The sequence below is a fragment of the Streptomyces sp. G45 genome, assembly GCF_049542095.1.
In the GTDB taxonomy this organism is placed as follows: Bacteria; Actinomycetota; Actinomycetes; order Streptomycetales; family Streptomycetaceae; genus Streptomyces.
The window spans coordinates 745,537-857,707 of sequence record NZ_JBMUZU010000001.1 but is presented as its reverse complement, the minus strand read 5'-3'; the positions used below and the strand labels follow the sequence as shown (position 1 = coordinate 857,707).

Genomic DNA, 112,171 nt, shown 5'->3' with positions numbered 1-112,171 from the left:
CCGCCAGTGCGAGGACCGTGGCGACGAAGCCCTCCGAGAGGGCCAGGACGACGGCGTGGTGGGTGCGGTGGTGGCGGGCGAGCAGGGCGTCGACGAAGGCCGCGAAGGCGTCCGCGTCGATCCGGCACTCGTCCTCCTCCATCGGCCCGAAGCCGGAAGGGAGGCCCAACTCGGCCTCGAACACGCGGACCTGACGCAGGAACAGCCGCGCGGCCCCGGAGGAGGGGTTCCACAGCGTCTCGTCGCCGAGGTCGAAGTACTGGCTCACCGCGGGGCCTCTCGATGGTCGTGGCGGGGGCGGTCGTGGCGGGCTGCGGGGCAACGGCCAAGATCGTACGATGGTTCGCGGCCGGGGTGATCCATTCCGGGAAGTCGCCCGTGCGCAGTGAAAGCGAAGGGGGCCGCCGTGCGCCTCGTCTCCACCGTCGGACGCCTGCTCACCGCCTGCGGCGTGGCCGGGGCCCTGGTCGCGGGCGCCGCGCCCGGCGTCACCGCCTCCGCCCACCGCCCCGCGGCGGCGTCCGGCGCGGACCACGCCGGGCACCGGTCCGACGGCCCCCGCGAGGCGGCGGACCACCCTCGCAAGCCCGCGGACCGCGCCCGGCACCAAGGAGCCTACGCCCGGCTCCACTTGGTCACCGCGCTGTCGGCGGAACGGCTCGCCACCGCCGACCTCGTGGCCGCCGCGAAGTACGGCACGGGCGCGCCCATCGACGACCCCGCCCGGGAGCGGCAGGTGCTGGACACCGTGGCGCGGCTCGCGCGGGAGGCGGGCGGCGACCCGGAGGCGACGGTGCGGATCTTCCGCGACCAGATCGAGGCGAACAAGGTCGTGCAGCGCGCGCTGCACCGCGCCTGGGACGCCGACCCGTCGTCGGCCCCCACCGAACGCCCCGACCTGGGGAAGGTGCGCGAGGTCATCAACCGCGTCAACGGCGACCTGGTCCTGGCCGTCGCCGCGTCGGCCGCGGAGCGCGGTGCCCCCTACTGCCCGGGGCTGCGCGCCGTGACCGTCGTGCACGTGCGGCACGAGCGCGCTCTGGACGCCCTGCACGCGTCGGCGCTCGGCCACGCCGTCCGGTCGGTGTGCGACTGACCCCGCCCGCGCCCCCCGTGCCCTCGCGCGGTCCGGCCCGCGCCCCCCGTATCCCCGCGCCGTCCGGCCCGCGCCTCCGCGGCCTCCCGGTCGCGCTCTCAGCCCCCGGCCGCGCCCCCGAGGGACCCGATCCGCCCTCTCAGCCCCCGGCCGCCATCGCCCGCGCCCACCGGTAGTCCGCCTTCCCGCTCGGCGAGCGTTGGATGCGGTCCGTGAACACCACGGTGCGGGGGATCTTGTACCCGGCGAGGTGCGGGCGGCAGTGGTCCTGGAGAGCTGCGGCGTCCAGCGCCGGGGCGCCCGCGCGCAGTTGGACGACGGCCGCGACGCGGTTGCCCCAGCGCGCGTCCGGCACGCCCGTGACCAGCGCGTCGTACACGTCGGGGTGGGACTTCAGGGCCTGCTCGACCTCTTCCGGGTAGACCTTCTCGCCGCCGGTGTTGACGCACTGGGAGCCGCGACCGAGGACGGTGACGACGCCGTCCTCGTCGACGGTGGCCATGTCGCCGAGCAGCACCCAGCGCTCGCCATCGCGCTGGAAGAACGTCTCGGCCGATTTCCCCGGGTCGTTGTAGTAGCCGAGCGGGACGTGGCCGCGCTGGGCGATGCGGCCCGGCTCGCCGGGCGCCACCGGCTCGTGCGTGGCCGGATCCACCACCCGCGTACGGGAGTTGACGCGGATCCGGAAGCCGCGCTCGGGACCCGAGTCCTCCGTGGCCGTGCCGTTGAAGCCGGACTCGGACGAGCCGAAGTTGTTCAGGAGCAGGACGTTCGGGGCGAGCGCGGCGAACTCGGCCCGCACCGTCTCCGACATGATCGCGCCGGACGACGACACGCTGAACAGGGACGACAGGTCCGTGCCCTTGAGGGGACCGGAGAGCGCGTCGACGAGCGGGCGCAGCATCGCGTCCCCCACCAGTGACACGCTGGTGACCCGCTCCCTCGCGATGGTGCGCAGCACCTCCTCGGGCACGAACTTGCGGTGGATGACCAGGCGTTGCCCGAAGTGGAAGCAGATGAACGCGGTGAGCGTGGACGTGCCGTGCATCAGGGGCGGCGTGGGGAAGAACGTGATGCCGTCGCCCCCGGCGGCGACGCGCTCGGCGACCTCCTCGGGCCGCGTCACCGGCTCGCCCGTGGGCGCGCCCCCGCCGAGCCCCGAGAAGAACAGGTCCTCCTGACGCCACATCACCCCCTTCGGCAGGCCGGTCGTGCCGCCGGTGTAGATGATGAAGAGGTCGTCGGCGGACCGCGCGGCGAACCCCCGCTCCGGCGCCCCGGCGGCCTCCGCGTCGGCGAAGTCCACGGCGGAGTCCACGGCGGCCGGGCCCGCGCCGCGCCCCGCGCCCACGCGGATCAGGTGCCGTAACTTCCCCGCGCGCGGCAGCGCCGCCTCGACGCGCGCGCCGAACTCCGCGTCGAAGACCAGCGCGGCCAGGTCGGAGTCCCGGTAGAGATAGGCCAACTCCTCTTCGACATAGCGGTAGTTGACATTGACCGGGACCAGGCGCGCCTTGAGGCAGGCGAGCACGGTCTGGACGTACTCGACGCCGTTGTACAGGTGCAGGCCCAGGTGCTCGCCGGGCTTCAGGCCGCTGTCGAGCAGGTGGTGGGCGATACGGTTCGCGGCCGCGTCCAGCGCGGCGTACGTCAGGCGGCGCTCCGCGCCGGTGCCGGGGTGGTCGACGTACACGAGCGCCTCGCGGTCCGGCACCACGTCGACGACCGACTCGAACAGGTCGGCAAGGTTGTACTCCACCGCTCCTCCTGACCCCGGCGCCGTGTCGTGTGGGGTCAGCAGAGCAGAGGCCCCCACAACTGGGAAGGCCCCGCGCACAACAAAACTGACTGGGTATCAGAAGATTTCTGACTGAGTGTCAGGAGAGTATTGAACTGGCACCCCGCCTCCTGCAACCTGTTCCAGGTCTGGACACGTCCGGCGACGGGAGGACCACGGTGGGCGGCACGGAACATCTCTCCGTACGGCGCGAGGGCGCCACGCTGGTGCTGACGCTGAACCGGCCGGAGGCCAGGAACGCGCTCTCGCTGCCAATGCTCGTGGGCCTGTACGACGGCTGGCTGGCCGCCGACGCCGAGGACGAGGTCCGCTCGGTGGTCCTCACCGGCGCGGGCGGCGCGTTCTGCGCGGGCATGGACCTCAAGGCCCTCGCGGCCCGGGGCACGGCAGGCGACCGCGACGGCCCGTACCGGCAGCGCCTGACGGCCGACCCCGACCTGCACTGGAAGGCCATGCTGCGCCACCACCGCCCGCGCAAACCCGTCATCGCCGCCGTCGAGGGCCCCTGCGTGGCGGGCGGCACGGAGATCCTCCAGGGCACCGACATCCGCGTCGCGGGGGAGTCGGCGACCTTCGGGCTCTTCGAGGTCAGGCGCGGCCTGTTCCCCATCGGCGGCTCCACCGTGCGCCTCCAGCGGCAGATCCCGCGCACCCACGCCCTGGAGATGCTGCTCACCGGCCGTCCCTACTCCGCCCGCGAGGCCGCCGACGTGGGGCTCATCGGCCATGTCGTCCCCGACGGCACCGCCCTGGAGCGGGCGCTCGCCATCGCCGAGCGGATCAACGCCTGCGGCCCGCTCGCCGTCGAGGCCGTCAAGGCCTCCGTGTACGAGACCGCCGACCTGCCGGAGGCCGAGGGCCTCGCCGCCGAACTCAAGCGCGGCTGGCCAGTGTTCGACACCGCCGACGCCAGAGAAGGCGCCCGTGCCTTCGCCGAGAAGCGTCCCCCGTCTACCGGCGCGCCTGACCGCGAGGAGAGCCCCGTGCCCGAAGTCCCCACCGCCCCCCTGGTCGTCGAGTTCCCCTTCACCCGCTCCCTCGGCCCGGTGCAGAGCGCCTTCCTCACCGGTCTGCGCGAGCGCACCGTCCTCGGCGCCCGCACCAGCGACGGCCGGGTCCTCGTGCCGCCCGTCGAGTACGACCCGGTCACCGCCGACGACCTGCGCGACCTGGTGGAGGTCGCCGCCACCGGCACCGTCACCACCTGGGCCTGGAACGCCGAGCCCCGCCCGGGCCAGCCGCTGGACACCCCCTTCGCCTGGGTCCTCGTCCGGCTCGACGGCGCCGACACCGCCCTGCTGCACGCCCTGGACGCCCCCGGCCCCGACGCCGTACGCACCGGCCTGCGCGTCCGCGTCCGCTGGGCCGCCGAGCGCACCGGCGCCATCACGGACATCGCCTGCTTCGAGTCGTACGACGGCGAAGAGGCCCCCGGCCGGGGCGCACGGGAGCACGACGGTCGGTTCGCCGACCCGGTCACCGGCATCGTCACGCCCGCCCGGCTCGACTACACCCACAGCCCGGGCCGCGCCCAGTCCGCCTACCTCGAAGCCCTGGCCGCGCACCGCACCGTCGGCGAGCGCTGCCCCGACTGCCGCAAGGTGTACGTGCCGCCGCGCGGCGCCTGCCCGACCTGCGGCGTCGCCACGTCCGAGCGGGTCGAGGTCGGGCCGCGCGGCACGGTCACCACGTTCTGCGTCGTGAACATCAAGGCGAAGAACCTCGCCATCGACGTGCCGTACGTCTACGCGCACATCGCCCTCGACGGCGCCGACCTCGCGCTGCACGGCCGCATCGCGGGCATCCCCTGCGACCAGGTCCGCATGGGCCTGCGCGTCGAGCCCGTCTGGACGGAGGGCGCCCGCTACCCCGACCACTACCGGCCCACCGGCGAGGCCGACGCCCCCTACGACACGTACAAGGAGATGCTGTGATCGCGGCCGGGCGGGACATCGCGGTCGTCGCCTTCGCGCAGACCGACCACCGGCGCGCCACCGCCGAGCTGTCCGAGGTCGAGATGCTCCTGCCGGTGCTCGACGAGGTGCGCGCGCACACCGGTCTGAGGGCGGGCGACATCGGCTTCACCTGTTCCGGCTCGTCGGACTACCTCGCCGGGCGGGCCTTCTCCTTCACCATGGCGCTCGACGGCGTCGGCGCCTGGCCGCCGATCTCCGAGTCGCACGTCGAGATGGACGGCGCGTGGGCGCTGTACGAGGCCTGGGTGAGGCTCCGCACGGGCGAGGCCGACACCGCGCTCGTGTACGCCCACGGCAAGTCGTCGCCCGGCTCGCCGCGGGACGTGCTGACCCGCCAGCTCGACCCGTACTACGTGGCGCCGCTGTGGCCGGACGCCGTGGCGCTCGCCGCGCTCCAGGCGCGGGCGCTGATCGACGCGGGCGAGACGGACGAGCCCGCCCTCGCGGCGGTCGCCGCCCGCAACAGGGCCGACGCCACGGCCAACTCCCATGCCCAGCTGGCTGGTTCGGTGCCGCACGGCGACTACGTGGTGCGGCCCCTGCGCACCGGAGACTGCCCGCCCGTCGGGGACGGGGCCGCCGCCGTCGTCCTCGCGGCGGGGGAGCGGGCCCGCGACCTGTGCGCGCGGCCCGCCTGGATCCGGGGCATCGACCACCGCATCGAGGCCCACGCCCTCGGCGTGCGCGACCTGATCGACTCCCCGTCGACCCGGCTCGCCGCCGAACGGGCCGGTGCCTTCGAGCGGCCCGTGGACACCGCCGAACTGCACGCGCCCTTCACCTCCCAGGAGGTCGTGCTGCGCAAGGCGCTGCGGCTCGGCGACGACGTGCGGATCAACCCCTCCGGTGGAGCGCTCGCCGCCAACCCGGTGATGGTCGCCGGACTCATCCGGATCGGCGAGGCCGCCGCCCGCGTCCACGGCGGCACCTCCGACCGGGCCCTCGCCCACGCCACCTCCGGGCCCTGCCTCCAGCAGAACCTCGTCGCCGTCCTGGAAGGAGACGCGTGATGGCCGCGCTGCCGAAGGAGCCCGTCGCCGTCGTTGGGATCGGTCAGACCAGGCACGTCGCCGCCCGGCACGACGTGTCCCTCGCGGGCCTGGTGCGCGAGGCCGCCCGGCGCGCCCTCGACGACGCCGAGCTGACCTGGGCGGACGTCGACGCCGTGGTGATCGGCAAGGCGCCGGACTTCTTCGAGGGCGTCATGATGCCCGAGCTGTACCTCGCCGACGCGCTCGGCGCCGTCGGCAAGCCGATGCTGCGCGTGCACACCGCGGGCTCCGTCGGCGGCTCCACGGCCCTGGTGGCCGCGAGCCTCGTCGCGGGCCGGGTCCACCGCACGGTCCTCACGCTCGCCTTCGAGAAGCAGTCGGAGTCCAACGCGATGTGGGGCCTTTCGCTGCCCGTGCCGTTCCAGCAGCCGCTGCTCGCGGGCGCGGGCGGGTTCTTCGCCCCGCACGTGCGGGCCTACATGCGGCGCGCCGGGGCCCCCGACACCGTGGGGTCCCTCGTGGCGTACAAGGACCGCCGCAACGCGCTGAAGAACCCGTACGCGCATCTGCACGAGCACGGCATCACCCTGGAGAAGGTGCGGTCCTCGCCCATGCTGTGGGACCCGATCCGCTACTCCGAGACCTGCCCGTCGTCCGACGGCGCCTGCGCGATGGTGCTCACCGACCGCGACGGCGCGGCCCGCGCGCCCCGCCCGCCCGCCTGGGTGCACGGCGGGGCGATGCGCAGCGAGCCCACGCTGTTCGCGGGCAAGGACTTCGTGTCGCCGCGCGCGGGCCGGGACTGCGCCGCCGACGTCTACCGGCAGGCGGGCGTGAGCGACCCGCGCCGGGAGATCGACGCCGTCGAGATGTACGTCCCGTTCTCCTGGTACGAGCCGATGTGGCTGGAGAACCTCGGCTTCGCCGCCGAGGGCGAGGGCTGGAAGCTCACCGAGTCCGGGGCGACCGAACTGGACGGTGACCTTCCGGTGAATATGTCGGGCGGTGTCCTGTCGGCCAACCCCATCGGCGCCTCCGGGATGATCCGCTTCGCCGAGGCCGCGCTCCAGGTGCGGGGGCAGGCGGGCGAGCACCAAGTGCCGGGAGCGCGCAGGGCACTTGGGCACGCGTACGGCGGCGGGTCGCAGTTCTTCGCCATGTGGCTGGTGGGTGCCGAGCCGCCCACGACGTGAGCCGCACCCCCCGTCCCGCGCGCATCCCGCATCGCACCGCGGCCTGTGCGCCGCCGGGGGTGAAAGCTAGGCTGGCGGCGGACGACGCATCGGGAGGAGCAGGGACGTGGCCGACAGCACCACCACTCAGCAGCATCCGCTCACGGGCTGGGACAAGCCGGACCTCGATCTCAGCGGCGCGGAATGGCGATCGAGCAGCGACGGCCGGGGCGACGTGCAGATCGCCTTCGTCGAGGGCTTCATCGCGATGCGCAACGGTGGCCGTCCCGGAAGCCCGTCCCTGATCTTCACGCCCGCCGAGTGGGGGGCGTTCGTGCACGGGGCCCGGGAGGGCCAGTTCGACCTGACGTGATCGCGGCCGGGAGGCGGCCCCGCTCCGGAGCCGCCTCCCGCACGTGCGGTGACGTTCCATCAGGAGCCGCTGGCCGCCACCCCTTCGACGTATGTGTCGACCACTTCGATGCCGCCGATGCGGGACGGGTCCACGGCGTACGGGTCGTCGCCGAGGACGACGAGGTCGGCGCGCTTGCCCGGAGTGAGGCTGCCCGCGGAGTCCTCCCAGTGACAGGCGTACGCGGCGTCGGTGGTGTACGCGCGCAGCGCCTCCTCGACCGACAGGGCCTCCTTCGGTCCGACGACCGCGCCGGACGCGGAGGCCCGCTCCACCATGAACTGGACGGCCCGCAGCGGCGCCCCGTCGGCGACGGGCCGGTCCGAGCTGCCCACGAGGCGCACCCCGTGGTCCAGGAAGCCCCGGCCCCGGTACAGCCATGGCGCCCGCTCGGGTCCCATGATCGCGGCGTAGTCGTCGCCGAAGTACCGCAGGAAGCTGGGCTGGACCACCGCCGTGACCCCCAGCGCGGCGAAGCGGGGCAGCTGGTCGGGGCGGACCAGCCCCGCGTGCTCCACGCGGTGCCGGGCGGCGGGGCGGGGGTGGACGCGCTGCGCGGCCTCCAGGGCGTCGAGGGCGACGTCCACCGCGCGGTCGCCGATGGCGTGGACCGCCAACTGCCAGCCCGCGCGGTGCCCTTCGACGATGGTCTCCAGCAGTGACTGGCGGTCCGCCTGGAGCTGGCCCTTCGTGTCGCTGCCCGCGTACGGCTCGGTGAGCGCCGCCGTCCGCGCCATCATGCCGCCGTCGGTGAACACCTTCAGGGCGCCGATGGACAGCGCCCCGTCGCCGAAGCCCGTACGCAGGCCGAGACCGAAGGCCCGTTCCGTGGCGTCCTGGGCGGCGGCGTCGACCGGGCGCAGCGCGTCGGCGGCCACCATGAGTCGCACCCGCAGCGGCAGCCGGCCCGACTCCTGGGCGAGCTGGAACGCCGCGCCCTCGATGGGGCTGTGCGCGAACAGCTCGCTGCCGATGCCCGCCTCGGCGCAGCCCGTGATGCCCTCGGAGCGGCACACGCGCGCCGAGTGCGCGACGGCGTCGGCGAGTTCGGCCAGGGTGTGCGGCGGGCGCAGGCGCAGGACCGCGCCCATGTCGTCCTCCGCCAGGAAGCCGTGGGGCGCGGTGGCGGCGATGTGCGGCGGCAGCAGGTTCAGAATGGCCGTGTTGACCAGGCAGGCGTGCCCCGAGACATGCCCCAGGTACACCTTGCGGCCCGCGCTCACCGCGTCCAGCTCCCGCGCGGTGAGTTCCCGGTCGAGCGCGCGCTGGTCGTAGCCACCGAGCGTCACCCAGCCGCCCGCGGGCCGCGCCGCCACGGCGTCGGCCACGGCCGCGAGGATGTCGTCGACGCGCCTGCTGGGCGCGACGCTGGGCGCCTGTGCCTTCAGGCCCGCCCAGATCAGGTGCACATGGCTGTCGATGAAGCCGGGCAGCACGGTCGCGCCGCCGAGGTCGACGACGCGCCGCGCCGCGAGGCCCGCCACGTCGTCGTCGAGGCCCACGATCCGGCCCTGCCAGATGCCGAGTTCGCGAGCGGTGGGGCGGGCCGGGTCCATCGTGACGATCCGGGCGTTGGTGATCCTGGCGCTGAGCACGGACACATCCCTTCGGGGCGGGGTCGTGGTGAAGTGCGGTGCCGGTCCTGAGTGTTGGTCCTGTGATCTGTGAGACGTACAGGTTATTCTTAGGTGAGGCTAGCCTAAGTTTCTGTGCCGGATTCTCCGCGGGTGCCCTGTGGTCCGTCGCGGGCTGTCTACGGGGGTGGGGTGGGTGGACGACAGACGAGTGGGGCGGCGGCGCACGGGCTCCGCGCCCCAACTGGAGGCCTGGGCCGATGGTGTGGTCGCGGACCTCGACGCGCAAGAACACCTCGAACGGGCCCTGTGGCGGGCCCTGCGGCACAGTCCCACGCTCCGCGAGGAGACCGCGGTGCGCCGGGCCGACGCGCTGCGCGCCGCGGCGCTCGGGCTCGACGCGGGCGGCTGCGCGATGGCGGCGGGCGTCTCCGAGCGGATGCTCCGCGACTGGCTGGACCGGGACACCGAGTTCGCGGCCGCCATGGCCGCGGCGGCCGAACTCGCCGAGCGGGACCGGGAGCGCGCCCGCGCCGTGGCGGCGGCGGACGCGCCGAGTTCGGCCGCGCTGTGGGTCGCGCTCAGGGCCGTGCGCGACGGCGCGGTGCAGTCGACCGCGGCCGCGCTCGGCGGCTGGTCCGAGCAGTCGTTCCTGCGGCTGCGCAGGAGGAGCCCGGAGGTCGCGGCGCTGCTCGCGGCGGCACGCCGGGCCCGCGCCAAGAAGGCGGACCGGCGCGGCAGGCCGCGGTTCGAGCAGGGGTACCGGCTGGTGCGCGTGGAGGAGGGCGACATGGCGGCGCCGGGCGCCCCGGACGGATCCGCCGCTCTCCGCATCGCCGCTGACGAGTGCCCAGATCAGCGTGGGGAGGCCCGCGTCCGGCGGCACCGCTGAGTCGTGTACGTTCGGTCCCTTGGTTCGCGGCGCCTCACAGGGCGCGAGCGAAGGCCGCCGGGCGATTTCACCTCAGACATTGCAAGGTAAGGCTAACCTTATCTAGCATGTGCCTGCTTAGGGAGGCGATGTACCGGGTGAACACACAGCACAGCGGGCTGGAAACGCACGAGATGTCCCACGGGCCGAGCGGACCGGAGGACACCTACGACGTCCTGGGGATCGGATTCGGTCCGTCGAATCTGGCCCTGGCCATCGCGGTCAGGGAGCACAACGCACGCTCCGCCGACAAGGACCGCATACGGGCCGGATTCCTGGAGAAGCAGCCGCGGTTCGGCTGGCACCGGGGCATGCTGATCGACGACGCCACGATGCAGGTGTCCTTCCTCAAGGACCTGGTCACCATGCGCGACCCCACCAGCGACTTCAGCTTCCTGTGCTACCTGCGGGAACGGGACCGCCTGGTGGACTTCCTCAACCAGAAGACCCTGTTCCCGCTGCGCATCGAGTTCCACGACTACCTGGAGTGGGCCGCGGCCCGCGTCGCGGACGCCGTCACGTACTCCTCCGAGGTCGTCGCCGTCCGGCCGGTCACCGAGGACGGCGAGGTCACCGCCTTCGACGTGGTCAGCCGCGACACCGCCGACCCCGGGCGGACCGTCGTGCGGCGCGCCCGCAGCCTCTGCGTGGCGACGGGCCTCGCCCCGCACCTGCCGCCCGGCACGGTCAGCTCCGACCAGGTCTTCCACAACAGCGAGTTGATCCCCCGCGTCGCCGCCCTGCGCGAGTCCGGCGCCCCGGTGCGGCGCGCCGTCGTGCTCGGCGCGGGCCAGAGCGCCGCCGAGACCGTCGACTACCTGCACCGGCACTTCCCCGAGGCCGAGATCTGCTCGGTCTTCTCGAAGTACGGCTACACGCCCGCAGACGACAGCCCCTTCGCCAACCGGATCTTCGACCCGGAGGCCGTGGACGTCTTCTACAACGCGCCGCGGGACGTGAAGCAGTCGCTGTTCGACTACCACCGCGGCACCAACTACTCGGTCGTCGACATGGACCTGATCGAGTCCCTGTCGCGGACCATGTACCAGGAGAAGGTCCAGGGCCGTCGGCGCCTGCGGATGCTGAACGTCTCCCGCATCCGCGACATCGACGTGCGCGAGGACGGCCTGGAGGTCGGCGTCGAGTTCCTGCCGACCGGCGAGCGCCACACGATGGCCGCCGACCTGCTCGTCTACGCGACCGGCTACCAGCCGCGCGGCATCGGCGACCACCTCGGCGAGCTGGCCAAGGTGTGCCTGCGCGACGACGAGGACCAGCTGGTCGTCGGCCGCGACCACCGCGTGGCCACCCACCCGAACGTGCGCGCCGACATCTACCTCCAGGGCGGCACCGAGCACACCCACGGCCTGACGTCGACGCTGCTGTCCAACACGGCGGTCCGCGCGGGCGAGATCAGCGCCTCGCTCGTCGCCCGGCGCGGCGGCCGCGACGGCTGACCCGCCCCCGGCACACGAGCCGCGCCCCCGCGCCCTGGTCACACCACCGGTGACCAGGGCGCGGGGCGCACTCGGCTGAGGGCGGCGCCCGCCGCGCGCCCGAGGTCACACCCCCTGCTTCCGCGTCGTCACGACGGTGACGTCCCCGGCGCGCAGCGCGATGTCCTTGGCGTGCGGTGACGTCTCGCCGGGGCCGAACGCCGCCAGGTGCGCACGCCAGTCGGCGAGCGCGCCCCGCGCGTCCCCCCGGGCGTGACGGCTGACCCCGCGCCGGTACAGCAGTTCCGGGTCGTCGTCCGCGAGGGCGGGCACCGCCGCGTCCAGGTCGGCGAGGGCCCGCCGGTGCTCGCCGAGGTCCTGGAGGGCCAGCGCCCGGTTGGCGCGCAGCACCGCGTCGTCCTGGAGGCGGATGGCGCGGTCCAGGTCGTCGACGGCCCGGTCGGCGCGGCCCGTGCCGTACGCGAGGACGGCCCGGTTGACCCAGGCGGCCACGAACGCGGGGTCCTCCCGCAGTGCCGCCGAGTAGCTCTCGTACGCCGTGTCCGCGTCGCCCGTGGCCGCGAGCAGCTCGCCCTGGGCGGCCAGGAAGCGGGCGTTGCGCGGGGCGAGGACCAGGCCGCGCTCCACGTCGCGGCGGGCCGCCGCCAGATCGCCGCGCTCAAGCAGCAGGTCGGCGCGGTGCAGCAGCGAGTCCAGGTGGTCCGGCGCCACGTCGAGCGCGTAGTCGAGGTCCTTCAGGGCCCCTTCGTCGTCGCCCAGTTCGCGCAGCAGGTCCGCGCGGTTGAAGTGGGTCTCGTGGCAGGGCGGGCCGAGCCGGATCGAGGTGGCGTAGTCCCGCAGGGCCTCCTCGGGGTGGCCGAGGGCCCGGTGCTGTGCCGCGCGTTCCACGTAGTGCTCGCCGTGGTCCGGGTCGCGCGCGATCAGGTCGTCGTAGTCCCGCAGCGCCGCGGCGTGGTCCCCGCGCGCGTCGTGGACCTGCGCGCGGTGGTGCAGCAGGACCGAGCGGTGCAGGGGCTGCTCGTCGGGCCCGAAGTCGGCGTCGGTGAGGGCGATGGCCTCCTCGACGAGCGCCAGGGCGCGGTCGGCGTCGCCCCGCCACAGCTCGACCAGGGCCCGCGCGGCCCGCGTGAACGCCCGCGCCAAGGACCGCCGTCGCGGGTCGGGGTGGGTGTCGGCGAGCGCGATGGCCGTGTTGATCCAGGCCAGGGCCTGGTCCTCGTCGCGGTCGGCCGGGGGGAGGAAGCGGGAGTGGAGCATCGCGGCCAGGTGGGCGGCGCCCATGTGGTCGTCGGGGTCGGCCGTGCCGCGCCGCAGCTCCTCCAGGAGTGCCAGCGCCTCGTGGCCCCGGCCGAGCTGGCTCAGGCACGCGGCCGCCTTGTGGGTGAAGTTCCGGAACTCCTGGGACGAGGCGCGCCCCGCGGTGAGCCGCCGCCCGCGCTCCGCGAGGTCGGCGGCGGCCGCGTAGAAGCCCGCGGCGAAGCAGCCGTTGACCGCGTCGGTGAGCGCCGCGACGCCCGCGCCCGCCGGGTCGGCGCCCCGCTCCAGGTGGTAGGGGACGGCCCCGTACCGCAGCGTCGGATCGTCGAGGTCGACCAGGTGACGGGCCCGCGCGGTGTGCCGCTCGGCCCGCTCCCGCTGGGGGAGGCGCCGGTAGGCCGCCCGCAGCTCGGGGTCGGCGCTGGTGCCGTCGGACTCGATGAACAGCTGCGCCGGGTCGGCGTCCCTCGGCCGCCGCACGGGCCGCCGCGGCGGGGCCACGGCCTGTGTGGTGTACGTCAGCAGGGCGCCGGTCAGCGCGTCTTCGGCGGTGGCGGCGCTCTCGGTGACGACGGTGAGCACGGCGGGGTCGCAGCGGCGCAGCATCAGGGCGACGAGGTCCCGGTCGGTGGGGTCGGCGTCGTCGACGGCGTGGAAGGCGATGACCGCGCCGTCGGGGCGGGTGCGGCGCGCCCAGCCCAGGGCGAGTTCGGCGATGCCATGGGCGAGGCGCAGGGCGCGCTCGGCGGGGTGGAAGCAGGTGCGCTCGCCCGGGCTCGCCCGCTGCGACAGGGGACGTGGGACGCCGGGCACCAGCGGCGCCAACTCGGGGACGACGGCGGTGATTTCGGTGGCCCGTGCCGTCACCGCGTCCGGGTGGTGGACGATCAGCTCGGGCACCAGGTGGCGCAGCAGCAGCCCGCCACCGGTGAACGGCCCGCGCAGCCCGCGGTGGCAGTCGATCTCCAGATGCGGGCGCGGGTGCGCGGGGACGTCGTCGGGCTCCTGGGGGCCGCCCGGTTCCGTGGGGGCGAGGACCCAGCGGTGATGGGGTGGTGTCCGGGACATGCGGGTGCTCCTTGGCGTGAAGTGCGGGTGGCGGTACGGGACTTCGCGCGCCGGTGCCGCGCGTGGGGGCGCGGGGGAGGGGAGGGCGGGGCGCGTGAAGGCGTGAGGCGATGCGAGGGGGAGGTCCCGTACGGGAGGCCGCGTGGACGCGGGGGGGCGCCGCCGCGGACAGCGCGGTCGGGCTGAGCGGGATGCCGTGGGGAGGTGATCGGGACGGGCGGAGTGCGGGGAGAGGGGGGAGGGGAGCGCCGGAGCCGGGCCCGCCGCGTGGGGGCCCGGCTCTGGGGGCGCGTCACTGCTCGGCGCACACGTAGTAACAGGCCGTCGTCAGGCGGATCGGGCCCGTCCTGCGGATCGGCAGCTTCGTCACGGTCTTCCCTCCTCTCGCTCTCGGTGGCGTGGCGGAGCGAACGACCCGCCGACCGGATGACGGACCGGGCCCGGGGCTCACTCGGGGAGCCGCGGATTCGGCAGCGGTGGGCTGACCGCTGCCCGGAGAGGAATGGTCGCCCGCTTCCGGAAGCGGCGGATCGCGCAGAGGAACACGCGGCAGCGGTTCCTTTCTTGGGGCGCCCTTTCGGCTCCGGAATGGAGTGCGGCGGGGCGTCGCCGGTGAATAACCGGTCGTGGGACAGCTTGTAGCGCTGTCACCTTTGATGTCAACCCGGGAATGGCAGCATCCGCATTTCCCTGATCTCATGTCATTTCCAGGGTGGGCAGAAGCCGTTGGAATGTCGCCCGCCGCGAACTGCGGACCAGCTCCCATCGCAGGGGAAAGCTGCCGGGGTGAGGCATTCCGGGGTCCGTATATCCGTCCTTCCTTGTGGACAGTCGGCGCGGATTGTCCACGGGTAAGGGAGAATTCCCGGGGGGAAATGGGCAGCGAAAAGGGCGGCTCCAGGGCAGGCCCGCGGGCCCGGAGCCGCGAGCCGCGGCGCACATACGGTCGCTAGGAGTACGGAGCCGAGGGCCGCGCGGATCGCTCCGGACGGCACGGGATGTCGACCGCGCAGGTCAGCCGACCGCGCGGGGCGGGGAGGCGGGCCCTGCCCGGCGGCTCTGTCCGGCGGGTCTATCCGGTGACCCTGTCCGGCGGCCCTGCCCGGCAGCGGCGCGCGGTCAGCGCAGGACCACGCACCCACGGGCGCGCAGCGCCGCGAGCGGGCCCGCGCTGTCGCGGATGTCGTTCCAGCGCAGGTCGAGTTTCTCCAGAGCGGGCAGCTCCGCGACCCAGTCGGGGATCTCGCGCAGCCGATTCCCCCGCAGATCGATCCGGCGCAGGAGCGGAAGTGAGCGCACCACTTCCGGGATCGTCTCGAAGGCGTTCTCACGCAGCTCCAGTTCGCGCAGGGAACCCCAGTGCCGTACCGCGTCGGGCAGAGCGCTGAGCGCGTTGCCGCGCAGCCACACTTCCCGCAGCGCGCGCATCGCGCCGAGCGTTCCGGGGAGTTCCGTGAGCCGATTGTGCTGGGCACGCAGTTCGACGAGGGACGTCATGCGGCCGACCGCGTCCGGCAGGGCCCTCAGCTGGTTCTCGCCGACGTTCAGATACGTCAGACGCGTCAGGTCGCCCAGTTCATCGGGGAGCGTGGTGAGCCGGTTGTCGTGCAGGTACAGGAAGTCGCTGAGCCCGGTGAGGCGGCCGAGTTCCGGCGGGACGGACGTGAGCCTGTTGTGGCCGAGGTCGAGCGTGCGCAGCGCGGTGAGCGTGCCGATGCGCGCGGGCAGCTCCGTCAGCGCGTTGTCGGGCAGCAGCAGGACCTCAAGGCGCGGGTGGCGCCACACCTCCTCGGGCACCTGGCCGAGCCCGTCACGCCAGTAGTTCAGTACGGCTCTGTCGGACACCGTCACCCCTCCCCGGCCGCCGGGCCACCGCCCCGCCCTCGTGGATCGCTGTCAACCGCCCGGTACGGCCCTGACCGCGCCGGACTCCCACGGGCCGCCGGGGCGGCGACGGCACCGCTCGGACCCTGGTGCCGGACGGCCGCACCCGGCCCCGCGTCGGACCGCCGCTCCGGGCCCCGCGCCAGGCCTTGGTGCCGGACCCCCGAGCCGCGGACCGCGCGGAACCTATCATGTGCCCCATGCCCGCCCCGCCCCCGCCGTCGGCGGCGTCCCCCAGGGCGCCCCGGCACAGCCCGCCCCGGAACAGCCCGCCCCCGCCCTCGCACCCGCTCTCACCCTCGACCTCGCCCTCACCATCCGCCACGACGGCCAGGGCGGCGTCGCCGACGACCTCGACACCCCGGACGGTCTCACCGCCTGGGTACGCGGGCACGCCGCGGCCCTGCCCGAGGCGCTCGCCGCGCCCCGGTACCGCGCCGACGCGGCCGCCCTCGAACGGGTGCGGTCGGTGCGCGCCGCCGTGCGTGCGCTGTTCGCGCAGGCCGTGCGTCCGGAGGAGCCGAGCGGGGCCGACGCCCGGCGGCTCCCGCCGCTCGCGGACGCCGTGGCCCGGCTGAACGAGGCCGCGGCCCTCGTCCCCACGGTGCCCGTCCTGACCTGGCCGCCCGGCGGCGAACCCCTCGTCCACGAGACGCCCGCCCCCGCGCCCGCCCCGGGCACCGCCGACCTGCTTGAAGCCGCCCTGGCCCGTGCCGCGCTCGCCTTCCTCACCGGCCCCGACCGGACCAGGCTGCGCGCCTGCCACGCCCCGCGGTGCGTGCGCTACTTCCTGAAGGACCACCCCCGGCAGGAGTGGTGCAAGCCCTCCTGCGGCAACCGCGCCCGGGTCGCCCGCCACCAGGCGCGCACTCGCGGCACGGCCTGAACCTGGCGGCCCCGGCCAGGGGGCCGGGCGCCGCCGCACGACCGTGACCACGGCGTTCGCCGCCCCCGCCCCCGCGCCGGGAACGGCGCGCGGGCGACGTACCATGGCCGCATGTCCTTCCTCCGCCGCCGCAGCTCCGCCACACCCGCGGGCCCGGACTTCGACGTCCTGGCCATGGACCCGGGGGACTGGCCCGGCAACCTGGGCGCCGGTCTGCTGCCCGCGCCCGACGGCACCTGCCAGGGCGTCTTCCTGCGCTACGACCTGTTCGGCGGCCGTGGCCCCGCGATGATCATCGGCAATCTGCCGGAGGGCTCGCCCGCCCGTGAGCTGGCCGACGGCGAGGTGCCCTTCGAGGTGGCCCAGCTCCTGCTCGCGCTGGAGAACGACGAGGAGGTCACCGTCGTCTCCAGCGAGGACGTGCCCGTGATGCAGGGCGACAACCTGCTGATCGTGCGGCGCCTGCGGCTTTCCGAAAGCCGCATCTCCTGCGTGCAGTTCGACCGCAGCGACAACGTGCTCGTGACCATCGCCGCCTGGGACCGCCCCATCACCGACGACCTGTACGCCCTTCTGAAGCCGCTGCCCGCCGAGCTGTTCCAGCAGGGCTGAGCCACCGCGCCACGACGACCGCGCGTCACGGCGGCCGGTACCCGCCCCGGACGGGCCGGGCCGCGTCGGCGCGGCCGGGGATTCCGGCCGGACCGCCCGCGGGCGGCGTGCGTGCCCACCGCCCAACGGGCTGGTGGGCACCCTTCGTTGGAGGGCGCATGCGTGGCGGTTTCCCACACTTCATACCGCCCTGTTCAGGCTGGCGCGCTTTGTTCTCAGCCGCGCGGGGCCGCCGCGCCTAGCGTCGGGGGAGAGCGGGGCGTCCGCCCCGCTCGTCGGGGAGGGAACAGGGAGGGAAGCCGCGCATGAGCAACAACGACATCTATCCCAACACGCCGTCGAGCACGATCTACCGGAACATGGCCTGGACGTCCGGGAACGGCCACACCCTGATGCGGCTCCAGGAGGACGGCAACTTCGTCGTCTACCGCGACAGCGTCGAGAAGCCCGTGTGGTCCCCGGACACCCGCCCGGACGGCTACCGAGCGGTCATGCAGGGCGACGGCAACCTGGTGGTCTACGCCCAGGACAACCGGCCCGTGTGGGCGTCGAACACCTCGGGCCGCCACGGCGCCCTGCTGTCCGTCCAGGACGACGGCAACGTGTGCATCTACTACCAGGGCCAGCCCATCTGGTGTACGGACACCGCGGGCTGACCCGGACGCCGGGCCCGGCCACGGCACCACGGGCGCCGCGGCGGCCGTGGACCCGTACATGAACGCCGGGCCCGAGCCTGCCCCACGCAGGTCCGGGCCCGGCGCGTCCCCGGGGGGGCGGGCCCCCGGGCGTCCGGTCGAGGGCTACCGCCCCGACGGCACCACGTCGACATCGGCGGCGCGCACGAACGCCACCCGGTGGCCGAACTGGATCTGGTAGTACAGGTCCTTGCCGCGCACCACCCGGTGCGGCTCGAGCTCGAACGTCGGCGCGTAGAAGTACTCGCCCGGCAGCCGGTCACCGACCGCGTAGCGCTGGCCCGCGAGCAGCTTGTACGGCAGCGGCGAGACCGCCTGCACCGGCACCCCCTGCGGGTAGGCCTCCTTCTCCGGGTAGGCCCTGCCGTACACCGGCACCTCGCTCGCGCCGTCCTTCGGCGTCACCACCCAGCCGCGCGCGTCGACGGCGGTCGGCTGCTTCCTCGGGTTCTTGAACCAGGCCTTCTGGCCCAGGTACCACACGGCCGTCCAGTCGCCCTGGCGGTCGGCGACGGCGTACTGCTGGCCCGTCGACAGGCGCGAGCCCATGTCGTTGACGTCGATCGTGGACGGCTCACCGCCCGGGCGCAGGCCGATGTCCTTGACGAGCGGGGCGTCCTCGCGGGGCTCGGTGTACACGCGCACCGCGCTGGAGCCGTGCGGCACGCAGGTCTCGCCGGGCTTGACGCAGCCGGTGAACTCCGGCTTGTTGGCGCTGAACTCGGGCGCGACCGTCACCAGGCCGCCCTTCGGCCCCGCGGTGCGGTGGAACGGCTTGCCGAGGAGCTGGAAGTAGTGCTGCCAGTCCCAGTACGGGCCGGGGTCGGTGTGCATGCCGCGGATCGTGGCGGCGGTGGTGCCCGGCACCGTGTCGTGCCCGAGGATGTGCTGCCGGTCCAGCGGGATGCCGTGCCGCTTGGCGAGGTACTTCACCAGGCGCGCCGACGAGCGGTACATCGCCTCCGTGTACCAGGTGTCCGGGGCCGTCAGGAAGCCCTCGTGCTCCAGGCCGACGGACTTGGAGTTCACGTACCAGTTGCCCGCGTGCCAGGCGACGTCCTTGGTGCGCACGTGCTGGGCCACGTGCCCGTCGGACGAGCGCAGCGTGTAGTGCCACGACACGTACGTCGGGTCCTGCACCAGGTTCAGGACGCCCTCCCAGCGGCCCTCCGTGTCGTGCACGACGATGTACTTGATGTCCTGGGACGCGGGCCGGTCGGCCTTGTCGTGGTTGCCGTAGTCGTTGTCCCCGAACTCTTCGTACGGGGCCGGGATCCACTCGCAGGCCAGCGACTTCGGGCAGTCCGTCTCCGCCTCGGGGGCCTTGCGCAGGCCCATGCGGGTGAGCTGCGCCGGGTCGGGCCGCAGGCCGGGGCGCGCGGGGAGCGCCACGCGCTGGCCCGCGTCGGTGGTACGCCGCTCGCCGTCGCGGATGACGGCGAACACCTCGTTGGCGTACGTGGCCGCCGTCGCCCGGTCCTCGGCGCCGGAGAACGCCGCGATCGCGCCGTACCAGTCGGCCGGGTCGGCGCTCAGCGGCTTGCCGAGGCGCCGCTGGGCGGCGGCGAGCAGCGCGGCGCCGCCGCGGACGTTCGCCGCGGGGTCCTCGCGCAGCTCGGCGGCGGGGATGCCGCTGAGCTTGGCCGCGCGCTTCAACGTCGTGAGGCGGGCGGGCAGTCGGGTGTCCTTCGGCACCTCGCGGGGGCGCAGCGTGCGGCGGGAGGAGTCGCCGCGCGGGTCCTCGTCGCCCTCGCTGTGGTGCGGGGCGCGGGCGAGCGCGGTGCGGGCGTCGGTGAGGTGCATCGGGCCGTAGCCGCCGGTGACGCTCGGGGCGCCGCCGTGCGCGTCCCAGCGGGACTGGAGGTAGGAGACGCCGAGCAGCACGCTCTGCGGCACGTCGTACTCGGCGGCGGCCGAGGCGAAGGCGCGCTGCAGCGACGCGGGGCCGGTGGGCTCGGCCTCGGCCGGGGCGGCGCCGATGAGCGGCACCAGCAGGGCGGCGGACGCCAGCGCGCCCGCCGTCCTGAGGCTGCGTCTGCGCGCGGATGGGACGGGGGCGGGGGCGGATCCTCGCAAAGCAGCCTCCTGGGACTCCTGGGCCGGTGACGCGCACCGGGGTGTGCGGGGCCGGGCGTGCGTCAGTGGTACCGGCTCGCCGACGATCCGTCAATCATGCCCAGAAGAGGGGATTTCCCATGTCAGCGCCGGTCCGGCGGGTTTTCGCCCCGGGCGGTGCGGGGGCCTGCGCCGCGTCAGTGGAATGGACCAATGAATGACCCATGCGGCGCGCGAGGGGGTGGCGCGAGCCGTCCGTACGGGGGGTGTCAGTCGCCCGGCGGCGTGTTGTCCTGGAGGTAGCGCTCCACCTCGCTCGCCACGCCCGTCCGGGACGTCGACGCGCGCGCCGAGGCGCGCGTCGAGCCCTCGTGCACGCCGAGGCCGCCCACCCACACGTAGCCGAACACCGGCTCGTCGTCGATGCGGGGGCTGATCTGGATGTCGAGCTGCTTGAGCTTCGCGGCCGGGGCGGCCGCGTACAGGACCGCGGTGACGCGGCGCTGCGGGTACAGGTTGAAGTCGCGGATGCCCGACGAGCCGTACTCGTCGACGAACGCGCCGTGCCCGTCCCGGCCGACCCGCACGTCGAAGTGGCGGGGGTGGTCGTGCAGGTCGACGGAGAAGTACTCGGCGCCGCGGTTCTCGAAGGTGACGTCGAAGGCGACGTACGTCAGCCCCTTGGCGTCGTCGTCGCGGCCCCGTTTGGGGACGGCCTTCCTCAGGTGGTGCACCCGCACCCGCAGCCCGGCCAGCTCATCCGATTGGTACTCCTGCCAGTCCCCGACGACGTTCGGTACGTCCATCATCCCCACCCTTCCGGTCGGCACCAGCGTAGGACCACGGCGTGCGGCAGGCGGACTCCCCGCGGGAGCTGACCGAGACTCCTCGGCCCGCGGACCGCCTACGCGGCCCCGGCCGCCGCCCGCACCACCGCCGCGGCGAGCCGGTGGTTCTCCGGGCCCGCGCCGTACCCGGACGGGAAGCCGAACCGGCGGCGCGTGTAGGCGTACGCCACGCCGCTCGCCGGGTCCGCGAAGCCGAGGGAGCCGGTGGCGCCGCTGTGGCCGAAGGCGGTCTCCCCGAGGAAGGCGTAGCGGCCGCTCAGCTCCTCGAAGCCGAGGCCGAAGGGGTCGTCGATGCCGGTGACCTCGTCGGTGCCGCGGTAGGCAACCCTGGCGAACGTGGCGATGGTGGCGGGCGTCAGGAGCGGGGCCCGGCCGTCCACCTCGCTGATGGCCGCCGCGTACATCCCGGCCACGCCGCGCGCGGTGCCGACGCCGCCGGACGACGCGGGGCCGAGGGTCCGCGTGGCGGGGGCGTTGCCGAAGGCGACCAGGTCGGTGGGCGGGGTGGCGTGCTGGTTGAAGGCGACGCCCGGGACGCTGTCCGGGGCGGCCGCGTCCGCGCGCAGCCGTGCGGCCTCCTCCTCGGTGGGCAGCAGCGGCAGCACCGGCGCGAAGCGGTCGTCGAGCGCCGCGGGCAGGCCCAGGTAGTAGTCCAGGCCGTACGGGGCGCGGACGCGTTCCTCGTACAGTTCCTGGAGGGAGCGCCCGGTCGCGCGGCGCACCACCTCGCCGGTGAGGGCACCGATCACGAACGCGTGGTAGCCGAACGCCGTGCCGGGCTCCCAGAACGGCCGCTGCCCGGCGAGCCGCGCGGCCATGAGCCGGTCGTCCGCCAGCTCGTCGAGCGTGAACCCGCCGTCGACGCCGACCACTCCGGAGCGGTGCGCGAGCAGTTCGCGCAGCGTGAGCCGGTCCTTGCCGTGCGCCGCGAACTCCGGCCAGTACGAGGCCACCGTGCGGTCCAGGTCCAGGGTCCCGTCCTGCACCAGCAGCGCCACCACGAGGTGGGCGGCCCCCTTGGCGATGGAGTACAGGCAGGTCACCGTGGACTCCTCGGTGCCGGGCCCGGCCCACAGGTCGACCACCGCCCGCCCGTGGACGCGGACCGCGAGCTGCGCCTCGGACGGGTGCCGCTCCCCGGCGACCACGGCGGCGAACTCCTCCCGCACCCCTTCGTATCCCTCGGCCACGGTTCCGTGCACGTGAGCTGCGCTGTCCGCCATGGCGGCCCCCTCCGTCGTTGATCATGATCAAGTGCGAAGGGCTACAACAGCGGGGCGGCATGGCGTATGCCCGCGCGGTACCCACGGGCCGGGATGTAGCGGAAGAAGCTCCGCTCCGACCTGGCCGGACCCGCCCGCTCCAGCCTCCACCTGGCGTCGAGCCCACGCCTGGAGGGGGTCACCGGGACGTACGTCGACACCAGGGGCCGACGGGTGCCCTGGCCCGCGTTCGTGTCGGACCCCCGTACGCGCGCGGCGGTCTGGGGGCTGTGCGAACGGCTCTTCGCGGCGACCGGCGGCGGGTGACGGCGGCTCACGGGCGGCTGCCGCCCCCCCCGCGCACGAGGCCCCGCGTGCGCAAAGCCCCTTGGCGCTTGGTGCCGCGCGCCAAGGGGCTCCGTTCCCGGGGTGGCGCCCCGTCAGCGGGTTCCGACCGCCGCGCGGACGGCCCGGCGGGCCATCTGACAGTCGTCGTGCAGGCGCCGCAGCAGCAGCCGCTGCTCCTCGCCGGACGGCGCGGCGGCGGGGTGGGCCTGCCCCGCTGCCGCCGGGGGCGCCTCGTGCAGCGATCGCTGTACGGCCGTCTCGCACAGCCTGATCTCCCGGGTCAGCACCAGCATCAGGTTGACCAGGAAGGCGTCCCGCGCCGCCGGGCCCTGGGCCTGGGCGAGCTGGCTGATGTCGCGGCGCGCCACGGGGGCGTCGCCGAGCACCGACCACAGCGTCGCCAGGTCGTAGCCCGGCAGGTACCAGCCCGCGTGCTCCCAGTCGACCAGGACCGGACCGGGCGGGGACAGCAGGATGTTCGACAGCAGCGCGTCGCCGTGACAGAACTGCCACGTCAGCTGCGGGCCCTGCGCGTGCGCGATGCCGTGCAGCAGCTTCTGCAGGTCGCCCATGTCCCGGTCCGTGAGCAGCCCCAGCTCGTGGAAGCGGGAGATCCGCCGACCGTAGTCCAGCGGCCTGCCGAACATCTCCTGCGGCGGGCGCCACTGGTTGAGGCGGCACACCGCGGTCACCGCCGCCCGGACGTCGGCGCGCGGCGGGGTCTCCACCGGGTGGCGCTGGAGCGCGCCGACGCGCCCCGGCATCCGCTCGATCACCAGCGTGCAGTCGTCCGGGTCCGCCGCGATCAGACGCGGTGCGCGGACCGGCGGACGGTGCCGGACGAACGAGCGGTAGACCGCTATTTCGTGCCGGATCCGCTCGGCCCACACCGGGGAGTGGTCGAGCAGGCACTTGGCGACGGCGGTGCTGCGGCCCGTCGTACCGACGATCAGCACCGTGCGTCCGCTGCGGCGCAGCACCTGCACGGGCTGGAACTCGGGACAGATGCGGTGCACCGACGCGATCGCGGTGCGCAGCTGCGCGCCCTGCGGGCCGGACAGGTCGAGTCTCCCGCTGAGCGGTCCACCGGCGGTCGCCGCGGCCCGCCGCGGCCGAGCCGTGCCGAGCGGGGCGGACGCGGGGCGGGCCGGGGCCAGATAGGGGCCGCCGCCCGACAGGGGAGTCTCCGGCGGCCGGGCGGAGCCACGGGACGGAGGGTGGGGGCGCAGCGGCCGGTGCGGGGCGGACACGGAGGACGATGCTGCGTACATGGGCGATACAGATCCCTTCGTGCTGCCAGTGAGTCGCGGCGCCCTCCCGCCCCGGCCGCCGTGGGTGCACCCTGGGGAATGCCTTGTGGTGACCGGGTCGGGGTGGCGCACTCCTACCTGACACCCACAGGCCCATGGCACACCATGTGGCGCACCCTGGCGAACCCTGGCGAATAGTCGCTCAGCAACTGACAGAGGGCTACTGTCAACTCAGCCGAGAACCTGGGGGCTTGATGTGAACGGACAACCCAACACCCGCCTGTCGGACCTCTTCGGCCTGGCCGGATGGTCCAAGGGCGAACTCGCCAGACTGGTGAACCGGCAGGCGGCCGCGATGGGTCATCCGCAGCTCGCCACCGACACCTCGCGGGTGCGGCGTTGGATCGACACGGGGGAGATCCCGCGCGATCCGGTGCCGCGGGTCCTGGCAGTCCTGTTCACCGAGCGTCTCGGCCGTGTCGTGACCATCGAGGACCTCGGTCTGGTCCGGCACGGGCGCGCAGGCAGACAGCGCGGCGACGGGGGCGTCGAGCACCCGGACGGCGTGCCGTGGGCGCCCGAGCGAACCGCCGCGGTCCTCACCGAATTCACGGGAATGGACCTCATGCTCAACCGACGCGGCTTGGTGGGCGCGGGTGCCGCGCTCGCCGCCGGCTCCGCACTCAGCAGCGCCATGCACGACTGGCTGCACACCGACCCGACCCTGAAGGCCGACGCCCCCCGCTTCCACGATCCGCTGCACGCCGATCCCCTGCACGCCGACCCCGCCGGATTCGACCGCTACGAGGCGGCTCCCATCGGCTCCCAGGAGATCGAGGAGCTGGAGCGCTCGGTCGAGGTGTTCCGCGCCTGGGACGCCTCCCGCGGCGGCGGACTCCAGCGCAAGGCCGTGGTGGGCCAGTTGAACGAGGTGGGCGGCATGCTCGCCTACCGCCATCCCGAACACCTCCAGCGGCGCCTGTGGGGCGTCGCCGCCAACCTCGCGGTCCTGGCCGGGTGGATGTCGCACGACGTGGGCCTGGAACCCACCGCCCAGAAGTACTTCGTGATCGCCGCGCACGCGGCCCGCGAGGGCGGTGACCGGCCGCGGGCGGGCGAGGCCCTGTCCCGCGCCGCGCGCCAGATGGTGCACCTCGGCAAGCCGGACGACGCGCTGGACCTGATGAAGCTCGCCACGTCGGGCTCCGGGGGCCAGGCCCTGCCGCGCACCCGGGCCATGCTGCACACCATCGAGGCCTGGGCGCAGGCGTCGATGGGCAAGGGCCAGGCGATGCGGCGCACCCTCGGCAAGGCGGAGGACCTCTTCGTCTCCGACAAGGGGGACGTGCCGCCGCCGAGCTGGATGCAGATGTTCGACGAGGCGGACCTGCACGGCATGCAGGCCCTGGCCTACCGGACGCTGGCCGAGCACGAGCCGTCCGCGGCCCTGGTGGCGCAGCGGCACGCCAAGGAGGCCATCGCCCTGCGGCGCAAGGGGCACGACCGGTCGATGATCTTCGACTATCTGTCGCTCGCCTCGGCCTGCTTCATCGCCGACGACCCCGAGCAGGCCGACCGCTACGCACGCCTCGCCCTGGTGTCCATGGGCTCCAACTCCTCGCACCGCACCTGGGACCGGCTGCGCGAGATGTACCGGCTGACCGCCCAGTACGCGGGCTATCCCAAGATCGAGGACCTGCGCGAGGAGATCAAGCACGCCCTGCCGAAGGCGCGGGGCAGGCAGGGAGGGGGCAAGTGGGCGCAGGCCTAGCGAGGCAATCCACAACGGTGGGCCATCCACGACGACGGCCGCCGTCGTGGCTCGACGGCCGTCTACGGGCTCCGCGCACCGGGCACGAAGCCGGGGCTAGGGCTTCGTGGTCCGCCGCGGCCCGGCGGCTCCGGGGTGACCCGGCGCGGCCCGGCGGCAGCGTGGCCTCCGAGTCCTAGGCGCCCTTGGGTGTCCCTAGGCGTCGACGCGCGCCACCAGGAGGCAGGCGTCGTCCTCCCGCGGGGCGACACCGAACTCCTCCACGGCGCGGCGCACGCAGTCCTGTGCCGTCTTCGCCTCGGCGAACTCCGGCGCCAGGGCGAGCAGGCGGCTGGTCGCGGCATCTCGGGAGCGCCGCGGCACCAGGCCGTCCGTGTGCAGCAGCAGCAGGTCACCGGGGCGCAGCGCCTCCTCGGTGTGCGCGTACTCCGCTCCGGACAGGGCGCCGAGCAGCACGCCGTCCGGTGGGGTCAGCGCCCGCCCCGTCCCTTCGCGGAACAGCAGGGGGGCGGGGTGGCCCGCCTGCGCCCAGGTCAGGACGCGCCGGTCGGGGTCGTACACCCCGCACACGGCACTGCCGAGCGCGGGCTGCACGGTGGCGTCGAGGAGGTGGTTGAGCAGGCCCAGGGCGGCGGCGGGCCGGGTGCCCGCGGCCGCCATGCCGCGCAGGGCGCCGAGCAGCATCGCCATGCCGGAGGTGACCGTCACGCCGTGCCCGGTGAGGTCGCCGACGCTCAGCAGGGTCCGGCCGTCGGTGAGTTCCATCGCGTCGTACCAGTCGCCGCCGATGAGGGCGCTCGACGACGAGGGGAGGTAGCGGGCGGCCAGGTCGAGCCCGGCCGGGCCGCCGCGCGGGAATCCCAGGGAGCCGTGCCAGGGCGGCAGCACGGCCTCCTGGAGCTCGACCGCGAGCCGGTGCTCGGTCTGCGCGAGGTGCCGCTCCTGGCGCAGCGAGTCACGGGACTCGCGCACCGCCTGCTGGCTGCGGCGCAGCTCGCTGACGTCCCTGAGGACCGCCCACATGGAGGCGGTGGAGCCGTCGGCGGCGAGCACCGGCTCGCCCATCATGTGCACCTGGCGGGTGGAGCCGTCGGCGCGCACCACGCGGAACTCGCCGTCGATCGGCTTGCCGTCGACGAGGCAGTCCGTGACCATCGCCGTCAGCAGCGGCTGGTCCTCGGGGTGCACCAGCGAGGGGAGTTCGTCCAGGGACAGCGGTGGCGCGGCCGGGTCGCGGCCGAGGATCTGGTACAGCTCGCCGGACCAGCTGGCCTCGTCCGTGAGCAGGTTCCACTCCGCGCTGCCCACGCGGCTGAGCAGGGAGCCGGGGCCGGGCTCCGGCCGCGCGGGGCCGTCCAGGGGGCGGTCCGTGCGCGGCGGGCCCTCCCGCAGCTGCGCCAAGTGGCCGTGCAGGTCGTTGAGTTGGTGTACGGCGAGGTCGCACAGGGCGCGCTGCCAGCGGCCCGTCGGGTCGGCGCCGTCGGCCCCGGCCTCGCGGCGCACGGCGTCGACCTCGCCACGGAGCCTGCGCGTCTGCGAGATCAGCGCGTCGACCGGGCCGCGCTCGGGCGGCTGGGCGGGGCGGTCCGCGAACACATGGGACGGCATGGGGTGCTCCGTAGGCGATGCGGTGCGACCGGCGGGGTTCGTGGGGCTGGTGCGGGTCGTCGGCCGCGCTGACGTCGATGACGCCTTCTCGACCGGTAATGACTCTGGCACAGCGGGCTCAGGCTCGTAAGGGATTTGGCAACACACGATGTGGTGGTGCTTCTGGCATATGCCTCTGTCCTTCCGAGGGTGGCGGGTGCCCCTGGTCTCGCGGAGGGTCCCGCGGAGGGGCGTACGCAGGGTCATACGGAGGGCGGCGCGCCCGCGTTCAGCGGGACGGCCGACGGGGCGTACGGGACGCGGGGGCGACCGGCGGCGACCGGGACGCCCGGGGCGGGGCGCGGCGTCCGGACCGCGGGGCGCGGGGCGGGAGGTGACCGCCCGTCAGGACCTCAGATAGCGGATGACGGCGAGCACCCGGCGGTTGTGGTCCTGCGACGAGGGCAGCCCCAGCTTGTCGAAGACCGCCGCCACGTGCTTCTCGACCGTGCCCGCCGACACGACGAGCGCCTGCGCGATCGCGGCGTTGGAGCGGCCCTGTGCCATCAGCGACAGGACCTCCCGCTCGCGCGGGGTCAGCGGGGCCAGTTCGGCGGCGCGGCGGCTCGCGCCCGCGAGCTGGGTCACGACCTCGGGGTCGAGCGCGGTGCCACCCGCGGCGACCCGCTCCAGCGCGTCGGTGAACTCCGCGACGTTCGCCACCCGGTCCTTCAGCAGGTAGCCGACGCCCGCCGAGCCCGCCGCGAGCAGCCGCGTGGCGTACTTCGTCTCCACGTACTGCGAGAACAGCAGCACGCCCGTGCCCGGGTGGGAGGCGCGGACGTCGATCGCGGCCCGCAGGCCCTCGTCCGTGTGGGACGGGGGCATCCGGATGTCGACGACCGTGACGTCCGGGCGGTGCTCGGCCACCGCGGCGCGCAGCGCGTCCGCGTCACCGACGGCGGCGCACACCTCGTGCCCCCGCTCGACGAGCATCTGGGCCAGCAGTTCCCGCAGCACAGCGGCGTCCTCGGCGATCACGACACGCATGGCCGCATGCTCTCACGCGCGCATCGGCAGCTCGACGACGGCCGTCGTCGGACCGCCCTCCGGGCTGTCGACGTCCAACCGCCCGTCGACCGGCCGGACCCGCTGGACGAGACCGGTCAGGCCGCTGCCCGCGCCGACGGCGGCGCCCCCGCGGCCGTCGTCGGCCACACGCAGGCGCAGACGGCCGTCGTCGCCCTCGGCGACCGTGAGGTCGATCCGTGTCGCGCCGCTGTGCTTGATGGCGTTGGCGAGCAGCTCGGCCGCGCAGAAGTACGCGATGGTCTCGATGGCCGGGGTCGGCCGCCGCGGCACGTGCGCCGTCAGGTCGACGGGGATGGAGCTGCGGGCCGCGAGCGTGGCGAGCGCGTCGGGCAGGCCGTCGTCGAGGGCCGGAGGGTGCAGCCCGCGGGCCAGGTCGCGCAGCTCGCCGAGGGCCTCGGTGGCGTTGCGGTGCGCGCCTTCCACGAGCTGCCGCACCCGGGCGAGGTCGATGGCCCGGCCGCCGCAGTGCACGACGGCGTCCCCGTCGCCCGGCGCGCCGAGCCGCTCCTTGGCCATGTCCAGGCTCATGGCGACCGCGACCAGGCGGACCTGCGCGCCGTCGTGCAGGTCCCGCTCCACGCGGCGCAGCAGCGCCACCGAGTCGTCCACGGCGAGCGCCCGCGTCTCCTCCAGGTCCCGCACCCGGTCCGCGAGGCGGGCGGGGCCCACCAGCGCGTGCAGCAGCCGCCGGTCGGCCTCCACGACCAGCCGCGTCGGCCAGGGCGCGAGCCACAACAGCGCGACGCCCAGCGCGCACGCCGCGAACGTCCCCGCGAAGCTGTGCACTTCGAGGCCCCCGAACGGGAGGGGCGTGAGCACGGGCATGCCGCGCCCGTCACCGGAGTCCGCCGCCTGCCCGAACACGCCCCAGCGCAGCGGCGCCGTGATGTTCAGCAGCCCCGTCAGCCACCACAGCACCGCGTACATCCCGAGCACGCACAGCGGCAGCTTCGCCAGGGCGTACGTCACGGCCCGCCAGCCCGTGCCGTCCCGCAGCCACGCGTCGAGGCGGCCGAAGAGCCCCGCGCCCCGCTGCGGCGGCGCCATCCTCGGCAGCCGCTCACCCAGCAGCGCACCGGCCAGCCGCCGGTGCGCCTCGCCGAGCGCCCGCGCGAGCCGCACCACGCCGACCAGGACGAGCAGCCCGATGACCGCGCCGAGCAGCGACACCGTCAGCCCCGCGCCCACGGCGAGCAGCACGGTCACCAGGACCCCGCCGACCAGGCCGAGCGGGAACGCGAGCAGGCAGTGCAGTGCCTCCGCCAGGGAGCGCCGGGTCAGCGGGGCGCGCGCCACCGTACGCGCCAGGGCGCGCCTCCGCGGCGCGACGGCCGGGGAAGGAGCCGCGGGCGCGGCCTGCCCGCACAGGGGAGGGGGAGCGGGCGGGGCGGTCGGGCGGGTGTCACGCATGGTGATCATTGTCCGGTCAGGCGTCCCGGCGGGCCAGCAGCCGCGCTCCCTCGCCGAGCAGCACGGCTGTGTACAGGCACAGCACGGCGAACCCGGCCCAGGGCGTGAGCATGCCGTCCACGGGCTCGGCGACGGCGAGGGAGTTGGCGGCGATCATCGTCGGGAAGAACCGGGCGACGGCCGGTCCCGACAGGCCGCCGATCAGCGCGGGCAGCACGAAGGTGACGCCGACGAGGGCGGCGACGGCGCTCGCCGTGTGCCGGGTGACCGCCCCGACGCCGACGCCCATCAGCGCGACCAGCGCCAGATAGGCCCCCGACAGCAGCACCGCCCGCAGCACCCCGGGGTCCCCCAGCTCCGGCCGCGGCACACCGCCGTCGAGCGCGGCCCGCCCCGCGAGGAACGTCACGAGGCTGACCGCCTCCCCGACCAGCAGCACCGTGCCGCCGTACACCGACGCCTTGGCGGCCAGCAGCAGCCGACGGTCGGGGATCACCGCGAGCGTGGCGCGGACGGACCCCGAGGAGTACTCCCCGGTGACGACGAGGACGCCGAGGACACCGACGAGGAGCTGGCCGAGGGCCACGCCCGCCAGGACGTTGTTCGTCGGGGTTCGTCGGGTCGAAGGCGGCGGCCTCGTCCGGCGAGGGCGCTTTCGTGTGGGCCATCGTCACGACGCCGGTCGCCACCATGCCCACGACCGTGAGCAGCAGCGTCCAGGACGTGGAGCGCAGCGCCCGGAGCTTGATCCACTCCATGCGGGCCGCGTCGGCGAAGCCGTACCCGGACGCGTCGGGGGTGAGGGCGGTCATCGCGGGTTCCTTCCGGCGTCGGTGGGCCGGGCGGCGCCGCGGTACTCGGCGGCGGTGCCGGTCAGCGCGAGGAACGCCTCCTCCAGCGAGCGGCCGCACGCGGTCAGCTCGCGCACCGAGGTGTCGGCGAGCAGCCGCCCCTGGCCGATCACCACCAGACGCTCGGCGGTGACGGCCATCTCACCGATGAGGTGGCTGGAGAGCAGGACCGTGCGGCCCTCGGCCGCCAGGGACCTCATCAACTCCCGGATCCAGCGCACTCCCTCCGGGTCCAGGCCGTTGACCGGCTCGTCGAACAGCAGCACCTCCGGGTCGCCCAGCAGCGCCGCCGCGATGCCGAGGCGCTGCGCCATGCCGAGCGAGAACGTCCCCGCGCGCCGCCCCGCGACCTCGCTCAGGCCGACGGCACACAGCACCTCGTCCACCCGGGCACGCGGGATACCGCCGCCCGCGGCGAGCGCCGTCAGATGCGCCCGCGCGCTGCGCCCCGGGTGGAAGGCGCGCGCCTCCAGGAGCGCCCCCACCTCGCGCAGCGGCCAGCGCAGCTCGCCGTACGCCCGCCCGTCGATCCGCGCCCAGCCGGAGTCCGGCCGGTCCAGGCCCATGATCATGCGCATGGTGGTCGACTTGCCCGAGCCGTTCGGGCCGAGGAAGCCGGTCACGGCTCCGGGGCGGACGGTGAAGCTCAGCGCCTCGACGGCGGTGGTGGGCCCGTACCGTTTCGTGAGCCCGTGGACCTCGATCATCACAACTCCCGCGGCAAGCCCGGCCTGTGCCCGGCGTGGTCAACACCCCTCACGCTAGGCAGCGGGCCACCCTCGCGGAACGGTGATGTCCCCCGACCTGACCTGGGGGATTTCCCCAGGCGAGCCCGGCACGCCCTCGCGCGGCGGGCTTCCCCACGCGCCCCCGCGCGGCAGCGCCCCCTCACGCGCCCCCGCAGCCGACACCCGCGCACGCGCCCCTCGCGAGCCGCTCCCGCTCGTGTGGGTGATGGACGGTCCCACCACGCGGACTTCACGATCCGGAGGTACGGACCCGTCCCGAACACCAGGCACGGGCCCCACCCCGTACACGGCGGGCGCCTTCCGCCGTCGACCCGTGAAGGAGCGGAACCATGACCCACGTACGCACCGCCCCGCGCACGACCCTGCGCATCGCCCTCGCCACCGTGCTGGCGCTCGGCCTGACCGTGCTCGCGCAGACAGGGCAGGCGACGAGTTCCCCGGCGGAGGCCAGAGCGCGCGTGCCCGCCTGCCCGCCGCCCGGCGGCGGATCGTGCTACTTCGAGTACTACGACGCCTCGGGGCTGCGCACCATCGAGTTCGACCCCGAGGTGGGCCGCTGCTACAACACCACCGGCGCCGTGCGCGGCACCAACAAGACCAACCGCACGGTCCACCTGTGGCCCACCAGCAACTGCTCCGGCAGCGCCACCGCGCTGGTCAGCGCGGGCTTCTCCTGGAACGACCCGTCCCACACGTACTACTCGTTCAAGCCCATCCCCTGAGTCCGGGCCGCCCGGCGGGGGCGTGGGGCGTCAGTGCGCGATCGAGTCGATCAGCTCCCGCGCCCCCTGCCGCAGCAGTGAGACCGCGACGGACGTGCCGAGCGTGGCCGGGTCGAGCGGACCGGCCCATTCGTGCGCGTTCAGGACCCGCTTGCCGTCGGGCGTGAACACCCGCGCCCGCAGCGACAGATCGCCTCCGGGCTCGCTGCGGGCGTACCCGGCGATGGGGGAGTTGCAGTGCCCCTGGAGGACGTGCAGCAACATCCGCTCGGCCGTGGCCTCCCGCCACGCGTCGCGGTCGCCGAGCCCGCTGACGGCGTCGATGGTCGTGACGTCGTCCTCGCGGCACTGGAGCGCGAGGATCCCGGCGCCGATGGGCGGGCACACCGTCTCCACGGAGAGCACCTCGGAGATCAGGCCCGACGCGCCGATCCGCTCCAGGCCCGACACGGCGAGCATCAGCGCGTCCGCGTCGCCCGCGGCCAGCTTCTCCAGGCGGCGGCCCGCGTTGCCGCGCATCGGCACGCAGGTCAGGTGCGGGTGCGACGCGGCGAGCTGCGCGACGCGGCGCACCGACGACGTGCCGATCCGGGTGCCTGCGGGCAGCTCGTCGAGGGTCAGCCCCCTCGGGTGGATCAGCGCGTCCCGGATGTCGTCGCGCTTGAGGAACGCGGCGAACGTCGTGCCCTGCGGCAGCGGGCGGTCCGCGGGCACGTCCTTCACGCAGTGCACGGCGAGGTCCGCCTCACCGGCGACCAGCGCCGCGTCGACCTCCTTGGTGAACGCGCCCTTGCCGCCGAGCTGCGCCAGGTCGCCCATCCAGCGGTCACCGGACGTCGTCACGGGCAGGACTTCGGTGCGGATGCCGGGGTAGCGCGCGGCGAGTTCGGTGCGTACGCGCTCCACCTGGGCCAGCGCCATGGGGGAGGAGCGGGAGACGATGCGGATCAGCTCGGGAGCGGACATGGCGTACACGATAGGCCCTTCGAGGCGGCCGCCCGGCATCGGGCCCTGAGCCAACTGGGTTACCGCGCCGAAGGGTTGACACGGCCCGGTGCGGGCGTCCCGTCGCCCGGACGCCGCCCGGCGTGCGCGTCGCCGCGGCGCGCCCTAGCGTGGGGCCGAGCCGCCCGGAGCCCCCGGAAGGCCCCGCCCCCGGGAGCCCCCATGACCAGGTCAGCCGCCGGTTCCGACGCCGCCGCGGAGCGCCCGCCGGTGGCGCTCGCGCCGATGGAGCCCGCCCATGTGCCGGACGTCCTCGCGCTCGGCCACCAGGTGTACGACACGTCCGTGAAGCCGTACACGTCGTGGTCGCTGTCCGCCATCGCGGGCCACATGGACGCCGACGCCTCCGCCTGCTGGGTGGCGCTCGACGGCGGGCGGCTCGCCGGGTTCGTACTCGGCTCGATGGGCTTCGACCAGCGCGCCGACTGGGGCAACCTGGAGTGGATCGCGAGCGCGCCCGCCCACCAGGGGCGCGGGATCGCCAGCGCCCTGGTGCGCGCGTGCTGCGCCAGCCTCGCCGAGGCGGGCGCCTCGGCCGTCGTGACGGACGTCGAGTCCCGCAACACCGCGTCGGCCGCGCTGATGCGGCGCAACGGCTTCACGGAGAGCGTGACGGTGACGCTGTTCGTACGGGACGTGTGAGCGGAACGGGTGCGGCGTACCAGCAGGGCGCCACGGGGGCACACGCCGTCCGTCACTCGTCGCCGCACGCCCCCGGCTCCAGCGGCGGCGCCGACACCGCCACGTTGGCCTTGCAGTGCGGTTCGTTGCCCGCCTCGTCGTGCCAGTCGGCGGGCCGGGGCCGGACGAAGAGCGCCGCGGCCAGGGCCGCCAGGGCGAACAGTCCCGCGCAGCCCCAGGCCGCCTTGTCGAAGGCGGTGTCCAGGGCGTCGGCGTCCGTGTACGCGGTGCCGCTGAGGCCCACGGCGAGCGGCAGCGCGGCGACGACGAGGAGCTGGGCGATGCGGGCGGCGGTGTTGTTCACGCCGCTGGCGAGCCCGGCGCGAGCGGCGTCCACCGAGGCGAGCACGGTCGCGGTCAGCGGCGCCACGAACACGCTCATGCCGAGGCCGAGCACGACGACCGCGGGCAGCACGTCAGCGGCGTACGAGGCACCCGGACCCACGCGCAGCATCAGCAGGACGCCCGCCGCGGCGACCAGCGGGCCCGCGCACAGCGGCAGGCGCGGGCCGACGCGCCGCGCCAGGTCGCCCGCGGGGGCCGAGAGCAGCAGCATCAGGACCGTGATGGGCAGCGTCGCCGTACCGGCCTGGAGCGCGTCGTAGCCGAGCGTCGTCTGCAACTGGACCGGCAGCAGGAACAGGATGCCGCCGATCGCCGCGTACAGGCACAGCGTCATGGCGTTCGCCGCGGAGAACAGGCCGGAGCGGAACAGGCCGAGCGGCAGCATCGGATCGCGCCGCCGGTGCTCCACGACCAGGAAGGCGACGCCCGCGAGCAGCCCGCCGAGCCCCGGCAGGACGGTGCCCGCCACCGAGGCGTCGCCCGACGCCCCGATCAGCGCGAAGCTCACGCCCGCCAGGAACAGCGCGGCCAGCACCGCGCCCGGCACGTCGAACCGCTGTGCGGCGGCGTCCTCGTCCCGGCTCTCCGGGACGTGCCGCGCCGCGAGGAGCACCACGGCGGCCAGCGGCACATTGATCAGGAAGATCCACCGCCAGCCCGGCCCGTCGATCAGCCAGCCGCCGAGGAAGGGCCCGACCGCCCCGGCGACCCCGCCGAGCCCCGACCAGGCGCCCACCGCCCTCGCCTGGTCGCGCTGTTGGAACGCGGACCGCACCAGCGCCAGCGAGCCGGGCGTGAGCAGCGCGCCGCCCACCCCCTGCAGTGCCCGTGCCGCGATGAGCGTGCCCGCGTCCTGCGCGAGCCCGCACAGGGCGGACGCCAGCGCGAACCACACCACGCCGATGACGAGGGTGCGCCGCCGCCCGACGCGGTCCCCGAGCGCTCCGCCGAGCAGCAGCAGCGCGGACAGCGTCAGCATGTAGGCGTTGACGACCCACTGGAGCGCGGAGAGCGAGGCGCCGAGGTCGCGGCCGAGGGTCGGCAGGGCGACGTTGACCACGGTGCCGTCGAGCAGGGCCATGCCGGACGCGAGGACCGCGCAGGCAAGCACCCACCGGCCCCGGGGCGAGGCCAGCGCGACGCCGCCCGCGTCGGGTCCGGGGGTCGTCATCGGCGCGCCGCTCACATGTGGACGGCGCCGTCGCCGAGGTGGCTGCCCGCGGGCCGTCCCCTGCGGTACAGGACGAACGTCACGGCGAGTCCGACGGCGAAGAACAGCGCCGACCACCAGTACGCCGTCTCGTAGCTGTGGATCTGCGCCTGCGCCTGGACCTCGGGCGTCGGTCGCCTGCCGGACAGGTAGTGGGTGGCGGCGCTGGTGGCGAGGGTGTTGAGCAGGGCCGTGCCGATGGAACCGCCCACCTGCTGGCTGGTGTTGACCATCGCGGAGGCCACGCCCGCGTCGTGCGCGGCCACGCCCGCGGTGGCCATGCTCATCGCCGGGGCGAAGACCAGGCCGAGCCCGAGGCCCATCACCAGCAGCGGCGGCAGGACGTGCGCGGGGTAGCCGCTGCCCGTGCCGAGCGCCGTCAGCCACACCATGCTCGCCGCCGACAGGCCCATGCCGAGCGGCACGATCGGCTTCGCGCCGAACCTCGGCACCAGGACGTTGGTGGTCAGGACGGACACCACGACCATCACCGCGACCAGCGGCAGGAACGCGAGCCCCGTCTTGATCGGCGAGTACCCGAGGATCTGCTGGAGGTAGTACGTCAGGAACAGGAACACCCCGAACATGCCCGCGCCGGAGATGAACATCGCGAGGAACGACGCCCCGCGGTCCCGGTCGAGGACCACCCGCAGCGGCAGCAGCGGATGCGCGGCCCGCGTCTGCCACCAGGCGAACGCCGCGACCAGGACGACGCCGATGACCAGGAACCCCCAGACCATCCAGTCGCCCCAGGCGTGCGTCTCGGCGTTGGAGAAGCCGTAGACGACGCAGAACAGGCCCGCGGAGACCAGCAGCGTGCCCGGCACGTCGAGCTTGGGCCGGTCCGGCGGCGCCCCCGGGTGGAGGAGCCGCGCGCCGCCGATCATCGCGACCGCGGCGAAGGCCAGGTTCACGTACAGGCACCAGCGCCAGTCCAGATACTCCGTCAGGACGCCGCCGAGCAGCAGCCCCACCGCGGCGCCGGAACCCGCGACGGCGCCGTAGATCCCGAACGCCTTGGCGCGCTCGCGCGGATCGGTGAACGTCGTGGTGAGCAGGGAGAGTGCGGCGGGCGCGAGCAGCGCGCCGAACACGCCCTGGAGCGCGCGGGCGACGACCAGCATGGTGAAGCCGGTGGCGGCGCCGCCGAGCGCCGAGGCCAGCGCGAACCCGGCGAGTCCGGCGATGAACACCGCCTTGCGGCCGACCAGGTCGGCGATGCGCCCGCCGAGCAGCAGCAGGCTGCCGAAGGCGAGCGCGTACGCGGTGATGATCCACTGCCGGTTGCCGTCGCTGAAGCCCAGGTCGCGCTGTGCGGACGGGAGCGCGATGTTCACGATCGTCGCGTCCAGGACCACCATGAGCTGCGCGACGGCGATCACGGCGAGGATCAGCCAGCGGTGCTCGTGCTTGCCGCCCGCGTGGTGCGCGAGGTGCGCCGGGGGCGGCTCGGCGGCCTGTGCGGCGGTACGCGGGGCGGTGCCCGGCGGGTCCTGTGGCACGGGCTGGGGAGTGTCGTGCGGTACGGGATCGGGGCCCGGCGCGCGGTCCATGCTGACCTCCAAGTCCCCCCACCTCGCACGGCACCCCCGTCACACGCTAAACGCCCTGCTCACGACCCGCGACCTGGGCCGAACGGGCGAGGGGGCGCGGGGCGGTGAGCAGGGCGTGCGGCGGCCTGCGGGGCGCGGGCCGGACCGGGCGCGGCGGGCCGGTCCGCGGCGCGCGGTTGCGGGCCGGACGGGGGACCGGCCCGCGAGGTGCGGGCGGGTCCGCGCGGTGGCGGGACCGACGGGGCGCGGGCCGGTCCCGGGGTCAGTCCACGTCGACGGCCTCCGGGGCCGGGCGGGCCGCCGGGCGCTCCGGCTCGGCCACGGGGCCCTCGGAGCGCACGGCGCCCTCCGCGCCGCCCCTGCCCTCGGTGGCCTCCGCGGTCTCCCGGCGCCGCGCGCCGCCCACGAGCGCCGCAAGCGGCTCCGCGTAGCGCGCCGTCAGCGGCCCGATGACCACGAGGATCAGCACGTACGCCGTGGCGAGCGGGCCGAGCGACGGCTCGATGCCCGCGCTGACGGCGAGCCCCGCGATCACGATGGAGAACTCGCCGCGCGCCACGAGCGTGCCGCCCGCCCGCCAGCGTCCCTTGACGGAGATCCCGGCCCGGCGCGCCGCCCAGTAGCCCGTGGCGACCTTGGTGGCCGCGGTGACGACGGCCAGCGCGAGCGCGGGCAGCAGCACCGGCGGGATGCTCGCCGGATCGGTGTGCAGCCCGAAGAAGACGAAGAACACCGCGGCGAACAGGTCGCGCAGCGGCGCGAGCAGGCTGTGCGCGCCCTCGGCGGCCTCGCCGGACAGCGCGATGCCGACCAGGAACGCGCCCACCGCGGCGGACACCTGGAGCTGCTGGGCGATGCCCGCGACCAGGATGGTCAGGCCGAGGACGACGAGCAGCAGCTTCTCCGGGTCGTCGCTGGAGACGAAGCGCGAGATGAGCCGCCCGTAGCGGACCGCGACGAAGAGCACCAGGCTCGCGGCGCCGAGCGCGATCGCGAGCGTCAGGCTGCCCGCGGCCCAGCCGACACCGGCGAGCAGCGCGGTGATGATGGGCAGGTAGACCGCCATCGCCAGGTCTTCGAGGACGAGGATGCTCAGGATGACCGGGGTCTCGCGGTTGCCGAGCCGCCCGAGGTCCCCGAGCACCTTGGCGATGACGCCGGAGGACGAGATCCAGGTGACCCCGGCGAGGACGACGGCGGCGACCGGCCCCCAGCCCATGAGGAGCGCGGCGACCGCGCCCGGCACGGCGTTCAGGGCGCAGTCCACCAGGCCCGCCGGGTACTGCGTCTTGAGGTTGCTGACGAGATCGCTGGCCGTGTACTCCAGGCCCAGCATGAGCAGCAGCAGGATGACGCCGATCTCGGCGCCGATGGCGACGAACTCCTCGCTCGCGCCGAGCGGCAGCACGCCGCCCGTGCCGAACGCGAGCCCGGCCAGCAGGTACAGCGGGATCGGCGAGAGCTGGAACCGCCCCGCGAACCGGCCGAGCAGCCCGAGCGCGAGGATGATGGCGCCGAATTCGATCAACAGCACGGCAGAATGCACGCGGTCACTCCCGGCCGAGTATCGTCGCGGCGCTCTCCACGCCCTCACGGGTGCCGATCACGATGAGCGTGTCGCCGCCCGCGAGCCGGAAGTCCGGCGCGGGCGACGGAATGGCGTCCGCGCGCCGCAGCACCGCCACGACGGAGGCGCCGGTCTCGGTGCGCATCCGGGTCTCGCCGAGCAGCCGCCCGTTCCAGTACGAGGCCGTCGCGATCTCGATGCGCTCGGCGACCAGGCCCAGGTCGGTGGTGTGCAGCACGGCGGCGCTCTGCGGCGCGGGCATCAGGGCGTCCACCAGGGCGGCCGCCTCCGACGCGCTGAGCCTGAGCGACAGGGCGCAGGCGTCCGGGTCGTCGGACCTGTAGGCGCTCAGCGTGCGCCCGCCGTCGCGGTGGGCCACGACGGAAAGGCGCCGCCGCTCCCGCGTGGTCAGGTCGTAGCGCGTGCCGATGCCTGGCAGCGGCGTTCGGCTCAGACGTGAAGCGGACACAGATCTCCCGGGTCTCCTGGGCGTGTAGATGCACATGACACCCTATCGTTCGGATTTTGCCTGGCCTTGGGGCTAACCGGACCATGCCTTGGTGGTACGGGGAGGGGGGACCGGCCGGTGCGCGGTGCCGCTGGCCCTCGTGCGCCAGGCGCCGCGCCCCGGCCTCACGCGTCGGCCGACACCACGCTGCCGTACGGCTCCGCCGCCACCACGAGCACCCCGCGCTCCCCGCCCACCGGCAGCGACGCGCGGCGGATCGGCGCCGCCCACTCCTCGGGCCAGACGGTGGCCGCGTCCCAGCGGATGCCTTCGAGGCGGGCGCCGCCCAGCTTGGCGTCCCGCAGGTCGGCGCCGCGGAAGTCGCTGCACGCGCGCTCCACCTCGCGCACCGCCCGGTCCAGGGCCACGGCCAGGCCGTGCGCCACGGCGAGGTCGTCGGCGACGTCCTGGGCCACCACGTCGGCGCCGAGCAGATAGCCCGACCAGGTGCCGTCGTCGTCGGCCAGATAGGGCGCCAGCTCCTCGTCGAGCAGCCGCCGCACGTCCCGTACGGAACCCGCGAGCTGCTCGGCCAGCGGCGCGAGGTGGTCCTCCACGGCCGCCAGGTAGTCGGCGCCGATCACGGGCGCGGCACGGCGGCGGGGCGTCGGAACGCGCTGGACCTCGGCGAGCCGCGCGTCGAGACGCCGTACGACGCCGCGCGCCTCGTCCGCCGCCACCGCCTCGCCGAGCCGGTGGGCACCGCGCAGGGCGGCCGCGAGCGCCGCCACCACGTCCACCCGGCCGAAGGCGCGGACGGTCCGCAGCGCCTCCCGGCGGTACTTGAGCCGCACCGCGGCGGGCCTGCGCATCAGCCCGCCGTCCACCGGCGGCAGTCGGCCCCGCGTCGCCCGCGCCCCACCGGCGTCCCGCGCCTCCCGGGCGAGCCGTTCGCCGACCGCGTCACCCGTGCGCCGGTGGGCGGACGCGAGCAGCCGGTCCAGGGCCAGCTCGGGGTCGCGCAGCTCCGGCGGGCCGCCCTGGCCCGTCAGCCGGTCGTGCACGACGACGCCGAGGCGCCGGTGCACGGCGTGCAGCAGCCCGTCGAGCCCGTCGAGGCCACCGAGCCCGTCGGCGGCGGGCCCGGCGCCCTCGTGCCGGTCGCCCGCGTGCGTCATCGCCGCTCCCCGTGTACGTCGCGTGCCGTGTCGGCGCCCTCCAGGCCGAGGCCCGTACGCAGGGCGGCCCGGGCGCGGGCCAGGTTCTGCCGGACCGCGGCCTGGGTGGTGCCCATGGCGCGGGCGCTCTCCTGGGTGGTGAAGCCGTCCAGGTGCCAGGCCATCGCGGCCCGCTGCTTCGCGGGCAGCTCCAGGAGCAGGGCCGTGACGCGCCGGGCCTCCTCGTCCAGCTCCGCCGCGTGCGCGGGTGTCTGCCAGCGCACCACCACGCGCGGCTCCGGCGGCTGGGCGCAGGTGTCCTCGGGCCTGACCTGCTGCGTCACCCAGGAGCGCCAGGCGACCGTGCGCAGCCACGCCTTCGGATAGCGGATGGCCACGCCCGGCGCGCACATCTGCGTGAACGCGTCCTGCGCGGCGTCCTGCGCCTCGCTCCAGGACGCGCCGTGCAGCAGCAGGAACCGCACGAGGGCCGGGTACTCCGTCTGGTGCAGTTCCTCCGCCAGCTCCCGGCCGGGCAGCGCCGCCGACTCCGCCTCCAGGGGCCGCGGCGGGCTCAGCTCAGCGCTGGCGGTCTCCTCCACGGCGGCCACCCCCGATCCCGGCGGGGGCGGCCTCGTCCGGCGCCGGGAGGGACGCGGCGGGCGCGAGGACCACCCGCGCCCGCGCGCCGTGCGAGGTGTCCCGCAGCACGGCCCGGGGCCCGGCGTGCCGCACGCGTTCGGTGACCGCCTCGTGGGCGACGCGGGCCAGCTCCACCTCCCTGCCGAGCCACTGGCGTACCACGGTCACGACGCCGCTGACCACGCTCACGAGCACGGTCGCCCCGGCCCCGGCCACGACAGGATCCACGTGCGTTGCCCTTCTCTCCGGCACCGCTCGGCCCGCGGCGCTCCGCTCAACAGTGGCGTGGCGGCGGGGAGTTGTGACATGGCGCTGGTCAGCCGGGGGCGGGTGCGCCCGCCGCCGTGCGGAAGGGCCCGGGGCGGCGGCGCACGCACAAGGGCGCGGCGCCCCGGACGGACCGGAGCGCCGCGCCCGCACGCGGGGGTGCCGTCAGGAAGCGCCGCCGAGCTGCGTCGTGGCGCCGGTGACCTTCTCGGTCTTGAGCGTCTTGGCGGTCTTGTCGACGGTGCCGACGAGCCCGTTGACGTCGACGTCCTTCAGCGGGGTCTTGACGCTGCCCTTGCCGGGGGCGGGCGCGTCGGGGCCGAGGAGCTGCGTCGCGCCCGCCAGCGGATCGGCGGCGGCCATGGCGGGGGCAGCGGCACCCAGAGCCATCGCGACGCCGATCACACCGACAGCGGCCTTGGCGATCTTCACGGTCGTTCATCCTTCCCGGCGGCGCGCTCTACGGAACGCGACGGCCATGCCGTCGGAGCGCCGGAGGTCGGGCACTCGTCACGCGCTGCCGCACCACGTAACAGTTCCTGGGCCAGGAAGGTGACTGCGGCTCACCCGGATGGCCGTGCCAGCGGATGCGGATCAGCCGGAAGGCGGTGACCCTGTAAGTGTCGGCTACCACTGAGGAGGCCACGATGTCCGTGTTGGACAAGCTCAAGCAGATGCTGAAGGGCCACGAGGACAAGGCCGGTCAGGGCATCGACAAGGCGGGCGACTTCGTCGACGAGAAGACCCAGGGCAAGTACAGCAGCCAGGTGGACACGGCCCAGGAGAAGCTCAAGCAGCAGTTCGGTACGGACCAGGGCCAGCAGGGCCCGCCCCAGGGGTAGCCCGCGGACCCGAGTAGGGCCGTGCCGTGCCCGGGGGACGTCCGGCGGCCGGGCCAGGGCTCAGCCGCCGGACGTCCGCGTGGCCGTCTCCGGCCGGGCCAGGCGGTACGGCATCGGCTCGTACGCGCTGACGGCGTACGCGGCCTCGTCGTCGAGCGCGGCCTTCTCCCAGTCGATGAAGATCCTCACCGGGTGCCCGTCGGGCGCGTACCGGGCCGTCACGGTCTCGGCGTCGCCGCGCCGGGCCGCCTCCATCTCGCGCAGCAGCCCGCTGAGGGTGGGGATGTGCTCGGGTGACCGCTTGACCACACGGCGGCCGCTGGCGTCGAGGCCGACCGCCTTCACGACCTTGCCTCCTTGGACCGTCACGCGAAATGTGCCGATCAGCGGGCGCTCGCCCCGCGTGGACGTCAGCGTGTAGGCGTAGGCGGCGGGCTCCTCCCAGGGGGCCCTGGTCGGGGCGGGGTCCGGCTTGGTCCGCGCCGAGGGGGTGTCGTCGCCGCAGGCCGTGGCCAGGGCGAGGGTGCAGAGGGCGACCGCGGCAGCGGCCGTTGCGCGGGGGCGGTGGCGGTGTCGGTGGCGTACGAGGGTCATGGCGGCCTTTCGTGACGGTTGCCCCTGTGACGCCGCGGGCCCGCGAAACGTTCGAAGGGCGCGCGACGCTTCGGAACGGCGAGCCGCCGGGCCGCTGGCGCTCAGTCCTCGCCCACCACCGTCAGGTCGTCGCCCAGCGCGGCGGCGATCTCGGCGGCGCGCGCGTGGTCGTCGAGGCGGCGCGTGAGGTAGGCGCACGCGTGCTGGTGCCGCAGGGACCACCAAGCGGCAGAGCCGCCGATGCCCCCCTTGGCGATCTTCCCCGGTCGCGGACGAAGCCGAGGGTCCAGGTGATCTCGGTGCCGAACACCTCGTCGAAGCCCGTGACCTGGGAGGCGAGGAGTTCGGCGTGCAGCTCGGGGCCGAGCAGGGCGCGCACCGGGCCGTCCGCGCTCGTCAGCTGCGCGAAGAAGCGGGCCACGGCGGTCGCGGTGGTGTGCAGGTTGACCGCGCCGAAGACGGACTGCCGCCAGCTGCGCGCGTTCATCCGGTCCACGTCCAGGGCGCCCGCCGGGACGGCGAGCCAGGGCGCCGCGTGCAGCCGCTCGGGCCAGTCCGCGGGCCCGTGGACGAGGTCGGCGACGCGGTGCAGGGCGTCGTCGGGCACCCCGAACCAGGCGTCGAGGCCGAGCGCGGGGCGCACCACGCCGTCGAACAGCTCCCCGAGCGTGGTCCCGGCGCCCGCGCGCAGCAGCCCGTCGACCAAGTGGCCGTACGTCAGGGCGTGTTCGCCGAGCCCGGTCCCGGGGGCGTACTCCGGGGCCGAGCGGGCCAGGCTGTCGCGGAGCGCGGCGTCGTCGAGCAGGTCGAGGCCCGCGGCCTCGGCGGGGAAGCGGGGCTGGCCCGCGCGGTGCGTGAGCACGTGGCGCAGGGTGGTGCGCTCCTTGCCGCGAGCCCCGTACGCCCGCCAGTGCCGGGCGATCGGCTCGTCGAGCGCGAGGGCGCCCGCGCGCACCGCCGTCAGGGCGGTGAGGGTGACGAACGCCTTGGACAGCGAGTACGGCTGGACGAGCGTGTCGGAGCGCCACGGCCGCCGCCGCTCCTCGTCCGCCCAGCCGCCGCTCAGCCGCACGACCTCGCGGCCGTCCCGCCAGACCGAGAGGCCCGCGCCGGTCTCCGTGCCGTCGGCCACGAGCCGTTCGAAGACCTGCCGCACCGCGCCGTAGCCGTCCTCGGCGAACCCCTCGACACCGCCCATGAGCGCACGCTCCCCTCCGCTCCGCCAGGACGTCCGAAGGTACCCCCGGAGGGTATGAATGGTCCAGTGTCCCGGACTCCGGGCCGTCAGCCGCTGAGCTTCTCCCGCAGCTCCTCCTCGTCGGCGAGGAACCACGTCTGTCGCCCCCGGTTGCACTCGCGCACGAAGTCCCGCAGGGCCGAACTGGCCTCGACGTGCCGGGAGATGTCGCCGAGGACCACCAGGCCGACGCGGTACTGGGCGAACTTCTGGATCATGTCGCCCGCCAGGCGCGTGCGGAGCCGGAAGAACGCGTCGTCGAACCGCTCGGCGGGGACGACGGCCCACTGGCCGCCCTGGTACGAGCACTCGCCGATGAGGTCCAGCGCGTCCTGTTCGGCGGCGAGGAGGTTCCCCTCGGCGGCGCAGCGGAGGACGGGGACGCCGTGGATCTCTTCCAGGGTGTTCAGGGGCGTGTTCATGGGCGGCAAGGCTAGTTCGCGGGGCGGGCGCGGGCGACCCGATTAGCCGTGGGGCGGCGGTCGTGGCCGCGGGGCGGCGGTCGGGTGCGGGCGGGCCGTCAGCCCGGTGCCCGGCCGCCCGCGAGCACCGTCTCCACGCTGTCCGCCTCGGCCGCCGTCTTGTCCTCCCGGTAGCGCACCACCCGGGCGAACCGCAGCGTCACGCCCGCCGGGTAGCGCGTGGACTTCTGCAGCCCGTCGTAGGCGATCTCCACCACCAGCTCGGGGCGCACGGTCACCACGGACCCGTCGTCGCTGACGGCCAGTTCGCCGAGCCGCTCGGTCTGCCAGGCGAGCATCGCGTCGGTCATGCCCTTGAAGGTCTTGCCGAGCATCGCGTACGAGCCGTCGGCGCGCCGCGCCCCCAGGTGCAGGTTGGACAGCTTGCCGGTGCGCCGCCCGTGCCCCCACTCCGCGGCGAGCACCACCAGGTCCAGGGTGTGCACCGGTTTGACCTTCAGCCAGGAGGCGCCCCTGCGGCCCGCGCTGTAGGGGGCGTCGAGGCCCTTGAGGACCACGCCCTCGTGGCCGCGCGCCAGCGTCGCCCGGAAGAAGTCGTCCGCGGCGCCCCGGGCCGCCTCGTCGGCGGGGTCGTCGACGACCGCGCGGCGCACCCGCATCGGCGCGGGCACCAGTCGGGCCAGCTCCGCGTGGCGGGCGCGCAGCGGCAGGTCGAGGAGGTCCTCGTCGTCGATCCACAGCGCGTCGAAGAAGACGGGGGACAGCGGCAGTTCGGCCGCCGCGGCGGCCACGTCGACCCGGGAGCCGACCCGCCCGGCGATCTCCTGGAAGGACCGCGGCCGCCCGGCGCCGTCGAGCGCGATGACCTCGCCGTCCAGGATGAACCGGCGGCCCCTCAACTCCCTGGCCGCCGCGGTGAGTTCGGGAAGCCGGTCGGTGATGTCGTCGAGCGTGCGGGTGTACACGCGGACGGAGTCGCCGTCGCGGTGCACCTGGACGCGGATGCCGTCCAGCTTCTCCTCGACCGCGCACGGCCCCAGCTTGTCGACGGCCTCGCCCACCGAGGCCGCGCTGTGCGCCAGCATCGGCTGCACCGGCCGCCCCACCGTCAGGCGGAAGTCGCCGAGCGCGTCCGGGCCCCGCGCGAGCAGCGCCCGCGCCACCGGCACCAGCGCCCCCGCCAGCATCACCGCCCGGCGCACCCCCGCCGCCGGTGTCCCCGTCGCCTCCGCCAGGCCCTCCACGGCCACCGCGTCCAGGGCGCCCTGGCGCACCTCCCCGGTCAGCAGCCCGAACAGCAACCGCTGCTCGTCCGCCGTCGCCGCCCCCAGCAACTCCTGTACGAGCCGCCGCCGTTCGGCCTGCGAACCGGCGCCGGACACCGCGGCGAGCGCGGTGAACGCGGCGTCCACGTCGCGCACCGCGAGCGTCGGCTCGGCCGCCGGGGCGGCGGGGTCCTTCAGCGCGCTCCACCCCACCCCGAGCCGCCCCTGCGGGGGCCTGCCCGCCAGATACGGGATGACCAGGGGTACGTCTTCGGGGTCCGCGGCGCGGAACAGCTCCGCGAGGAGCGCGATCTTCCGCGACCGCGCGGACGCCGCCACCCCCTTGGACACCTCCGCTACCCGGGCGAACAACATGCGGCCATCCTGCAACGCCCGGCCCGATCCCGCACGGCGGAGCGGGCCCGGTCACGGGGCCCGCCCGGACGCCTCACGGGGACACGACGCCCTGGACGACCCCCAGGTCCACCAAGTCCTGCGGGCGCAGCCGCAGTTCGTCGGCGAGCGACGGCACCGCCTCGCGCGGGCGCTTGAGGATGGCGGCCGCCGCCTCGGGGGCGATCACGGAGAAGTAGCTGTCGGGCGTCGCCCAGGTGCGGCCGGGCGCCGCGAGCGCCAGCGCGCCGCCCGAGCCGCCCTCGCCGACGACCAGGGAGGTGACGGGCACTCGCGCGTCGGCGACGGCGGCGAACACGTCGGCGATCGCCGCGCCCGCCCCGGCCCGCTCCGCCTCGGCGTCGTTGGCCGCGCCCGGCGTGTCGATCAGCGTGAGCACGGGCACCGAGAGCCGGTCGGCGAGCCGGATGAGCCGGGCGGCCGTGCGGTAACCGGCGGGCCGGGTGGCGGTGCCGCACTGCGCCGCGTACGCGACCGTCCGCCCGTCCCGCAGGCCGAATCCGCACAGCATGCCCGCGTCCGTGCCCCCGCAGCGGTCGCCGCTGACGGGCTCGCGGGAGGAGAAGTAGGCGTCGAGATAGGCCTCGGCGCGCGGGCGCTCCGGAGCGCGGGCCCGGCGGACCGCCTCCCAGCCGCTCGCGGGCGGCTCGGCCGCCGCCAGCGCGCGCGGCGGCTCGGCGGGGCCGGGCGCGGGCGAGGTGAGCAGCCGCAGCCAGTGCGCGAGCCGCGGGCGCAGGTCCCGCGGTGCCACGACGGCGTCCACGGCGCCCGCCGCGAGCTGGCCCTCCGCCGTGTACGCCGCCGGGTCCGCGGCGGGCGGCCGGACCCGCGAGCCCGCGAAGCCGACCTGCGCCCCGGGCAGCGCGAGCACGACGTCGGCGCCCGCGCCCAGCGTCGCCCAGCCGCCGCCCGTCGTCGGATCGCGGACCACGGCGAGCTGCGGCAGCCCGGCCGCGCGGTTGAGCGCCGACTGGGCGGCGACGCGCTGGAGCTGGAGCAGCGCGCGCATGCCTTCCTGCATCCGGCTGCCGCCCGTCGCGACGAGCGACACCAGGGGCAGCCGCTCGGCCCGCGCCGCCGCGTACGCCGCCTCCAGGCGGTCCCCGGTGCGCTCGCCGAGCGAACCGCCCAGGTAGCGGAACTCGAAGGAGACCAGCACGGCACGGGTGCCGCCGACGGTCGCCGTGCCGCACACCACGGACTCCGACTCGCCGGTCCGCTCCCGCGCGGCGGCCCGTGCCCCGTCGTACCCGGCCCAGGACAGCGGGCCGTCCGCCCGGCCGGGCCGCTCGGGCACGGGCAGTTCGACGAAGTCCGCCGCGACGGCCGCGAGGGCGTCGCGCGCGGACACGCGACCGGCGACGGCGTGTTGGCCCGGACGACGGCCGGGACCGGGGTCCCGGCGCTGGCCTTGGTGATGACCTTGAGGCGACGACACGCCTCGTACTCCTACCCTCTCGCCGCGACGGCGTCGAGCACCCCTCAGTCGCCGGGGCACACCCAGACGGGGCCGTGCACATGCTCACAGGTCGGCCCGATGCCGGGCTCCGGGCGCGGCGGCGGCGTCGGGTGCGGCTTGGGCGTGGGTGTGGGCGTCGGCGTCGGTGTGGGTGTCGGTGTCGGCTCTGGGGGTGGGGTCGGGTCGACCGGGGTGGGCGTCGGGGGTGGGGTCGGTACGGGAGTCGGTGTCGGTACGGGGGTGGGGGTCGGGGCCGGGGTGGGGACCGGTGGGGTGGCCGGTTCCGGGGGCGGCTCGGGGGTGGGCGCGGTGACGGGCGCGGGTGGGGCTGGCTCCGGGGCTTCGGGGCGCGGGGCCGGGGTCGGCCGGTCGGGGGCGGGCTCGGTCTCGGGGGCGGTCGGGGCGGGCCCGGCGGGAGCGGGCGGGTTGGGCGCGGCCTGGGCGGGCTCGTCCGGCTGCGGGACCTGGGGCTGTGTTGGCCGCGGCTGCGGGGTGCTCGCTTCCGGCGGCCGCGGTGGTGCTTCCGGCGCCTGGGGTGCTTCGGGTGCCTGGGGCGCCGGGGGCGCTTCCGGTGCCGCCTCGGCGCGGGGCCGGGGCTCGGTGGCGCCCGGCCCGCCCGGCGGCCGTGTGCCCTCCGCCTGGCGGGGCGCCTGCTGCGTGCCGGTGACGGTTCCGGTGTCCACCGCGGCGGCCCGGGGCGGGCCCGCCGTGCCGCCGACGCCGCCGATGACGAGCCCGGCGGCGACCGCGGCCCCGGCCACGGCCGTGCCGACGGCCCCGGCCACGGCGCCGGGCAGCTTCCCGCCCGCGGTGAGGACGTGCCGTACGCCGTGGAAGAGCCCGGAGTGCCCCGGAAGGCCGGAGCCGGTCGCGGCGGCGGCCCCGGCCCCCGCGCCCACGGTCAGCGGCACCAGGAACTTGCCCGTGCCGCCGAGCGCGAAGAGCAGCAGCGCCGGGCCCACGAGCGCGGGCAGGCGGTGGTTGGCGCGGGTCAGCAGGGCGAGCCGGGCGCGGCAGTCGGCGCAGCCGTCGACGTGGGCGAGGAGGGTCCGCGACTGCCGGGCGGAGGCCTCGCCGCGGATGTGCGCGGGCATCCGGTCCCAGTGGGGCTCGCACGCCGGGCTCTCGGGCGAGCCGGGGTGGGCGCGCAGGAAGGCCTGGCGCATGCCCTCGCGGGCCCGGTGCAGCAGCACGGCCGTGGCGCCGCGCCCGGCGCCGATGCCCCGCCCGACGGCGTCGAGCGGCTGCCCCTCGGCCTCGGCGAGCCACAGGGCCTTCACCCACCGCTCGGGCAGCTGCCCGAGGACGCGGCGGAGCAGGTCGACGGAGGACACCCGGGCCGCGGGGTCGTCCGCGCCCTCGGCGGCGGTGACCTCGACCGTCTCGTGGCCCTGCGGGTCGCGGGGCGTCTCGCGGGCGGCGGCGCGCCCCACCGACGCCGCCAGGTGGCGCACGGTCGTCATGAGGTACGCGGGCACGTTGTCGATCTCGTGCCCGGCGGCGAGCCGCCGCCAGACACGGAAGTGCGCCTCGGCGACCAGGTCGTCGGCGACCCAGTCGTCGCCGGTCAGCGAGCGGGCGTAGGCGACCAGGCGTGGATGCTCGGCCTCGTACACGCGCGCGTACGCGGCCGTGGCGGGGCCCGGCGCGGTGGCGGTCTCACGGAAGACCCCCTCGGTGGTCTCACGGAAGACGTGGGGAGCCTCCCGGGAGACGGGAGATATCTCGCGGGGGACGTCTGAGGGGACGTCTGGAGGGACGTCTGGGGGACGTCTGGGGGACGTCGGACATGGCAGGACACTCTCCTGACCCACTGTGGGGGTGCGGGTGAGTTCGAAACTCTAAGTGACAAATGTCCGACTTATGGGCGGAGAGTGGCGCAGGTCACAGAGATCTCTTCCTGTCCTTCCGTAATCAGGGCACCCGTCACCAGGTCGAAGGGGCAAGGAATCGCCAGAGGCAGAAGGGGAGCCCGACCATGGCCGTCACGCTCGAACAGTCAGCCCGCGCCCGTCTGATCACCCCCGAGGGCCGTGAGCGCCCGGTGTCCGTGACGCTCCGCTACGCCGCGTCCGACCCGCTCGCGGTGGAGGTCACCTTTCCGCCCGAGGTGTCCCTCGACGGCGCCGAGGTCTCCTGGGTGTTCGCGCGCAGCCTCCTTGAGGCGGGCCTGGGCGCCCCGGCGGGCACGGGGGACGTGCACATCTGGCCGTGCGGGCGGGCGCGGACGGTCCTGGAGTTCCACGCCCCGGACGGTCTCGCCCTCGTGCAGTTCGACCGGGCCGCGCTGCGGCGGTTCCTGTTGCGGTCGTACGCGGTCGTGGGCGCCGACGGCGAGGAGGCGGGCCTCGACCTGGACCGGGGGCTCACGCGGCTGCTCGGCGGGGTGTGAGGGCGGCGGCCCGGCCGCGGTCGGTCGGAACCGGTGGAGTCCTGGAGGTCCGGCGTAGGTTAGGCTTGCCTTACTCGATCATTCCGATCGGTCCGGTCACGCCGATCGGCCCGGTCGTTCCAGGGGGAGGAGACCGGCGTGGGCCACGGCTGGGAGGGCGTCGTCCTCAAGCTGCTGCGCGGCAAGGACTTCCGGTTCACGGTGACCGGCGCCGAGGACGTCACCGAGCACTACCGGCGGCTGCGCCTCACCGACGGCGGCATGCTCGCGCGGACGGGCATGCACCCCACGATGTGGGTGCGCCTGTGGTTCGACAACGCGGGCAAACCGCACCAGCGCGCCTACACCCTGGTCGACCCGGACCTGGAGGCGGGCACCTTCGCCCTGGAGTTCGCGCTGCACGACGGCTGTGCCAGCGAGTGGGCGCGCAAGGCCGCGCCCGGCGACACCATCGACGCGACCGTGCAGGGCACCGGCTTCGAGGCGCCCGAACCGGCCCCCTCGCGCCTGCTGGTGATGGGTGACCCGGCGTCGCTGCCCGCCGTGAACTCGCTGCTCGACGCGGTGCCCGGCACGCCCGCGACGATCTGGTTCGAGACCCAGCACGCGAGCGACCGCGACCTGCCCCTGCGCACCGACCCCGACCTGCACGAGGTGCACTTCGTCGAGCGGGGCGCCTCCGGTGCCGAGCTGGTGAAGCGGGCCAGGGCGGGGCTCGCCGCGGCGGTCGACGAGGAGCCGGACGCGTACGCCTGGATCACCTGCGACACCACCACGACCCGCACCCTGGCCGCGTACGTCCGCAAGGAACTGGCGCTGCCCAAGCACCGCGTCCACGCGCTCGGCTACTGGCGGCCCGGCCGCGCCTGACCCCCGCCCGGCGGCACGCGGGGCAGCCCGCTCAGGCGTACCCATCCGGGCGCTGTGCCAGCTCCACCGCCACCCGCCCGCCGGACTCCAGCGCCCGCACCCCCGCCTCGGCGACGGCCGCCGCCGCGTATCCGTCCCAGGCGCTCGGCCCGTCCACCCGGCCCGTCCGCGCGCCCGCCACCCAGGCGCGCACCTCGCGGTCGTAGGCGTCGGCGAAGCGCACCAGGTAGTCCTGGGCGACCTCCCGGCGCTCCCCGCCTCCCGACGCCACCGCCATGCCGTGCTCGTCGCCGACGCGGGCGCTGCCCCGCTCGCCCACCGCCTCACACGTCACCTGGTAGCCGAAGCCGCTGGAGACAAAGACCTCGACGTCGACCAGCGCGCCGCCATCGGTCTCGAACAGGACCAGCTGCGGGTCGAGGAGCCCGGCGGGCGCGAGGTCCGAGGGCCGGGGCCGGGCCACGGTCACCGCGGTGATCTCCTGGCCGAGCAGCCAGCGCGCCGCGTCGATCTCGTGCGCCACCGAGCTGGTGATCAGCATGGCGGAGGTGAAGCGCGGCGGAGGGGCCACGTTGCGGTGGCGGCAGTGCAGCAGCAGCGGCCTGCCGATGCCGCCGGAGTCGAGGAGCGCCTTCAGACGGCGGTACTCGGTGTCGTAGCGGCGCATGAAGCCCACCTGGACCAGCCTGCGCCCGGTGCGCGCCTCGGCCTCCACCAGCCGCAGCGCCGCCGCCGGGTCCGGCGCGAGCGGCTTCTCGCACAGCACGGGCAGGCCGCGCGCGAGCGCGGCGAGCAGCACCTCCTCGTGCGTCTCGTCCGGCGAGGCCACGAGCACCGCCGTCACCTCCGGCCGCGCCAGGGCGGCCAGCGGGTCCGTGTGCGTCCGCACGCCGTCGAGCCCCGCCACGGCCGCCTCGGCGCGCGCCGCGTCCGGGTCGGCGACGGCCACGAGGCGTGCGCCGCCGACGGCCCGCGCGAGCCGCCGCACGTGGTCGGCCCCCATGTGGCCCGCTCCGACGACGGCCACCCCAAGCGGTTCGGTCACCGTGTGAACTCCCCTCCCGCGCCCGCCCGTCGGGCCACCGTAGCCGCCCGCCGCCGTACGATCACCACGCACCCCGCGAGCAGCGCCGCCGCGCCCGCGCCGACCAGGACGAGCGCGGGCCAGTCCGAGCCGTCCTCGGACTCCGCGCGCTCGGGCGGCACGAACGCGGCCGCCGCGGGCCGCGCCCGGTCCGGCGCCTTGCGGGGCTTCGCGGGCAGCAGCGAGCCGACCGGGCGCACCCGGTCCGCCGCGGCGAAGCCCCAGTCGAGCAGGCGCCGCGCCTCCTCGTACACGGCGAAGCCGCCGTTCTGGGGGTTCATCACCGTCACCACGAGGGTGCGGGCGCCGCGGTGGGCGGCGGCGATGAGGGTGTTGCCCGCGCCGCTGGTGTAGCCGTTCTTGACGCCGATCAGACCGGGGTAGCGGGCGACGCCGTCGGCGCCGGTGAGCAGCCGGTTGGTGTTCTGGATGGGGTACGACCAGCGGCCGCTGGGGAAGGAGGCGACCGGAGTCGAGCAGTAGCGGGTGAACTGCGGGTCGGCCAGGCCCGCGCGGCCGAACACCGCGAGGTCGAAGGCGGAGGACACCTGCCCCGGCGCGTCGTAGCCGTCGGGCGACACCACGCGGGTGTCGTGGGCGCCGAGGGCCCGGGCCTTCGCGCGCATCTCCCGCACGGTGCGCGCCATACCGCCGTTCATCTCGGCGAGCACGTGCACGGCGTCGTTGCCGGAGCTGAGGAACACGCCCCGCCACAGGTCGGCGACGCGGTACGTGCGGCCCGCGGCGACGCCCACCAGGCTGCTGCCCGCGCCGACCCGGGCGAGTTCGGCGTCGGTGACGGTGTGCCGGGTGGCGGGGTCGAGGCGGGGCAGCGCGGTGAGCGCGAACAGGGACTTCAGGGTGGAGGCGGGCGGCAGGCGGCGGTGCGCGTCGTGCGCGGCGAGCACGTCGCCGGTGCGGGCGTCGGCCACCACCCAGGCAAGGGCCGACACGTCGCGGGGAAGTGGCGGCGCGTCAGAGTCGGGGCGCACCTGGGTGCCCGGCCGGTCGAGCAGGGACGAGGAGTACGCGGGCAGCGGCTTGGGCGGCGTGGGCTCGGCGCCCGCGGCCGGGCCCGTGAGGCAGGCGAGCAGCCCGGCCGAGAGGGCCGCGGCGGGGACGACGCTGGAGCGCGGAAGGAACCTGATGGCCATTCAGCCAACCTAGGAGCGGGCCCCCACGTGCGCAGATCTGCTTGGCCCGGCCGGATGCATCGGGCCGTCGCGCTCCGCCAGTCGGGCGGTTCGCACGGCCCGCAGGAGCACCAGCAGCGCGACGGCCGCGCACACCGCGTTGCTGGCCACGTCGGCGGCCATGGAGCCGCCGTTCTCCGGCCGCACGGGGAACGCCGCCCAGACGTACGTCAGCAGCGCGCCGCCCGCGAGCGCGCACACGTGCCGCGGCCCCCAGCCCCGCTGCCGTGACCAGCGCGGCACCACGACGACCGCCGTGAGCGCCACCGCGCACCACGCCCCGACGCCGGTCCACTCGTACCGGTCGGCGGTGACGAGCACCGACGGCCCCCAGTAGAGGCTGGTGCCGAGCAGCGCGGCGGCGCCCACGCGCCACGGCGCGGGCGCCCGGCCGGGAACGGCCGCCGGACGCCGCCGCGCGGGCAGCCGCAGGGCGGCCACCACGAGGCCCGCGATCACGGCGCCGCACAGGGCGAGTTGGGCGGGCGAGGCGAGGAAGCGCTCCTCGGCGTAGTTGCCCCAGAAGACCAGCCCCGCGCCGAGCACGTACGCCACGCCCGTCACCACGAGCCCCCGGCGGCCCAGCCACGGGGTGGTGCGCCGGGCGGGCACGCACGCCTCGACGAGCGCGATCGGCACGCAGACGCTCCACACGGTGTGCAGCGCGAGCACCGCCTGCACCAGCTCGACGCTCGTACCGAGGCCGGGCAGGTACGACGGCCCGTGCAGCAGGTCCTGTCCGGCGTACGCGTCGTTCCACAGGAGCTGGTCGACGGGGCCCTCCTCCACCAGGGCGTACGCGGCGGCCAGCAGCACCATGGCGGGCCAGCCGCCGCCGGTGCGCCGGGCGGTCTCGCGGACCAGCAGCGCCCCGCAGCCGTACAGCGGCGCGAGCAGCACGCCGAGCCCGAGTTCGGGGACGGTGAGGTTGCCGAGCAGGAACTCGCCGACGAACGGGGCGAGCAGGAACAGGGCGAGGACCGGGCGTCCCCTGCCCGTCGGGCGGGTGGGAGCCATGGTGTGACGGTAGGCGGGGGAGCGGGGGCGCCGCTGCGGCCGGAAGTCGACGCCCGGGCGACGAAAGTAGCGTCCTTGTGCCGGGCCGGGGGGGGCCGACCACCGGGCTCGGTCCGGTGGCTGCCCCCCCGGCGCGGGGTCACTCCTGGGTCAGGTCCCCCGCCCGCGCTTCGAAGCGGGCCGTGACCCCGTCGTCGCTCCGGCGCCGCAGGCCCGCCTTCTCCAGGACGCGGACCGACGCCGGGTTGGACAGCTCCACCTGCGCGCACACCGTGTGCACATCCGGTGAGGTGAGGGCGTACGCGACGACGGCGCGGGTGGCTTCGGAGGCGTAGCCGCGGCCCCGCCGGGACGCCACCACTCCGTAGCCGACCTCGATGACCCCGTCGTTGGGCGGCCAGAACAGCCCGATCGAGCCGACCGCCAGGCCGCTGTCCCGCTCGACGATCAGCCGGTGGCCGTACGGGGTGAGCCCTTGGGGGTGCTCGGTGAGGAACCCGGCGATGACGCCGTCGCCCTCGGCCGGGAAGTCCTCGGCCCAGTGGGCGAGCCGGGTGCCGTCGACGACGGCGGTGAGTTCACCGGGCGACCACGTGCGCAGCACGAGCCGTTCGGTGGTCAGGCCCGCACCGGTCACGGCGTACGGAGAAGCAGCGGACGGCACGGAATCAGGGGAAACAGAGGAAGAGGGAGAGAACACGCGACACTCCTGGTCGTGGGCAGACGACCGGGCCGCTCACTGTCCTCGCGCGGCCCGGACTCGGGCATGCTGATGGCGGGCCTGGCAGGCCATATTCATCAACCTCCCTGGTCGGAGCGGCAGTCGGGGGCGGACGCGGAGAGCGTGCGCCGGGCGAGCCTAGCAAGAGGGGCGGGGCCCGCCGACGGCGGGGAGTTCACGGGCGGGGTGGGGCGGCGGGTCCGGGGGCCGTGGTGTCGACCGGCTCCGGGCCCAGCGCCTCGGGTATCGCGGGTTCCCGCAGCGGGCGCAGCAGGAGCCAGCCGAGCACGGGCAGGGCGATCAGCGGGGCGAGGGCGGCCTGGAGCGAGGTGTGGTCGGCGAGCGCGCCGATGGCGGGGCTCGCGACGCCGCCGACGCTGACCGTCAGGCCCAGAGTGACGCCGCTCGCGGTGCCCACCCGGTTCGGCAGGTAGTCCTGGCCGAGCGTGATGTGCAGCGAGAACGGCACGTACAGGCCCGCGGACGTCAGCGCCACGAAGACGTACAGGAGCGGCCCCGGCACGAGCACGACCCCGGCGACCGCGAGCACGGACAGCGCGTACGACCAGCGGACCACGGTGACGCGGCTGTGGCGCGTGGCGAGCCTGCCCCGGCCACCGTGCCCACCGCGCCGCCGATGTACAGCACGAACAGCGCCGCCGTGCCGGACAGTTCGCCGCCGCCGGTGCGCTCGCGCACGTACAGCGCGATGAAGGCGCTCAGGCCGACGAACACGATCGAACGGCACACGATGGCACCGGTGAGCCGCAGGAAGGACCCCCAGTCGTCGGCGCCGACGGGCCTGGCGGCGCCCTTGGCCGTCGCGGTGGCGGGCGCCGCAAGGCCCCGCAGCGCCGCCGCGCACAGCGCCGCGCCCGCCACCGCCGGGACGACCAGCAGCGGGGACGCGCGGAGGCCGCCAGTGGCCACGACGGCGGAGACGAGCAGCGGTGCCGTGGCGAAGCCGAGGTTGCCGCCGAGCGAGAACCAGCCCATCGCGGTGTGCGAGCCGCGGCTGGCGATCCGCGCCACCCGCGCGGCCTCCGGGTGGTACGCGGCCACGCCGACGCCGGACACCGCGACCACCGCCAGCGTGAGCGCGTACGAGCCGAAGACGCCGCTGAGGGCGACCCCCGCGCCGCCCACCAGCGTGCTCACCGGCAGCAGCCACGGCAGCGCCCACCGGTCGGTGAGCGCCCCGAACAGCGGCTGCACCACCGACGACAGCAGGGACGCGGCGAGGACGATGCCGGACGCGGCCGCGTAGGTGTACGCGCGCTCGGACACGAAGTAGGGCACGAGCGCGGCCACCGCGCCTTGGTAGACGTCGACGCAGGCGTGGCCGACGGACATCAGGGCGAGGGGCTTGCCGGAGGCGGTGACGGGTTCGGTGGGTACGGGGACGGATTCGGTGGACACGGTGACGGGTTCGTTGGGTATGGGGACGGGTTTGTCGGACGCGGGGATGGGTTTGTCGGACACGGGGACGGATTCGTTGGACGCGGGGACGGGTTTGTCGGACACGCTCTGATCGTCGCGAGGCCGCCCGCTGTCGGGCTTCCGATAAAATGCCAAGCTGTGCCGAAAATCCGCCACACCCCCAAGGCGCCGACCCACCTGCGGGTCCTGGCCTCCGGTGAGCGCATCGACCCTCACCGCCACGACGACCACCAGATCGTCTACGCGGGCTCCGGCGTCGTGGCCGTCACGACCGACGCCGGGACGTGGTTCGCGCCCGGCACCCGCGCCATCTGGGTGCCCGCGGGCACCGTGCACGCCCACCGCGCCCACGGCCGTCTGAACGCCTACTTCGTCGGCCTGCCCGCCGACGACAACCCGCTCAATCTGGACGCCCCGACCGTCCTCACCGTCACACCGCTGCTGCGCGAGCTGATCATCGAGTACACCCGGGCCCCGGACGACACCAGCCCCGAACGCCGCCGCCTGCGGGCGGTCCTGCGCGACCAGTTGCGCGCGTCCCCGCAGCAGCCCGTGCAACTGCCCACGCCCCGGGACCCGCGCCTGGCCGCCGTCTGCGCGCTCGTCCACGAGCACCCGGCGGACCCCCGCACCCTCGCCGCCCTCGGCGCTGAGACCGGCGTCGGCGAGCGCACCCTCAGCCGCCTGTTCCGCTCCGAACTCGGCATGACGTTCCCGCAGTGGCGCACCCAGTCCCGGCTCTTCCACGCCCTGCGGATGCTCGCCGACGACACGCCCGTCACCACCGTCGCGCACCGCTGCGGCTGGTCCTCCACGAGCGCCTTCATCGACGTGTTCCGGCGCGCCTTCGGCTACACGCCCGGCGCGCACCAGCGCCGCCCCTGACCCGTCTGACCCGTCGCCGGGCTCGGCTTAGGATGCCGTCATGGCTGATCCGGACCCCTCGACCCGCACCTCCGCAAGGGATCCGGAGCTCGGCTTCCCGCCGCCGGGGCAGGTGCTGCACCGGCTGCGGACCCAGCGGGGGATGTCGCTGCGCCAGGTGGCGGCCGAGTGCGGCCTGTCCGTCTCCTTCCTGGCCTCCCTTGAGCGCGGCGAGACCGACATCGCCCTGGAGCGGCTGGGGCGGCTCGCCAAGGTCTTCGGTCACGACGTGGGTTCGTTCCTTGGGTTCTCGCGCGGCCCCGCCCTGCCCTCGCTCTTCCCCCGGGAGGAGCAGGAGACGCTGCACCGCGCCCCCGGGGTCGTCTACCGCGTGCTGCGCTCGCCGGACCTCGGCTACCAGGTGGTGACTGGCGACTTCGCGCCGCACAGCGGCCTCACCGAGGACCTCCAGCACGAGGGCACCGACCTCGTCATGGTCACCCGCGGCACCCTCGTGGCCCGCTACGACGGCGTCGACCACGAACTGCGCGCCGGTGACGGCGTCCAGTGGTCGGCCGGGCGCCCGCACACCTTCCGCAACGACGGCGACGTCCCCGCGCAGATGGTGGTCGTGCTCTTCTCCAGCCTGTACTGAGCTTCAGCCTGTATTGAGTTCCGGCCTGTATTGAGTTCCGGCCTGTACTGAGCCGCGGGTCCCGCGAGGGCGCGCCGCAGACTTCACCGCGCTCAAGCTGTGCGATATTCTGCTTGTACGTGCTTTTTACTGCACATGCTGGCCGAGTGAGGCCACGTCAGGACGGCGTAGGGCGACGCAAGGCGACGTTCGGGAGGACCGCGTGATACCGGAACTTGTCAGGACCTGGGCGGCGGGCTGGGCCGTGTCCCGGCGTACACCTCAGCCGGTGGACCGGCCCTGGGGCGTGTACATCGAGGTCGGCACCGCCGAGCAGGTGGGGCGCCATGTGCTGCCGCACGCCACCGAGTCGGCGGTGCGTTCCGCGGCCGAGTCGGCGCGCGTGCCCCGCACCTGGCTCCACGTCCCGGAACCGCGGGAGACGGTGGGCCCGTGGCTGCCCGCCGGATGGCTGATCGACGAGGAGGACTGCGGCCATCTGATGGCCGTGGACCTCATGGCCACGGACCCGGTCGCGCCCGAGGGGTACACGACCTCGGTGGAGACGCGCGACGGCGTCACCTTCGTGCGCGTACGAGACGCGGCGGGTGCCGTCGTGGCGCAGGGGCAGATGGCCGTGCTCGGCGAGGCGACGGTCATGGACCGCGTCGTCACGGAGGAGGCGCACCGCCACCGGGGCCTCGGCAGCCATGTGATGCGCACCCTCGCGAGCGAGGCGCTGGCCCGCGGCGCGACCCTCGGCGTGCTGGGCGCCACCCCCGACGGCCGCGCCCTGTACGAGACCCTGGGCTGGAAGACGCACGCTCCGCTGACGTCGTGCGCCTTCCGCCCTTGAGCGGGGGCGGGCGGACGGGGCTGCCGCGATGGCCGGTGCGATCTCGGCGGAATCGGGCTCGGGCTCGGGCTCGGGTTCGGGCTCGGACTCGGGTTCGGACTGGGGCTCCGGTTCGGTCTGCGGCGTGAAGCGGGCGGCGGGTCCGCGCCAGTGCGAACGGGAACGGCATGGCCGGGTCAACTCCACGCGTCTCAGGCGCCTTTGGGCGGCGCTTACGTCCCTTTGATCGCCCATATGCACAATCGAGATATGGCGATGACCTCAACTCCCATACGGCCCGCACGGCATATGCGAGACGACCGGAGGCGGTGCCGCCTTCTGGTTCCTGCCGAAGCGCGAGGGTGCCGTGGAGCCTGGCCCCGAGCTGCTGGAGAAGCTCGGGGCCGTGTTCGGCGATCAGGCCGACGTGCTGAAGGACAGCTACGAGGTGATGAGCGCCGAGACGCCCAGTGAACCGCACTGGTATCTCGCCGTGATCGGCTCCGACCCCGCTGCCCGCGGCCAGGGCCACGGCGCCGCGCTGCTCCGCTCCGGGCTCGCCCGCGCCGACGCGGAGGGGGCGCCCGTCTACCTGGAGGCCTCCACGGCCGACACCGTCCCGTTCTACGAGCACTTCGGCTTCACCGTGCGCCGCGAGCTGCGCCTGCCGCACGGCGGGGTATCGATCTGGCCGATGTGGCGTGAGGCCAGGTCGGCCCGTCAGCCCGACCAAGCCCACAGACCCTGACCGAACGGATGGCGGTGCCCCGTGCCCCTGGTGGCCCCGACCGTTGATGGTGCCGGTGCGAACGCCTCGCCTGGTCGCCTCCGCCCAGACCGACCTCAGGTGCGTGTGGTGACGAATGCGTCCTCGGCCGCGTAGTCGAAGAACCGGCTGAAGTACGGGTCGTCCGACCGGGGCAGAACCCCCGTGTCGCCGCCGGTCCGGGCGGCGTTGGCGAGCCAGTCGACCGCGGCGGCGACCGTCGTCGCGTAATCCCCGACCGGCCGGTACCCGAGGGCTTCGGCGGCGGAAGTGTCGAGCACGACCGGGTGCGGCGAGTCCCATGGGGTCCGCCCCAGCGTGTCCGGAGCCGTCTCGTCGAGCAGGACCTCGTCCCACGTGTGCCCGAGGAGCCGGGCGATGACGCGGGAGATCTCCAGCGCGCTCGGCGCGTCGGGGTCCGCGCAGTTGAGGATGCGCGTGCCCGGCCTCTCGGCGACCGTTCCGATGAGAGCGGCGATATTGGCCGCGGCCGTCGGATGGACAACGCCGGTGCCACGGCGAGTCAGGAGCACCACGCCGCGCCGGTCCAGGGCGCGCTTGACGAACACCCATTCGCGAGGGCGGGACGCGCCCACCCCGTGAACGCGGGAAGGACGCACCACGGTGATGGGCAGACCACTGTCCAGAGCGACCTGCTCGGCCGCTGCCTTGTTGGCGCCGTAGCCCTCCCGGGACCGGTAGTCCATGTCACCCGGGGCCACGGTGGGCTGGGATTCCCGGACGGGGCCCTCGAAGTGGGGCGGGACGTCGGAGTTGGAGTGGTTGCCGTCCGCGTCGGCGTACACGGCACGGCTGGAGATCAGCGCCGTGGAACTGGCGTGTTGGGCCAGCGGCAGCAGGAGCCGGGCGTCGGCAGCGGTATAGCAGACGCAGTCGACGAGCAGGTCCGCGCCGCTTCCCAGCGCGGCCCGGAGCTGACCCTCGTCGGACCGGTCCGCCGCCACGAAGCGGGCCCCCATGGCGGCGATCTCCGGTGGCATACGGCTGGGATTCCGACCGGTGACGTCCACGGTCCACCCGGCGGACAGCAGCCGCCGGGCCACAGCACGACCGATCAGACCGGTACCGCCGAGGATCAACGCACGCGACATATGACGAGCATAGGCACGGTGCCCGCGCCCGTGCGGCCGCCCCGGGACGAGGCCGCCGCGGCCGGAACCCGTGGGGCGCCTCGGGCGATGACCGGCGCGCCGCCTCAGTGCTGCTGGTCCGGTGCGGTGGTCAGGCGAGGGCGGTGTCCTCGGCCGCGGTCAGGACGATGCGGCGTTGTCCGTCGTGGTGTGCGAGGAAGGCGTCGAGCAGCGGACGGTGCCGCGGGGTGGGGCGGCCGAGGTCGGCGAGGTCGCGAACGGCGTGGGGCATGTCGGCCGCGTACCAGGACTACCAGGACAGGGCGGCCTCGTCGAAGCCGAAGGCGGTGGGGGTGTTTCCCTCCCAGGACAGATTGTCCAGCTCGAAGTTTGTCCAGCTCGAAGTCGCCGTGGATGACGCCATAGTGGTCGGCGTCGCGGGGAGGGCGGCCAGCCGGTCGGCGAGGTGCTGGACGGCGGCGACAGGGGTGTCGGGCAGGACGAACACGTGCGAGGCGCTGGAGCGCCACCAGCGCGCGGTGCCCGCCGGGCGGTCCCAGCGGGCGGCTACCGCGTCGGCCACCGGTGACTGCCAGCCCTTGTTCACAAGGCGTGCAAGTGTGCTTATCTCGCCCAGGTGCACCATGCGCGGGATGGTGTCACCCCGGCTCGCGGCCGCTGCAACGGGACTTCGCAGCGGCTGAATGCCAGCCCTGGATGAGTCGAGCGGTGCCGCTAGCTGGGGTGCGGCCCTCTAACATCCGGGCCACGAGGGGACCGCTAAGAAGCGGCTGACGTCGCAAGCCTTCCGCACGGCCGCCGTCGCAGGGCGCATCCGCGAAGGCCGTGCGGGTGGTCCCGCCTTCCGTCGGCGGGCTGCTCGAAGGGGCCCGCGCGGAGCCCGGGCCGGAAGGCGCACGGGTCCGCGCGCCTCGTGCGTCTTCCGGCCCTGGGGGCTGGTCAGGCGGGCAGGGCCGCCTCGATGGCCGAGATGACCTCGGGGGACTCAGGCTCGGTCTGCGGGGAGAAGCGGGCGGCGACAGTGCCGTCGGGGGAGATGACGAACTTCTCGAAGTTCCAACGGATGTCTCCCGTGTGGCCCTCGGCGTCCGCCGCCGTGACCAGATTCCGGTACAGGGCGTGCCGGGATTCGCCGTTGACGTCGACCTTCTCCGTCATGGGGAACGTCACGCCGTACGTCGCCGAGCAGAACTCCGCGATCTCCTCGGACGTGCCGGGCTCCTGGCCCATGAACTGGTTGCAGGGCACGCCGAGGACGGTGAAGCCGCGTGCGGCGTACGTCTCGTGGAGGCGCTCAAGGCCCTCGTACTGCGGCGTGAGACCGCACTTGGAGGCGACGTTCACGATGAGGACGGCCTTGCCCAGGTACTGCGACAGGTCCGCGGGGCCGCCCTGGAGGCGGTCGATCTCTACTGCGTCGTAAACAGACATGCTGGGGAGCCTACGCCGCGGCCGGGGAGAGGCGCCTAGCGCGGCTCCTCCCGGTGCAGTTTGCCGCGTGCGATCAGTTCGACCGTCACCGCCGTCGCCTGTGCCTGTACGGCCATCAGCGCGATCAGGACGAACAGCTGGACCGCGCCCGCCTGGACGGGGGACGCGCCGCCCAGCAGCATGCCGACGAACGCGCCCGGAAGGGTGACGAGGCCCACCGTGCGGGTCTGGTCGAGTCCCGGCAGCAGGGCGTCCGACGCGGCCGGGCGGATCACCTCGAGGCGGGCCTCGGCCGCGGGCAGCCCGAGGGCCAGGCCCGCCTCGAACTCGCCGTACCGGGCGCGCAGTTCGTCCAGGGCGCGGCGACCGGCGAGGACGGTGGCCGTGAGCGCCCCGCCGATGAGGATGCCGGTCACCGGGATCATGGCGATGCCCCGCGGCGGCACCAGGCCCGCCAGGGCGAGGACCGCGACCACCGGCGCGACCGGCACCGCGACGGGCACCGCCGCCCACCACCAGGTGCCGTTCGGCGTGACGCGGCGTCCGGCCGTGCGCGTGGCCACGCCGAACATCAGCAGCAGGAAGGCGAACAGCGCCGCCACGTGGTGGACCACCCAGCCGATCACCAGGGACACCGCGGCGAGCTGGGCCGCCGCCCGCGCACCGGCCACCGCGACCTCCCGGGCCCGGCCCCGCGTCCCGTCGGGGGAGAGCCGGAAGACGGCCACCGCCGTGGCGGCGGCGCCGAGCAGCACCACCAGGACGACGGCCAGCGTCACATTCACCGGCAGCAGCGTCTGAGCGGCCATCGGCACCAGGGTCTGAGCAGCGAGGATACGCACGCGCCCACCCTAGGCGGGGTGGCCGTAGGCTCCCTTGGTACCGGTGCGTCCGCCTTCGGGCCGACGGCGCGCCCGGTGGGACGTACGCAGCTACAGAAGGGCGAGATTCATGGCGCAGCAAGTGCGGGGTGTGATCGCACGCGCGAAGGGTGAGCCGGTGCGGATCGAGACGATCACCGTGCCCGACCCGGGGCCGGGTGAAGCCGTGGTGAAGGTCCAGGCGTGCGGGGTGTGCCACACCGATCTGCACTATCGCGAAGGCGGCATCAACGACGAGTTCCCGTTCCTGCTCGGCCACGAGGCGGCCGGTGTCGTGGAGTCGGTGGGCGAGGGCGTCAGCGAGGTCGCGCCGGGCGACTTCGTGATCCTTAACTGGCGCGCGGTGTGCGGCCAGTGCCGTGCCTGTCTGCGCGGCCGCCCCCAGTACTGCTTCGACACGCACAACGCGCGGCAGAAGATGACGCTCGCCGACGGCACGGAACTCACCCCGGCCCTCGGCATCGGCGCGTTCGCGGAGAAGACCCTGGTCGCCGCCGGGCAGTGCACCAAGGTCGACCCGGAGGCGTCTCCGGCCGCGGCGGGCCTGCTCGGCTGCGGCGTGATGGCCGGGATCGGCGCGGCGATCAACACGGGCGGCGTGGGGCGCGGCGACTCGGTGGCCGTCATCGGCTGCGGCGGCGTCGGCAACGCCGCCGTCGTCGGGGCGCGGCTCGCCGGGGCCGCGAGGATCATCGCCGTGGACATCGACGACCGGAAGCTGGAGACCGCGCGCGGCCTCGGCGCCACCCACACCGTCAACTCCCGCTCCACCGACCCCGTCGAGGCCGTCCGGGAGCTGACCGGGGGCTTCGGCGCGGACGTCGTCATCGAGGCGGTCGGACGGCCCGAGACGTACGAGCAGGCCTTCTACGCCCGTGACCTCGCGGGCACGGTCGTCCTGGTCGGCGTGCCCACCCCCGACATGCGGATCGACCTGCCGCTGCTCGATGTCTTCGGGCGCGGCGGCGCGCTCAAGTCGAGCTGGTACGGCGACTGCCTGCCCTCGCGGGACTTCCCCATGCTCATCGACCTCTACCGGCAGGGGCGCCTGGACCTCGACGCGTTCGTGACCGAGACGATCGCCCTGGACGAGGTGGAGCAGGCCTTCGCGCGCATGCACGACGGCGACGTCCTGCGCTCGGTGGTGATCCTCTGATGGCCGCGAGCACGGGTCCCGTGCGCGTCGAACGCGTCGTCACCTCGGGCACGTTCTCCCTGGACGGCGGCACCTGGGACGTCGACAACAACGTGTGGCTGGTCGGCGACGACCGGGAGGTCCTGGTCGTGGACGCCGCCCACGACGCCGACGCCATCGCGGCCGCCGTCGGCGCCCGGCGCGTCGTCGCCGTCGTGTGCACACACGCCCACGACGACCACGTCAACGCCGCGCCCGCCCTCGCCGAGCGCACCGGCGCGCCGGTCCTGCTGCACCCGGACGACCTGGAGCTGTGGAAGCTCACGCACCCGGACCGCGCTCCGGACGGCGAGCTGTCCGACGGCCAGGAGGTGGACGTCGCGGGCGTCACGCTGCGGGTGCTGCACACGCCGGGGCACTGCCGCGGCGCGGTCAGCCTCCACGCGCCCGCGCTCGGCACGGTGTTCACCGGCGACACGCTGTTCGCGGGCGGGCCCGGCGCCACCGGCCGGTCGTTCAGCGACTTCCCCACCATCATCGAGTCGATCCGCGAGCGGCTCCTCACGCTGCCGCCCGAGACGGTCGTGCGCACCGGCCACGGCGACGACACCACGATCGGCGCGGAGTCCGGCCACGTGGAGGAGTGGATCGCGCGCGGCCACTGACGCCCGCCACGACACACTGTGAGAAGGCCACCCGGGGCGCCCCCGGGTGGCCTTCTCACGCTGCTAGCCTGTAGCAGGTGAATAGCGATACTGACCCTTACGTGCTGCGGGCTGATGCACCCTCCGTCGAGACCTATCTGCGGCTTCGTTCCGAGTCGGGCCTGAGCGCCAGGACCTCGGAGGCGGTCCGCGCGGGGCTCGCCCACACCTGGTACGCCGTGACCGTGTGCCACGGCGAGGAGGTCGTCGGCATGGGGCGCGTCGTCGGGGACGGCGGGTGCGTCTTCCAGATCGTCGACATCTGCCTGCTGCCCGATCACCAGGGGCGCGGCCTGGGCAAGCGGATCATGGCGGCCCTGGTCGGCGAGCTGGAGCGGCGGGCGCCGAAGAGCGCGTACGTCTCCCTGATCGCCGACGGCGACGCCCGCTTCCTGTACGAGAAGTTCGGCTTCCGCGACACCGCTCCCGCGTCGATCGGGATGCACCGCTGGATCTGACGGCGCGTCGCGAGGCGCCGGGGCTGCACGCGTGGCGCGCCGCAGGTCACGCGTGGTAGCCCCCTCACTCGATCTCCGATAAGTTAGGCAAGGCTTACCTAATGGAGGTTGAGGATGGGTGTCCGACACGTCAGCACGACCATGCCCACAGCAGCGGCGCGCGCTCGCTCCGTGCTCGCCACCGCCTGGTCCTGCACGGTGACCACGGAGATCGGCAAGGACGACCTCGTGGGCGCCCACAGCGTCACCGAGCGCGGCACGGTGCTGCTGCACCCGCCCGAGGACAGCGCCCTGGCCGCCGCGCTCATCTGCGCGCCGCGCGGCGAGCCGTCCACGCTCGTCGAGTTCGCCGACGTCGCCCCCGTGCCCGTCCGGGACCGCGTCCGCACGCGCGTCTGGCTGTCCGGCACCCTCACGGCCAGCCGCGAGCACCTCGTGTTCGAGCCGACCTGCGTCGTCCTGCACGACCTCCACGGCCGCACCGGCGTCGACCTGGAGGAGTTCGCGCTCGCCGACCCCGACCCGCTGGCCCACGCAGAGTCCCGGCTGCTCACCCACCTCGCCGACGCGCATCCCGACGCCGTGGAGCAACTCACCCGGCTCATCGCCGCGGACAGCCTCGCGGGCGTCGTGAACGTCAAACCGGTCGCCATCGACCGGCACGGCCTGACCCTGCGCCTGGAGCGCGTCAGCAGCCAGGCCGATGTGCGCCTGCCCTTCCACCGGCCCGTGGAGGACCTCGGCCAGGTCACCGAGCGCATGCACGCCCTGCTCACCAAGGCCCGGCTGTTGCGCCGCCCGGTGCTGCGCCCGGTCACGCCACCGGAGTCCTGAGCCCGGGCCCTTACGCCGGTGCCTGGACGTCGGTGCCTTGACGCCGGTCCGTGGGCGCCGGGGCCCCGCGGTGCGAGCCCTGGTAGAACGCCCCGCGGTCCGCGCCCTGATGGGACCTACGCGGCCCGTCCAGGAGGAGGTCCAGCGCGCCCCCGAGTGATCGGCCGTCGCGGCGGGTGGTGCAGACTCCGTGTCAGGGACCCGGACCGACCCGGGGCACGACCGGTACGGAGGCGGACGCAGTGAAGCGCATCGGCATCATCGGAGTGGGCGAGATCGGCCGGGCCCTCGTGACGGGCCTGTGCGGCGGGGGCGACTGCGGCGGGGACGACGCTCCGCCGGAGGTGTTCCTCTCGCCCCGGGGCGCCCGCACCGCCGCCGAACTGGCCGAGCGGTACGCGAGCGTGCGGGTGTGCGCGGACAACCAGGAGGTCGTGGACCGCTCCGACCTCGTACTCATCGCCGTACGCCGCCAGGACCGGCACGACGCCCTGGCCGGGCTGCGGGTGGACGGCACCAAGGTGGTGGTCAACGTGATGGCCGGGGTCAGCAACGACGACCTGCGCGGGACACTCGCCACCGACGCGCCGCTGGTGCGGGCCATCCCCCTGCCCACCGTGCGCGAACGCCGCTCCGTCACGGTCACCTACCCCGCCCACCCGGAGGTGGACGCCTTCTTCGCGCACCTCGGCGGCGCCCTGCCCGTCGCGGACGAGTCGGCCTTCGACGTGTTCTCCGCGCTGACCGGAACGCTGACCACCCATTACGCGTACCTCGCCACGCTCACCTCGTGGGCCGCCGACCAGGGCATCGCCGCCGACGACGCGGACCGCTACCTCCGCAGCCTCTTCCAGGGCGTCGGCCGCTCCCTGGCCGACGGGTCCCGCCCCCTGCACCAGCTCGCCGCCGACCACGAGACGCCGAAGGGGAACAACGAGCGCATCCGCACCACCTGGTTCGACACGGCCAACTCCGAAGCCCTCAAGAAGGCCCTCGACGGCCTCCTCGCCGACCTTCGCTAGGCGGCAGCTCCGCGGGCCCGCGCCCCGCGCCGGACCGCAGGGACCGCAGCGCCAGGAGCAGGACGCCGATGTCGTCGACGTACACCGGATCGGGCAGCAGATCGGTCGGCAGGACGAAGTACGCGACCGCGCCCCAGAACACCCACTGCCGCCCCGTGGGCAGCCCCGCCCGCCGCAGCGCGCGGCGGGTGCGGACCAGGCGCACCAACAGGGCGACCGCCGCCGCCAGCGTCACGGCCACCAGGACCGCGCCCACGACCAGCAGGGCCGTGACCTCCGTGCTCATCGCCACCCGCACCCGACTCTCCTCCGCTCGCCTCCCCCCCGCTCTCCCCGCCCTCATCCACAGCACACCGGAAGCCCGGGGCGGGCCGTCCGGTGGCTTCCACGCTAAGCGCGAACGTCCCTGTCCGGGGGGACCCGTGGGCGCCGTGGGGCGGGTGCGGGCCGGTGGGGCGGCGCGGGCATGATGGAGGGATGAGCGCCCAGAACCCCGCGTCGCCCGCCACCCCGCCCGTCTCGCCCGCGTCGTCCGTCTCGCCCGTGGAGCCCGTGCAGGCCCTGATCGTCGTCGACATGCAGTCCGGATTCGTCTCCGGTGCCGAGGCCGTCCCCGACGCCGAGCGCGTCCTGCGCCGTACCGAACAGCTCATGGCCAAGGCGCGGGCGGCCGACGCGCTGGTGGTCCAGCTCCAGAACGACGGCCCGGAGGGCGCCCTCGACGAGCCGGGCACGCCCGGCTGGCAGGTCCATCTGCCCGCCGACACCGACCGGGGCGAGGTCGTGCTCCGCAAGACCGTCGACGACGGCTTCGAGGAGACCGGCCTTGCGCGGCTGCTGCGCGACGAGGGCGTCACCGCGCTCGCCATCTGCGGCGTGATGTCGGAGATGTGCGTGAGCGCCACGGCGCGTACGGCGCTCGACCTGGAGTTCCGCGTGGTCGTTCCGCACGACGCGCACGCCACGTACGACATTCCGGCCGCCGAGGGCATCAGCGACGCCGTCCCGGCGGCGACCGTGTCGCGCGTCGCGGAGTGGGCGCTCGGCGACGAGGTCGAGATCGTGCCGAGCGCGGACGACGTGAGCTTCACCGCGCCCTAGGCGGACGGGAAGCCGCCCTGGGCGTACGGGAGGTGAGGGGGCGTCAGGCGTCGGAGCGGGCGAGGGCTTCGGGCGCCCGGAGCGGCGCCCCCGCTCAGGCGGCCCCGTGCCGCGAGGACGCTCGCCACCTCGTACAGATAGCGGTTGACCGGTGTCGGCACCCCGGCGCGCTCGCCGAGGCGGACCACGGAGCCGTTCCACGCCTCCAGTTCGGACGGGCGCCCGGAGCGGATGTCGCGCTGGAGGGACGAGGTGCCCTCCGCGGGCTGCTGGTCGACGAAGGCGAGGGTGCGGTCCACGATGTCGTCCGGGAGGCGCACCCCGAGGGCGTCCGCCACCTGCCGTACCTCCGCCATCCCCTCGGCGAGCAGCCGCCGCGTCCCCGGCCGTGACCGCAGCACGCCGAACGGGGCGTCCGTGACCGTGCCGAGGCCGCCGAACGGCACCACGAACAGGAACTTCGCCCACAGCTCGGCCCAGATGCCGTCCGGCACCGCCACCGAGACCGACGCGTCCGCGAGCGCGGCCCGCAGCCGGGTCACGCGGTCCGACGCGCGGTCGTCCCACTCGGCGAAGGCCAGCGTGGCCGGACCGCCGACGTGCCGGACGCGCCCCGGCCCGTCCAGATGCGCGATGATCTTCGCGGTGCCGGGCAGGACCGCGTCCCGGCCCACCGCCGCGGCCACCTGCTCGGGGGCCTCCACGCCGTTCTGGAGGGTCACCACGGCCGTGTCGGCGCCGACGAGCGGCTTCAACGCGGCGATGGCGGGCGGCAGTTGCCAGGTCTTCACGCACAGCAGGACGACGTCGACCTCGCCGATGTCCCGCGTGTCGTGACTCGCCCGCACCGGCGCGACCGAGAAGTCACCGGCCGCGCTGGCCACGGTCAGGCCCGTGCTCCGCAGCGCCTCCAGGTGCGCGCCGCGCGCGACGAACCCGACGTCGTGCCCGGCGGCGGCGAGGCGCCCGCCGAAGTACCCGCCGACCCCGCCGGTGCCCACCACCGCCACCTTGATCCGCGCCACGCTGCTCTCCGCCACGGAGACCTCCCCTGTCGCTCGGCCACCGCACGGGCGTACGGCGGCTCGACCGGGTCACCCTAACCGCGGCGGGGCTCGGGCGGGGGCGGGCCCGGACCAGGCGAGGGCTCGGGCGGGGGCGGCCCCGGACCAGGCGAGGGCTCGGACGGGCCCGGGCTCGGGCGAGGGGTGCTCAGACGGCCTCGGGCTCGGGCGAGGGGCGGGCTCAGGCGGAAGCGGACGCCTCCCGCGCCGCGCGGGTCTCCTTCGCCGCCCGCCACTCCGGCGCCAGCACCGACCAGACCTCCTGGTCGTGCCGCTTCCCCCGGTACAGATAGCTCTGCCGCAGCACCCCGTCCCGGGACATGCCGAGGCGCTTGGCCACCGCGATGCTGGGCGCGTTGTCCGAGTTCACCCACCACTCGACGCGGTGGATGCCCCGCTCCTCGACGGCCCAGTCGAGGACCACGCGCACGGCGCGGGTCACCAGGCCCTTGCCCGCCGCCGAGGGCTCCAGCCAGCAGCCCGCCTCGGCGACGCCCTGCTCGACGTCCATGGTCCGCAGCAGGATCGCGCCCACGAGGCCGCCGTCGACCCGGATGCCGAAGATCCGCCCGGTGTCCTTCGCCGTCTTGTCCGCGTACGCCTGGAGGTAGGCCCGCGCCGACTCCAGGTCCCTGACGACGTCGGGCAGTCCGTTGTGCCGCCCGATGAACTCCCGTCCTCGGTCGATGTGGGCCAGGAACTCCTCGGCCTGCCACGGTTCCAGCGGGCGCAGCTCGGCGCCGTCATCACCCAGGGATATCGCGTACATCGTCACTTTCCACGGTCGGGACGGTGCTTGACGCTGGGGATCTTCTCACGGGCGGACGCGCGGCTAGGCTCGGTGCCATGCGAGACGCCGCCACCGAGATGGCCGACAGGTCCGCCGCGCCGGGGACCGAGGAGCACCGCGACATCGTGACCGCCGTCCGCTACCACGAAGCCGTCGCGCGCTTCGCGGACGAGGACGAGCTGGCCGCGTACTTCCACCCGGACGCCGTCCACACCCAACTGCCCAACGCCCTCGCCCCCGAGGGCACCGTCCGCGACCTGCCGAGCCTGCTGGCCGCGTCGCGGCGGGGCCGCGGGTTCCTGACCGAGCAGCGCTTCGACGTGAGCAACGCGTTCGCGTCCGGCGGCCGGGTGGCGGTGGAGGCCGTCTGGACGGGCACGCTCGCGGTGCCGCTCGGCGAGCTGCCCGCAGGACACGTCCTGCGGGCCCACGTCGCGGCGATCCTGGAGTTCCGCGACGGACGGATCCTCGCCCAGCGGAACTACGACTGCTACGAGCCCCTGCGGCCCGCCGCGCCCTGACCGCAGCGACTACAGCGGCAGCGCGCAGACCGCCACCGGCGCGGCGAACGGCTCGCCCACGAGGGCGAGTTCGCCGGTGAGCCCGTCCACGCGGAAGACGCTCACCGTGCTCGACCGCTGGTTGGCGGCGAACAGCAGCCGCTGCGACGGCGCAAGCGCCAGGTGCCGGGGGAAGTCCCCGCCCACCGCGACCGTGTCGAGGAGCCTGAGCCGCGCGCCGCTCTGCTCGACGGCGTACCGGGCCAGGGTGTTGTCGCCCCGGTTGGCGAGGTACGCGAACCGGCCGTCCCCCGTCACGACGAGCTGCGCGGGGTAGCTGGTGACCCCGGGCTTGGTGCCCGTGGACTGCGGCTCGCCGGGCGTGAGCCGCCCGCTCGCCGGGTCGTACGCGCACACGACGACCGTGTTGTCCACCTCGTTGGCGAGGTACGCGAACCGCCCCGACGGGTGGAAGGTGAGCGCCCGCGGCCCCGCGCCGGGCCGCAGCGACGCGTACGACACCCGGCGCAGCCGCCCCGCCGTCGGATCCAGGCGGTAGGTGTAGACGCTGTCCGTGCCGAGGTCGACGGCGAGGACGTGGCCGCCGTCCGGGGTGGTGACGATCTGGTGGGCGTGCGGTCCCGCCTGGCCGGGGCCGGGCGGCGGGCTGGAGTGCCGGACCAGGTCGGTGCGCGCGCCGAGCGCCCCGGACGCCCCGACGGGGTGCACGGCCACGGTGCCGGACGTGTAGTGGGCGCTCAGCACCCAGCGTCCGCTCGGGTGCACCGACAGGTGGCAGGGCCCGGCGCCACCGGCGTCCCGCGTGCCGAGGACCCGGTGGTCGCCGTCGGGCGACAGCGCGATCGCGGTCACGCCGCCGGGCTGTTCCTCGTTCACGCAGTAGAGCGTGCGGCCGGACGGGTGCAGGGCGAGGTACGACGGGTTGGACACGCCGGTCAGCGTGCCGGTCCTGGTGACCGCGCCGGTCGTGTCGTCGTACGTGGCCAGGCCGATGCCCGTGCCGCCGCCGGGCTCCGAGGTGTACGTGCCGAGGAACAGGGGCCGCTCGCGCGCCTCCGCGCCGGTGGCCCTGGGCGCCGCCGCGGCCGCGGTGACGGCTCCGGTGCTGAGCGCGGCGGCCGTGGCGAGTGTCGTACCGATGAACGTGCGTCTGTCCATGGTTCACCTCGCGTCTTGTGGGGGAAGGTGTGCCAGCCACCTTGACCCCAGAAGTCACACCAGGCAATACCCGCAACATGAGTTGCATGCTGTGCAACGGCCGCGCTGGTCTTCGCGCTGGTCAGAAGGGGGTGGACGCGTCAGGCGGCGTTGCGGGACTCCCGGCGGTAGCCGCCGGGGGCGCGGCCGTACTCGCGCTTGAAGGCCTTGGCGAACGCGTACTCCGAGCCGTAGCCCGTGCGGGCGGCGACCGCGGTGAGCGGGGCCTCGGACTCGCGCAGCAGCCGGGCCGCGGTCGTCATGCGCCAGCGCGTCAGATACGCCATGGGCGGCTCGCCCACCAGAGTGGTGAAGCGGCGGGCGAAGGCCGCCCGGGACAGGCCCGCGCGGGTGGCGAGCGACTCCACGGTCCAGCGCGCGGCCGGGTCCGCGTGGATCGCGGCCAGGGCCGGGGCCACCGCCGAGTCGCCGAGGGCGGCCGCCCAGCCGGTGGCGGTCGCGGGCGGCTGCCCTTCGAGCCAGGCCCGCAGGATGTACAGGAGCAGCGAGTCGATCAGGGCGGGCACGATCCCCGCCGAGCCGATCCGCGGCCGGTCCAGCTCGGCGCCCAACAGCCGTACGGCGGCGCTGAGTTCGGGGTGGTGGCCGTCGCCGGTCGGCAGGTGGACGACCTCGGGGAGCTGGCGTACCAGCGGGTGCGGGCGGCCCTGGTCCAGGTGGTAGTTGCCGCACAGCAGGCTGGTGCGCGGGCCGTCGCCGCCGACCGTCACCGTGCCGATGGGGGAGCCCGCCGTGAACTGCTCGGGCCGCTCCACCTCCGCCGGGGTCGACGGGTGGTCGGCGAGCACGTGGCCGCGGCCGTCGCGCAGGAACACCACGTCACCGGGGCCCAGCGCGAGCGGCCCCAGGTGGGGCGGCGCGTCGTCCAGCGGGACCAGCCAGCAGGTGCCGTGCAGGACCACGTGGAACCCGGCACCGGCTACCGGCGGCAGCCGCAGCCCCCAGGGGGCGCGGCCCTCGGTGCGCACGGAGCGCGGCTGCCCCGTCCGCATCGAGGCCAGCGCCTCGGTCAGGATGTCCACCGCCCGCCGCCCTTCGTCGGTCGCGCTTGATCGGGCCGCCCACGATACGGCCCGCCGGTCCGGGCGGCGGCGGCCGGTCCGGGGCGCGCCCACCGGCACGTCAGGCCACGGTCAGGCGACCGTCAGGACGACCTTGCCCCGGGTGCGGCCGGTGGCGACGGACTCGTGCGCCCGGGCGGCGTCGGCGAGCGCGAACGTCTCGGCGACGTGCGGCCGGATCCGCCCGGCGTCGACGAGACGGGCGATCTCCTCAAGGGAGGCGTAGTCCGGCTCCACGGAGATCCCGGCGAAGCGGCGGCCCTCGGCTGCCACCCGCGCGGCCAGCTCGTGGTCGCCGTGTTCCATGATGCTCACCAGCGTCCCGCCCGGCCGCAGCACGCTCAGCGAACGCGCCCCCTCGGAGCTGGAGTCGAAGACGACGTCGAGGTCCTTGACGGCCTCGGTGAAGTCCGTCGTCCGGTAGTCGATGACGTCGTCGGCGCCCAGGCCGCGGACGAAGTCGTGCTTGGCGGCGCTCGCCAGGCCGGTCACATGGGCGCCGCGCGCCTTGGCGATCTGCACGGCGAGGTGCCCGACGCCGCCCGCCGCACGGTGGATCAGGACGCGCTGACCCGCCTGGACGCGGGCCGCGTCGACCAGCCCCTGCCACGCGGTCAGCGAGGCCAGCGGCAGCGCCGCCGCGTGCACGTGGTCGAGCGCGGCGGGCTTGCGGGCCACTTGGCGCGACGGGGCGGCGACGTACTCGGCGTAGCCGTTCGCGGCGCGCGGGAAGAGCGGCATGCCGAACACCTCGTCGCCCGGGGCGAAGCGGGCGCCGGGGGCCGCCTCCTCGACGACGCCGGAGACGTCCCAGCCCACGCCGAACGGCGGCTCGCCGAGCAGCGGGTAGGCCCCGGACCTGACGGCCAGGTCGACCGGGTTCACGCCGCTGGCGTGCACCCGGACCAGCACCTCACCGGCCAGCGGCACGGGCCGCTCGGTCGTCACGGCCTTCAGGACGTCGGGGCCGCCGAAGGACTCCTGGATGACAGCGCGCATGGAAGGTCTCCCCATAGTTTCAGCTCGGTTCTGGCAGGTTCTTTTCGGTTCTGTCCGGTGCCGTCAGGTTGTTGGCGCGGTTCCTGTCCGGTGGTGGACGACCTTGACTCTAGGAAGATCCAACGAGCCGCTGAATATCCTCAACTCTTCGGAAGATGTCCCATCGTCTTGCCGGGTGGCGATGGGTGAGGGTCCGCCGCCGTGGCCCTTCCGCCGCGCGGCGGAGGCGGATGGTCCCCGGGGGCGACGCGGCGCGCACCGGCCGTGACGAGGCTCGGGAGCGCGGACCAGCGGCGCGGCGGCGCCCCTGGCCGCGTACGCCGATGACGCGCTCCCGGAGGACACCGTGCCGCAGCCCACCACCACGACGACCGCGGCGGCAACCAACAGCGCGGCGCGCCCCACCCGTTCACCGGGCCCGCGCCCGCCGTGGCGGCGCCGCTGGCCCGACTGGGCGCCGCGCGCCGCCGCGGCGTGGAACGCGGCCGTCGCCGTGGTCCAGGCGCTGTGGGCCGCGACCGGCACCGCGGTGCCCGTCGCGGGCGAGCGCCTCTACCCCGCGGCCCTGCTCCTCACGACGGCCGTCCTCGCCCTGGCCGCCGCCGGGGCCGCGCTCGCCACGACGCGGACGCTGCCCCCGCGCGGGCGAAGAGCCGTCGGCGCCGCCCTCGTCGTCCTGATCGGAGCGCTCGGCTGGGGCGCGCCCGGCCTGCCCGTGTCCTTCGTGACGATCGCCTCCGGCTCCGGCGTGGACAGCGTCACCGGCCTGGTGAACCTGGTCCTGACCACCGGGGGAGCGGCCCTGCTGACCCTCGTCGCCGTGGCGCACCGCCGTCGCCTGCGCGGCCGTTGCCCCCGGTGCGGGCAGCGCCACCCGGGCCCGGGCGACGGCCCGCTGGCCCACCCCGCGCCGTCCCCCGCGCCCCGCCGGACGCGCCTGCTGGCGTACCTCCTGATGTGCGGGCCCCTGCCGTGGGCCGCGGTGAAGACCGTCTGGCTGTGCGGCGGCGACGCCATCAGCGTGCGCGGCGAGGTGTGGCGGGCCGAGGTCGAGTCGCAGGCGACCGGCGCGTCCAGGGCGCTCGCCTCGGTGGGCGTCGACGTCACGGTCCTGGGCGCGCTGCTCGCCGTCTTCCTGCTGCTCGGCCTGCTGCACCGCTGGGGGCAGGTCTTCCCGCGCTGGACGCCGGTCCTCGCCGGGCGCCGCGTGCCGCGCCTGCTGCCGCTGCTCCCGGCCTGGCTCACCGGCGCGGGGCTCGCGCTGTACGGGACGCTGCTCGTCCTCGGCGCCGGGCTCATGGCGGTCGGCCTGCTGCCGAAGCCGGAGCCGGACGGGGTGTTCACCACCGGGACCGGTCTTGCGTGGATGGTGCTGTTCGGCGGCCTCGCCTTCGGCGGGCTCGGCTGGGGGCTGCTCATCGCGGCCCGCTCGTACGCCCTCCGCACCCGGCCCCGCTGCGTTCCGGCCGAATCGGGCGCGAACCCGCCGTCCCGGCAGCTCAGTTGACCACCCTCGGCCACGGCTTCGCTACCTTGTGCGCGTCCCACGCGCCCGCGCACTCGCGCGGGCGCGCCCACGAGCACGCCGTGAAGGAGCCGTTGAGTGGACCACAGCCGCGCGATCCGCATACGTACGACCCTGGCCGCGATGGGGGTGACCGCCGCCGTCCTGACGACCGTGGCGGCCGCGCCCGGCGCGACGGCCGCCGCCGCGGGCACGCCGCAGGCCGCGGCGGCCCCCGCGACACCCGAGCCGAAGACCAAGCCGAAGCCGTGCACCGGCGCGTACGAGGGCGACTCCCGCCTCGGCCCCCAGTGGCTTCCGAAGAAGAAGCAGCGCCCCGTCGGCCCGCTCCTGAAGGGCTGGAAGCGCACCGGCGCGCTCTCCCCGTCCGCCTTCCTGAAGAAGTACTGGCAGGGCCCGGCCGACACCGGCACCTGGAAGTACCCGCCCAACGACGGCTTCGCCACCGTCAACGGCAAGGTCGACAAGCACCGCGAGCAGCTCAGGCCGGGCGAGCGCCTGGACCGCTTCGGCTCGGAGTACGGCTCCTTCCTCGCCCCCGCGGGCGACTCCTACGCCGAGCGCGCCCTGCCCCCGCAGAACCTCAACACCCGTGACGCGGCGCACGCCTGCGACTACCGCGTCTACCGGGTGACCAAGCCGTTCGACGTCTGGCAGGGCGGCATCGCCCCCTGGTTCGAGCAGCCCGGCGGCGGCCAGCAGATCAAGCTCGACCTGGCGTTCCTCGACCCCGGTGACGGTCAGCGCCTGAACGTCAAGTGGCTGCTCGACCACGGCTACCTCACGCCCGCCACGGCCTGAGCGCGAGGAGCACCCGCACGGTGGACGCCCACGCACTCCGCTCCGCGCTGCGCACCGCGCACGTGGCCGACGGCTACTACTGGATCGAGGGCGTCCACGAACCGGCGCCCACGCCCCCGGACTTCGTCTATCTGCGCGGCGACGGGCAGGGGGCGTGGGAACTGGGGACGTACGAGCGGGGACGGCACCATCCGCTCGCACGGGGCCTCACCGAAGCCGAGGCCTGCGCGCGGATGCTCCGGCTGCTGACGTGACGTCAGGCCCTGGGCCGGGCCCCCGCGCCGGGGCCTGCCCTGGCCCTACATGGGGTACGACAGCAGCCGCACCGCCCCGGACGGCCACGTCGCCCCGTCGCGCAGCGGCGTCCACATCGTCCGCAACGGCATGACGACCGGCCCGTCCGCCTGCTCGACCCGCACCTCCTGGTCGAGCAGCCGCCAGCCCAGACGCGCGTAGAGGGCGACCAGCGGCGGACGGCAGAAGAGCAGCGCATGCCGGGGCCCCATCGTGCGCGCGTGGTCCAGGGCCGCGGACACGACGGTCCGGGCGAGCCCCCGCCCGCGCAGCTCGGCCGCGACGGCGACGCCGCCGACGCCCACGACGTCGGTACGGGTGTCGCCGACCGCCAGGGGTATCCGCACGAGCCCGGCGTGCGCGACGAGACGGCCCCCGGACCGGACGCCGAAGTGCTCCTCCTTGGGCAGCCAGGAGAGGCCCGCGTCGGCGACGCCGAACGGGTCGGGCGCGTCGCCGAGGATCTCCCTCTGGTCGTCGGGCGTGTAGCGGTCGAGGCGGGTCGCCGTCAGGGGCTGTGAGGTGTCAAGGGGCTGTGAGGTGTCATCAGTCATGCCGGAATGATCCCCCGCGCCGGAACGGGCCCGTCCGGCACGGTCCCGTTCCGGCGCCTCGCGGTGGACGGCGCGCGGACCCCGTATGCGGTCATACGTGTACAACATTCAGCCCGGAAGCGTGACACCCCGGCGAGCGCGTCCGGCAGAACCCGGCCGATCACCACACTCGGGACTACGGCCTGCCCGGCAGCGCAGTCGACGGCGGGCCGCGTCCGTGTACCCGTACGTCGGAGGTGAGCATGGCTGGATTCCTGGACCGGGCCAAGGAGCAGGCGCAGAGCGCGCTCCAGCAGGGCAAGGAGAAGGTGGAGGAGGTGCAGGCGCAGCGAGCGGGCGGCGAACTGCTCAAGAAGCTGGGCGCCGCGTACTACGCCGAGAAGCGCGGCAGCGGCACGGCCGCGGCGACCGAGAGCGCGCTGAGCGCCCTGGAGGCCCACATCGCCACGCACGGGGACGGGTTCCTGCGCTCGTGAGCGGCGGCTGAGTCCCGCCGCGGGGGCCGACCGGCCACGGCGACACCGGCTGGTCGGCCCCCGCGCGACGAGGCCCCGCGGCGGAGACGCGGATCGGCGAACGGGCCGCGAATCCGCGACCGGGCCGCGAGTCCGCGACCGGGGCGCGGCCCATGACGGGGCGCGGGCGCGTGACGGCGGCGCGGGCGCGTGACGTACGAGGCGGCGTACAACCTTTGGCCACCCCCGTGGGTCAATGCGCGTGAACCGGCCGTGAACTCCTGGTGGACGCCGGGCGTTCATCGGGCCGACCTCCGAGCGAAGGAACCACGGGAAGCTTTATGTCGCGAGCACGCCGCCGAGCCAGGCTCACCACCCCCCTGATCGCCATGTCCCTCCTGACGGGCGGGCTCACCATCTGGTCCCTCGGAGAGGGCCGGGCCGAGGCCGCCGCCCCCACCGCGGGCAAGGCCGCCACGAAGGCAGCGGACGACTTCAACGGCGACGGCTACGCCGACCTCGTCGTCGGCGCCCCGGCCGCCACCGTCTCCGGCAAGAAGCAGGCCGGGTACGTCGCCGTGACGTACGGCTCCAAGAAGGGCCTGGACCCCGCGAAGAAGAAGCTCATCAGCCGCTCGTCCAGCGGTGTCCCCGGCTCCGCCGCCACCAAGCAGGGCTTCGGCACCACCGTCACCAAGGGCGACCTGGACAAGGACGGGTACGCCGACCTCGTCATCGGCTCGGGCCGGAGCGCCGACGGCGCGGTGATCGTGTGGGGCTCCGCGTCCGGACTCACGGGCGGCACGAAGGTCGACACCTACGGCTTCGCCCCGCAGGCCGGTGACTTCGACGGCGACGGCACCACCGACCTGGCCCTGTTCGGCGGGGCCGGTTCCTTCGGCGACGACCCGACGGATCAGCGCGCCAACCTCTGGAAGGGCCCGATCGCCCGCACCGGCAAGCCCGCCGCCGTCCTGGACTTCATGGACAAGTCGCAGTGGTGGAGCTACGGCAGTGACGAGCGCCCCGACCTGAACTGCTCGCCGGAGCCGGACAAGCCCGAGAGCTGCGTCGACGGGCCGCGCTCCGTCAAGGGCCCGGTCGTGCCCAAGGCCGTCGGCGACATCAACGGCGACGGCCGCGCCGACATCGCCATGAACGACTACTACGGCGACGGCGAGTGGGGCAACAGCGTCCTGTACGGCAGCCCCACCGGCTTCAAGCGGGGCCGCGCCCCGGGCTCCGCCGGGACGCTCGCCGTGGGCGACGTCAACGGCGACCGCTACGCCGACCTGGTCGTCGCCCGCGGCCGCTACGACGACGACGGCAAGGTCACGGTCGCCTTCGGCTCCAAGGACGGGCTGCGCGACGGCACCCAGCGGTTCGACCAGGACCTGCCCGGCGTGCCCGGCGCCGAGGAGCCCGGCGACGCGCTCGGCGAGTCCCTGGCCGTGGCCGACGTCGACGGCGACGGCTACGGCGACATCGCGCTCGGCACGCCCGGCGAGGACGTCGGCAGCGTCAAGGACGCCGGATCCGTCGTCTTCGTCCGCGGCGGCGCCCAGGGAGTGACCGGCACCGGAGCGCAGGTCTTCCACCAGAACACGGCCAACGTCCCCGGAGTCGCCGAGAAGGGTGACGCGTTCGGCGCCGCCGTGGCCCTGCTCGACGTGAACGGCGACGGCCGCCCCGACCTCGCGGCCTCCTCCACCGCCGAGAACGCCCAGGCGGGCGCCGTGTGGTCGCTGCCCGGCACCGCGTCGGGCCTGACCGCCAAGAACTCGGTGGCCTTCGGCCCCAAGGACCTCGGAACCCCGTACGCGGCGGCGCAGTTCGGCAAGCCGCTGCGCTGACGGCCACCGGACCCCGTCGGATACGGCGAGGGGGCGGAGGGGATGTGTTCCCCTCCGCCCCCCTCGTGTCGTCCGGGCGGCTCAGGAGCCGGACGCGGCGGGGCGCGGCACGCGGTGCAGGCCCTTGCGGTCGTAGAACCGCGTGACGCCGAGGCCGAACAGGACGGAGACGACGAGCGCGACGCCCATGGACACCCAGGCGCGGGTCAGGCCCGCGTCGCCCTGCGCGTCGAAGTACAGGATGGCGCGCATGCCCCCGGTCAGCTGCCGCAGCGGCTCGAACTCGGCGAGCCAGCGGAAGAACCCGGGCAGCGCCTCCAGCGGCACGGTCGCGCCGGACGATGGCACGGCCATGGCCACGAACACGATCGTCGACACCAGCATGCCGGGGGTGCCGAACGCGGCGAGCAGGGCGAGGGCGCTCAGGCCGACCACCGCGATGGTCGCCACCGAGTAGAGCCACAGCAGGCCGAGGTGGGAGGCGTCCATGCCGAGGACGCCCACGGAGGCCAGCTCCACCAGGGAGCCCATGACCACGGACAGGCCCAGCATCAGCGCGCCGTTGACGGCCAGCGTGCGCACCCGGCTGGTGTGCTGGAGGGGGTTGCGGCGGCGGAACGGGCCGAAGTCGGCGTGCAGGTAGCCGAGGGCCGTGTCGACCTGGGAGTTGATGACGTTGGCGGCGAGCATGCCGCAGACCAGCAGGACCAGGGCGTAGTAGAAGGCGCTCAGACCCATCGCGCTGTGCGTGCCGAGCGGGTGGCCGTCGGCGACCTGGACGCTCACCGGGTCGGCGAGCATGAGCTGGGTCGCCGGGGCGAGCGGGGCCCGCTGGGCGGCGCTGCCCTTCTCCTGGGCCTGGCCGCCCTGGGCGTGCTGGCCCTTGTGGCCGCCCTGACCGGCCTGGCCGCCCTGTGCGCTCTGCTCGCCCGCGCGCTGGAGGAGTTCCTTGCCGATCTGGGCGGACGCGGCGTGCGCGGCCTGCTGGGTGGCCTTGCTCGCCATCGAGGAGCCGAAGCTACCGGCGGCCTGGTTCGTCAGGACGGTGAGGGTGGGGCGCGCGGGCGCCTTCTGCGGTGCGGCGGCGCCCTTCTGCGGTGCGGCGGCGCTGCCCTTCCGCTGGGCCGCTGCGTCGTCCTTCCGCTGGGCGGCGCCGTCCTGCTTCTGGCTCTGCGCACCCGTCTGCGGCGGCGCCGTGAGCCCCGTCACCGCGGCCGTGAAGTCCCGCGGCACGACGAGCGCGCCGTAGACCTTGCCCTGGCCGAGCCGCTTGTCGGCCTCCGCCTTGCTGAGGACCTGCCAGTCGATGCTGTCGTCGTCCGCGGCGGACTTCTTGACGCCGTCGACGACCCGGTCGCCGAGGTTCACGTGCTTGCCGCCCGCGTCGGCGCCGCGGTCACTGTTGACCAGGGCGACGGGCAGATCACGCAGATGACCCTTGGGGTTCACGTTGCCGCCCACGTACAGCAGGGCGAACAAGGTGGAGACCACCGCGACGATCACACCCGTGCCGATCCACAGCCGGGGGCTGCGGAGCACGGACGGGGACTGAGGGGAAGGCATGTGAGAAGGCTCCGGTGCGGTAACGCTGCGTTGCTAGATACTTGAGGTATCCAAGTGCTGGATAGTGACAGTATCTGACGGAGGAGTCCCGTCGCCACTCGGCCCCGGCCGTCCGACGCCCCCCGGGCGCCCGGCCGGGCCGCCCATGAGGAAGCGCGCCACCAGCGAGGAAGTCGCATGAAGATCTCGGAGCTCAGCCGCACCACCGGCGTGCCGGTCGCCAGCATCAAGTACTTCCGGCGCCAGGGCCTGCTGCCCGCCGGGCGGGCGACGGCCGCCACGCTCGCCGAGTACGGGGAGGAGCACGTCCAGCGCCTGCGCCTGATCAAGGCGCTGACCACCCTCGGCGGGCTCTCCATCGCCGCCACTCGCGAGGTGCTGTCCGCGGTCGACCGGGCCGACACCACGGACGGCACCCTCAAGGCGATCAGCTACGCCCTGCCGGTGCCCGTGGCGCACACCCCGGCCGTGGACGACGCGGACGCCGCCCGCGAGGCGGCGGCCGAGGCGGCGGCGCGCACCGACGTGGCGCACCTCATCGCGGCGATGGACTGGCGGGTCTGTGACACCTCCCCGCACGTGGAGGGCCTGACGACGGCCCTGCGGGAACTGCGCCGCCTGGACGCGGACTACCAGCCGGACCGGCTCGTCTCGTACGCGGAGCTGGCCCAGGCGGTCGCCCGCCTGGACCTGGAGCGCGCGGCGGGCTTCGCCGAGTCGCCGGGCCTGGCCGAGCAGGCGGTGATCGTCCTGGCCCTGTCCGGCCCTCTCCTCGAACTCCTGCGCCGCCTCGCCCAGGAGGACCAGGTCAGCCGCCGCTCGGCACCCGAGGCCCCCGACGCGCCGTGACGGGGTGAGGGCGCGCGCTCCGCGCCACGCTGTGAGCGCCCCGATCCGCCCGCCTGAGGGCGTCCCGCCCGCCCCGGTTGACCCTGACGTCACGTCAGGCCACACGCTGTACGCCGACGAAAGGGCGAGCACCATGAGCTACACCGTCGGACAGGTCGCTGGCTTCGCCGGGGTCACCGTCCGCACCCTGCACCACTACGACCGGGCCGGGCTGCTCACGCCCAGCGAGCGCAGCTCCGGCGGCTACCGCCTGTACAGCGACGCCGACCTCGCGCGGCTCCAGCAGATCCTCTTCTACCGGGAACTGGGCTTCGCGCTCGACGAGATCGCCGAGATCCTCGCCGACCCCGCGGCCAACGCGCTCGACCAGCTCCGGGCCCGGCACAAGGCGCTGCGTGAGCAGATCGCCAAGCTGGAGCGGCTCGTCGAGGTCGCCGAGCGTGCCATGGACGTACAGCAGACGGGCGTGCGGCTGAGCCCGCGCGAGCGCTTCGAGGTCTTCGGCGAGATCACCTTCGACCTGAGCTACGCCACCGAGGCCGAGCTGAAGTGGCAGGACAGCGCCGGACACCAGGAGGCCATGGCCCGCGCGGCCGCGCACTCCAAGGAGGACTGGGCGCGCCTGATGAGCGAGGCCGCGGCCTGGCGGGAGGAGGTTCTGGCCGCCTTCGACGCCGACGAGCCCGCCGACGGCCCCCGCGCGCGGGCCCTCGCGGAGCGGCACCGGCAGCACATCGGCCGCTGGTTCACCGACTGCCCGCCGGACATGCACGTCCGCATCGCCGACGACTTCGTCACGGACGCGCGGGCGTTCGCCCTGGTCGTGCCGCCCTCCCAGCAGCGGCCCGGACTCGCCCGCTATCTGCGGCAGGCCATCCGCGCCAACGCCGCCGAGCACGGAAGCGCCGACCGTGGCAGTGCCGAGTACGGGAGCGCCGAGCACGCGAGTGCTGCGCACCAGCGTGCCGAGCGGGGCGGCGCCGAACGGGGGAGTGCCGAGCACGGCGGCGCCGAACGGGGGAGTGCCGAACGCGGACGGACCGAAGGCGGGCGTGCCCAGCCGGGCGCGAGGCCCGGCGCGGGGTCCGGGGAGGAGTCCGGCGACGAGACCGGAGCGGAGGCGGGCGCGACGCCCGACACCGAGCAGAACCCTCACCCTAAACCTGAGGTTGAGAGTCATGGCCGTGCGGCGGCCGGAACGCCCCGCCCCCACACCGGAGGAGCCCGATGAAGATCCTCGTCACCGCCGCTGGTTCGTACGGCGACATCGCCCCGTACACCGGCCTGGGCGCGCACCTGCGCGCCGCGGGGCACACGGTCACCCTCGCCACCCACGACACCTTCGCGCCCCTTGTGCGGAACGCGGGACTTCGGTTCCGGTCGCTGCCCGCCGAGCAGAGCGGCCGGGGCGCGGCGGGCGGGCGGCGCGCCATGCTGCGGGCGGCGCGCGACTTCATCCGCGACCTGGGCGGCGGGCTCGTCGACGCCGCCGAGGACGGGCCCGACCTGCTGATCCTGTCCACGACGACGGCACCGCTGGGCTGGCAGCTCGCCGAAGCCCTGGACGTCCCCACGCTCGGCGCCGCCCTGCAACCGGCGCATCCGACCCGGGACTTCGCGCCCGTGGTGAGCGGCGCCCGCTCGCTGGGCGGCCGGGGCAACCTGATCGCGGGGCGCTTCTCGCTGCGGATGGTCGACCGCCTCTACGCCGACGCGATCGCCGACCTGCGGGAGCGCCTGGACCTGCCCGCCGCGACCCCGGCCGCGGTCAGGGCCCGGCAGGAGGCGGCCCGCTGGCCGGTCCTGCACGGCTTCAGCGCGGCCGTCGTGCCGCGCCCCGCCGACTGGCGGCCCGGCCTCGACGTCGTCGGCAACTGGTGGCCGCACCACACCGACGAGCCGCTGCCGCCGATCGTCGAGGACTTCCTGGCCGCGGGGGATCCGCCGGTCTTCGTCGGCTTCGGCAGCATGGCCGCGGGCGAGGGCGAGCGGCTCGGCGAACTCGCCGTGGCGGCGCTGCGCCGGGCGGGGCTGCGGGGCGTGCTCCAGTCCGGCCGGGCGGGCCTCGCCGCTTCCGGCGACGGGATCCTCACGGTCGGCGAACTGCCGCACGCCCTGCTGTTCCCGCGCATGGCGGCCGTCGTGCACCACGCCGGGGCGGGCACCACGGCGGCGGGCCTGCGCGCCGGGATACCCACAGTGCCCGTGCCCGTCACCGCCGACCAGCCCTTCTGGGCGGCCCGGCTGACCGCGCTCGGGGCCGCCCCCGCCGCCGTCCCGTTCGCGAAGCTCACCGCGCCCCGGCTCGCCGACGCCCTCACGCGCGCCGTCAGCGAACCGTCGTACGCCTCCGCCGCCGCGACCGTCGCCCGCGCCATGGCGACGGAGGACGGCGCGGGCGCGGTCCTCAAGGCCGCGGAGCGGGTCGCGGAACGGACCGGCTGAGCGCGGGGGCGGCCGTCGGCGTCACGAGCGCGCACGCTGGTGCTCGCCACCGGCTCGTACCCGTTCGTGCCGCACGGCCCGCGGCGCCCCGCCCGCGGTCGCGGCGACGGGAACGGGAGTCCGGCAGCGCCCGGGGAAAACGGCGGCCCCGGTCACGGCCTCCCCGTGGGCGGCACCTCCTCACCGGGCGGCACCGGCCCCGGTGCCGTGCCGTCGCCGAAGGGGCGGCCGCCCAGCTCTTCGCGGTGATGCGGCGTCAGCCACGCGGACAGGTCGGGGCCGAGCGGCACGATGGCGGTGGGGTTGATGCCCGTGTGCACCTGGTAGTAGTGCCGCTTGATGTGGTCGAAGTCGACTGTGTCGCCGAAGCCGGGCGTCTGGAACAGGTCGCGGGCGTACGCCCACAGGACCGGGTCCTCGGAGAGCTTCCAGCGGTTGCACTTGAAGTGGCCGTGGTAGACCGGGTCGAAGCGGACCAGGGTGGTGAAGAGCCGGATGTCGGCCTCCGTGATGCTGTCGCCGACCAGGTAGCGGCGGCTCCGCAGCCGCTCGGAGGTCTCCTCCAGGCGTCGGAAGACGTCCCGGCACGCCTGTTCGTACACGCGCTGCTCGGAGGCGAAGCCCGCGCGGTACACCCCGTTGTTGACGTCCCGGTAGATGCCCTCCATGACCGCGTCCAGCTCGTCGCGCAGCGGCTCGGGGTACAGGTCGGGGGCGCCGGGGCGGTGCAGCGCCGTCCACTCCGTGGCCAGGTCGAGCGTGATCTGCTGGAAGTCGTTGGTGACCAGCTTCCCGCTCGGCACGTCCACGATCGCGGGGACGCTCACGCCGCCCGGATAGCCGGTCTCCCGCGCGTCGTACGCCTCGCTGAGGAAGCGGATGCCGAGCACCGGGTCGCGGTCGTCCGGGTCGAGGGTGAAGCGCCAGCTCCGGTCGTCCTGGATGGGGTCCGTGACCGCCAGGGACAGGGCGTCCTCCAGGCCGAGCAGACGCCGAGAGATCAGCGCGCGGCTCGCCCAGGGGCAGGCGCGGCTCACCACCAGGCGGTAGCGCCCGGCCTCGACCGGCCAGCCGTCGCGGCCGTCGGCCGTGATGCGGTCCGCGAAGTGGCTCTTGGAGCGCTTGAAGGGCTTCTTCCCGTACGACGCGTTGCCCCGGGGCGTGTCGTCGGACTCGGCCACGGCCTCCTTTCCGGGGGCGCTCATCGGACGGGCTCCTGCGTCGGCGCGGCATCCGTAGGCGTGGCTTCCGTGGGCTCGGCTGCCATCGGCGCCGATGAGGCCGACGAGGCGGACGAGGCCGACGAGGCCGATGGTGCGGATGACGCGGATGGCGGCGGTGGCGGCAGGTGGTAGATGCGGTCGAGCAGCGCCGCCTCGTTCCCCGCGAGCCCGGCGCGGCTCAGGGCCTCGTCGGCCTCGGCGATCGGGGCCGCGAGCAGCGCCAGGGTCTGCGGTGTCACGGGGCCGGACAGCGCGGCGCGTGCGGTGTGCAGCAGCCGCAAGCACGCCTGTGCCGCGGCCAGTTCGGGGTACGTCGTGCCGGTCATGTCGGTGGGGCTCCCTATCCCGCGGTTTCGATGAGTGAAGCTGCAACCTCCACTCTTGCGCACGGGTCTGACAATTGCCCCGCAACGGGCCGTCGCGCACCCGGGTGCGTCGGCCGACGGACGCACGGCCGCCGCCGGGAGCCGCCCCGCGATCAGGTGCCCCGGCGCGCGAGCCGCAGCCGCAGCCCCTGCGGCATGAGCGTCAGGCGCTCGGCGACCCGCAGCCGGTAGCCGGGCTCCGGCGCGAGGTCGTAGCGGCGCAGCAGCAGCGCCAGCACGAGGGTCGCCTCGTGCAGCGCGAACTGCCGCCCGATGCAGGCCCGCGCGCCCGTCCCGAACGGCTTGAAGACGTGGGGCGGACGCGAGCGCACCGCGGCGGGCGCGAACCGGTCCGGGTCGAACGCGTCGGCCCGCGGACCCCACGCCTCCGGATCCCGGTGCAGCATCACCGCGAGCACCAGCGCCCACGCGCCCCGCCGCATCGGATGCGTGCCCCCGAGCACCGTGTCGTGCCGCGCCTCCCGCGCGAACCCGGGCGCCGTCGGCCACAGGCGCAGCGACTCGTCGAGCACCCGGCGCACGTACCGCAACTTCGCCACCTGCTCGTACGCGGGCGCCTCCGCGTCACCCCACACCTCGTCCACCTCCTGCCGCGCGCGGGCGCGCACCTCGGGGTGGCGCGCCAGGTAGTGCAGCGCGAACGACAGCGCGCCGGACGTCGTCTCGTGCCCCGCCACCAGGAAGGTGATGACCTGGCGCCGGATGTTCCGGTCCGCGAGCCGCTCGCCCGTCTCGGGGTGGGCGACCTCCAGCATCCGGTCGAGCAGGTCGCCGCGCGCCCCGGACGCGTCGGCCGCGCGGCGGGCGGCCACGACCTCGTCGACGGTGCGGTTGAGGTACGCCATGTGCGCGGCGTTGCGCCGCTCGGCGCCGCGCATCAGCAGCGGGGCCAGGGCGGGCGGTACCACGTTGCGGCGCTGCGCGTGGGTGAGGGTGCCGACCATGGCGGTCACGAACGGGTGCGGCCGGACCCGCTCGAAGGACCCGAAGTCATGCCCGAACCCGGTGCGGGCGATGGTCTCCAGGGTCAGCTTCGTCATGTCGCCGGGCACGTCCACGGCCCTGCCCGCGGCCTCCTCGGCGTCCCAGCGCGCCATGAGCTGCCGGGCCGCGTCGAGCATCAGCGGGTGGTAGCCCGCCATCGCCTCGCGGCTGAAGCCGGGCGCGAGGATGTCGTGCGCGAGCTGCCAGTTGGGCTCGTGGTTGTACGCCGTGAACAGGCCGTCGCCCGCCACCGGCCGCAGGTTGGCCACGCCGAGCCCCACGTGCTTGGCGAACCGCGCCTCGTCGGCCAGCTCGGCCGCGAGCCGCGCGCCCCAGACGAACACGACCTCCTTGCCGAAGGCCTTGCGCCGGAACACCGGCCCCAGCTGCCGGGCCAGGCGCATCGAGTCCTGCACGGGCGTGCGGACGCTGACCCCCAGCACATCACCCGCCAGCGGCACCCGGCGCGGCGGGTGCGGGATGCGGTCGAGCCGGGGCCAGCCGAGTTCGCGCCCCGGAAGCCCTTCGGTATCGCCCCGGCACCGTCCGGCTGCCGCGTCGTCTGCGCCACGTCCGCCATCTCCCTCGCGCGCGCGGCTCGTTGAGCCCGCTGGTACGTGTTGTACGTGGATTCAATAGGCGCCGCCAGTCTCATCCCGCTGTTGAACCGACGTCAAGTAAGGCGACCGAAGTCCAGTAGGGTGCTCGCATGTCCGCGAACCCCCGGGAGCTGTCCGCGAACCCCCAGGAGCGCACGCGCCGCAGGCTGAGCACCGAGGAGCGCAAGGAGCAGCTGCTGACGGTGGGGGCGCGGCTGTTCGCGCAGAACCCCTACGACGAGGTGTGGATCGAGCGCGTCGCGGAGATCGCGGGCGTCTCCCGCGGGCTGCTCTACCACTACTTCCCGACCAAGCGGGACTTCTTCGCCGCCGTCGTCGAGCGCGAGAGTCGGCACATGCTGCGCCTGACGGCCGTCGTGCCGGGGCGCCCGGTGCGCGAGCAGCTGGCCGCGGGCCTGGACGCCTTCCTGGGCTATGTCGAGACCCACGGTGAGGGCTTCCGCGCCTTCCACCGCGGGGAGGCCGGGGGCGACCCGGTGGTCCGCGAGGTGTACCGCGAGGCGCTCGCCGCCCAGGAGCGCCAGGTCCTCGAGGCGCTCGCCGCCGACCCGGAGACCGCGCACCTCGGCGCCGGGGGCGCCGGGGCCGCCGCGCTGCGCCTGGCCGTGCGCGGCTGGTTGGCGTTCATGGTCGCCGTCTGCCTGGAGTGGCTCGACGAGCGGGAGTTGAGCCGCGAGCAGGTGCGGGACCTGTGCGCGCGGACGCTGCTCGGCGCGATCCTGCCGTAGCGGCCGCTCAGGCGGCCACGGCCAGGTGCGAGGACCGGCTGGGAGTGGCGCGCGTCGGCGGTATCACGCGTCCGTCGGGGAGCAGTTCCCCGGTGTCGTCGAAGACGATGGTGCCGTTGCACAGCAGGCTCCACCCCTGCTCGGGGTGGGCGCTGACGACCAACGCGGCGTCCCGGTCGGGTCCTTCGGCGGACGGGCACGGCGGCTGATGGGCACACATGGCACACCTCCGGATGAGGGGTCGCGCCCGGCGCGCCCCGGTCGGCTCGGCTTCTGCTGGACTTCCTGTACGGTTCGCGCGGGCGGGCCCGCGCGGATGTGTGGGCGGATCCGCGCTGACGAGGGCCCGCACCGACGAGTTCGAGGAGGGTCCGGTCCGAACGCCCCCTCCTGGTAAGAGTGATGACTCCGCCACGGGCCCGGACTCATCGCTGCGGGGGCTCATCGAGGGCGGACCGGTTCACGCGGGGAGGAAGCCCGCCGCGAAGTGCTCCGCGAGTGCGCGCCGTGCGCCCCCGGCGTCGTCGGCCAGGCGCTCGTCAGCCCAGAGGAAGAAGTCGTCGGCGACCGTGTCGATCCAGTCGTACGCCGGGTCGGCGGGGCCGGGTTCGGGTGCCGGATAGCGCAGTTCCAGCTCCGGGCCGCGCACTCCGAAGACGGTGAAGAGGCGGTGCCCGTCCTGTTCGCTGGCCTGCCGGACGGCCACCGTGGAGCAGTCCCAGCGCTGCGGCCCGTACTGGAGCCAGAGCACCCCGGTGCCGGGGCCCTGCGCGTACAGGGCGGCCGGGACGGGTGGTGTGCCCGGTGGCGCGGCGGCGGTGGCGAGGTGCACGAAGCCGTGACAGCGGCCGGACGCGGGGGAGAGCAGGCCCGTGGCGGGGGCGAGGGACCACACCCGTCCGTGCCGGTCGTAGTCCTGGAGCACCACCGGGGGCGGTGCGGCTCCGGACGCCTCTGGGGGATCCGTGGGGCTCATCGCGCGCCGCTCCCGTCCCGGTTCCTCGTGGTCTTCGGCACCACTTCGCGCCGCCGTCTCGATCGTCCTCTTCCTTCCCGCTTCCGTACGCGGCGCACTGCGCACCGGCCGCCGGGCCCGGTGTACCGAGGTGCTCGCGGCCCGAATTCACCCGAGTGGAGCAGACGGCGCGTGCTCGCGCGTGGGCGTTCGGGGGTGGTTCTGCCCGGGGCTCAGGCGTGCGGCTTCTCGGTGGCGTGAGCGCGGGCGCGGCGGTGCGGCGTGCGGGCGGGTGCGGTGCGGCCGGGTGCGCTGAGGGCCAGGAAGGCCGCTGCCGCGAGGAGTTCGCAGGCCCCGGCCGTGAGGAGCGCGCCGGGGAGGGACCAGGCGGCGAGGGGGCCGCCGAGGCCCGCGCCGATCGCGTAGCCGGTGATCTTCAGGCTGGCGCCGGTGGTGAAGATCTGGCCGCGCAGCCGCGCGGGCGCCTCGCGGTGCCGGACCGCGAACAGGGCGGTGAGCTGGGGGCCCGTACCGGCGCCCGCGATCACCATGGCGGCGAAGAGCGCGACCGGCGAGAGCGTCGCGGCCAGGGCGAACGCGGCGGCCAGCAGGACCGTGCTGGCGAGCACGGTGGCGTCCGGGCGCAGCAGGTCCGGGCGGCGGGCCAGCAGGGCGGTCGCGGTCAGGGACGCGGCGGCCAGCGCGGTGAGCAGGAAGGTGCCGGACGTCGACGAGCCGAGGGCGGCCTCGCCGAGCAGCGGGGTGCACGACACGAGCATGCCGACCCCGACGTACGACACCACGGAGGTGAGCGTCGCCCGCGCCAGGTGGCGCGCGCGGGCGATGGCGGCGAAGCCGGACAGCAGGTCGGCGAGGACGGACGTCCCGGCGTGGCCGTGCCGCGCGCCGGGGTTCGGCGGCAGCGTCCACGCCACGGGCAGCGCGAGGACGATCAGGGCGACGGCCGCGACGACCCCGGCGCGCGCCCCGGCCGCCATCGCGACCAGGCCCGCGAGGACCGGGCCCGTCAGGCTCGCCACGTTGTACGTCACCGCGTCCAGGGCGTTGGCGCGCGGCAGCGCCTCGGGCCCGGTGACGCGGGGGAGCTGGGAGGTCCAGCCGCCCGCGAGCGCGGGGCCGAGCAGCCCGCCCACCACGGCCGTGGCGAGGACGACGGGCAGCGGCAGCCTGCCCAGGCCCAGCAGGAGCGCCACCAGCGCCGCCGCGTAGCCGACGAGCGCCGCCGCGAGCAGCCGCCCCGGGCGCGCCGCCCGGTCGAGCAGGGCGCCGAACACCGGGCCGCCCACGGCCGCCGAGATCGTCAGGCCCGACAGCAGCGCCGACGCCGTCGACGCGGACCCCGTGACCGCGAGGCCCGCGAGGAGCAGCGCCGGACCGGACATCTCGTCACCGGTGCGCGCGGACGCGGCGCCGCCGAGGTAGCACACCATCCCGTAACGCTTTGGCATGAGTATCACGTTACGCGGTAACGGGTCTCCTGCATATAGGCGTTACGCTTCGAGGCGTGGAAGCCTCCAGGGAAAGCGCCAGGGAAAGCGCCGGACAAAGCGCCAGGAAGGGCACCGGACAGAGCGCCGGTAAGGGAGCCAGGGACCGCGCCGGAGAGCGTTCCGGGGACCGGCCCGGCGACGGTTCCCGAGACAGCGCCACGGGCGACTGGTCGACCCGGCACTCCGTCCTGCGCACCGCGCGGCGCGCCGCCGAACTCGTCAACGTGCTCACCGGCCCGCAGGCGGAGACGGTCGGCCCCGCGGCGGTCGAGGAGGTCCTGCGCGACTTCGGCGAGAGCGGCACCCTCGGGGTGTCGGCGCGGGACGTGCGGGCGATGCGGACCGCCGCCGCGTCGCTGCGCGAGGTCTTCGCCGCCCCGGACGTCGACACCGCCGCGGTCCGGCTCAACCACCTCCTGGCCGAGGGCTGCGGACCGGTCCGGCTCACCGCGCACGGCGGCGGCACGCCCTGGCACGTACACCTCGACAGCGACGACGACGCCCCCTGGGACGAGTGGTTCCTCGCCTCGTCCTGCATGGCCCTGACGGTCCTGCTCTGGGACCGCCAGCGCCCTCCCGGCGGCGTGTGCGCCTCGCCGACCTGCGCGCACGTCTACGTCGCCGGGGGAGCGGCGTGGCCCGCCGGTACTGCTCGCGCCGGTGCGCGACACGCGAGCGCGTGGCGAGCCACCGGCGGGCCAAGGGCGCCGACTAGACCGCCGAGAGGGGCGCCTCACGAAGCGGCGGACGCGCCCTCCTCGTACCCGTCGTGGTCCCGCCAACCGGCCGTGGCCTGCTCCCACGTCGGCCACGTCCCCCCGGTGCGCTGGCGGAACAGCTCGCCGGGCAGCGTGAACAGCGGGGCCTTCGCGGGCCTGGCCCGGGCCTGCTCCACGATCGCGTCGCCGAGCACCGCCGCGGCGTGCAGCCGGGGCAGCACGGCGTGGACGCGGTCGGCGTACCCGGGCGGCAGGTCCGCGGCGCTGCCCGCGATGTCGAGCCGCGTCCCGGCGCTCACCAGCGCGATCTCGGGGCGCTTGCGCGAGGCGATGCCCTCGCTGGTGTGCAGCGCGATGGCGTCCCACACGACCTCCACGCGCTCGGCGGGCTGCCCCTGCCCGACGAGGAACGCCGCGGCCAGGTCCGCGCCGTCGACCTCGAAGCGCTGCTCGCGGTCGCCGTCGGCGGTGAGCCCCACGTCGTGCAGGACGCTGCCCAGGAACAGCAGTTCGTCGTCGTAGTCGCGGTCGGGGAGCAGGCCGTCCCGCTCCCCGATCAGCCGGGCGTAGAGGTAGGTGCGCATGCAGTGGTGGAACAGCGCGGGATGGCCGGTGGAGCGTACGAAGTCCCGTGCGGCCACGGCCACATGGCTGTCGGGGAACGGCAGCCCGCCGTAAGCACCTTGCGCGGTCTGCGTGTTCGCCGTGCCGTCCTCGTGGCCGGGGGCCTGGTGCGGTGCCTGATGCGTCGTCATGGGAGGGATTCTTCAGCCGCCGCTTTGATGTCCACAATGACGAATACCCCACGAAAACTGCCGTGCGCCGCGCGCGTTCGGCGTCGGAGACCGGCGGCTGTCTCGCCCGGTCGAGCCGCTCGACCGCCCGTCGGCACCCGCTGGGCGACGCCCCGTCCGTCCCGCACCATGCCGTCGCGTACCTGCCAGACCCGTCCGCCAACTGCTGCTGGACTGATCACCGCCCGGAGTCCCCGCACCGCACCCACCAGGACGGACCCATGCCCGCGACCACCACCCGCACGCCCGCCACCCCCACCGCCCGCTCAACCCTGGTGAGTTGGCTGGCCGTCTGCTCCGTCTCCGCGGGGATCTTCGCCATCGTCACGGTGGAGATCCTGCCCATCGGACTGCTGCCGTCCATCGGCGGGAGCTTCCACGTCACGGACGGCACGGCCGGGCTGACCATGGCCATCCCGGGCCTCCTCGCCGCGGTGGCGGCGCCGGTCGTCACGACGGCCACCGCGCGCGTCGACCGGCGCACCATGCTGGGCGCCTTCATGCTGCTGCTCGCCGCGGCGAGCCTCCTCATGGCGGCCGCGCCCGCCTACTGGCTGGTGCTCGTGTCGCGGGTCCTCGTCGGCGTCACCATCGGCGGGTTCTGGTCGATCGCGGCCGGACTCGCCGAACGCCTGGTGCCCGAGGGGTCCGTGGGCCGCGCCAAGACGGTGGTCTTCGCGGCCGTCCCCCTCGGATCCGTGCTCGGCGTGCCCGTCGGCACCTTCGTCGGGGACGTCGCCGGATGGCGGACCGCCTTCGTCGCCATGGGCGTGCTGAGCCTCGCGGTCTGGGGCGTGATGCTGCGGGTGCTGCCGCCGCTGCCCGCCGCCGAGGCGCTCAGCCCGCGGGCCCTGACGGGCGCGCTGCGCACCACCGGCACCCGCCGCGCGCTGGCCGTCACCTTCCTCGTCGTCCTGGCGCACTTCGGCGCCTTCACGTACGTGGCGCCCTTCCTGCGGGCGGTGACGCACGTGGGCGAGGGCCTGACCACCGTGTTCCTGCTGGTGTACGGGGGTGCGGGAATCGTCGGCACCGTCCTCGGGGGCGCGCTGGTGGGCCGCCGTCCGCGCGTGGCGTTCGCGGCCGCCGCGGCCCTGGTCGCCGGGGCCGCGCTGCTGCTGCCGGTCGCCGGGCGGTGGCCGGTCGGGGCGCTGGCGGTGCTCGTGGTGTGGGGGATCGGGTACGGGGCCGTGCCGGGGTGCTCGCAGGCCTGGTTCGCCCGGGCGGTGCCGGGCGCGCCGGAGGCGGCGTCGGTGCTGTTCACGGCGTCGTTCCAGGCCACCTTCGCGCTCGGCGCGCTCACCGGCGGGCTCGTCGTGGACCGTACGTCGCCGTCCGCGGTGATGGTGCTCGGCGGCCTGGTCGCGGCCCTCGCCGTGGCGGTGGTCGGCGGCTGCCGCCCGAGCGCGCGCTCCGGCGCCCGCCGGTGAGGCGGGCGCCGGGCCGTCCCGGCTTCCCGGCGGGCCGGGCGGGTCAGACGGCGGCGGCCAGCGCCTCGAACTGCTCGCCCGTCAGGGCCACGCCCGCGGCGCCCACGTTCTGCTCCAGGTGCGCCACCCGCGACGTACCCGGAATGGGCAGCGTCACCGGGGAGCGGCGCAGCAGCCAGGCGAGGGCGAGCTGCGAGGGGCTCGCGCCCTGCTCCTTGGCGATGGCGTCGAGCGGGCCGCCGGGGCGGGCCAGCTCGCCGGTGGCCATCGGGTACCACGGGATGAACGCGATGTTCTCGCGCTCGGCGTAGTCCAGGACGTCCTCCGAGCCGCGGTCGGCCAGGTTGTACTTGTTCTGCACGGAGACGATCTCGGCGATCTCCCGCGCCGCCGTGAGCTGCTCCACCGTCACCTCGGACAGGCCGATGTGCCGGATCTTGCCCTCCTTCTGGAGCTCCGCGAGCTCGCCCACCTGGTCGGCGAGCGGGACCTCGGGGTCGATGCGGTGCAGCTGGTACAGGTCGATGCGCTCCACGCCGAGGTGACGCAGACTCAGCTCGGTCTGCTGGCGCAGGTACGCGGGACGGCCGAGTGCGCTCCAGTCCTCGGGGCCGGGGCGGGTGAAGCCGCCCTTGGTGGCGATGACCAGGTCGTCGGCGTACGGGCGCAGCGCCTCCTTGATGAGCAGCTCGTTGACGAACGGCCCGTACGAGTCGGCGGTGTCGATGAAGTTCACCCCGAGCTCGACGGCGCGGCGCAGGACGCGTATCGCCTCGTCCCGGTCCTTGGGCTCGCCCCAGGCGCCGGGTCCGGTGAGCTGCATGGCGCCGTAGCCGAGCCGGTTGACGGTCAGGTCGCCGCCGAGGGCGAACGTGCCGGAGGCGTCGGCGGGGCGCGAGGTGTTCCGGGTGCTCATGGGAGCGGTCCTTTCACGACGTACGGACGACACGAGGTGTGCGACACGAACCTATGCGCAACGGCGGCAGAAGAGGGGGCCAGGGTGCTCACCGGCAGCCGTTCCGACGCGCCCGCGCACGGTGCCCTCGCGGCCGCGGGGACGCGCGTGCGCGCTGGCGGGAGGGGCGTCGCGGGCGTCACGTCGGACAGGACAGAGCAGGCCAGGGCACCTGCCGCCGGTCAGGGCGGCGCCGTGGCGTCGGGCCGGGCGGCGTCGGCCCGCAGGGCTCGTGTCGGGCCGAGCGGCACCCTCGCGTCCGGCCGGGCGGCGCCCTCGGCCGCCCACGTTGCCTGGGCCGCCGCGAGCGGCGAGGATCGCCTCATGTCCCGCACCACCGTGGTCAACCTCAAGGGCCACCGCGACGACCCCGAGTACGCCGACGTGGTGTACGTCGGCCGGGCCATGCACCGGGGCGGCTGGCACCTCGACGCCTCACCCCTGGCCTGCCCCTACCGGCCCGGGCCCGACGGCACCCGCGAGGAGGTGGTCGAGCAGTACCGCGCCTACCTCCTCGCGCGGCCCGAACTGCTCGCCCTGCTGCCCGAGCTGCGCGGACACCGCCTCGGCTGCTGGTGCGTGCCCAAGCCGTGCCACGCGGAGGTGATCGCCGAGCTGGCGGACGCGGGGGCGGGGAGCGCGGCTGAACCGGCGATGGCGTCCCGAAGGCCCCTCAGGTGTCGACCGTCAGGACGATCTTCCCGGTGGTCCGGCCCTTCTCGCCCAACTCGTGGGCCCGCGCGGCCTGTTCGAGGGGGAACACCGCGTCGACGAGGACCCGCAGACGGCCGCTCTCCACCAGGGTGGCGACCTCCCGCAGACCCTGGTGATCCGGTTCGACGAGCATGAACACCGCCCGCTTGCCCTCCGCTTCGGCCCGCCGCGCGGGGAAGCCGTCGTCCGGCGGCAGGATCGACACGAGCGTGCCGCCCGGACGCAGGACGCGCAGCGAGTCCGTCCAGGTGGCGCCGCCGACGCCGTCGAGTACGACGTCGACGTCCCGGACGGCGTCGGCGACGTCCTGGGTGCGGTAGTCGACGCAGTCGTCGGCGCCGAGCGCGCGCAGCAGTTCGTGCTTGGCGGCACTGGCGGTACCGATGACGTGCGCGCCGCGGGCCTTGGCGATCTGCACGGCCAGGTGCCCCACGCCGCCCGCCGCCGCGTGGACGAGGACCCGCTGGCCGGGCCGGACGCCCGCGGTGTCGACGAGGGCCTGCCAGGCGGTGAGCGCGGCCAGCGGCAGCGCGCCCGCCGCGACGGCGTCGAGGCCGCGCGGACGCGGCGCGAAGTGGCGCGCGGGAGCGGTGACGTACTCGGCGTACGCGCCCGCCGGGTGCGGGAAGCGCGGCATGCCGAACACCTCGTCACCGGGCGCGAACAGGGTCACGCCCGCGCCGACGGCCGCGACCGTCCCCGCCACGTCGAAGCCGAGCACGAAGGGCGGCGCGCCGCCGTCGGCGAACACGCCGCGCTCGCGGGTCTTCCAGTCGGCCGGGTTCACGCCCGCCGCGCGCACCCGCACCAGGACCTCGCCCCGGCCCGGCTCGGGCCGCTCGGCGCGGACGAGCTTCAGGACGTCGGGGCCGCCGGGGCCGTCCTGGGAGACGGCGCGCATGGTCGCGGGCGCGAGGGCGGGGCTGGGGGCGGTCCGGGGCATGGGTGGGTTCCTTCCGCGGGGCCGTGGAGAGGGCCGGGGGGCGGGTACGAGGGTCCGGCGCCGGTGGCGCCTGGCAGGCCCCAAGGCTGCCTGCCCGGCGCGGCTCCCGGGGGTGGCGTGACGGCCAGGTGCCGTGAGGATCTGGCCACGCGCGTTGCGGCCCGAGCGTTGCGGCCCGCGCCCTGCGGCCTGCGCGACGGGCAGGAGCAGCCAGGGTGCCCGGTCGCCCAGGCCCCGCAGACGACGGCGAGCGGCGTGCCGGAGTCCAGGGCGCGGGGGAGCAGGGCGCCCGACGCCGGGTGGACGGCCAGGTCCTCCATGGGGCCGTGGCCGCCGGGGCAGAACACCGCGGCGCAGTCGTCGAGGTCCACGTCCGCCAGGCTGAGCGGCGGGGCGAGCGCGGTGAACGCGGCGAGCGCCGCCGCGGTCCGGTCGGCGCCCGCCTGGCCGCCGTTGGCCTCCGGTGTCAGACTGGCCTGGTCGGCGGTCGGCACCACGCCGCCGGGCGGCGCGACCACGACCTCGTGGCCCGCGGCCGTGAACGCCTGGTACGGGACCACCGCCTCCTCCGCCCAGAAGCCGGTGGGGTGCCGCGTCCCGTCGGCGAGAGTCCAGTGCGCGGCGCCGGTCAGTACGCAAGAGCGGCCCTGACCGGCGGAAAACCATCCGGCGCCGGGAAATAGCCACACCGGCCCCGTGGTTGCGGACACACATCGACCACTACGCGGCCCGCACGGCGGCGGCACCCCGCCCCGCCCCCGCCGCACCCCGGCCCTGGAGGACCCCATGAAGATCGGCATCATCGGCGCGGGCAACATCGGCGGCAACCTCACCCGGCGCCTGACCGCGCTCGGCCACGACGTGTCCGTGGCCAACTCGCGCGGCCCGCACACCCTCACCGCCCTCGCCGAGGAGACCGGCGCCACGCCCGTCACCGTGGCGGACGCCCCGCGCGACGCGGAGGTCGTCGTCGTGACGATCCCGCTGAAGAACGTCCCCGACCTGCCCTCCGGCCTGCTCGACACGGCCGCCGACGGCGTCGCCGTCATCGACACCGGCAACTACTACCCGAAGGAGCGCGACGGCAGGATCGACGCCATCGAGGCGGGCCTGACGGAGAGCCGCTGGACCGAGCAGCACCTCGACCACCCGGTCATCAAGGCGTTCAACGGCACCTACGCCGCGGACCTCCTCGACAGGCCGCTGCCCCAGGGGCACCCCGACCGGATGGCCCTGCCGGTCGCCGGTGACGACGAGGCGGCCAAGAAGACCGTGCGCGCCCTGATCGACGAACTCGGCTTCGACACCGTCGACGCGGGCGGCATCGACGAGTCCTGGCGCCAGCAGCCCGACACCCCCGTCTACGGCCTGCGGGCGGGCGCCGCCGAGGTCACCTCGGCCCTGGCGGCGGCCAGCCCGGAACGGCCGGAGGCGTTCCGGGCCTGAAGCCCCACTGGTGCCGCTCACGTGACGGGAAAGTCGAAGTACGTGTCCGGGTAGGGCTCGTCTTCCAGGGTGTAGTGCCACCATTCACGCTCGTACGGGCGGAAGCCGCAGACCTCCATGAGGGAGCGGAGGCACCGCCGGTTCTCCGCCTCCGACGGCGTGATGTCCGGCGCTCCGTGATGGGAGACCGGATCCATCAGGTCGTGGCCCCCGCCCATGGCGGCGAGTTCACCGGTCGCCAGGTGGTAGAGCGTCAGATCGACGGTGCTGCCCCGGCTGTGGCCGGACCGCGCGGCGACATACCCCTTCTCGAACATCTCGGCCCTGTCGATGCGCGGATAGTGCCGCTGCTTCGTCCGGCCGTCCTCCGGCCGCCGCGACCAGCGCACAAAGCAGTCCACGGCGCGCTGGGGGCGGTATCCGTCCCACAGGAGCAGGCCGAAGCCGCGGGAGCGGGCCTTGTCGCGCGCTCTTTCCAGGGCCGCGCCCAGGGCCCTGGTACCGACGATCCGATTGGCCAGGTAGCCGTCCACGGGTTTGCCGGTGAAGTTGTCCCAGGTGGCGTACTTGGCGTCCCAGCGTATTCCGGGCACGCACTCGTCGAGGAAGGCGAAGTCGTCGTTCACAGCAGTTTCCCCGTCAGTGCCAGCGCCACCAGCTGGTCGACCACGTCGGTCAGGGTCAGTCCGGCGGCCGCCATCATCCTCGGATAGCGGCTGTAGGAGGTCAGGCCGGGGAAGGTGTTGACCTCGTTGAGGACCACGCTTCCGTCCTCCTTGAGGAACAGGTCGACCCGCGCCAGGCCGGTGCAGCCCAGGGCGCGGTAGACGGACTTCGCCGTCTCCTGGACGAGCGCGCGCGACCGCGCGGAGATGTCCGCGGGCACGATGGGCAGGGAGTTCTCGGAGCCGCTCTCCGGATCGTCCTCCTGGTGGATCTTGAAGAAGCCGTGCGACAGCGCGATCCGGTCCACCTCGCCCGTGATGACGTCCCGCTCGTTCCCGAGGAGGGCGCATCCGACTTCGCTGCCGACCACGGCCTCTTCTATCAGCACCTCCGTGTCGTACTGCCGCGCGATGTCCATCGCGGGCCGCAGTTCCTCCTTCCGCGACACCTTGCTGACGCCGAACGACGACCCCGAACGGACGGGCTTCACAAAGACGGGATACGTCAGCTGCTCGGGGTCGAAGTCGTCGTCCGGCCCGGCGGTCCAGAACGTCGGCGTCGCGACTCCCGCGCTCGCGGCGACGCGGTAGGTGAGGGTCTTGTCCATGCACAGCGCGGAACTCCGCACGTCGCAGCCCGCGTAGGGGATGCCGGAGAGTTCCAGCAGGCCCTGCACCGCGCCGTCTTCGCCGAGCTTGCCGTGCAGCACGGGCAGCACGACGTCCAGTTCGACCGTGCCGTAGTGCCCCCGCTCCAGGACGAGCAGTCCGCGGGTGCTCCGGTCCGGCGACAGCAGGGCCGTCCGGCCGCCGCTCTCCCAGTCAGGACCGGGGCCGTCACACAGCTTCCAGGCGCCGCTCCTCGTGATCCCGACGTAGAACGGCTCATACCTGTCGAGGTCGATGCTCCGTGCGACCTCTCGCGCCGATTTGACGGAGACGGGGTGTTCCTCGGAGCACCCGCCGAAAAGGATCCCGACCTTCACCTTATCCATGCTCATTGCGCTCATTCCGTTCATTCCCGCTTTCGAATTCCAGGCAGTTGGTGAGGGAGTTCTCGACCGTGTCCCTCAGGGCGTGGTCCGTGTAATAGGCGGTGTGCGGGCTGATGACCACGTTCGGCAGCTCTTGCAGCCGCGCCAGCGCCTTACTGGCGAGGGGTTTGTCCCGGCAGTCGGCGTAGAAGACGCCTTCCTCGCCCTCGATGACATCCAGGGCCGCACCGCCCAGGAATCCGCTGTCCAGCGCCGATACGAGAGCCTCGGTGTCGATGAGCGCGCCGCGCCCCGTATTGATGACGAAGGCGCCGTGCTTCATCCGCTCGATGCGGTGGCGATGCAGAAGGTGGTGCGTGTCCGCGTTGAGCGGCGTATGCAGCGTGACGATGTCGCTCTGTTCGAGCAGGGTGTCCAGGGGGACGTCAGCGGCGCCGCTCCCGGCGCGACCGTCGTGCGTCAGGGTCCGGCATCCGAAACCCCGCAGCCTTTCCACGACCGCCGCGCCGATGCGTCCCGTCCCCACGACACCGACGGTCAGATCGCGCAGTTCACGCCCCCGGACATCGCTCAACCGGTAGTCGTGGACATCGGCACGGCGGATGACGGATTTCGCGTGCCGCACCGACATCAGCATCAACATCACCGTGTAGTCGGCCACGCTGTCGGGCGAATAGGAGACGTTCTCCACGGAGATGCCGAGGCCCGCCGCGTACTCCACGTCGATGTGGTCGAAGCCGACGCTCCTGGTGGAGATATAGGCCACCCCGACCCGGCTCAGCGCACGCAGCGTGGACGGGGTGACATCGGTCTTGTGGCTGACGCTGATACACCGGTTCCCGGCCGCCAGTTCCGCGGTCGCTTCCGACACCGGCGCCTCGATGAGGGTGGGGCGCACACCCACGCGGGGCGCCAACGCCCGGAACAGCGCGGCCTCGTCCTTCTCGCACCCGTAGACCGCGACTCCCACGGCCCGTGCGGCCGTGGCACGTGCGGACGTCGCCGTGGCACCTGAGGACGTCAGCGAGGGGGCGCGGCGTGCCGCCGCTCGTCGTGCTGATTCGCTGGAGGTCATGCCAGCAGTCAAAACAGCCGGGCGTTACCAGAACGTATGTGGATTTCGATATGCCACCGATACCTTACCGGCCGGTATCTTATGGTCCGCGTATGGAAAACCGCATACGCGCCGACAACACGGCGCCGTCTTGACTTTCAGCGTGACCTTCAGCGAAGAAGCCCTTTCGTATCCCCACCCCGCTTCCCGTCCCTCTTCCTCTTCTGCTTCCTCTTCCGCTTCCTGTCCCGCTTCCCCTTCCGCTGCCCATTCCACCGGTCTCGCCTCCGCCGCTCGCCGATCCCCGCGCCGCGCGGGCACGGTCCCGCTCGGCCTCGGCGAGATCTCCGCGGTCGTCGGCGGGCGGGTCGCGGGGGACGCCGCCGTGACGGTGACCGCGCCCGCCGTGCTCGATGGTCGGCAGGCCGAGCCGGGCGGCCTCTTCGTCGCCCTGGCCGGGGAGCACGCCGACGGCCACGACTACGCCGACCAGGCCGGTCGTGCCGGGGCGGTGGCCGTGCTCGGCTCCCGGCCGACCCCGCTGCCCACCGTCGTCGTCGACGACGTCCGGACCGCGCTGCGCACGCTCGCCACGCATGTCGTCGCCCGGCTGCGGGGCGGACTGACCGTCGTCGGCCTGACCGGCTCCCAGGGCAAGACCAGTACGAAGGACCTGCTGGCGGCCGTGCTGGCGGACGCCGCGCCGACGACCGCCACCCTCGGCTCGCTCAACAACGAACTCGGCGTGCCGCTCACCATGCTCCGCGCCGGGCCGGACACCCGGTTCCTCGTCCTGGAGATGGGAGCCCGCCACATCGGCGACATCGCCGCGCTCACCGGCCTGGTCGCGCCCGACGTCGCCGTCGTCCTCAACGTCGGCCAGGCCCACATCGGCGCGTTCGGATCGCGCGCGGCCATCGCCCGGACCAAGGGGGAACTGGTGGAGGGCCTGGCGCCCGGCGGGGCCGCCGTCCTCAACGCCGACGACCCCCGGGTGACCGCGATGCGCGCCCTCACCGACGGCCCGGTGGTGACCTTCGGGCAGGCCGAGCACGCCGACGTCCGCGTGCGCGACCTGGCGCTCGACCGGTTCGGGCGGCCGTCGTTCACGCTGCGGACCGCCGACGCCTCGGCCCGCGTCGCGCTGCCGCTCGTGGGCGCCCACCAGGCGCTCAACGCCGCGGCCGCCGCGGCGGCGGGGCTGGCGGCAGGCGTCCCCCTGAAGGAGGCCGCGGCGGCGTTGGGCGCCGTCTCGCTGTCGAAGTGGCGCATGGAGCCCCGCGACCTCGCCTGCGGCGCGACGCTGCTCAACGACTCCTACAACGCCAACCCCGACTCGACCCGCGCCGCCCTCGACGCGCTGGCGGCGGTCCAGGGCGGGCGCCGCGTCGCCGTCCTCGGCGAGATGCTCGAACTGGGGGAGCTCAGCGAGGACGAGCACCGCGCGATCGGCGCGTACGCCGCCTCCCGGGCCGACGTGGTCGTCACGGTCGGTGTGGGCGGCCGTCCGATCGCCGTCGGCGCGGGCGCGCGGGCGGTGGCGCTGGCCGACCACGACGCGGCCGTCCACTGGCTGCGCGGCCACCTCGCCGCTGGCGACGTGGTGCTGGTCAAGGCCTCGCGCGGGGCGCGCCTCGACGCGGTCGCCGCAGCGCTCACCTGACCGTTCGGACGGTCGGGCCACCGCGTCGCGGAGCCGACGCTCGACGACGCCTCAGGACCCGGAACCCCGGGGGCCGTCGCCCCCAGGCAGGGGGCGCAGGAAACGGGACGACGTCCCCGCCTCGTCGACGTACCCGCGGCGCCGGTAGAACGCGTGCGCGCCACGCCGACGATCACTACTGGTGACCTCCATGCGGAGGCAGCCGCGCGCGGCGGCGAACGATTCGGCGACCGCAACGAGTCGCGCGCCGACGCCCCGCCCGCGCGCCCGCTCGGACACCACCAGGGCCACGATCCGCCCCCAGGCGCCGTCGCGTTCGAAGAACGGGCAGACGTGCACCGCGATGACCCCGAGCAGCTCGCCGCAGGCCTCGGCCACGAAGACCGCGCTGGCCGGATCCTCGGCCCAGGCGCCGATCCGGCTCGCCGTCGCCGCCTGGTCGGCCTGCGGATAGCCCAGCTGGTCCAGCAACGCGCTGACCGGATGGGCGTCGGCGCCGCGGGCCGGTCTGATCCTCACGCTCCCCGCCCCCGTCTCGTCCCCGTCTCGTCCCCGGCGGCGGTCGGACGCGCGCTCACGTTCGCTCTCGCTGCCCGAGGGACCCGCGCCGCCTCATGTAGAGAGCGAAGGCCCGATAGGTCATCGGCCGCAGCGGCAGGTCCCACTCGCCGACGTACCGCACCGCCTGACCGCCCGTCCCGGCCTTGAACCGGATCAGCCCGACGTGCGGGTCGTCCGCGTCGAGCGTGGGGGTGATGCCGCGCAGGTCGTACACGTCGCAGCCCGCCGCGAGCGAGTCGCGGATAATGGCCCACTGGCAGGCGTGGGAGCCGCGCACCTCGCGCTTGTCGGTGGAGGAGGCGCCGTAGGCGTACACCGCGTGGGCGCCGACGCGGACCAGGATGGCGGCGGCGACCAGGTCGCCCTGGTGGCGGGCCAGATAGAGCCTGACGCGCTCGGGGTCCTCGGCGCCCAGCGCCGCGAACATGGTCGCGAAGTAGTGCGGCGGCCGGGGTGTGAAGCGGTCGCGCCGGGCGGTGTGCACATACAGGTCGTGGAACGCCCGTACGTCCTCGTCGCTCCCGCCGACCGTGACCTCGACGCCCGCCGCGGCCGCCTTCTTGATGTTGCGGCGCCACTGCTGGTTCATGCCCTTGAGCAGGTCGCCCTCGGTCCTTCCGGCCAGCGGGATCTCGTACTTGAACTGCGGATGCCCGGTGCCGAAGCCGTCCCGCGGGTTCTGCGGCAGCCACCCGGCCTCTCGGAGGCGGCCGGTCACGCGGGCGCCCACCGGGTCGGCGACGTGCCCGGTCACGTCGGTGAGCCGCTTGCTGCCCGGGGCGGCGATGCCCTCCTTGACCTGGGCGGCGCTCCAGGTGTGCGTGCGCACCGGCGGGCCGAGGCGGATCGCGAACGCGCCGCGCCGCCTGAGGTGGGCGGCCAGCGGGTCGAGCCAGGGGTCGAGGTCGCCGGTCCAGTCGATGACCGGGCCCTCGGCGAGGTAGGCCAGCGTGAAGCGGTCGAGCCGCGGCACCGGCCGGTGCAGGACGAGCCCGGCCCCGACCAGGCGCGGTCCGTCGTACCAGCCGAGGGACTCGGCGCGCCACTCGGTCTTGACGCGGCCCCACGCCGGGGTCTGGAGGAAGCTGACGGACCGCTGCCGCCGTACGAACGCCAGGTGCTCGGCGGCGCTGATGGCCGTGACGGTCAGGCGGGCACCCGCGCCCCTGACCCCGTGGGCGGTTCCGCTCACCGGGCCGCCCTCCTCAGGCAGGCGTGTGCCGACACGGGACGGCGGCGTGCCGGGGGCCGCGGGGTCACCGCGCGGCGGATCGGTCGGCACCTCCCGGCACCGGGGCCGGTCGCGGGGCACGCGGACGCCAGGGGCGGGGCCGCTGTTCGGGGTGGTTCGCGGTAGGGCATGCGGCCAGTGAAGGCAGGGGGGTGTTGTCGGCGCGTATGCGGATTTCGATACGCCGACCATAGGTCCGGGCTCGTAGCCTTGCTGCCATGCGTGTGCTGACCGTCGAGGACGAACCCTGTCCGGCCGTGGCCGTCCACCGTGAGGGGTGAGGCCGTGGAGAGACAGCCCGGGCTGAGCGTCCGCGTCAAACTCACCCTCAGCTACGCCGGGTTCCTCATGGTCGCGGGCGTGCTGCTGCTCGGCGCCATCGGGGCGTTCCTCGTGCAGCAGGGGTGGCTGCAGACCAACGCCGAGGGGGCGTGGCGGCGCACTCCGGGCACCGACTTCGTGCGCGGCTTCGCCCCGACAGCGGCCGTGGTGCTGGCGTTCCTCCTGGTGTTCGGCCTCCTCGGGGGATGGGTCCTCGCCGGTCGCATGCTCGCTCCCCTGACGCGCATCACCGACGCCACGCGCATGGCGACCGACGGATCGCTCTCCCACCGGATCCGGCTGCCGGGCCGCAGGGACGAGTTCCGCGAACTCGCCGACGCCTTCGACGCGATGCTCGCCCGGCTCGAAGCCCACGTCGCCGAGCAGCGGAGATTCGCGGCCAACGCCTCCCACGAGCTGCGCACCCCGCTCGCGATCTCCCAGTCGCTCCTCGACGTGGCCCACAACGACCCGACCCGGGAGCCCGGCAAGCTCGTCGACCGGCTGCGCGCCGTCAACACCCGCGCGATCGACCTCACCGAGGCGCTGCTCGTGCTCAGCCGCGCCGACCAGCGGTCCTTCACCCGGGACCACGTCGACCTGTCCCTCCTCGCGGAAGAGGCCACCGAAACGCTGCTGCCGTTCGCCGAGAAGAGGGGCGTCACCATCGAGACCACCGGTGACATCGCCCCGGTCTTCGGATCGCAGGCGCTCCTGCTGCAGCTGACCACGAACCTCGTGCAGAACGCGATCGTCCACAACCTGCCCGAAGGGGGGACGGTGTGGGTGAGCACCAGCGTCCACCCGCACGGTGCGGTGCTCACGGTCGAGAACACCGGCCCGCACATCCCCCCGCAGCTGGCCGCGACCCTCACCGAACCGTTCCAGCGCGGCACCACGCGCATCCACGCCGACCACGCGGGCGTCGGCCTCGGCCTGGCCATCGTCAACACCATCACCCACGCCCACGACGGAACCCTCACCCTCACCCCACGCCTCACGGGCGGCCTCCGCGCCACCGTGGAACTGCCCCCGGTACCGCCCCCACGGTGAAGGGACGGGCGGGCCGCTCCTCGAACACCACCGGATAGATTGACCCGATGGTGGAGGGGACGAACGAGACAGCCGGTGCGCGACCGACAGACCACGGCGACCTAAGGGACCTACAGGACCTACAGGACCTAGGGGGCCTACGGGACTCAGGGGGCTCGACGAGACCAGCGTCCCCGGCGTGCCGGGAGGGGCCGCCACGCGGCGCCGCGCGGGAAGCGGCAGAAGGGCGGGCTCGCCCGCTCCTCCCTCCTCATGGCCGCCGGAACCGTCGTGTCCCGCGCGACCGGCCTCATCCGCCAGGTGCTCCAGGCGGCGGCCCTCGGCACCGGCCTGCTCGCCAGCACGTACAACACGGCGAACACCGTGCCCACCGGCCTGTACACGCTGCTCATCGGCGGCGCCCTGAACGCCGTGCTCGTGCCGCAGCTCGTCCGTGCCCGGACCACGCAGGCCGACGGCGGCCGGGCCTACGAACAGCGCCTGGTCACCCTCGTGCTGTGCGTCCTCGCCGTCGGCACGGCGCTCGCGGTGTGGGCGGCCCCGGGGATCGTCGGCCTGTACATGCGGGACACCCCCGAGCAGCACGAGGCCTTCGAACTGACGGTGGTCTTCGCCCGGTTCCTGCTGCCGCAGATCTTCTTCTACGGCATGTTCGGCATGCTCGGCCAGGTGCTCAACGCCCGGGAGAGGTTCGGCGCGATGATGTGGACGCCCGTCCTCAACAACGTCGTCCTCATCGGCATGTTCGCCGCCTACCTCGGCCTGATGACCGCGCCCGAGCACGTCGGCGATATCACGGCGGCCCAGGTGCGGCTCCTGGGCATCGGCACCACCAGCGGCATCGCGCTCCAGGCCCTCGCCCTGGTCCCGTACGTGCGCGCGGCGGGCTTCCGCTTCCGGCCCCGCTTCGACTGGCGCGGCGCGGGCCTGCGCAAGAGCGCCCGGGCGGCCCGCTGGACGCTGCTGTTCGTGCTCGCCAACCAGGCCGCGCTGACCGTCGTCACCCAGTACGCCAACGCCGCCGACCAGCAGCTGCCCACCGCGGGCGCCGGGTACACGGCGTACTCGTACGCGCAGACCATCTGGCTGCTCCCGCAGTCCATCGTCACCGTCTCCCTCGTCACGGCGCTGCTGCCCCGGCTGAGCACCGCCGCCGCCCAGGGCCGCACCGACGACCTGCGCGGCGAGCTGTCCCGTGCGCTGCGGCTCACCGGAGTGGTGATCGTGCCCGCCGGGTTCTTCTTCCTCGCGCTCGGGCCGCAGACCGCGGCCCTCCTGTTCGGGCACGGCACCGCCGACGCCGCCGCCACGCAGCCGCTCGGCCAGATGCTCCAGGCGTTCGGCCTCGGCCTCATCCCGTTCTCCGCGCAGTACCTGCTGCTCCGCGGCTTCTACGCCTTCGAGGACACCCGCACCCCGTTCTGGATGGCGGCGTGGATCGCCGCCGTGAACATCGCCCTGGCCACCGCCTGCCACCAACTGCTCCCGGCCCGCTGGGCGGTCGTCGGCATGGCGGGCGCCTACACGCTGTCGTACGCCGTGGGGCTGCTGCTCACCGCGCGGCTGCTGCGGCGCCGCCTCGGCGGGCGCCTGGACGGCAGGCGGCTCGCCCGCACCTACGGCAAGCTGGCGCTCGCCGCCGCGCCCGCCGGGGCGCTCGCCTGGGCGGTGGCGCGGGCCTGCGCGGACGCCTCGGCCCCCGGCGGCGCCGACACCGCGCACACCGCCCTCGCGCTCACGGCGGGCGCCGCCGCCATGGCCGTGGGCTATCTGCTGCTGGCCAGGCTGCTGCGGGTCGGCGAGCTGCGGCCGCGGGCCCGCTGAGCCGCCGTCTCGCCCCGCCGGTCAGGCGAAACCCCGCGCGCTGCGTCCTGCCAGGTGTGACCCGTGAAGATCCCGAGACCAGGACGACCAGGAAGCGGCCGCACGCCGAACGAGACCCGACAGGCCAGCGCCGGAACGAGCACCGCGCGAGAGAACGACGAGCACCCCGTGAAAGAGAACAGACCGAACAGCGAGCACCACCCCAAGGGACCCGGCGCCCCCGACCGGACCGGCGACCGGCGGACCGCCCCCGGCAACGACGGCAAGGACAGCAAGAGCGGCAAGGACAGCAAGAGCGGCAAGGACAGCAAGAGCGGCAAGGACAGCAAGGGCGGCAAGAGCGGCAAGGACGGCGACGACACCACCGCGCGGCTGCCCGCCAGGGAGACCTGGCGGATCCTCTACGGCCACTTCCGGCCGCACCGCGGCGCGGTGCTGCTCGGCGGCCTGTGCACCCTCATCGGCGCGGCCACCGGCCTCGCGCAGCCCGTGGCGATCAAGTCCCTGCTCGACCGCCTCTCCGCCGACGAGTCGATCGCCTCGATCCTCCTCTTGCTGACCGCGCTCCTGGTGATCGGCACACTCGTGGAGTCCCTCGGCAGCTACATCCTGGAGCGCACCGCCCAGTCCGTCGTCCTGGAGTCGCGCCGCGCCCTCATCCGGCGGCTGTTGCGCCTGAAGGTCACCGAGATCGACCGCGTCCAGCCCGGCGACCTGATGTCCCGCGTCACTTCCGACACCACGCTGCTCCAGGCCGTCACCACGCAGTCCGTGGTGTCCGCGTTCTCCGGCGGCCTCACTGTCGTCGCGACGATCGTGATGATGGCGTTCATGGACCCGGTGCTGCTCGCCGTCACCCTCGGCGTGATCGTCCTCATCGGCGGCGCCACGGGCCTGGTCATGCCGAAGATCTCCCGGGCCACGCAGCGCTCCCAGGAAGCGGTCGGGACGATCTCCACCGCCCTTGAGCGGGCCTTCGGCGCCTTCCGCACCCTCAAGGCGTCCGGCGCCGAGCAGCGCGAGACAGCGACGGTGGAGGAGGCCGCGCGGGAGGCCTGGCGGCACGGCGTGAAGTCCGCCAAGTGGCAGGCGGTGGCGTGGAGTTCGATGGGCTTCGCCATCCAGGTGTCGTTCCTGGCCGTCCTCGGCGTCGGCGGCGCCCGCGTCGCGTCCGAAGCGGTGTCCGTGGCGACGCTGGTGGCCTTCCTGATGCTGCTGTTCTATCTGATCGACCCCGTCAGCCGCCTCGTCGACGCCGTCACCCAGTACCAGGTGGGCGCCGCCGCCGTCGCGCGGATCGCGCAGGCGGAGCGCATGGAGACCGAGGACCTGGAGGCGCCGCCGCGGCACGCCACCGGCCCCGCGGACCGCGCGCCCGCCGCCGTCGCCTTCGAGGACGTCACCTTCCGCTACCGGCCCGACCTGCCGTACGTCCACCACGGCGTGACCTTCACCGTGCCCGGACCCGGCATGACCGCGTTCGTCGGCCCGTCCGGCGCGGGCAAGACCACGGTGTTCGGGCTCGTGGAGCGGTTCTACGAGGCGAGCGGCGGCCGGGTCCTGATCGACGGAACGGATGTGCGCGACTGGCCGCTGGCCGACCTGCGGGCCGCCATCGGGTACGTCGAGCAGGACGCGCCGGTGCTCGCGGGCACCCTGCGGGAGAACCTGCTGTTCGGGGCGCCCGACGCCACCGACGACGACGTGCGCGACGTCCTCGCCCGGGCCCGCCTCGACGCCCTCGTCGAGCGGCTGCCCGACGGCCTGGACAGCGTCGTCGGGCACCGCGGCTCCAAGCTGTCCGGCGGCGAGCGCCAGCGCGTGGCCATCGCCCGCGCCCTGCTGCGCAAGCCCCGCCTGCTGCTCCTGGACGAGGCCACCTCGCAGCTCGACGCCGTCAACGAACTCGCCCTGCGCGACGTCGTCACCGAGGTGTCCCGCGAGGTGACCGTCCTGGTCGTCGCGCACCGCCTGTCGACGGTGACGCTGGCCGACCGGATCGTCGTCATGGACGCGGGCCGGGTCCGCGCCGTCGGCACGCACGACGAACTCGTGGCGGCGGATCCGCTGTACGCGGAGCTGGCGGCGACCCAGTTCCTCGCGACTGCGTCCTGAGCGCCGCCGGGGCGGTCAGCGCCGCCCGGTGACGACCTCTATCTCCCGCTGGATGATCTCCTGGAACGGCACCTCGTCGTGGTTGGCGAGGACGACGCCGACCCAGCCGCTGTAGGGGTAGATGTTCCAGCTGGCGACGCTGCCGGGGTTGGCGCCCGCGCGCCCGTGCACCCACTGGCCGTTGATGAGGCTGACCGGCATCGAGTACGCCGCGAACGACGCGTCCGCGGGCGCGGCCTTGGCGGCCAGGCCGCCCCCCTGCGGCGGGAGGGGGAGCCTGGGGGCGGTGAGCAGCTCGGCGTAGGGCCGGTCGAGGACCGTGCCGTCGGCCAGCGCGTGCGCGAACCGCACCAGGTCCGGCGCGGTGGCGAAGCCGCCGTCCCCGGGAGCGTCGATGAAGCCGCGGGCCGGGTTCTTGCCCAAGTGGTACGGGTCCGGGCTGCCCTTGTCCAGGTTGCGGACGGCGTCCACCCGGCTGCCGTCGGCCTGCCGCATGTAGGAGTGCGCGATGTGCCGGTCGGTGAGCCACTGCGGCCTGGTGAAGAACGCCGTGCCGGTCATGCCGCAGCGCCGGAAGACGTGCTCCTCCACGTAGTCCCAGTACGTCGTGCCGGTCACGGCCTCCACGATCATCGCGGGGATGGCGACCTCGGCACCGGAGTGGTTGGTGGGGGTGCCGGGGGCGGACTCCAGCTTCGACTGCCGGGCCCACTGCGCGTTGTACTCGCGCACCTCGTCCCGGCTGTGGAAGATCCGGCGCAGGTCGGGGTCGGGGGTGCTCAGGCCGGACGTGCCGGACAGCAGGTGGTGCAGGGTCACGTTCTCGGCGATGTCCTTGGCGAAGCCCTTCAGGTGGGTGCCCACCGTGTCCCACAGGTTGAGCCTGCCCTCCTGCGCCAGCCGCAGAATGGCCACCGCCCCGAACGGCTTGCCCGCCGAGGAGAGGTTGAACGCGGTGCCCTTGTCGTTGCGGACGCCCTCCTCCTTGTCGGCCATGCCGTAGCTGCGCGACAGGACCGTGCGGCCCCGGTACGACAGCAGCACCACGCCGGAGAACCTGTCCTCGGCGGCCAGCTTCGCCACGTACCGGTCGTAGGCCCCGCCGGGCCGGGCGTCCGGCGGGATCTCGCGGGCGGTGTCCGCTGCGGCGTGGCCGGGCCGGGCGCCCACCAGTTGCGCGCCGCCCGCCGCCACGCCCGCGGCCGCGAGCCCGCCCCACCCGATGAGCCGCCGCCGGTCGATGCCGCGTACGGAATCCGAGCCCATGGTCACATCCCTCTCCTGGTCGGCGAACCGACCGCCGACGCGCGGTGGTTCATGCCTCCACCAAAGCGGGGGCGCCGTCGCGGTGACGTATGCGCTTTTCGATACGCCCGCGATACACGTCATGTGCGGGGGGCGAGGGACCGCCGTCGTCTAGTCGCCGCCGTCGAGGGTCTGACCGGAGCCGGTGCGCTGGCCCTTGCCCTGGCGGCGCACGACCGTGCCCAGGGCGAGCGTCACGGCCGACACCGCCCGTACCCAGCGCGGCCCGCCCCGCTGGGCCCACACCACGCAGACACAGCCGAACACGGCGAGCAGCAGCACGGCCACCAGCGCCAGAACGATCACGGTTCTCGTCCCCCTTCGTACGGTCCTGACGATCCTCTCAGACCGTCAGCCCTGGTCAGACGGGCCCCCGGGTGAACGGCACCGACCCCTCATCGGGGCTCCACGCGGTCGCCAGCGGCAGCAGGTCCCTGATGGGGATGCTGCCAAGACCCTGGGGCGTCGGCAGGATGACCCGGATCCGCGGGTGGTAGTCGAACAGCACCTGCCGGTCCCTGCCGCACGGCCCGATGACGCCTCGCCCCATGTTCCCCACGGCGACGATGGCGGTCAGCTCGCGGGCCCCGTTGGCGCGGGCGCTGCCCAGCGCGACCAGCTCCGCGCACGGGCCGCCGGTGAAGTGGTAGACGTTGATGCCGCCGTGCAGGCTCCCGTCGGCCGCGCGGACGGCGGCGCCCACGGTGTGGACGCCGTCCTCCCCGTCGGTGTTCGCGTCGACGATGCCCCGGGCGTACGCGATGAGTTCGTGGTCGGCGGCCGTGAGGTCCTGTACGGGGATGCGCATGGCCGCAGGCTACGGAGGCGGAGGGCGGGTCGCGAGCGGATTCCGGCGGGCGCCCCGGCGCCGCGGGCCCCGCCGGGGCCGGGCGGCGTCCGAGGGCGCGGCGGCTTCGGCGCCCTCCGGGTACCGGAAGGTGTTCTCGCCCGGTGACAGCGCGGCGAGGACCGCCAGGGCCGCCGCGAAGAGCAGGAAGACCGTGGCGCTGGGCAGCCGGTCGAGGAGGACTCCGGCCAGGGCCGCGCCCAGCGGCGGCGTGGCCATGAACAGCAGGCCGATCGTGCTGTTCATGCGGCCCTGGAGTTCCTTCGGAGTGTGGCGCAGGCGCGCCAGCGTCATCACCGAGCCGGACACGGCGACGGCCAGCGCGCACCCGGCGAGCAGCACCGCGAGCGCCGTCGCCCCGCCGGTCAGGGCCATCGCGCCGACGAGCGCCGCGCACACGGCGCCCGTGGCGAGCAGGATCGTGGACGGCCGCAGGTGCCTGCCCGCGAGGGGCGCGAGCAGCACGCCGGTCATCGCCCCGGCGGCCGACGTCGCCGTGACCATCCCGACCGAAAGCGACGACACGCCCCGGCCCGCGGCGCTCACCACGATCGCCAGATAGACGCCGTCGAAGACGAAGTTCTGCGCCGACGCCACCAGCGTGAGGCGGCGCAGCAGCCGCTGCCGCCACAGGAACCGCAGCCCGGCGGTGAACGAACGCCACCAGCCCTCGCGCGCCCCACCGGGGTCACCCGGGCGCACCCTGAGGGCGAGCAGGCAGCACACCGACACCCCGTACGAACCGCTGTCGAGCCAGAACGGCCAGCTCGCCCCGGCGCTGAACAGCGCGCCCCCGACCACCGGTCCCAGCAGGTAGGCGGCCTGCCCGCGCACCTGGTTCACGGCGAGCGCCGTGGCGAGCCTGGACTCGGGCACCACCTCCCGCACCAGCGGCAGCACGGCCGCGTTGAACGGCGCCGTGAGGAAGCCGAGGACCGCCCCGGCGAACAGCAGCACCGGCAGCGAGGTGTGCCCGGCGAGGACCGCCGCCGCGAGGGCCGCGCTGGCCACCGCCCGGCCCGCCTCGCACACCAGCAGGACCGTGCGGCGGTCGAACCGGTCGGCGACCGGGCCCGCGGGCACGCACGCGAGCGCGAGGGAGCCCGTCCAGACCGCCTCCACCAGGCCGACGTGCAGCGGTGAGCCCGTCGCCCGCAGCACGAGCAGCGGCAGCGCGATGGCCGACGCGCCCGAGCCGAGCAGGGACAACCCCTGCCCGGCGCACAGGAGTTGGAAGTCCCGGTTGCGGCGGAGACTGTCGGGCGAAAGGGCTCCGCTCTTCACCGCAGCGCCCCCGGGCAGGCCCCTGACGACGCCCTCACGGAGGCCCCCGACGGCGCTCCCGCGGCCGTCGGCTCCGCCCCCGCCGGTGCTGTCACCGGCCCCTCGGGTGCGGTGAGGAACGGCAGTGGTGCCGCGCGCCCGCGGTCGCCCGTCAGCGCGGTGTGCATCGCGAGCAGCACCCCGGCGGTGCCGGTGGCCAGGTCCATCGACAGGCGGAGCAGCCCGTCGAGGGCGAACGCCCGGCGGCCCCGGAAGCGCACGCAGTGGAGGCCCAGGCTCCGCAGGTGGGGCGCCAGTGCGGAGCCCGGGCCGGTCAGATGGGCGGTGGCGTGGAGCAGCCCCGCCTGCCCGTCCAGGAGGCCGGGGGACAGCAGGAGTTCCGTGCCCAGGCCGTCGCGGACGCGGTCGCGTACGAGCCGGAAGTGGGGGTCGTCGGCGCGCTGGAGGTAGGCGTCGAGGGCGAGCGCGATCCCGGCGCCGCCACGGTCCAGGGCGGTCAGCCACCGCTGCCCGTCCCTGACCTGGACGCGGCCCGGTCGGGGCGCCCCGCAGCGGC

107 protein-coding genes and 6 pseudogenes (2 of these 113 running past the window's edge) are annotated in these 112,171 nt (G+C 74.7%); 45 read left to right on the top strand and 68 right to left on the bottom strand.

From position 1 onward, the window contains the following. A protein-coding gene (locus tag ACOBQU_RS03560; RefSeq protein ID WP_423624434.1) for a DUF6086 family protein crosses the window boundary here: on the bottom strand, positions 1-268 show its 5' portion. 155 nt of this gene lie to the left of the window's left edge; the window shows 268 of its 423 coding nt (coding positions 1-268); it begins with the start codon at positions 266-268; its stop codon lies beyond the left edge, outside the window. Positions 269-406: 138 nt separating this feature from the next. Here ACOBQU_RS03560 and aroQ point away from each other — a divergent pair, with 138 nt between their 5' ends. Then, positions 407-1,096 (top strand): gamma subclass chorismate mutase AroQ, encoded by a 690-nt coding sequence (gene aroQ / locus ACOBQU_RS03555; protein WP_423624433.1) that lies wholly within the window; start codon positions 407-409, stop codon positions 1,094-1,096. Positions 1,097-1,235: 139 nt separating this feature from the next. Here aroQ and ACOBQU_RS03550 read toward each other — a convergent pair whose 3' ends face one another. Beyond that, positions 1,236-2,855: an acyl-CoA synthetase gene (locus ACOBQU_RS03550; RefSeq protein WP_423624432.1), complete on the bottom strand. Its 1,620-nt coding sequence runs from the start codon at positions 2,853-2,855 to the stop codon at positions 1,236-1,238. A gap of 197 nt (positions 2,856-3,052) precedes the next feature. Here ACOBQU_RS03550 and ACOBQU_RS03545 point away from each other — a divergent pair. The 5 genes and pseudogenes from ACOBQU_RS03545 (at position 3,053) to ACOBQU_RS03525 (ending at position 7,407) form a co-directional block, all read left to right on the top strand. Further along, positions 3,053-3,861, top strand: a pseudogene (locus ACOBQU_RS03545) (crotonase/enoyl-CoA hydratase family protein). 16 nt (positions 3,862-3,877) lie between these two features. Beyond that, positions 3,878-4,828, top strand: a complete 951-nt coding sequence (locus ACOBQU_RS03540) for a Zn-ribbon domain-containing OB-fold protein (RefSeq protein WP_423624431.1) — start codon at positions 3,878-3,880, stop codon at positions 4,826-4,828. After that, a complete protein-coding gene (locus tag ACOBQU_RS03535) occupies positions 4,825-5,880 on the top strand; it encodes a thiolase domain-containing protein (protein WP_423624430.1) in 1,056 nt (351 codons plus the stop codon). The genes ACOBQU_RS03540 and ACOBQU_RS03535 overlap by 4 nt, the downstream gene beginning before the upstream one ends. 8 nt (positions 5,881-5,888) lie before the next feature. Beyond that, entirely contained in the window at positions 5,889-7,055 is a 1,167-nt protein-coding gene (locus tag ACOBQU_RS03530) for a thiolase domain-containing protein (RefSeq protein WP_423634231.1), read from the top strand. Between the two features lie 106 nt (positions 7,056-7,161). Next, complete coding sequence (locus tag ACOBQU_RS03525; protein WP_423624429.1) at positions 7,162-7,407, top strand: DUF397 domain-containing protein; 246 nt, start codon at positions 7,162-7,164, stop codon at positions 7,405-7,407. 59 nt (positions 7,408-7,466) lie between these two features. Here ACOBQU_RS03525 and ACOBQU_RS03520 read toward each other — a convergent pair whose 3' ends face one another. Further along, positions 7,467-9,041: an amidohydrolase gene (locus ACOBQU_RS03520; RefSeq protein ID WP_423624428.1), complete on the bottom strand. Its 1,575-nt coding sequence runs from the start codon at positions 9,039-9,041 to the stop codon at positions 7,467-7,469. 175 nt (positions 9,042-9,216) lie between these two features. Here ACOBQU_RS03520 and ACOBQU_RS03515 point away from each other — a divergent pair, with 175 nt between their 5' ends. Continuing rightward, positions 9,217-9,912 (top strand): hypothetical protein, encoded by a 696-nt coding sequence (locus tag ACOBQU_RS03515; RefSeq protein ID WP_423624427.1) that lies wholly within the window; start codon positions 9,217-9,219, stop codon positions 9,910-9,912. A 128-nt stretch (positions 9,913-10,040) separates the two neighbouring features. Further along, a complete protein-coding gene (locus tag ACOBQU_RS03510; protein ID WP_423634229.1) occupies positions 10,041-11,408 on the top strand; it encodes a lysine N(6)-hydroxylase/L-ornithine N(5)-oxygenase family protein in 1,368 nt (455 codons plus the stop codon). A gap of 105 nt (positions 11,409-11,513) precedes the next feature. On the opposite strand, the gene ACOBQU_RS03505 is transcribed toward ACOBQU_RS03510, so the two are convergent. Continuing rightward, positions 11,514-13,733: a tetratricopeptide repeat protein gene (locus ACOBQU_RS03505; RefSeq protein ID WP_423624426.1), complete on the bottom strand. Its 2,220-nt coding sequence runs from the start codon at positions 13,731-13,733 to the stop codon at positions 11,514-11,516. Between the two features lie 1,119 nt (positions 13,734-14,852). Beyond that, positions 14,853-15,578 carry a leucine-rich repeat domain-containing protein gene (locus ACOBQU_RS03500; protein ID WP_423624425.1) on the bottom strand — a complete coding sequence of 242 codons (726 nt, stop codon included), beginning with the start codon at positions 15,576-15,578 and terminating at the stop codon, positions 14,853-14,855. A gap of 232 nt (positions 15,579-15,810) precedes the next feature. On the opposite strand from ACOBQU_RS03500, the gene ACOBQU_RS03495 reads away from it, so the two are divergent. The 3 genes from ACOBQU_RS03495 (at position 15,811) to ACOBQU_RS03485 (ending at position 17,771) form a co-directional block, all read left to right on the top strand. Further along, a complete protein-coding gene (locus tag ACOBQU_RS03495) occupies positions 15,811-16,503 on the top strand; it encodes a CGNR zinc finger domain-containing protein (RefSeq protein WP_423624424.1) in 693 nt (230 codons plus the stop codon). Positions 16,504-16,614: 111 nt separating this feature from the next. Further along, a complete protein-coding gene (locus tag ACOBQU_RS03490) occupies positions 16,615-17,115 on the top strand; it encodes a hypothetical protein (protein WP_423624423.1) in 501 nt (166 codons plus the stop codon). Positions 17,116-17,420: 305 nt separating this feature from the next. Further along, positions 17,421-17,771, top strand: a complete 351-nt coding sequence (locus ACOBQU_RS03485; protein WP_423624422.1) for a hypothetical protein — start codon at positions 17,421-17,423, stop codon at positions 17,769-17,771. 144 nt (positions 17,772-17,915) lie between these two features. Here the strand turns inward: ACOBQU_RS03485 and ACOBQU_RS03480 are convergent, their stop codons facing one another. The 4 genes from ACOBQU_RS03480 to ACOBQU_RS03465 all read right to left on the bottom strand — a co-directional run bounded on the left by ACOBQU_RS03480 (position 17,916) and on the right by ACOBQU_RS03465 (position 23,534). Next, a complete protein-coding gene (locus tag ACOBQU_RS03480) occupies positions 17,916-19,886 on the bottom strand; it encodes an N-acetylmuramoyl-L-alanine amidase (RefSeq protein ID WP_423624421.1) in 1,971 nt (656 codons plus the stop codon). A 248-nt stretch (positions 19,887-20,134) separates the two neighbouring features. After that, positions 20,135-20,674, bottom strand: a complete 540-nt coding sequence (locus ACOBQU_RS03475) for a hypothetical protein (RefSeq protein ID WP_423624420.1) — start codon at positions 20,672-20,674, stop codon at positions 20,135-20,137. A gap of 95 nt (positions 20,675-20,769) precedes the next feature. Continuing rightward, positions 20,770-21,936 (bottom strand): serine hydrolase domain-containing protein, encoded by a 1,167-nt coding sequence (locus ACOBQU_RS03470; protein ID WP_423624419.1) that lies wholly within the window; start codon positions 21,934-21,936, stop codon positions 20,770-20,772. A 419-nt stretch (positions 21,937-22,355) separates the two neighbouring features. Then, complete coding sequence (locus ACOBQU_RS03465; RefSeq protein ID WP_423624418.1) at positions 22,356-23,534, bottom strand: aminoglycoside phosphotransferase family protein; 1,179 nt, start codon at positions 23,532-23,534, stop codon at positions 22,356-22,358. 235 nt (positions 23,535-23,769) lie between these two features. On the opposite strand from ACOBQU_RS03465, the gene ACOBQU_RS03460 reads away from it, so the two are divergent. Next, positions 23,770-25,284 (top strand): hypothetical protein, encoded by a 1,515-nt coding sequence (locus ACOBQU_RS03460; RefSeq protein WP_423624417.1) that lies wholly within the window; start codon positions 23,770-23,772, stop codon positions 25,282-25,284. Between the two features lie 195 nt (positions 25,285-25,479). Here ACOBQU_RS03460 and ACOBQU_RS03455 read toward each other — a convergent pair whose 3' ends face one another. From ACOBQU_RS03455 to ACOBQU_RS03435, 5 genes are all read right to left on the bottom strand, one after another. Beyond that, complete coding sequence (locus tag ACOBQU_RS03455; RefSeq protein ID WP_423624416.1) at positions 25,480-26,892, bottom strand: PP2C family protein-serine/threonine phosphatase; 1,413 nt, start codon at positions 26,890-26,892, stop codon at positions 25,480-25,482. Positions 26,893-27,276: 384 nt separating this feature from the next. Continuing rightward, the gene (locus ACOBQU_RS03450) at positions 27,277-27,921 is read right to left on the bottom strand and encodes a LuxR C-terminal-related transcriptional regulator (protein WP_423624415.1); all 645 of its coding nucleotides are present in this window, start codon (positions 27,919-27,921) and stop codon (positions 27,277-27,279) included. A gap of 12 nt (positions 27,922-27,933) precedes the next feature. After that, entirely contained in the window at positions 27,934-29,373 is a 1,440-nt protein-coding gene (locus ACOBQU_RS03445) for a sensor histidine kinase (protein ID WP_423624414.1), read from the bottom strand. 16 nt (positions 29,374-29,389) lie between these two features. Then, on the bottom strand, positions 29,390-29,959 hold the full coding sequence (locus tag ACOBQU_RS03440; protein WP_423624413.1) for an ABC transporter permease subunit: 570 nt from the start codon (positions 29,957-29,959) through the stop codon (positions 29,390-29,392). 222 nt (positions 29,960-30,181) lie between these two features. After that, positions 30,182-30,931, bottom strand: coding sequence for an ABC transporter ATP-binding protein (locus ACOBQU_RS03435; RefSeq protein ID WP_423624412.1), 750 nt, complete (start codon positions 30,929-30,931; stop codon positions 30,182-30,184). Positions 30,932-31,302: 371 nt separating this feature from the next. Here ACOBQU_RS03435 and ACOBQU_RS03430 point away from each other — a divergent pair, with 371 nt between their 5' ends. Then, positions 31,303-31,695 carry a hypothetical protein gene (locus ACOBQU_RS03430; RefSeq protein WP_423624411.1) on the top strand — a complete coding sequence of 131 codons (393 nt, stop codon included), beginning with the start codon at positions 31,303-31,305 and terminating at the stop codon, positions 31,693-31,695. A gap of 30 nt (positions 31,696-31,725) precedes the next feature. Here ACOBQU_RS03430 and hemC read toward each other — a convergent pair whose 3' ends face one another. Beyond that, positions 31,726-32,661, bottom strand: coding sequence for a hydroxymethylbilane synthase (gene hemC / locus ACOBQU_RS03425; protein WP_423624410.1), 936 nt, complete (start codon positions 32,659-32,661; stop codon positions 31,726-31,728). A gap of 201 nt (positions 32,662-32,862) precedes the next feature. On the opposite strand from hemC, the gene ACOBQU_RS03420 reads away from it, so the two are divergent. Then, entirely contained in the window at positions 32,863-33,342 is a 480-nt protein-coding gene (locus ACOBQU_RS03420; RefSeq protein ID WP_423624409.1) for a GNAT family N-acetyltransferase, read from the top strand. Between the two features lie 52 nt (positions 33,343-33,394). On the opposite strand, the gene ACOBQU_RS03415 is transcribed toward ACOBQU_RS03420, so the two are convergent. From ACOBQU_RS03415 to ACOBQU_RS03380, 8 genes are all read right to left on the bottom strand, one after another. Then, positions 33,395-34,897: an MFS transporter gene (locus ACOBQU_RS03415; protein WP_423624408.1), complete on the bottom strand. Its 1,503-nt coding sequence runs from the start codon at positions 34,895-34,897 to the stop codon at positions 33,395-33,397. Between the two features lie 11 nt (positions 34,898-34,908). After that, positions 34,909-36,489, bottom strand: coding sequence for an MFS transporter (locus tag ACOBQU_RS03410; RefSeq protein WP_423624407.1), 1,581 nt, complete (start codon positions 36,487-36,489; stop codon positions 34,909-34,911). Positions 36,490-36,751: 262 nt separating this feature from the next. Beyond that, positions 36,752-38,035, bottom strand: a complete 1,284-nt coding sequence (locus tag ACOBQU_RS03405; RefSeq protein ID WP_423624406.1) for a cation:proton antiporter — start codon at positions 38,033-38,035, stop codon at positions 36,752-36,754. A gap of 4 nt (positions 38,036-38,039) precedes the next feature. Further along, positions 38,040-38,525 carry a cation:proton antiporter regulatory subunit gene (locus ACOBQU_RS03400; protein ID WP_423624405.1) on the bottom strand — a complete coding sequence of 162 codons (486 nt, stop codon included), beginning with the start codon at positions 38,523-38,525 and terminating at the stop codon, positions 38,040-38,042. Between the two features lie 164 nt (positions 38,526-38,689). After that, positions 38,690-39,682 carry a hypothetical protein gene (locus ACOBQU_RS03395; protein ID WP_423624404.1) on the bottom strand — a complete coding sequence of 331 codons (993 nt, stop codon included), beginning with the start codon at positions 39,680-39,682 and terminating at the stop codon, positions 38,690-38,692. Beyond that, positions 39,679-40,263, bottom strand: a complete 585-nt coding sequence (locus tag ACOBQU_RS03390) for an RNA polymerase sigma factor (protein ID WP_423624403.1) — start codon at positions 40,261-40,263, stop codon at positions 39,679-39,681. Before ACOBQU_RS03390 ends, ACOBQU_RS03395 begins: the two co-directional genes overlap by 4 nt. Continuing rightward, positions 40,241-40,531 carry a hypothetical protein gene (locus tag ACOBQU_RS03385; protein ID WP_423624402.1) on the bottom strand — a complete coding sequence of 97 codons (291 nt, stop codon included), beginning with the start codon at positions 40,529-40,531 and terminating at the stop codon, positions 40,241-40,243. Before ACOBQU_RS03385 ends, ACOBQU_RS03390 begins: the two co-directional genes overlap by 23 nt. A gap of 204 nt (positions 40,532-40,735) precedes the next feature. Beyond that, entirely contained in the window at positions 40,736-41,002 is a 267-nt protein-coding gene (locus ACOBQU_RS03380; RefSeq protein ID WP_423624401.1) for a hypothetical protein, read from the bottom strand. A 215-nt stretch (positions 41,003-41,217) separates the two neighbouring features. On the opposite strand from ACOBQU_RS03380, the gene ACOBQU_RS03375 reads away from it, so the two are divergent. After that, complete coding sequence (locus ACOBQU_RS03375) at positions 41,218-41,412, top strand: antitoxin (protein ID WP_423624400.1); 195 nt, start codon at positions 41,218-41,220, stop codon at positions 41,410-41,412. A 60-nt stretch (positions 41,413-41,472) separates the two neighbouring features. Here the strand turns inward: ACOBQU_RS03375 and ACOBQU_RS03370 are convergent, their stop codons facing one another. From ACOBQU_RS03370 to ACOBQU_RS03345, 6 genes are all read right to left on the bottom strand, one after another. Then, complete coding sequence (locus ACOBQU_RS03370; RefSeq protein WP_423624399.1) at positions 41,473-42,006, bottom strand: DUF6174 domain-containing protein; 534 nt, start codon at positions 42,004-42,006, stop codon at positions 41,473-41,475. A gap of 121 nt (positions 42,007-42,127) precedes the next feature. Continuing rightward, on the bottom strand, positions 42,128-43,204 hold the full coding sequence (locus ACOBQU_RS03365; RefSeq protein WP_423624398.1) for a serine hydrolase domain-containing protein: 1,077 nt from the start codon (positions 43,202-43,204) through the stop codon (positions 42,128-42,130). Positions 43,205-43,290: 86 nt separating this feature from the next. Continuing rightward, the gene (locus tag ACOBQU_RS03360; RefSeq protein ID WP_423624397.1) at positions 43,291-43,665 is read right to left on the bottom strand and encodes a DUF4180 domain-containing protein; all 375 of its coding nucleotides are present in this window, start codon (positions 43,663-43,665) and stop codon (positions 43,291-43,293) included. 98 nt (positions 43,666-43,763) lie between these two features. Beyond that, positions 43,764-45,305: an ATP-dependent DNA ligase gene (locus ACOBQU_RS03355; protein WP_423624396.1), complete on the bottom strand. Its 1,542-nt coding sequence runs from the start codon at positions 45,303-45,305 to the stop codon at positions 43,764-43,766. A gap of 73 nt (positions 45,306-45,378) precedes the next feature. Beyond that, a complete protein-coding gene (locus tag ACOBQU_RS03350) occupies positions 45,379-46,695 on the bottom strand; it encodes a carboxyl transferase domain-containing protein (protein WP_423624395.1) in 1,317 nt (438 codons plus the stop codon). Between the two features lie 131 nt (positions 46,696-46,826). Then, complete coding sequence (locus ACOBQU_RS03345; protein ID WP_423624394.1) at positions 46,827-48,419, bottom strand: sigma factor; 1,593 nt, start codon at positions 48,417-48,419, stop codon at positions 46,827-46,829. Positions 48,420-48,781: 362 nt separating this feature from the next. Here ACOBQU_RS03345 and ACOBQU_RS03340 point away from each other — a divergent pair, with 362 nt between their 5' ends. Further along, positions 48,782-49,195, top strand: coding sequence for an SsgA family sporulation/cell division regulator (locus ACOBQU_RS03340; protein WP_423624393.1), 414 nt, complete (start codon positions 48,782-48,784; stop codon positions 49,193-49,195). 138 nt (positions 49,196-49,333) lie between these two features. Then, positions 49,334-50,065, top strand: coding sequence for a siderophore-interacting protein (locus tag ACOBQU_RS03335; RefSeq protein ID WP_423624392.1), 732 nt, complete (start codon positions 49,334-49,336; stop codon positions 50,063-50,065). A 31-nt stretch (positions 50,066-50,096) separates the two neighbouring features. On the opposite strand, the gene ACOBQU_RS03330 is transcribed toward ACOBQU_RS03335, so the two are convergent. The 5 genes and pseudogenes from ACOBQU_RS03330 to ACOBQU_RS03310 form a co-directional block, all read right to left on the bottom strand. Then, the gene (locus ACOBQU_RS03330) at positions 50,097-51,110 is read right to left on the bottom strand and encodes a Gfo/Idh/MocA family protein (protein ID WP_423624391.1); all 1,014 of its coding nucleotides are present in this window, start codon (positions 51,108-51,110) and stop codon (positions 50,097-50,099) included. Then, positions 51,107-52,303, bottom strand: a complete 1,197-nt coding sequence (locus ACOBQU_RS03325; RefSeq protein ID WP_423624390.1) for a D-alanyl-D-alanine carboxypeptidase family protein — start codon at positions 52,301-52,303, stop codon at positions 51,107-51,109. Before ACOBQU_RS03325 ends, ACOBQU_RS03330 begins: the two co-directional genes overlap by 4 nt. A 9-nt stretch (positions 52,304-52,312) precedes the next feature. Beyond that, positions 52,313-53,359, bottom strand: coding sequence for a DUF998 domain-containing protein (locus ACOBQU_RS03320; RefSeq protein WP_423624389.1), 1,047 nt, complete (start codon positions 53,357-53,359; stop codon positions 52,313-52,315). Positions 53,360-53,498: 139 nt separating this feature from the next. Beyond that, the gene (locus ACOBQU_RS03315; protein ID WP_423624388.1) at positions 53,499-54,023 is read right to left on the bottom strand and encodes a GNAT family N-acetyltransferase; all 525 of its coding nucleotides are present in this window, start codon (positions 54,021-54,023) and stop codon (positions 53,499-53,501) included. A 232-nt stretch (positions 54,024-54,255) separates the two neighbouring features. Next, positions 54,256-55,433, bottom strand: a pseudogene (locus tag ACOBQU_RS03310) (MFS transporter). Between the two features lie 225 nt (positions 55,434-55,658). Here ACOBQU_RS03310 and ACOBQU_RS03305 point away from each other — a divergent pair. The 4 genes from ACOBQU_RS03305 to ACOBQU_RS03290 all read left to right on the top strand — a co-directional run bounded on the left by ACOBQU_RS03305 (position 55,659) and on the right by ACOBQU_RS03290 (position 58,601). After that, positions 55,659-56,405, top strand: coding sequence for an AraC family transcriptional regulator (locus ACOBQU_RS03305; RefSeq protein WP_423624387.1), 747 nt, complete (start codon positions 55,659-55,661; stop codon positions 56,403-56,405). Positions 56,406-56,445: 40 nt separating this feature from the next. After that, entirely contained in the window at positions 56,446-57,039 is a 594-nt protein-coding gene (locus ACOBQU_RS03300) for a helix-turn-helix domain-containing protein (protein ID WP_423624386.1), read from the top strand. A gap of 202 nt (positions 57,040-57,241) precedes the next feature. Further along, positions 57,242-57,874 carry a GNAT family N-acetyltransferase gene (locus ACOBQU_RS03295; RefSeq protein ID WP_423624385.1) on the top strand — a complete coding sequence of 211 codons (633 nt, stop codon included), beginning with the start codon at positions 57,242-57,244 and terminating at the stop codon, positions 57,872-57,874. Between the two features lie 346 nt (positions 57,875-58,220). Then, positions 58,221-58,601: a GNAT family N-acetyltransferase gene (locus ACOBQU_RS03290; protein ID WP_423624384.1), complete on the top strand. Its 381-nt coding sequence runs from the start codon at positions 58,221-58,223 to the stop codon at positions 58,599-58,601. 95 nt (positions 58,602-58,696) lie between these two features. Here ACOBQU_RS03290 and ACOBQU_RS03285 read toward each other — a convergent pair whose 3' ends face one another. The 5 genes from ACOBQU_RS03285 to ACOBQU_RS03265 form a co-directional block, all read right to left on the bottom strand. Continuing rightward, complete coding sequence (locus ACOBQU_RS03285; protein ID WP_423624383.1) at positions 58,697-59,731, bottom strand: NAD-dependent epimerase/dehydratase family protein; 1,035 nt, start codon at positions 59,729-59,731, stop codon at positions 58,697-58,699. A 130-nt stretch (positions 59,732-59,861) separates the two neighbouring features. Continuing rightward, entirely contained in the window at positions 59,862-60,002 is a 141-nt protein-coding gene (locus ACOBQU_RS03280) for a hypothetical protein (RefSeq protein WP_423624382.1), read from the bottom strand. A gap of 18 nt (positions 60,003-60,020) precedes the next feature. After that, positions 60,021-60,356 (bottom strand): hypothetical protein, encoded by a 336-nt coding sequence (locus ACOBQU_RS03275; RefSeq protein WP_423624381.1) that lies wholly within the window; start codon positions 60,354-60,356, stop codon positions 60,021-60,023. A 314-nt stretch (positions 60,357-60,670) separates the two neighbouring features. Then, entirely contained in the window at positions 60,671-61,162 is a 492-nt protein-coding gene (locus tag ACOBQU_RS03270) for a glutathione peroxidase (RefSeq protein ID WP_423624380.1), read from the bottom strand. Positions 61,163-61,197: 35 nt separating this feature from the next. Beyond that, positions 61,198-61,971 carry an ABC transporter permease gene (locus ACOBQU_RS03265; RefSeq protein ID WP_423624379.1) on the bottom strand — a complete coding sequence of 258 codons (774 nt, stop codon included), beginning with the start codon at positions 61,969-61,971 and terminating at the stop codon, positions 61,198-61,200. A gap of 142 nt (positions 61,972-62,113) precedes the next feature. Here ACOBQU_RS03265 and ACOBQU_RS03260 point away from each other — a divergent pair, with 142 nt between their 5' ends. From ACOBQU_RS03260 to ACOBQU_RS03240, 5 genes are all read left to right on the top strand, one after another. Continuing rightward, complete coding sequence (locus ACOBQU_RS03260) at positions 62,114-63,199, top strand: S-(hydroxymethyl)mycothiol dehydrogenase (protein WP_423624378.1); 1,086 nt, start codon at positions 62,114-62,116, stop codon at positions 63,197-63,199. After that, positions 63,199-63,843, top strand: a complete 645-nt coding sequence (locus ACOBQU_RS03255; protein WP_423624377.1) for an MBL fold metallo-hydrolase — start codon at positions 63,199-63,201, stop codon at positions 63,841-63,843. Before ACOBQU_RS03260 ends, ACOBQU_RS03255 begins: the two co-directional genes overlap by 1 nt. A gap of 77 nt (positions 63,844-63,920) precedes the next feature. Beyond that, the gene (locus ACOBQU_RS03250; RefSeq protein WP_423624376.1) at positions 63,921-64,340 is read left to right on the top strand and encodes a GNAT family N-acetyltransferase; all 420 of its coding nucleotides are present in this window, start codon (positions 63,921-63,923) and stop codon (positions 64,338-64,340) included. Positions 64,341-64,454: 114 nt separating this feature from the next. Continuing rightward, the gene (locus ACOBQU_RS03245) at positions 64,455-65,174 is read left to right on the top strand and encodes a DUF2470 domain-containing protein (protein WP_423624375.1); all 720 of its coding nucleotides are present in this window, start codon (positions 64,455-64,457) and stop codon (positions 65,172-65,174) included. A gap of 242 nt (positions 65,175-65,416) precedes the next feature. Then, a complete protein-coding gene (locus ACOBQU_RS03240; RefSeq protein ID WP_423624374.1) occupies positions 65,417-66,196 on the top strand; it encodes an NAD(P)-binding domain-containing protein in 780 nt (259 codons plus the stop codon). Here the strand turns inward: ACOBQU_RS03240 and ACOBQU_RS03235 are convergent. Further along, positions 66,156-66,482 (bottom strand): DUF1232 domain-containing protein, encoded by a 327-nt coding sequence (locus ACOBQU_RS03235; protein WP_423624373.1) that lies wholly within the window; start codon positions 66,480-66,482, stop codon positions 66,156-66,158. The genes ACOBQU_RS03240 and ACOBQU_RS03235 overlap by 41 nt on opposite strands. A gap of 191 nt (positions 66,483-66,673) precedes the next feature. Between ACOBQU_RS03235 and ACOBQU_RS03230 the strand changes: the two genes are divergently transcribed. Then, positions 66,674-67,297 carry a cysteine hydrolase family protein gene (locus tag ACOBQU_RS03230; RefSeq protein ID WP_423624372.1) on the top strand — a complete coding sequence of 208 codons (624 nt, stop codon included), beginning with the start codon at positions 66,674-66,676 and terminating at the stop codon, positions 67,295-67,297. On the opposite strand, the gene ACOBQU_RS03225 is transcribed toward ACOBQU_RS03230, so the two are convergent. Then, the gene (locus ACOBQU_RS03225; RefSeq protein WP_423624371.1) at positions 67,294-68,337 is read right to left on the bottom strand and encodes a 2-dehydropantoate 2-reductase; all 1,044 of its coding nucleotides are present in this window, start codon (positions 68,335-68,337) and stop codon (positions 67,294-67,296) included. The genes ACOBQU_RS03230 and ACOBQU_RS03225 overlap by 4 nt on opposite strands. A 205-nt stretch (positions 68,338-68,542) precedes the next feature. After that, positions 68,543-69,130, bottom strand: a complete 588-nt coding sequence (locus tag ACOBQU_RS03220) for a GNAT family N-acetyltransferase (RefSeq protein WP_423624370.1) — start codon at positions 69,128-69,130, stop codon at positions 68,543-68,545. A gap of 77 nt (positions 69,131-69,207) precedes the next feature. Here ACOBQU_RS03220 and ACOBQU_RS03215 point away from each other — a divergent pair, with 77 nt between their 5' ends. Then, positions 69,208-69,672: a nuclear transport factor 2 family protein gene (locus ACOBQU_RS03215; RefSeq protein ID WP_423624369.1), complete on the top strand. Its 465-nt coding sequence runs from the start codon at positions 69,208-69,210 to the stop codon at positions 69,670-69,672. 9 nt (positions 69,673-69,681) lie between these two features. Here the strand turns inward: ACOBQU_RS03215 and ACOBQU_RS03210 are convergent, their stop codons facing one another. From ACOBQU_RS03210 to ACOBQU_RS03200, 3 genes are all read right to left on the bottom strand, one after another. Beyond that, on the bottom strand, positions 69,682-70,830 hold the full coding sequence (locus ACOBQU_RS03210; RefSeq protein WP_423624368.1) for a lactonase family protein: 1,149 nt from the start codon (positions 70,828-70,830) through the stop codon (positions 69,682-69,684). Positions 70,831-70,970: 140 nt separating this feature from the next. Then, positions 70,971-71,912, bottom strand: coding sequence for an AraC family transcriptional regulator (locus tag ACOBQU_RS03205; protein ID WP_423624367.1), 942 nt, complete (start codon positions 71,910-71,912; stop codon positions 70,971-70,973). Positions 71,913-72,023: 111 nt separating this feature from the next. Next, entirely contained in the window at positions 72,024-72,950 is a 927-nt protein-coding gene (locus ACOBQU_RS03200) for an NADP-dependent oxidoreductase (protein WP_423624366.1), read from the bottom strand. 346 nt (positions 72,951-73,296) lie between these two features. Between ACOBQU_RS03200 and ACOBQU_RS03195 the strand changes: the two genes are divergently transcribed. The 3 genes from ACOBQU_RS03195 (at position 73,297) to ACOBQU_RS03185 (ending at position 75,530) form a co-directional block, all read left to right on the top strand. Then, positions 73,297-74,457 carry a hypothetical protein gene (locus ACOBQU_RS03195; protein WP_423624365.1) on the top strand — a complete coding sequence of 387 codons (1,161 nt, stop codon included), beginning with the start codon at positions 73,297-73,299 and terminating at the stop codon, positions 74,455-74,457. Between the two features lie 141 nt (positions 74,458-74,598). Next, positions 74,599-75,276, top strand: coding sequence for a TNT domain-containing protein (locus ACOBQU_RS03190; protein ID WP_423634227.1), 678 nt, complete (start codon positions 74,599-74,601; stop codon positions 75,274-75,276). 20 nt (positions 75,277-75,296) lie between these two features. Next, on the top strand, positions 75,297-75,530 hold the full coding sequence (locus ACOBQU_RS03185; RefSeq protein ID WP_423624364.1) for a hypothetical protein: 234 nt from the start codon (positions 75,297-75,299) through the stop codon (positions 75,528-75,530). Between the two features lie 45 nt (positions 75,531-75,575). Here the strand turns inward: ACOBQU_RS03185 and ACOBQU_RS03180 are convergent, their stop codons facing one another. Beyond that, a complete protein-coding gene (locus ACOBQU_RS03180) occupies positions 75,576-76,124 on the bottom strand; it encodes a GNAT family N-acetyltransferase (RefSeq protein WP_423624363.1) in 549 nt (182 codons plus the stop codon). A gap of 242 nt (positions 76,125-76,366) precedes the next feature. On the opposite strand from ACOBQU_RS03180, the gene ACOBQU_RS03175 reads away from it, so the two are divergent. Beyond that, complete coding sequence (locus ACOBQU_RS03175; protein WP_423624362.1) at positions 76,367-76,600, top strand: hypothetical protein; 234 nt, start codon at positions 76,367-76,369, stop codon at positions 76,598-76,600. 320 nt (positions 76,601-76,920) lie between these two features. Beyond that, positions 76,921-78,432 (top strand): hypothetical protein, encoded by a 1,512-nt coding sequence (locus ACOBQU_RS03170; RefSeq protein ID WP_423624361.1) that lies wholly within the window; start codon positions 76,921-76,923, stop codon positions 78,430-78,432. Between the two features lie 81 nt (positions 78,433-78,513). On the opposite strand, the gene ACOBQU_RS03165 is transcribed toward ACOBQU_RS03170, so the two are convergent. Then, the gene (locus ACOBQU_RS03165) at positions 78,514-79,995 is read right to left on the bottom strand and encodes a YhgE/Pip domain-containing protein (RefSeq protein ID WP_423624360.1); all 1,482 of its coding nucleotides are present in this window, start codon (positions 79,993-79,995) and stop codon (positions 78,514-78,516) included. Positions 79,996-80,172: 177 nt separating this feature from the next. Between ACOBQU_RS03165 and ACOBQU_RS03160 the strand changes: the two genes are divergently transcribed. The 3 genes and pseudogenes from ACOBQU_RS03160 to ACOBQU_RS03150 all read left to right on the top strand — a co-directional run bounded on the left by ACOBQU_RS03160 (position 80,173) and on the right by ACOBQU_RS03150 (position 83,289). After that, complete coding sequence (locus ACOBQU_RS03160) at positions 80,173-80,844, top strand: MerR family transcriptional regulator (RefSeq protein ID WP_423624359.1); 672 nt, start codon at positions 80,173-80,175, stop codon at positions 80,842-80,844. A 133-nt stretch (positions 80,845-80,977) separates the two neighbouring features. Beyond that, a pseudogene (locus tag ACOBQU_RS03155) lies at positions 80,978-81,758 on the top strand (MerR family transcriptional regulator); the annotation flags it as partial. Between the two features lie 313 nt (positions 81,759-82,071). Beyond that, a complete protein-coding gene (locus ACOBQU_RS03150; protein WP_423624358.1) occupies positions 82,072-83,289 on the top strand; it encodes a glycosyltransferase in 1,218 nt (405 codons plus the stop codon). A 152-nt stretch (positions 83,290-83,441) separates the two neighbouring features. Here the strand turns inward: ACOBQU_RS03150 and ACOBQU_RS03145 are convergent, their stop codons facing one another. From ACOBQU_RS03145 to ACOBQU_RS03135, 3 genes are all read right to left on the bottom strand, one after another. Continuing rightward, complete coding sequence (locus tag ACOBQU_RS03145; protein ID WP_423624357.1) at positions 83,442-84,494, bottom strand: glutathione S-transferase family protein; 1,053 nt, start codon at positions 84,492-84,494, stop codon at positions 83,442-83,444. Further along, complete coding sequence (locus ACOBQU_RS03140; protein WP_423624356.1) at positions 84,491-84,838, bottom strand: hypothetical protein; 348 nt, start codon at positions 84,836-84,838, stop codon at positions 84,491-84,493. Before ACOBQU_RS03140 ends, ACOBQU_RS03145 begins: the two co-directional genes overlap by 4 nt. Before the next feature lie 152 nt (positions 84,839-84,990). Beyond that, on the bottom strand, positions 84,991-86,325 hold the full coding sequence (locus ACOBQU_RS03135; protein WP_423624355.1) for a cytochrome P450: 1,335 nt from the start codon (positions 86,323-86,325) through the stop codon (positions 84,991-84,993). Positions 86,326-86,591: 266 nt separating this feature from the next. Between ACOBQU_RS03135 and ACOBQU_RS03130 the strand changes: the two genes are divergently transcribed. Then, positions 86,592-87,230 carry a TetR/AcrR family transcriptional regulator gene (locus ACOBQU_RS03130; RefSeq protein WP_423624354.1) on the top strand — a complete coding sequence of 213 codons (639 nt, stop codon included), beginning with the start codon at positions 86,592-86,594 and terminating at the stop codon, positions 87,228-87,230. Positions 87,231-87,237: 7 nt separating this feature from the next. On the opposite strand, the gene ACOBQU_RS03125 is transcribed toward ACOBQU_RS03130, so the two are convergent. From ACOBQU_RS03125 to ACOBQU_RS03115, 3 genes are all read right to left on the bottom strand, one after another. Beyond that, positions 87,238-87,450 (bottom strand): DUF5999 family protein, encoded by a 213-nt coding sequence (locus tag ACOBQU_RS03125; protein WP_423624353.1) that lies wholly within the window; start codon positions 87,448-87,450, stop codon positions 87,238-87,240. A 240-nt stretch (positions 87,451-87,690) separates the two neighbouring features. Further along, positions 87,691-88,206 carry a hypothetical protein gene (locus ACOBQU_RS03120; RefSeq protein WP_423624352.1) on the bottom strand — a complete coding sequence of 172 codons (516 nt, stop codon included), beginning with the start codon at positions 88,204-88,206 and terminating at the stop codon, positions 87,691-87,693. Positions 88,207-88,418: 212 nt separating this feature from the next. Further along, the gene (locus ACOBQU_RS03115; RefSeq protein WP_423624351.1) at positions 88,419-89,654 is read right to left on the bottom strand and encodes an MFS transporter; all 1,236 of its coding nucleotides are present in this window, start codon (positions 89,652-89,654) and stop codon (positions 88,419-88,421) included. Positions 89,655-89,884: 230 nt separating this feature from the next. On the opposite strand from ACOBQU_RS03115, the pseudogene ACOBQU_RS03110 reads away from it, so the two are divergent. Continuing rightward, positions 89,885-90,411: pseudogene (locus ACOBQU_RS03110) on the top strand (CGNR zinc finger domain-containing protein). Between the two features lie 18 nt (positions 90,412-90,429). Here the strand turns inward: ACOBQU_RS03110 and ACOBQU_RS03105 are convergent. Beyond that, the gene (locus tag ACOBQU_RS03105) at positions 90,430-91,170 is read right to left on the bottom strand and encodes an HD domain-containing protein (RefSeq protein WP_423624350.1); all 741 of its coding nucleotides are present in this window, start codon (positions 91,168-91,170) and stop codon (positions 90,430-90,432) included. Positions 91,171-91,430: 260 nt separating this feature from the next. Between ACOBQU_RS03105 and ACOBQU_RS03100 the strand changes: the two genes are divergently transcribed. Further along, the gene (locus tag ACOBQU_RS03100; protein WP_423624349.1) at positions 91,431-92,639 is read left to right on the top strand and encodes an MFS transporter; all 1,209 of its coding nucleotides are present in this window, start codon (positions 91,431-91,433) and stop codon (positions 92,637-92,639) included. A 43-nt stretch (positions 92,640-92,682) separates the two neighbouring features. Here the strand turns inward: ACOBQU_RS03100 and ACOBQU_RS03095 are convergent, their stop codons facing one another. Both ACOBQU_RS03095 and ACOBQU_RS03090 read right to left on the bottom strand, forming a co-directional pair. Further along, positions 92,683-93,555 (bottom strand): aldo/keto reductase, encoded by an 873-nt coding sequence (locus ACOBQU_RS03095; protein WP_423624348.1) that lies wholly within the window; start codon positions 93,553-93,555, stop codon positions 92,683-92,685. A gap of 221 nt (positions 93,556-93,776) precedes the next feature. Beyond that, positions 93,777-93,920, bottom strand: a complete 144-nt coding sequence (locus tag ACOBQU_RS03090) for a hypothetical protein (RefSeq protein WP_423624347.1) — start codon at positions 93,918-93,920, stop codon at positions 93,777-93,779. Between ACOBQU_RS03090 and ACOBQU_RS03085 the strand changes: the two are divergent. Next, positions 93,919-94,233: pseudogene (locus tag ACOBQU_RS03085) on the top strand (DUF4326 domain-containing protein); the annotation flags it as partial. The gene ACOBQU_RS03090 and the pseudogene ACOBQU_RS03085 overlap by 2 nt on opposite strands. A 34-nt stretch (positions 94,234-94,267) precedes the next feature. Here ACOBQU_RS03085 and ACOBQU_RS03080 read toward each other — a convergent pair. Together ACOBQU_RS03080 and ACOBQU_RS03075 are read right to left on the bottom strand one after the other, a co-directional pair. Next, positions 94,268-95,251 carry an NADP-dependent oxidoreductase gene (locus ACOBQU_RS03080; protein WP_423624346.1) on the bottom strand — a complete coding sequence of 328 codons (984 nt, stop codon included), beginning with the start codon at positions 95,249-95,251 and terminating at the stop codon, positions 94,268-94,270. Continuing rightward, positions 95,164-95,940: a DJ-1/PfpI family protein gene (locus ACOBQU_RS03075; protein ID WP_423634225.1), complete on the bottom strand. Its 777-nt coding sequence runs from the start codon at positions 95,938-95,940 to the stop codon at positions 95,164-95,166. The genes ACOBQU_RS03080 and ACOBQU_RS03075 overlap by 88 nt, the downstream gene beginning before the upstream one ends. 97 nt (positions 95,941-96,037) lie before the next feature. On the opposite strand from ACOBQU_RS03075, the gene ACOBQU_RS03070 reads away from it, so the two are divergent. Next, positions 96,038-96,697, top strand: a complete 660-nt coding sequence (locus tag ACOBQU_RS03070) for an NADPH-dependent F420 reductase (protein ID WP_423624345.1) — start codon at positions 96,038-96,040, stop codon at positions 96,695-96,697. 17 nt (positions 96,698-96,714) lie between these two features. Here ACOBQU_RS03070 and vanX read toward each other — a convergent pair whose 3' ends face one another. Genes vanX through ACOBQU_RS03055 form a run of 3 tightly spaced genes read right to left on the bottom strand, consistent with a single transcriptional unit; the run spans position 96,715 to position 99,381 of the window. Continuing rightward, positions 96,715-97,323: a D-Ala-D-Ala dipeptidase VanX gene (vanX, locus tag ACOBQU_RS03065; protein ID WP_423624344.1), complete on the bottom strand. Its 609-nt coding sequence runs from the start codon at positions 97,321-97,323 to the stop codon at positions 96,715-96,717. Then, a complete protein-coding gene (gene vanA, locus ACOBQU_RS03060) occupies positions 97,320-98,357 on the bottom strand; it encodes a D-alanine--(R)-lactate ligase (protein WP_423624343.1) in 1,038 nt (345 codons plus the stop codon). The genes vanX and vanA overlap by 4 nt, the downstream gene beginning before the upstream one ends. Beyond that, the gene (locus ACOBQU_RS03055) at positions 98,350-99,381 is read right to left on the bottom strand and encodes a D-isomer specific 2-hydroxyacid dehydrogenase family protein (RefSeq protein WP_423634223.1); all 1,032 of its coding nucleotides are present in this window, start codon (positions 99,379-99,381) and stop codon (positions 98,350-98,352) included. The genes vanA and ACOBQU_RS03055 overlap by 8 nt, the downstream gene beginning before the upstream one ends. 373 nt (positions 99,382-99,754) lie before the next feature. Here ACOBQU_RS03055 and ACOBQU_RS03050 point away from each other — a divergent pair, with 373 nt between their 5' ends. Continuing rightward, positions 99,755-101,074, top strand: coding sequence for a UDP-N-acetylmuramoyl-tripeptide--D-alanyl-D-alanine ligase (locus ACOBQU_RS03050; protein WP_423634221.1), 1,320 nt, complete (start codon positions 99,755-99,757; stop codon positions 101,072-101,074). A gap of 51 nt (positions 101,075-101,125) precedes the next feature. Here the strand turns inward: ACOBQU_RS03050 and ACOBQU_RS03045 are convergent, their stop codons facing one another. Further along, a complete protein-coding gene (locus tag ACOBQU_RS03045) occupies positions 101,126-101,593 on the bottom strand; it encodes a GNAT family N-acetyltransferase (protein ID WP_423624342.1) in 468 nt (155 codons plus the stop codon). Positions 101,594-101,648: 55 nt separating this feature from the next. Further along, positions 101,649-102,827 carry a lipid II:glycine glycyltransferase FemX gene (locus ACOBQU_RS03040; RefSeq protein WP_423624341.1) on the bottom strand — a complete coding sequence of 393 codons (1,179 nt, stop codon included), beginning with the start codon at positions 102,825-102,827 and terminating at the stop codon, positions 101,649-101,651. 324 nt (positions 102,828-103,151) lie between these two features. Between ACOBQU_RS03040 and ACOBQU_RS03035 the strand changes: the two genes are divergently transcribed. From ACOBQU_RS03035 to ACOBQU_RS03025, 3 genes and pseudogenes are all read left to right on the top strand, one after another. Continuing rightward, entirely contained in the window at positions 103,152-104,240 is a 1,089-nt protein-coding gene (locus ACOBQU_RS03035) for a sensor histidine kinase (RefSeq protein WP_423624340.1), read from the top strand. A 183-nt stretch (positions 104,241-104,423) separates the two neighbouring features. Beyond that, positions 104,424-106,064 (top strand): annotated as a pseudogene (gene murJ / locus ACOBQU_RS03030) (murein biosynthesis integral membrane protein MurJ); the annotation flags it as partial. A gap of 372 nt (positions 106,065-106,436) precedes the next feature. Beyond that, complete coding sequence (locus ACOBQU_RS03025; protein ID WP_423634219.1) at positions 106,437-108,179, top strand: ABC transporter ATP-binding protein; 1,743 nt, start codon at positions 106,437-106,439, stop codon at positions 108,177-108,179. A gap of 15 nt (positions 108,180-108,194) precedes the next feature. On the opposite strand, the gene ACOBQU_RS03020 is transcribed toward ACOBQU_RS03025, so the two are convergent. The 5 genes from ACOBQU_RS03020 to lanKC form a co-directional block, all read right to left on the bottom strand. Next, complete coding sequence (locus ACOBQU_RS03020) at positions 108,195-109,445, bottom strand: serine hydrolase domain-containing protein (protein ID WP_423624339.1); 1,251 nt, start codon at positions 109,443-109,445, stop codon at positions 108,195-108,197. Positions 109,446-109,595: 150 nt separating this feature from the next. Next, positions 109,596-109,790 (bottom strand): hypothetical protein, encoded by a 195-nt coding sequence (locus ACOBQU_RS03015; protein ID WP_423624338.1) that lies wholly within the window; start codon positions 109,788-109,790, stop codon positions 109,596-109,598. 55 nt (positions 109,791-109,845) lie between these two features. Next, positions 109,846-110,292 (bottom strand): cytidine deaminase family protein, encoded by a 447-nt coding sequence (locus ACOBQU_RS03010; protein WP_423624337.1) that lies wholly within the window; start codon positions 110,290-110,292, stop codon positions 109,846-109,848. Between the two features lie 9 nt (positions 110,293-110,301). Next, a complete protein-coding gene (locus tag ACOBQU_RS03005; RefSeq protein WP_423624336.1) occupies positions 110,302-111,615 on the bottom strand; it encodes an MFS transporter in 1,314 nt (437 codons plus the stop codon). Then, positions 111,612-112,171: the 3' portion of a class III lanthionine synthetase LanKC gene (lanKC, locus tag ACOBQU_RS03000; RefSeq protein ID WP_423634217.1), read on the bottom strand. The gene runs 1,690 nt beyond the window's last position; 560 of the gene's 2,250 nt are visible here — the last part of the coding sequence; the start codon falls outside the window, past its right edge; the stop codon is at positions 111,612-111,614. Before lanKC ends, ACOBQU_RS03005 begins: the two co-directional genes overlap by 4 nt.

Coding starts and splice junctions, on each gene's coding strand:
- ACOBQU_RS03510 (WP_423634229.1), top strand. CDS start 10,041: ATGTACCGGGTGAACACACAGCACAGCGGGCTGGAAACGCACGAGATG.
- ACOBQU_RS03505 (WP_423624426.1), bottom strand. CDS start 13,733: ATGTCCCGGACACCACCCCATCACCGCTGGGTCCTCGCCCCCACGGAA.
- ACOBQU_RS03490 (WP_423624423.1), top strand. CDS start 16,615: ATGTCCTTCCTCCGCCGCCGCAGCTCCGCCACACCCGCGGGCCCGGAC.
- ACOBQU_RS03485 (WP_423624422.1), top strand. CDS start 17,421: ATGAGCAACAACGACATCTATCCCAACACGCCGTCGAGCACGATCTAC.
- ACOBQU_RS03475 (WP_423624420.1), bottom strand. CDS start 20,674: ATGATGGACGTACCGAACGTCGTCGGGGACTGGCAGGAGTACCAATCG.
- ACOBQU_RS03470 (WP_423624419.1), bottom strand. CDS start 21,936: ATGGCGGACAGCGCAGCTCACGTGCACGGAACCGTGGCCGAGGGATAC.
- ACOBQU_RS03465 (WP_423624418.1), bottom strand. CDS start 23,534: ATGTACGCAGCATCGTCCTCCGTGTCCGCCCCGCACCGGCCGCTGCGC.
- ACOBQU_RS03455 (WP_423624416.1), bottom strand. CDS start 26,892: ATGCCGTCCCATGTGTTCGCGGACCGCCCCGCCCAGCCGCCCGAGCGC.
- ACOBQU_RS03450 (WP_423624415.1), bottom strand. CDS start 27,921: ATGCGTGTCGTGATCGCCGAGGACGCCGCTGTGCTGCGGGAACTGCTG.
- ACOBQU_RS03445 (WP_423624414.1), bottom strand. CDS start 29,373: ATGCGTGACACCCGCCCGACCGCCCCGCCCGCTCCCCCTCCCCTGTGC.
- ACOBQU_RS03435 (WP_423624412.1), bottom strand. CDS start 30,931: ATGATCGAGGTCCACGGGCTCACGAAACGGTACGGGCCCACCACCGCC.
- ACOBQU_RS03430 (WP_423624411.1), top strand. CDS start 31,303: ATGACCCACGTACGCACCGCCCCGCGCACGACCCTGCGCATCGCCCTC.
- hemC (WP_423624410.1), bottom strand. CDS start 32,661: ATGTCCGCTCCCGAGCTGATCCGCATCGTCTCCCGCTCCTCCCCCATG.
- ACOBQU_RS03420 (WP_423624409.1), top strand. CDS start 32,863: ATGACCAGGTCAGCCGCCGGTTCCGACGCCGCCGCGGAGCGCCCGCCG.
- ACOBQU_RS03415 (WP_423624408.1), bottom strand. CDS start 34,897: ATGACGACCCCCGGACCCGACGCGGGCGGCGTCGCGCTGGCCTCGCCC.
- ACOBQU_RS03410 (WP_423624407.1), bottom strand. CDS start 36,489: ATGGACCGCGCGCCGGGCCCCGATCCCGTACCGCACGACACTCCCCAG.
- ACOBQU_RS03395 (WP_423624404.1), bottom strand. CDS start 39,682: ATGACGCACGCGGGCGACCGGCACGAGGGCGCCGGGCCCGCCGCCGAC.
- ACOBQU_RS03375 (WP_423624400.1), top strand. CDS start 41,218: ATGTCCGTGTTGGACAAGCTCAAGCAGATGCTGAAGGGCCACGAGGAC.
- ACOBQU_RS03370 (WP_423624399.1), bottom strand. CDS start 42,006: ATGACCCTCGTACGCCACCGACACCGCCACCGCCCCCGCGCAACGGCC.
- ACOBQU_RS03365 (WP_423624398.1), bottom strand. CDS start 43,204: ATGGGCGGTGTCGAGGGGTTCGCCGAGGACGGCTACGGCGCGGTGCGG.
- ACOBQU_RS03360 (WP_423624397.1), bottom strand. CDS start 43,665: ATGAACACGCCCCTGAACACCCTGGAAGAGATCCACGGCGTCCCCGTC.
- ACOBQU_RS03355 (WP_423624396.1), bottom strand. CDS start 45,305: ATGTTGTTCGCCCGGGTAGCGGAGGTGTCCAAGGGGGTGGCGGCGTCC.
- ACOBQU_RS03340 (WP_423624393.1), top strand. CDS start 48,782: ATGGCCGTCACGCTCGAACAGTCAGCCCGCGCCCGTCTGATCACCCCC.
- ACOBQU_RS03325 (WP_423624390.1), bottom strand. CDS start 52,303: ATGGCCATCAGGTTCCTTCCGCGCTCCAGCGTCGTCCCCGCCGCGGCC.
- ACOBQU_RS03320 (WP_423624389.1), bottom strand. CDS start 53,359: ATGGCTCCCACCCGCCCGACGGGCAGGGGACGCCCGGTCCTCGCCCTG.
- ACOBQU_RS03300 (WP_423624386.1), top strand. CDS start 56,446: ATGGCTGATCCGGACCCCTCGACCCGCACCTCCGCAAGGGATCCGGAG.
- ACOBQU_RS03285 (WP_423624383.1), bottom strand. CDS start 59,731: ATGTCGCGTGCGTTGATCCTCGGCGGTACCGGTCTGATCGGTCGTGCT.
- ACOBQU_RS03280 (WP_423624382.1), bottom strand. CDS start 60,002: ATGCCCCACGCCGTTCGCGACCTCGCCGACCTCGGCCGCCCCACCCCG.
- ACOBQU_RS03275 (WP_423624381.1), bottom strand. CDS start 60,356: ATGGTGCACCTGGGCGAGATAAGCACACTTGCACGCCTTGTGAACAAG.
- ACOBQU_RS03270 (WP_423624380.1), bottom strand. CDS start 61,162: ATGTCTGTTTACGACGCAGTAGAGATCGACCGCCTCCAGGGCGGCCCC.
- ACOBQU_RS03265 (WP_423624379.1), bottom strand. CDS start 61,971: ATGGCCGCTCAGACGCTGCTGCCGGTGAATGTGACGCTGGCCGTCGTC.
- ACOBQU_RS03260 (WP_423624378.1), top strand. CDS start 62,114: ATGGCGCAGCAAGTGCGGGGTGTGATCGCACGCGCGAAGGGTGAGCCG.
- ACOBQU_RS03255 (WP_423624377.1), top strand. CDS start 63,199: ATGGCCGCGAGCACGGGTCCCGTGCGCGTCGAACGCGTCGTCACCTCG.
- ACOBQU_RS03245 (WP_423624375.1), top strand. CDS start 64,455: ATGGGTGTCCGACACGTCAGCACGACCATGCCCACAGCAGCGGCGCGC.
- ACOBQU_RS03235 (WP_423624373.1), bottom strand. CDS start 66,482: ATGAGCACGGAGGTCACGGCCCTGCTGGTCGTGGGCGCGGTCCTGGTG.
- ACOBQU_RS03230 (WP_423624372.1), top strand. CDS start 66,674: ATGAGCGCCCAGAACCCCGCGTCGCCCGCCACCCCGCCCGTCTCGCCC.
- ACOBQU_RS03220 (WP_423624370.1), bottom strand. CDS start 69,130: ATGTACGCGATATCCCTGGGTGATGACGGCGCCGAGCTGCGCCCGCTG.
- ACOBQU_RS03215 (WP_423624369.1), top strand. CDS start 69,208: ATGCGAGACGCCGCCACCGAGATGGCCGACAGGTCCGCCGCGCCGGGG.
- ACOBQU_RS03210 (WP_423624368.1), bottom strand. CDS start 70,830: ATGGACAGACGCACGTTCATCGGTACGACACTCGCCACGGCCGCCGCG.
- ACOBQU_RS03200 (WP_423624366.1), bottom strand. CDS start 72,950: ATGCGCGCTGTCATCCAGGAGTCCTTCGGCGGCCCCGACGTCCTGAAG.
- ACOBQU_RS03190 (WP_423634227.1), top strand. CDS start 74,599: ATGGGGGTGACCGCCGCCGTCCTGACGACCGTGGCGGCCGCGCCCGGC.
- ACOBQU_RS03180 (WP_423624363.1), bottom strand. CDS start 76,124: ATGACTGATGACACCTCACAGCCCCTTGACACCTCACAGCCCCTGACG.
- ACOBQU_RS03175 (WP_423624362.1), top strand. CDS start 76,367: ATGGCTGGATTCCTGGACCGGGCCAAGGAGCAGGCGCAGAGCGCGCTC.
- ACOBQU_RS03170 (WP_423624361.1), top strand. CDS start 76,921: ATGTCGCGAGCACGCCGCCGAGCCAGGCTCACCACCCCCCTGATCGCC.
- ACOBQU_RS03165 (WP_423624360.1), bottom strand. CDS start 79,995: ATGCCTTCCCCTCAGTCCCCGTCCGTGCTCCGCAGCCCCCGGCTGTGG.
- ACOBQU_RS03160 (WP_423624359.1), top strand. CDS start 80,173: ATGAAGATCTCGGAGCTCAGCCGCACCACCGGCGTGCCGGTCGCCAGC.
- ACOBQU_RS03150 (WP_423624358.1), top strand. CDS start 82,072: ATGAAGATCCTCGTCACCGCCGCTGGTTCGTACGGCGACATCGCCCCG.
- ACOBQU_RS03145 (WP_423624357.1), bottom strand. CDS start 84,494: ATGAGCGCCCCCGGAAAGGAGGCCGTGGCCGAGTCCGACGACACGCCC.
- ACOBQU_RS03140 (WP_423624356.1), bottom strand. CDS start 84,838: ATGACCGGCACGACGTACCCCGAACTGGCCGCGGCACAGGCGTGCTTG.
- ACOBQU_RS03130 (WP_423624354.1), top strand. CDS start 86,592: ATGTCCGCGAACCCCCGGGAGCTGTCCGCGAACCCCCAGGAGCGCACG.
- ACOBQU_RS03125 (WP_423624353.1), bottom strand. CDS start 87,450: ATGTGTGCCCATCAGCCGCCGTGCCCGTCCGCCGAAGGACCCGACCGG.
- ACOBQU_RS03120 (WP_423624352.1), bottom strand. CDS start 88,206: ATGAGCCCCACGGATCCCCCAGAGGCGTCCGGAGCCGCACCGCCCCCG.
- ACOBQU_RS03115 (WP_423624351.1), bottom strand. CDS start 89,654: ATGCCAAAGCGTTACGGGATGGTGTGCTACCTCGGCGGCGCCGCGTCC.
- ACOBQU_RS03105 (WP_423624350.1), bottom strand. CDS start 91,170: ATGACGACGCATCAGGCACCGCACCAGGCCCCCGGCCACGAGGACGGC.
- ACOBQU_RS03100 (WP_423624349.1), top strand. CDS start 91,431: ATGCCCGCGACCACCACCCGCACGCCCGCCACCCCCACCGCCCGCTCA.
- ACOBQU_RS03095 (WP_423624348.1), bottom strand. CDS start 93,555: ATGAGCACCCGGAACACCTCGCGCCCCGCCGACGCCTCCGGCACGTTC.
- ACOBQU_RS03090 (WP_423624347.1), bottom strand. CDS start 93,920: ATGAGGCGATCCTCGCCGCTCGCGGCGGCCCAGGCAACGTGGGCGGCC.
- ACOBQU_RS03080 (WP_423624346.1), bottom strand. CDS start 95,251: ATGCCCCGGACCGCCCCCAGCCCCGCCCTCGCGCCCGCGACCATGCGC.
- ACOBQU_RS03070 (WP_423624345.1), top strand. CDS start 96,038: ATGAAGATCGGCATCATCGGCGCGGGCAACATCGGCGGCAACCTCACC.
- vanA (WP_423624343.1), bottom strand. CDS start 98,357: ATGGATAAGGTGAAGGTCGGGATCCTTTTCGGCGGGTGCTCCGAGGAA.
- ACOBQU_RS03020 (WP_423624339.1), bottom strand. CDS start 109,445: ATGGGCTCGGATTCCGTACGCGGCATCGACCGGCGGCGGCTCATCGGG.
- ACOBQU_RS03010 (WP_423624337.1), bottom strand. CDS start 110,292: ATGCGCATCCCCGTACAGGACCTCACGGCCGCCGACCACGAACTCATC.